Source organism: Streptomyces sp. NPDC104307, assembly GCF_055584045.1.
Genome location: NZ_JBVJMU010000002.1, coordinates 228,377 through 343,719 on the forward strand (window position 1 = coordinate 228,377; position 115,343 = coordinate 343,719).

Sequence of the window (115,343 nt, forward strand, 5' to 3'; positions counted from 1 at the left end):
CCGGAGGAGGCCGACGCGGCGGGCGGGGAAGCGCTGGAGCCCGCACCGGAGGGATAGGCGGGCCCCGCCACCCGTGGGCCCCGCCACCCGTGGGCCCGGCCTACGGGTGGCGCAGCCGCCAGCCCTGCCAGGCGGAGTCGATCATCTCGTCCACGCCGTACCGGGCCGACCAGCCCAGCTCCGCCCGGATCCGGTCTGCGGCCGCGACCACCCGCGCCGGGTCGCCGGGCCGGCGGGCGGTCACCTCGGGGGCGATGTCCCCGTTGTCCGTCACCTTGAGGATCCGGTCGACCATCTCCCGTACGGAACTGCCCTCGCCGCGTCCGATGTTGAGCGTGAGATCCGTACCGCGCTCCGCGTCCTCAAGCCGGCGCGCGGCCGCGAGGTGGGCGGAGGCGATGTCCTCGACGTGGATGTAGTCGCGCACGCAGGTGCCGTCCGGCGTCGCGTAGTCGTCGCCGAAGATCCGCGGGCCCTCGCCGGCCTCCAGGCGCTCGAAGACCATCGGGATCAGGTTGAACACCCCGGCGTCGGCCAGCTCCGGCTCCGCCGCACCGGCCACGTTGAAGTAGCGGAGCGAGGCGCAGCGCAGCCCGTGGGCGCGGGCGGCGGCGCGGATCAGCCACTCCCCGACGAGCTTGGTCTCGCCGTACGGGCTCATCGGCGCGCACGGGGTCTCTTCGGTGACGAGGGTGACGTCGGGCATGCCGTAGACGGCGGCGGAGGAGGAGAACACCAGCCGGTCGACGCCCGCGTCGACCATGCTCTCCAGCAGCACCTCCAGGCCCGTCACGTTCTCGCGGTAGTAGTGCAGGGGCCGCTCGACGGACTCGCCCACCTGCTTCTTGCCCGCGATGTGCACCACACCGGTGACCCCGTGGTCGCGGATCGCCGCGTCCAGGGCCGGCCGGTCCAGGACGCTGCCGGTCACCAGGGGCACCCCTGCGGGCACCTTCCCGGCGCTCCCGGTCGACAGGTCGTCGTACACGACGACCCGCTGACCGCCCGCGAGCATCGCACGCACGACGTGTGCGCCGATGTATCCCGCTCCGCCCGTAACCATCCAGGTCATGTCGCGCGTCTCCCTGTCCGAGGCCATACCCGTCCCGTTCACCCTACGTGCCCGGAAAGTCGGACCTGCGGACCCGCCCTTGCCGCTCAAAGATGGCTGACAGCAATCAATTACGCTGTCCGGGTGCTGGACTCCGCCGCACTGTTCGGCGGTGCGCACCGCGCACCTCGCACACACCCTCGGACAGCTCTCTGGACTGGTGGACGATGCCCCGACTGACACTCATCGTGCCTGCGTACAACGTGCAGGGGTACATCGGGGAGTGTCTCGACTCCGTGCTCCAGCAGGACTTCACCGACTTCGAGATCATCGGCGTCGACGACTGCTCGCCGGACGGATCCGGAGCGATCCTCGACACATACGCCGAACGCGACGCCCGCGTCCGGGTGCTCCACCTCACCGAGAACGTGGGTCTGGGACACGCGCGCAACGCGGGGATGGACGAGGCGGCCGGTGACTATCTGCTGTTCCTCGACAGCGACGACACCCTGGCCCCGGGTTCGCTGGCGGCCATCGCGGCGCGCCTCGACGCGACGGACGACCCCGACGTCCTGGTCTTCGACTACACCCGCACCTACTGGGACGGGCGGCTGCTGCGCAATAAGCGCGCGGAGCTGGTGGACGAGAGCGGTCCCGCCGTCTTCGCGCTGGCGGACCGGCCGCAGCTGCTGGATCTGCTGCAGATCGTGTGGAACAAGGCCTACCGCCGCGCATTCGTCACCGAGCACGGATTCCGCTTCCCGCCCGGCTACTACGAGGACGCGCCGTGGACGTTCTCCTCGCTGATCTCGGCGCAGACCATCGCCGTCCTGGACCGCTCCTGCGTGCTGTACCGGCAGCGGCGCGAGGGCGGGAACATCCTCCGCACGGTCAGCCGCAAGCACTTCGACGTCTTCGACCAGTACGACCGCGTCTTCGCCTACCTGGACGCGCGGCCGGAGCTGGCTTCCTGGCGCCCGGCGCTCTTCGGGAAGATGACCGACCACTTCCTGACCGTCCTGGAGAAGCCGGGCCGGCTGCCGAAGAACGCCCGCGCCGAGTTCTTCCAACGCGCGGCCAAGGACTACCGCAGCCGCCTCCCGGAGGGCTTCCGGCGGCCGCCGGGCGGCAAGGGCTACAAGTACGCCCTGCTCGGCCTCGGCTCCTACCCGGCACTGGTCGGCGTCACCCGGGTCAACAACGTGCGCAACCTGGCCAAGCTGGGCGGCCGGGCCGGCGTCGGCCGGGCCAAGCGCGCCGCGCTCGGCATGTTCTACAAGTCCCAGCTGCGCATGCCGCTGGACGACAAGCTCGCGGTGTTCTCCGCGTACTGGGGCCGCGGCTACTCCTGCAACCCCGCGGCCATCGAGGCGGAGCTCGGCCGGCTGGCCCCGGACATGCGCCGGGTCTGGGCGGTCAGGTCCGAGCACCGCGACCGGGTGCCCAAGGGCGTCGAGGCGGTCGTGGTCGGGTCCCGCGCGTACTGGTCGGTGATGGCCCGCGCGAAGTACCTCACGAACAACGTGAACTTCGGCGACACCGTCATCAAGCGCGAGGGCCAGATCCATCTGCAGACCCACCACGGCACCCCGCTGAAGACGATGGGCCTCGACCAGGCCCAGTACCCCGCGTCCACCAGCATGGACATGGAGAAGCTGCTCCGCCGGTGCGACCGCTGGGACTACAGCCTGTCCGCCAACCGCTTCTCCACCAGCGTGTGGGAGCGGGTGTACCCCTGCCGGTACACCTCCCTGGAGACCGGCTACCCGCGCAACGACGTACTCCTCAACGCCACCGCGGCGGATGTCTCACGGGCCAGGAGCGAACTCGGCCTGGCGAACGGCTCGACGGCCTTCCTCTACGCGCCGACCCACCGCGAGTACGAGAAGTCCTTCGCCCCTCGGCTCGACCTGCCGAGGCTGGCCGAGGAACTGGGCCCGGACGTGACCCTGCTGGTGCGCGGCCACTACTTCTACAAGCCGACCGGCCGGCTCGCCGACCTGCAGGCCAGCGGCCGGATCATCGACGTCTCGGCGCACGGGAACGTCGAGCAGCTCTACCTCGCGGCGGACGCCCTGATCACGGACTACTCCTCGGCGATGTTCGACTACGCCAACCTGGACCGGCCGGTCGTGATCTACGCCGACGACTGGGACACCTACCGGGCCGTGCGCGGCACCTACTTCGATCTGATGGCCGAGCCCCCGGGCCCGGTGGCGACCAGCCAGGCGCAGCTCGCCTCCGTCCTGGGCTCCCGGGAGTGGCGGAGCGAGGAGTCGGCGGGGCTGCGCCGGGCGTTCCGGGAGCGCTTCTGCGACTACGACGACGGCCGCGCCGCCGAACGCGTGGTGCGCCGGGTGTTCCTGGGCGAGGAGACGATGCTCCCGTTCGTCCCGCTCGACGAGCGCACCCCGGCGCCCTCCCCCGCCGAGGCCCTGGAGCAGTCCGCCCGGCCCTGACGGCCCGGCCTCCCGGAAACCACGCGGTCCCGGCTCCCCCAAGGGGAACCGGGACCGGCGCAGGCGTCTCGTCGCTTACGCGAACGGGTCGAACTCCTGGTACTCCTTGCTGATGTCGTCGCGCTCGTCCTCGCGGTCGCGACGGCGCTGCGCGGCCGGGCGCGGCTCCTCCAGGCGGTGGTCCTCGCCACGGCGGCCGAGCATCTCGGCACCGGCCGTCACGGTCGGCTCCCAGTCGAAGACGACGGCGTTGTCCTCGGCGCCGATGGCCACTCCGTCGCCCGCGCGGGCGCCCGCCTTGCGCAGCTCGTCCTCGACACCGAGCCGGTTCAGCCGGTCCGCGAGGTAGCCGACGGCCTCGTCGTTGTTGAAGTCGGTCTGGCGCACCCAGCGCTCCGGCTTCTCGCCGCGCACCCGGTAGATGCCGTCGTCCTCCAGCGTCACGGTGAAACCGGCGTCATCCACGGCCTTGGGCCGGATGACGACGCGGGTCGCCTCCTCCACCGGCTTGGCGGCGCGCGCCTCGGCGATGACACCGGCCAGCGCGAAGGAGAGCTCCTTGAGCCCGGTGCGGGCGACGGCGGACACCTCGAAGACGCGATAGCCGCGGGCCTCCAGGTCCGGGCGGATCATCTCCGCGAGGTCCTGGCCGTCCGGGATGTCGATCTTGTTGAGGACGACGATGCGGGGCCGGTCCTCCAGACCCCCGTACAGCTTCAGCTCCTCCTCGATCATGTCGAGGTCGGAGAGCGGGTCGCGGTCGGACTCCAGCGTCGCGGTGTCCAGTACGTGCACGAGGACCGAGCAGCGCTCGACGTGCCGCAGGAACTCCAGGCCGAGGCCCTTGCCCTGGCTGGCGCCCGGGATCAGGCCGGGGACGTCCGCGATGGTGTAGACGGTGGAGCCCGCGGTGACGACGCCGAGGTTCGGGACCAGGGTCGTGAACGGGTAGTCCGCGATCTTCGGCTTGGCGGCGGACAGGACGGAGATCAGCGAGGACTTGCCGGCGCTCGGGTAGCCCACCAGGGCGACGTCCGCGACGGTCTTGAGCTCCAGGACGATGTCCCGGCTCTCACCGGGCTCGCCGAGCAGCGCGAAGCCGGGGGCCTTGCGCCGGGCGGAGGCCAGCGCGCCGTTGCCGAGGCCGCCCCGGCCGCCCTGACCGGCGACGAACATGGTGCCCTGGCCGACCAGGTCCGCGAGGACGTTGCCGTCCTTGTCGAGCACGACAGTGCCGTCCGGCACGGGCAGGACCAGGTCCTGGCCCTCCTTGCCGGTGCGGTTGTCACCGGCACCGGGCTGGCCGTTGGTGGCCTTGCGGTGGGGGTGGTGGTGGTAGTCGAGGAGGGTGGTGACGGCCTGGTCGACGATCAGGGTCACATCGCCGCCCCGGCCGCCGTTGCCGCCGTCCGGGCCGCCGAGCGGCTTGAACTTCTCACGGTGAACGGAGGCGCAGCCGTGGCCCCCGTTACCCGCGGCGGCATGCAGCTCGACGCGGTCCACGAAGGTGGTCATGGTTGGAACCTCCAGTTACATACGTGCAGAAAAGTCTCGCTCGTGCCCCTCAGGGGCAACACGCGAAAGGCGGACCCACTTCCCGGAACAGGAAGTGAGGTCCGCCTCCACGTCAAACCGTTCTACGAGCGCCGAGAATCAGCCGGCGATCGGAACGATGTTCACGACCTTGCGGCCACGGTGCGTGCCGAACTCGACCGCACCGGCGGCGAGGGCGAACAGCGTGTCGTCGCCGCCACGGCCGACGCCCGTGCCCGGGTGGAAGTGGGTGCCGCGCTGGCGGACCAGGATCTCACCGGCGTTGACGGCCTGACCGCCGAAGCGCTTCACGCCGAGCCGCTGAGCATTGGAGTCGCGCCCGTTCCGAGTGGACGATGCGCCCTTCTTATGTGCCATGTCTCCTCAGTCCCTTACTTCGCAGCCGCGGGGATACCGGTGACCTTGATCGCCGTGTACTGCTGGCGGTGACCCTGGCGACGGCGGTAGCCGGTCTTGTTCTTGTAGCGAAGGATGTCGATCTTCGCGCCCTTGTGGTGGTCCACGATCTCGGCCTGGACCTTGATGCCGTCAAGCACCCACGGGTCGCTGGTCACGGCGTCGCCGTCGACAACGAGCAGGGTAGAGAGCTCTACCGTGTCGCCAACACTGGCGGTGGGAATCTTGTCAACCTCAACGATGTCGCCGACAGCAACCTTGTGCTGGCGACCACCGCTGCGCACGATGGCGTACACGCGGATCTCACTCTCACTCGAAGCGGAAACCCCTGAAGCCAGCCGCTCACACGGGTCCGGGGACCCGAGACGATCCGGATTGGACGAGCGGCCTCTCCCGTACGAGCGGGAGGTCAGTGCTCAGAGGTGTGGCGAAACAAACGCCGACGGTCAAGATTACGGGGCCCGGGACACCCCGGTCAAACCGGGCCCCGTTTCAGGCTTCGGCCGCCGCGACGTAGCCGGCGTAGGCCTCCCTGATCCCGTCCGGGGACAGGTTCAGGTGTTCCAGGATCGTGTACCGGCCCGGCCTGGTCCGGGGCGCGAACTCGACCACGGAGACGAACTCGTCCACGCTGAACCCGATCTCCCGCGCGGTGACCGGCAGGCCGTGGCGCCGCAGCGTCGCGGCCATCCGCGCGGACTCCTGGTGGGCGCCGCGCAGATACATGGCGAAGGCCGCACCCAGACCGCACTGCTCCCCGTGGCTGGCCGCCCGCCGGGGGAACAGCAGGTCGAAGGCGTGGTTGATCTCGTGGCAGGCACCGGAGGCGGGCCGGCTGTCACCCGCCACCGACATCGAGATCCCGGTGAGCACCAGGCCCTCCGCCAGCACCTGGAGGAACCGGTCCTCGTCCAGGGACCCGGGGTGCCGCAGCACGGCCTCGCCCGCCTGCCGGGCCATCGCCGCGGCCAGTCCGTCGATGTCCTCGCCGTTGACCCGGTGGGCGAGCTCCCAGTCCGCCACGGCGGAGATGTTCGAGAGCGCGTCCCCGATCCCGGACCGCACGAAGCGGACCGGGGCCTCCCGGATGATGTCGAGGTCGATGACGACGGCGATCGGGTTCGGGACCCCGTAGGAGCCCCGGCCCGCGTCGTTGTCCAGCGTGGCCACCGGGGAGCACAGACCGTCGTGCGACAGGTTCGTCGCCACGGCGACCAGCGGCAGCCCGATGCGGGCCGCGGCGAACTTGGCGCAGTCGATGATCTTGCCGCCGCCGAGGCCGACCACGGCGTCGTACCGTCCGGACTTCATCTGCTCCGCCAGCTTGACGGCGTCGTTCAGCGTGCCGCCGCCGACCTCGAACCAGGAGGCCCCCGGCAGGCTGTCGGACAGCCGTTCCCGCAGCGCCAGGCCGGAGCCCCCGCTGATCGCTATCGCCAGCTTCCCGGAGCCGGAGATGCGCTGATCGGCCAGTACACCCGCCAGATCCGCCAGCGCGCCGGCCCGGATGTCGACGACGACCGGCGCGGGGATCAGCCGGGTCAGTACTGGCACGCGATGGTCCTGCCCTTGGCCAGGTCCTCGTGGTTGTCGATCTCCACCCACTTGATGTCACCGATCGGCTCCACGTCGACCTTGAAGCCTCGGTTGACGAGCTCCTGGTAGCCGTCCTCGTAGTAGAGGTCCGGGTCCCGCTCGAAGGTGGTCTTCAGCGCGTCGGCCAGCTCCGCGGCCGCTTCGCCCTCGATGAGGGTGACGCCGATGTACTCGCCGGTGGCCTCGGCCGGGTCCATCAGCTTGGTGATCCGCTGGACGCCCTTCGAAGGGTCTGCGACGACCTTCATCTCCTCGTCGGCGAGTGTCTTCACCGTGTCGAGGGCGAGGATGATCTTCTTGCCGTCGCCGCGCGCGGCCAGCAGCGTCTTCTCCACGGAGACGGGGTGCACGGTGTCGCCGTTGGCGAGGATCACGCCGTCCTTGAGGGCGTCACGGCCGCACCAGAGGGAGTAGGCGTTGTTCCACTCCTCGGCCTTGTCGTTGTCGATCAGCGTGAGGGTGACGCCGTACTTGGCCTCCAGGGCGGCCTTGCGCTCGTACAGGGCCTCCTTGCGGTAGCCCACGATGATCGCGACCTCGGTCAGACCGACCTCGGCGAAGTTGCCGAGCGTCAGGTCGACGACGGTCAGGCTCTCCTCGTTCCCCTCGGGGCCGACCGGCACCAGGGCCTTGGGCAGCGTGTCGGTGTAGGGGCGCAGACGACGGCCTGCGCCGGCCGCCAGAATCATGCCGATCATGAGGGTTCTCCTTGTTCCTTGGTGGGCCTCGGTGGGCCTTGGTGCGGGTGTCCCGGGTGGTGGGTCCGGGTGCTGTACGGGAACGGCCCCGACAGCCTCTCAGAGCTCGGCCGCCACGTAACCGCGCAGCCAGTTACGGAAGTCGGGGCCCAGGTCCTCGCGCTCGCAGGCGAGTCTGACGATGGCCCGCAGGTAGTCGCCCCGGTCGCCGGTGTCGTAGCGGCGGCCGCGGAAGACGACGCCGTGGACCGGGCCGCCGAGCTTCTCGTCGACGGCCAGCTGCTGGAGGGCGTCCGTCAGCTGGATCTCGCCGCCCCGGCCGGGCTCCGTCTCGCGCAGCACGCCGAAGACCGCGGGGTCCAGGACGTAGCGCCCGATGACGGCGAGGTTGCTGGGCGCCTCGACCGGCTCCGGCTTCTCGACCAGCCCGGTGACCCTCACCACATCGTCCTGCGCGGTGGCCTCGACCGCGGCGCAGCCGTACATGTGGACCTGCTCGGGCGCCACCTCCATCAGCGCGACGACGCTGCCGCCCTCGCGCTCCTGGATCTCGGTCATCCGCGCCAGCAGCGGGTCGCGCGGGTCGATCAGGTCGTCGCCCAGGAGCACCGCGAACGGCTCGTCGCCCACATGGGGCTCCGCGCACAGGACGGCGTGGCCGAGGCCGCGCGGGTCACCCTGGCGGACGTAGTGCATGGTCGCCAGCTCGCTGGACTCCTGGACCCGGACCAGCCGCTCGTCGTCGCCCTTGCGGGTCAGCGCCGACTCCAGCTCGTAGTTCCGGTCGAAGTGGTCCTCCAGGGCGCGCTTGTTGCGCCCGGTGATCATCAGCACGTCGCTCAGTCCCGCGGCGACGGCCTCCTCCACGACGTACTGGATCGCCGGCTTGTCGACCACCGGCAGCATCTCCTTGGGCGTCGCCTTCGTCGCCGGCAGGAACCGGGTACCGAGCCCCGCTGCCGGTATGACGGCCTTCTGGATCTTGCGCATGTACTCAGACTTCCGTGTCCACGAGGACGGTTGTGGTGCGCCGGGAGCGGCAGTACGCAGCCGGCCCGGTTCCTGTGGGGGAACCGGTCCGGCTGCGTACGGGCACACGGTGCGAGGCCGGTCAGACCTCGTCCGCCGAAGCCGTGACGGAGGACGGCGACTGCTGCTCCGCCGCCACCGTCTTCTTCGCTGCCGCCTTCTTGGCCGTCGTCTTCTTCGCGGCGGTCTTCTTGGCGGCCGTCTTCGTGGTGGTGGCCTTCTTCGTGGCCGCCTTCTTGGCCGTGGCCTTCTTGGCGGTCTTGCGGGCCGCCTTCTTGGCCGGTGCGGCGTCGGACTCGGCGTCGGCGTCGCTCGCGGGCGCCGGCTCGGCCTCGGTCTCGGCCTCCGGGGAAGCCGTCACCACGACGGTCGCGGCCTCTTCGGTGCCTGCCGGAGAGCCCGCGGGCGCGGTGGCCTTACGGGTCGCCCGGCGACGGGCACGCGGCGGTGCGGCCGGCTCCTCCGCCGGGACCTCCACGTGCGGAGCCTCGGCGACCGGGTCCTCCGCGGCGACCGGATCGGCGTCGGAGACCGGCGCCTGGACGGCCGGGGCCGGCTCGGCCACCGGCTCCGCCGGGGCCGGCGAACCCGCCGGGGCGGTCGCCTTGCGGGTCGCCCGGCGACGCGGACGGCCCTGGGGCGCCTCGGCGGCCGGGGCCTCCGCGACCGGCTCCGGGACGGCCTCGGGCTGCGGCTCGGGCGCCACGACGGGCTCCGGCTCGACGACCGGCTCGGCCACCGGAGCGGGCGCGGACGCCTGCTTCGGCGCACCTGCCGGGGCGGTCGCCTTACGGGTCGCCCGGCGACGGCCACGGCCGCGCCCTGCTGCCGCCTCGGCCTCTGCCGCGCTGCTGTACAGCTCCTCGTCCGCGACGAACTCCGGCTCGGGCAGCGCCAGCGGAGCGGCGACCTCGGCCGCCACCTCGGCCTCGGTCTCGGCCTCGTTGTCGTGATCCTGCTCGTGCTCGTGGCCGTGCTCGTGCTCGTGGTCCTGGCCGGAACCGCCCCGGCGCTTCTTCGACCGCTTGCCGTTGCCGCCGCCACCGCCCGCGGAGGTGGGCTGCTCCATGTGCACGATCACGCCGCGACCGTTGCAGTGGACGCAGGTCTCGGAGAAGGACTCCAGCAGACCCTGTCCGACCCGCTTACGGGTCATCTGGACCAGGCCCAGCGAGGTGACCTCCGCGACCTGGTGCTTCGTACGGTCGCGTCCCAGGCACTCCAGAAGACGCCGCAGCACCAGATCCCGGTTGGACTCCAGCACCATGTCGATGAAGTCGACGACGACGATGCCGCCGAGGTCGCGCAGCCGCAGCTGGCGCACGATCTCCTCGGCCGCCTCCAGGTTGTTCTTGGTGACGGTCTCTTCGAGGTTGCCACCCTGACCGGTGAACTTGCCGGTGTTGACGTCGACGACGACCATCGCCTCGGTCTTGTCGATCACCAGCGAGCCACCGCTCGGCAGGTAGACCTTGCGGTCCAGCGCCTTCATGAGCTGCTCGTCGATCCGGTAGGTCGCGAAGATGTCGACCTCCGAGGTCCACCGCGACAGCCGGTCCGTCAGGTCGGGCGCCACGTGCGAGACGTAGCCGTGGATGGTGTCCCACGCCTCGTTGCCGCTGACGATGACCTTGGAGAAGTCCTCGTTGAAGATGTCGCGGACGACCCGGACGGTCATGTCCGGCTCGCCGTAGAGCAGCGTCGGCGCGTTGGAGCTGCCGCTGCTCTTCGACTTCTTCTGGATGTCCTCCCACTGTCCCTGGAGCCGCTCGACGTCGCGGCGCAGCTCGTCCTCGCTGGCGCCCTCCGCGGCGGTGCGGACGATGACGCCCGCGTCCTCGGGGACGATCTTCTTGAGGATGGTCTTGAGCCGGGAACGCTCGGTGTCGGGCAGCTTGCGGCTGATCCCGGTCATCGAGCCCTCGGGCACGTAGACCAGGTAGCGGCCGGGCAGCGAGACCTGGCTGGTGAGCCGGGCGCCCTTGTGGCCGATCGGGTCCTTCGTCACCTGGACGAGGACGGACTGGCCGGACTTGAGCGCGGTCTCGATACGGCGCGGCCCGTGGGCCATGCCGAGCGCCTCGAAGTTGACCTCACCGGCGTACAGGACGGCGTTGCGGCCCTTGCCGATGTCGACGAAGGCGGCCTCCATGGACGGCAGGACGTTCTGGACCTTGCCCAGGTAGACGTTGCCGACGTAGCTGGTGGCCTGCTCCTTGTTGACGTAGTGCTCGACGAGCACGTTGTCCTCAAGGACGCCGATCTGGGTGCGCTCGCCGCTCTGGCGGACGACCATGACGCGCTCGACGGCCTCGCGGCGGGCCAGGAACTCCGCCTCCGTGATGATCGGGACCCGGCGGCGGCCCTGCTCGCGGCCCTCGCGGCGGCGCTGCTTCTTGGCCTCCATACGCGTCGAGCCCTTGATGGACTGGACCTCGTCGAAGCCGGTGCCGGGCTCGCGCTCGGCCTCCTTCTTACGGGGCTCGCGGACCTTGACGACCGTGCGCTCCGGGTCGTCCGTGCCGTTCTCGGCGTCGGACGCGGAGTCACCGCTGCGACGGCGGCGGCGCCGGCGACGACGGCTGCTGCTCGAACCGGCGGCACCGGAGTCGTCGTGGTCGCTGTCGTCGTCGTGGTCGCCCTCGTCCTCGGACTCGTGGGCGCGCTCCTGCTCGTCCTCCGAGCGGTCCGGGCGGTGGTCAGAGGTGGAGGTGTCCTCGGTGTGCTGCTGCTCCGTGTTCTCGTCCTCCGCGGACTCGCCACGGCGGCGGCGACGGCCACCGCGACGGCGGCGGCGCGAGGGCCGGTCACCGTACTCGTCGGTGTCCTCGCCGTCGTGCTCCGCGTCGTGCTCGCCCGAAGGCTCGTCCTCCTGCGCGGCCTGCTCCTCCACCGGGGCGGCGGCGGGAGCGGGTGCGGCGGCGGGCTCGGTCTCCGCGGCCTCACCGCGACGGCGGCGCCGGCGGCGCGAACCGCCCTGCGGGGCCTCCGCGGGGGCGGGCGCCTCGGCGACCGGGGTCTGCTCCTCGGTCGTCCCGATCTCTTCCTCGGGCTCCTCGTCGTGCGTGCCGGTCCCCGCGGCGGCGGCCGCGGCAGCGGTCTCCGGGGTCTGGAACATCGGCTCGGAGAAGACCGGGGCCTGGAACACGGCGACGGCGGGGCGGGCGGCGCCACGGCTCCTGCGCACGGGCTCCTCGACCTTGCCGGTGAACTCGGGGCGGCCCGCGGCCGCGGTGGCGCGGCGGCGCTGGCGGCCGCGCGGGGCGGCCTCCTCGACCTCCGCGGTCTCGGCTGCCAGCTCCTCGACGGCGGTCTCGGGCAGGCTCTCGCCGGTCTGGACCTCGGTCTGGACCTCAGCGCGCTCCTGCGCGGCCTGCGGGGCACCGGCCGGGGAGGTGGCCTTGCGGACCGCACGACGACGGCCGCGCGGGGCCTCGACCGGCTCGGCAGCCGCCGGGGCGGCCTCCTCGGGCTCGGCAGCGGCGACGGGCTCGGCGGATTCGGCGCGGGTGGCCTGCGGCGCACCGGCCGGGGCGGAGGCCCTGCGGCGGGCACGGCCGCGCGGCGCCTCCGCGACGGGCTCGGGGCTCGCCTCTGCGGCGGGCTCCTCGACGATCTCCACAGCCTCGGCGGCCTGCGGGGCACCCGCCGGGGCGGTCGCCTTGCGGGAAGCGCGACGACGCGCACGCGGCGCCTCGACCGGCTCAGTCTGCTCCTCGGCTGCGGGCTCGGGGCTCACCGGGGCCGCCGGCTCCTCGACGATCTCCACAGCCTCGGCGGCCTGCGGAGCGCCCGCAGGGGCGGTCGCCTTGCGGGAAGCGCGACGACGCGCACGCGGCGCCTCGACCGGCTCGGTCGACTCGACCGGCTCGGCCGCGACGGGCTCGGGGGCCACGGCGGGCTCCACGACCTCTGCGGCCTGCGGGGCACCCGCCGGGGCGGTCGCCTTGCGGACCGCGCGGCGGCGGGCCCGGACGGGCGGGGCGGCCTCGGTCTCGTTGGTGTTCCCGGTACTGGGGTCCGACTCTCCGGCGTCAACGGCCGGTATGGCCGGCGCGTCGGCCGCACCCGGAGCGCCGCCCGAGGGCGGGCCGGCCGGGCGGGACGCCGCACGGCGCCTGCGGCGCGGCGGCAGCTTGTCCCCGGGGGTGTTGCTGTCTTCTGCGTTCCCGGCCGTGCCGGGTTCTGTGGGCTCTTGCATGCGGGCGGTTCTCCCGTCGCGCTCCCGGGCGCCGCGTCTGATTCCGGTCCGGCACGGTCCGCGTATCTACGCGGTACCGCCGTCCGGGGCGCGGGCGCCGCACGGGGGCTGAATGTCTGGCTCGCCGGTTCCGTACACGGTGTGCGCACGGCCTGGCGAAAGTCTTATGGGTCTGCGCGCGGCCCGGACCAGGTGGCTCCCGAGTCCGAGCGCCGCGCTACAACGACCGCCTTACGCGGTGCCCGCACCTTCCGGCGCCGTCGCGACGGCGGTCCCGGTGGCCGTGGGTAGCACGGCCGGGGCTGCCTCGCGGTCAGGCGCGAGCGGGTCGGTCACCGTGCCGGACTCCTCGTCGAAGAGCCCCTGCGCCAGCCTGGTCACCGCAGCGGGGACAGGCGGCGCCAGGTCGGCCACAACGCGGAGACCGGACAGGACGTCGTCAGGCCGTACGGCAGGTGTCACGTGCCGAACAACCAGCCGCAGTATCGCACAGGCCTTGACCTCGGGCCTATCAGGCTGTTGATCAAGGGCCCGCAGCTCCACCACGGCGGAACGGGCGTCGAAGCTGCGCACGCCGTTCTTCGTACGGCGCTGGACCTCGACGGTCTCGGCCCCGTTGAAGGCGGCCACGGCCTTCTCCGCCTCCTGCGCGGAGACCCCGTCCAGCCGCATCTCCCAGACGGAGGCGGTCAGCCGGTCTGCGAGGCCCGAGGTACGGGCCTCCACGGCGTCCGTGATGTCGAGCCCGTCCGGCAGCGAGTCGTTCAGCAGCTCGCGCAGGACATCGGGGTCACGCGCCTCGCTGAGGGCGATCTCCAGGAACTCGGCCTCGCTGCCCGTGCCGGTGGGGGCGGCATTGGCGTAGGACACCTTGGGATGCGGGGTGAAGCCCGCCGAGTAGGCCATGGGCACCTCGGAGCGGCGCAGCGCCCGCTCGAAGGCACGCTGGAAGTCACGGTGACTGGTGAACCGGAGGCGGCCGCGCTTCGTGTAGCGCAGACGAATGCGCTGCACTGTGGGTGCGGGCGGCGGGCCTTCGGGCTGTCGCTTGCCCAGTGGTTCTTCTCCTCGGTGCGGGGCGGACGCGGTGGCGCACCGCCCTCGAAATACGGGTGGCCCGGGGTGTCCGCTCCGGCTCACCCCCGCTGGGCGGCTTTCCCGCCGTGCAGGGAGATCTCTGGTTCGGGCGCCGCGCTGGGCACAGTCGTTGTACTACCCAGAGTACGCGCAACCCGCCTGTTCAGTTCCCGGGGCTCTGTCGCCCGGGGCCCGCCGACCAGTGCCCGCCAGGCGTCGCGGCGCGCCTGGCGCACGGTGTCGCGGGCGGTGCGCATCGCGTCCCGGGCGGTCCGGCCCGCCGCCGCCCCGGCCCGCCGGGCCGGGGCCCACACGGCGTCGCGCACGAAGTGCCCGACGGGGGTGCAGACCGTGCGGTACGCCCAGGTCACCGGCGCGCCGACCAGCCACCACGCCAGCCGGGCCAGCCCCCGGCCGACGGCCCGCGAGACGAATCCGGCGGCGCGCCAGGCGAATCCGAACGCGGCCGCGACCTCCCGGCCCACGGGGGCGAGCACCCGCTGGTACAGCCAGCCGAGCGGAGTGACGAGAAGCACCGAGACCAGCAGGCACAGAACGGCCCAGAGCCCCCGGAATCCGGCGGCGACGCCTCTGGTCAGCAGATCGAGGAGCCAGGCGGTGCCGTGGCCCAGCGGGGTGAGCAGTTCCCGGTACGTCCACCGGGCGGGCACGAGGACCAGGCAGCGGACCACCCAGGCGGCGGCCAGCCCCAGGGGCACCAGCACATATCGCCAGACGCCCACGGCAGGCAGGACGAGCACGGCCCTGAGCAGCCATCCGATCCCCGCGAGGACGCCGCGTCCGGCGGGAGCGAGCAGCGCCAGGCACACCCACCGCAGCCCGTGTCCGAGCGGAGTGAGGACCTCCGTGTACAGCCAGCCGAGCGGAACGACGATCCCGTACCGCACGCCGGGCACCACGACGTACCGCCACAGCGCGGTCCACGGCCACACGAGCACCGCCCATGCCAGCCACCGGAGCCCGTGGCCCAGTGGTGTCAGCACCCACTCCCACAGCCAGCCGGCCGGAACGGCCACCAGGACGTGGAACAGCCAGGACAGTGCCCGCCCCAGCGGCCGGCGCAGCACCCGTTCGGCGGCGCGGGAGCAGGCGGCGAGCGCGTCCCACACCATCCGGACCGGCAGGACGAGCACGAGGACCACGATCCGGACCGGAATCCGGACGAGGGTGGTCAGACAGCCGTCGCCGCTCTCGTACCGCGCGGGGGCCTGGTGCTCTGCGTTGTCCATGCACTCCATGACGCGAAGGCCCGGTCCGGGGGTTTCCCGGGCCGGGCCTTCGTCATCGAGCTGTCACCCGGCCGGAGCCGGACGGTGTCCCTGTGCGGGCCGTGTCACTTCACGACGGTCAGCGGGAGGAGCTTCTTGCCCGTCGGGCCGATCTGGATGTCGAGGTCCAGCTGCGGGCACACCCCGCAGTCGAAGCAGGGGGTCCAGCGGCAGTCCTCGACCTCGGTCTCGTCGAGCGAGTCCTGCCAGTCCTCCCAGAGCCAGTCCTTGTCGAGGCCCGAGTCGAGGTGGTCCCAGGGCAGGACCTCCTCGTACGTCCGCTCGCGGGTGGTGTACCAGTCGACGTCGACACCGAAGCCGGGCAGCGTCTTCTCGGCGCTCTTCATCCACAGGTCGTAGCTGAAGTGCTCGCGCCAGCCGTCGAAGCGGCCGCCCGCCTCGTAGACGGCGCGGATGACGGAACCGACCCGGCGGTCGCCGCGGGAGAGCAGGCCCTCGACGATGCCGGGCTTGCCGTCGTGGTAGCGGAAGCCGATCGAGCGGCCGTACTTCTTGTCGCCGCGGATCTTGTCCCGGAGCTTGGCCAGCCGGGCGTCGGTCTCCTCTACGCCGAGCTGCGGGGCCCACTGGAACGGGGTGTGCGGCTTGGGCACGAAGCCGCCGATGGAGACGGTGCAGCGGATGTCGTTCTGCCCGGAGACCTCGCGGCCCTTGGCGATGACGTTGACCGCCATGTCACCGATCTGCAGGACGTCCTCGTCGGTCTCGGTGGGCAGGCCACACATGAAGTACAGCTTCACCTGCCGCCAGCCGTTGCCGTACGCGGTGGAGACGGTCCGGATCAGGTCCTCCTCCGAGACCATCTTGTTGATGACCTTGCGCATCCGCTCGGAGCCGCCCTCGGGGGCGAAGGTGAGGCCGGAGCGGCGGCCGTTGCGGGTCAGCTCGTTGGCCAGGTCCACGTTGAACGCGTCGACGCGGGTGGAGGGCAGCGAGAGCCCGATCTTGTCGTCCGTGTAGCGGTCGGCCAGGCCCTTGGCGATGTCACCGATCTCGCTGTGGTCCGCGGAGGAGAGCGAGAGCAGGCCGACCTCCTCGAAGCCGGTCGCCTTGAGGCCCTTCTCCACCATCTCGCCGATGCCGGTGATGCTTCGCTCCCGCACGGGGCGCGTGATCATGCCGGCCTGGCAGAAACGGCAGCCGCGGGTGCAGCCTCGGAAGATCTCCACGGACATCCGCTCGTGGACGGTCTCGGCGAGCGGGACGAGCGGCTGCTTGGGGTAGGGCCACTCGTCGAGGTCCATGACCGTGTGCTTGGACACCCGCCACGGCACGCCCGACTTGTTCGGCACGACGCGGCCGATGCGGCCGTCCGGGAGGTACTCCACGTCGTAGAAGCCGGGGACGTACACGCCACCGGTCCTCGCGAGGCGGAAGAGCACCTCCTCGCGGCCGCCGGGGCGGCCCTCGGCCTTCCAGGCCCTGATGATCTCGGTGATCTCCAGGACGGCCTGCTCGCCGTCGCCGATGACCGCGCAGTCGATGAACTCCGCGATCGGCTCGGGGTTGAACGCGGCGTGGCCGCCCGCGAGCACGATCGGGTCGTCGATGTCCCGGTCCTTCGCGGCCAGCGGGATGCCGGCCAGGTCCAGGGCGGTGAGCATGTTGGTGTAGCCCAGCTCGGTGGAGAAGCTCAGCCCGAAGACGTCGAACGCCTTGACCGGGCGGTGTCCGTCCACCGTGAACTGGGGCACCTGGTGCTCGCGCATCAGCTCCTCCAGGTCCGGCCAGACGCTGTAGGTGCGCTCCGCGAGGACGCCCTGACGCTCGTTGAGCACCTCGTAGAGGATCATGACGCCCTGGTTGGGGAGTCCGACCTCGTAGGCGTCCGGGTACATCAGGGCCCAGCGGACGTCGCACTCGTCCCACGGCTTGACGGTGGAGTTGAGCTCACCGCCGACGTACTGGATGGGCTTCTGCACATGCGGGAGCAGAGCTTCGAGCTGTGGGAAGACCGAATCGACAGACATCGCGAACTTTCGAGAGCCGGCAAGGATGACCATCCAGCGTACCGCGACGCTCAGCTTCCCCGTGCCGCCCGGATTCCGGCCCGGGACGCCCTGGCCCAGACCCCGGGCAGCTCCCGTTCGCGTGCTGCCGCCGACCGCTCCTCCTGCCCGTACAGCAGTCCCCAGGTGAACGAGGGCTCGCCGGACAGCTGGGCCTGGACGGCCAGGGCGCGCAGGGCCTCGCGGGCCACCACGCTGTCCTGGTGGTCGCCCAGCACACCCTGTAGGGCCTTCAGCCGCTTGGCGGACTTCCGGGCGGGTTTGCCGAGCGCGGGGCGGGCGGCCTCGGCCGCGTAGCGTGCGCGTTTCGCCGCCTTGCGGGCCTCGTGCAGGGCGACGTCGCGCTCCGGTCCCGGTGGCAGCTCCTGGGCGTGGGCGATGCGGTGCGCGAGGCGCCGGTGGTCCTTGCGCAGGGCGCGTGGCAGCGCCTTGCCGGGCGGCTTCGCCGCGGCGGGCAGCAGGGGCGGGTCCGCCAGGAGCGCGTCCAGGGCCGCCAGCAGCGTCAGGTAGCGGCTGGTGTCGAGTACGGCGACGGTGCGGGCGCGGGAGCCGGTGCGGCGGGCGACCGACCAGATCCGCAGCCGGCCCCGGACCGGCCCGAGGACCAGGGTGCGGGGCAGCCCGTCGAGCCGGGCGCGCAGCCGTTCGTCCAGGACCTCCTGGTCGCGGTCGATGCCGAGCTCCGCCGCGAGCCACTTCAGCTCCTCGGCCACCGGGCCGGTGACGGTCCGGTCGAGGATCCTGCGGTACGTCCGGAAGGCGCTGCGCAGTCTGCGGGTGGCGACCCGCATCCGGTGCACCGAGTCGGGCAGCCCCCGGCGGACGGCCGGGTCCAGGGCGACGATCGCGGTGATCTGGTGGCGTACGTAGGCGAGGACGTGGTCGCCCGCGGTGCGCGGCCGGGACCTTCCGCCGGCCGGTTTCCGCTTCGGGCCGGTCTCGTCCAGCGCCCGCGCCAGCTTGGACGGCGACGCGGAGGGCCTTACCCCGGCCTTGCGGAGCCGCCGCTCGACGGCGTCGAGGAAGGCCGGGTCGCCGTCGTCCGCCAGTTCGGCCTCGATCTCGGTCCAGGCGGTGCGGGTGGTGCGGGCGCTGCCGCCGTGCAGCCGCTCGGCCCTGACCCGGTCCACGCTGACCTCTGCGAGCAGCCCGCCGTCGGGGCCGGTCAGTCGGTGGACGTCGCGCGCGGAGCGGAGCCGGACCACGGGGACGACCGGGGCGTCACGGACCCGGGAGCGGATCAGCGCGGCGAGTTCGGGCGGCAGGGTGTCGGAGAGCGGGGCCCTGATCTCGTCACGGATGCCGGTGGCGACCGGGAGTTTGAGGTGCCAGCCCGCGTCGTCCCCGCCGGTGCGGCGGCGCAGGGTGAGGGAGGCCGCCGCGAGCCGCAGGTCCTCGGTGTCGTAGTAGACGGCGTCGAGTTCGCTGACGCCCAGGTGGTCGACGGTCGAGACGCCGGCCACCCGGCTCAGGTCGGGCAGCCGGGTGGCCTCGTTGGCTTCGTACTTCCGCTCGATCTCGCGCTTCGAGTCCGCCATGAGTCGAATCTAAACGCGATGTCCGGACTTGGGCAGGGGCCCCGCACGGCTCAGGCCGTTATCGGCCGTTGCACCCTGATCGACTGGAGCAGTCCGATGGCCACCCAGATGGCGAACATCGAGGACCCTCCGTAGGAGACGAACGGCAGGGGCAGTCCGGCGACCGGCATGATGCCGAGCGTCATGCCGATGTTCTCGAAGGCCTGGAAGGCGAACCAGGCGATGATTCCGGCGGCGACGATCGTGCCGTACAGCTCGGTGGTCTCCCGGGCGATGCGGCAGGCGCGCCACAGGATGACGCCGAGCAGGACCAGGATCAGTCCGGCGCCGAGGAAGCCGAGCTCCTCGCCCGCGACGGTGAAGACGAAGTCGGTCTGCTGTTCGGGGACGAACTGGCCGGTGGTCTGGGTGCCCTGGAAGAGGCCGGTGCCGTGCAGTCCGCCGGAGCCGATCGCGATGCGGGCCTGGTTGGTGTTGTAGCCGACGCCGGCGGGGTCGAGCGCCGGGTTGGCGAAGGCGGCGAAGCGTGCGATCTGGTAGTCGTCGAGCAGTCCGAGCTGCCAGATGGCGACCGCCCCGGCCACGCCCGCCCCGAGGAGCCCGAAGACCCAGCGGTTGGACGCGCCGGAGGCGAGCAGCACGCCGAGCACGATGACGACCATGACCATCACGGAGCCGAGGTCCGGCATCCCCATGACGACGGCCATCGGGAGCGCCGCCAGGCCGAGGGCCTTGGCGACGGTCCGGTGGTCGGGGTGGGGCTGGTCGCCCGCGTCGACCCGGGCGGCGAGCAGCATCGCCATGCCGAGAATGATCGTGATCTTGGTGAACTCGGAGGGCTGGAGCGAGAAGCCGCCGGGCAGCAGGATCCAGGCGTGCGCGCCGTTGACGGTCGCGCCGAGCGGGGTGAGGACCGCCATCACGAGGAGTACGGACAGTCCGTACAGGATCGGCACCGCGCCGCGCAGGGTGCGGTGGCCGAGCCAGATCGTGCCGACCATCAGGACGAGGCCGATGCCGGTGTTGAGGACGTGCCGGAAGAGGAAGTAGTACGGGTCGCCGTGGGTGAGCGAGTCGCGTCCCCGGGTCGCCGACCAGACCAGCAGCGAGCCGATGAAGGAGAGCGCGAGCGCCGAGCCGAGGAGCGGCCAGTCGAGCCGGCGCACGACGGAGTCGCGTGCCATGAGCCGGCCCCAGCCGGACCGCTCGGGGCCGTAGCGCGGGACGGAGAATCCGGCCATCAGTCGCGCCTCCCCAGCACCGCGGCGAGCGTCTGCTCGGTGGGCGGCTTCTGCGAGGCGGGGTCGTAGGGCTTGATCTTCGGGGCGTCGATGGTGCCGTCCGTCTGGACCTTCGGGAGGCCCTTCTGCGGGGTCGGCAGCAGGGCCTTCTTGAGGTCCTGCTTGCCGGTGGCGTCGAGACCGTAGATCGCGTTGTAGATGTTGCGCACGGCGGGCCCGGAGGCGCCGGAGCCCGTACCGCCCTGGGAGATCGTCATGACGACCGTGTAGTCCTTGGTGTAGGTGGCGAACCATGAGGTCGTCTGCTTGCCGTAGACCTCGGCCGTACCCGTCTTGGCGTGCATCGGGATCTTGTCCTGCGGCCAGCCGCCGAACCGCCAGGCGGCGGAGCCGCGGGTCGCGACGCCCGCGAGGGCTCCGTCGATCTCGTTGCGGGTCTTCTGGGTGAAGGGCAGCTTGCCGTGCGACTTGGGCTTGATCTCCTGGACGCTCTTGCCGTCGCCGCTCACGATCGCCTTGCCGACGGTGGGGTTGTAGAGGGTGCCGCCGTTGGAGATGGCCCCGTAGATCGTCGCCATCTGTATCGGCGTGACGAGGGTGTCGCCCTGGCCGATCGAGTAGTTGACGGAGTCACCGGCACGCATCTTGTCGCCTTCGAGGCAGTTCTCGTAGGCGATCTTCTCGACGTATGTGCCGTCCTTCTTGCCCTGCTTGCACCAGGAGGCGTGGTTGGCCTTGGCGAAGTTCTGCTTCCACTGGCGGTCCGGGACCCGGCCGCTGACCTCGTTGGGGAGGTCGATGCCGGTCTCCTTGCCGAGGCCGAACTGGTGGGCGGTCTTGTAGAACCAGTCGTTGGGCTTCTTCTTCGGGTTGTTCCCGCCGTCCTTCGCCCACTCCTTGTGCGCGATGCCGTAGTACACGGTGTCGCAGGAGACCTCCAGGGCGCGGCCGATGGTGATGTCGCCGTAGCCCTGGGACTCGAAGTTCTTGAAGGTCTGGCCGCCGATGGAGTACGAGCTGGGGCAGGGGTAGTTGCCGTTGAAGGGGTATCCGGCGTTGACCGCGGCGGTCGAGGAGATGACCTTGAAGATGGAGCCGGGGGCCGCCTGGCCCTGGATGGCCCGGTTCAGCAGCGGGAAGTTGGAGTTCTTGCCGGTGAGCTTGGCGTAGTCCTTGCCGGAGATGCCGCCGACCCAGGCGTTGGGGTCGTAGTTGGGCAGCGAGGCCATCGAGACGACCCGGCCGGTCTTGGCCTCCATGACGACGACGGCGCCGGAGTCGGCCTTGTAGTTCTCGCCGGTGTTGGTGTCGAACTCGGTGCGGGCCGTCTTCATGGCCTGGTTCAGCTCGTACTCCGCGACGGCCTGGACCCGGGCGTCGATCGAGGTGACGACACTGGAGCCGGCCTCCGCCTCGTCGTTCTTCGCCTGGCCGATGACCCGGCCGAGGTTGTCGACCTCGTAACGGGTGACGCCCGCCTTGCCGCGCAGCTCCTTGTCGTACGTGCGCTCCAGGCCGGAGCGGCCGACCTGGTCGGAGCGCAGGTAGGGCGAGTCGCTGTCCTGGGCCTTGGTGATCTCGTCGTCGGTGACGGGCGAGAGGTAGCCGAGGACCTGGGCGGTGTTGGCCTTGCCGGGTGCGGCGTAGCGGCGTACGGCGGTGGGCTCCGCGGTGATGCCGGGGAAGTCCTCGGCGCGCTCGCGGATCGTCAGGGCCTGCTGGGTGGTGGCCTCGTCGGTGACCGGGATCGGCTGGTAGGGCGAACCGTTCCAGCAGGGCTGCGGGGTCTTCGCGTCGCAGAGCCGGACCTTGTCGATGACGTCCTTGGGCTTCATGTCCAGGACGCCGGCCAGCCGGGTCAGCACGCCCTTGCCGTCGTCGTCCGTCTTCAGCAGCTCGGTGCGGCTGGCGGAAACGACGAGCCGGGTCTCGTTGTCGGCCAGCGGCACGCCGCGGGCGTCGAGGATGGAGCCTCGGGCGGCGGGCTGGACGACCTGCTGGACGTGGTTGTTCTTCGCCTCGTCGGAGTACTCCTGGCCGTTGCGGATCTGGAGGTACCAGAGCCGGCCGCCGAGGGTGAGCAGCAGGGAGAAGACGAGGACCTGGATGACGATGAGGCGGATCTGGACCCGCTGGGTCCGGCCCGTCTCCGGGATGTTGGTCACGGGGCGCCCCCGGTGGTGGTCGGGCGGGGGGCGCGGTGGGCGGTCCCCGGGGCTTGCGGGCTCACAGTCGCTTGACTCCCTTGATGCGTCCGGCGCGCGCCGCCCGGTTCCGGGCGGCCTTGACGCGGAGTCCGCCGCGCTGGTTGCCGATCCGCAGTCCGGTGCCGGCGGCGAGCCAGCCCGCCGTGGCGTCCTTGCCGCCGGAGGAGGACTCGGTGAGCGGGTCGTTCACCGTGCGTCTGGCCATCGCCATGATCAGCGGCACCGTGAACGGCGCGAGCAGCAGGTCGTAGACGGCCGCGCTGAACAGCAGGCTGCCGAGCCCCACATGGCGGGCGGCCGTGTCCCCGACGAGCGCGCCGACCCCCGCGTACAGCAGGGTCGATCCGATCGCCGCCGCGACGACCACGGCCATCGGCATCACGGCCGACTTGAGCTGGCCGTTCTCCGGCTTGACCAGTCCGGCGAGGTAGCCGATGACGCAGAGGACCAGGGCGTACCGGCCGGCCGCGTGGTCGGCCGGCGGCGCCAGGTCGGCGAGCAGCCCGGCGCCGAAGCCGATGAGGGCGCCGCTGACGTGGCCGTAGACGAAGGCCAGTCCGAGAACGACCATGAGGAGCAGATCGGGCACCGCGCCGGGCAGCTGGAGCCGGGCGAGTACGGAAACCTGGACGACGAGCGCGAGCACGACCAGGGCGATGGAGAGCAGAGTCCGGTTGACGTGCATGGGGATCAGCTCTACCTCTGTTCGTTTACCGCGTTGTCGGCGTTCGGTGTGGCGTTCCCGCTGGGGCTGGGGTCCGGGCTGCCGCTGGGGTCCGCGCTCTCGTGGATGTTCCCGACGACGTTGCCGTTGGTGTCCACGAGGTCGCCGTTGGGCGAGATGGTGACGGTGACGGTCGGGGTGGGCTTCGGCTTGGCGGGCTTGGCCGGCTTCTTCGGCAGGACCGCGTCGCGGGGGTCCTCGCGCGGAGCCTGGACGACGATGCCGACGATGTCGAGCTTGGTGAAACCGACGTACGGACGGACGTAGACCGTACGGGTCAGGTCGCCGCCGGACGGGTCGACCCGGACGACCTCGCCGACGGGCACGCCGGGCACGAACGGCTTGTCCTTGCTGGACCCGAACGTGACGAGCCGGTCGCCCTTCTTGACCTTCGCCTTGCCGTTCAGGAACTGGACGGCCATCGGGCGCGAGCCCTGGCCGGTGGCGAAGCCGAGTTCGTCGGTGGACTCCATCCGGGTGCCGACGGTGAAGTCGGGGTCGTTGGCGAGGAGCACCGTCGCGGTGTCCGGGCCGACGGTGGTGACCCGGCCGACGAGTCCGTCGCCGTTGAGGACGGTCATGTCGCGCTTGAGACCGTCCTTGGAGCCGGCGTCGATGGTGACCGTCCAGGAGAAGCCCTGGGCCGCTCCTATGGCGATGACCTCCGCCGCCTTGATGCCGTACTGTCCGGCGCCCGACTTCTTGAGCATCTTGTCGAGCTCGCGGACCCTGCTGCGGTTCTGGTCGTCGCTGCCGAGCTTGGCCTTCAGCGCGGCGTTCTGCTGCTCCAGTGCGGCGATCTTGTCGTGCCGGGCGCCGGAGGCGCGCACCGCCCCTATGGCATTGCCCACCGGGTCGACCGCTGAGGCGACCCCGTTCTCGACCGGTCCGAAGACCGTGGAGGCGGCCTGCCGGGCGCCGTCCACCGGCGACGCCTCGCCACCGCGGATGTCCACCGTGATCAGTGCGAACGCGATGACGATCAGCAGCACCAGGAGCAGCCGGCTCTCTCGTGTGTCCCTCACGTGCGGCGGCCGTGCCTTCCTCGTAGGAATGTTCGTGCCTGTATATCAACGATCCTCCGCGCGGAGCGGCAGCGTCCGCGCGGAGGGCCGGTTGAGTTTCTACCGTCGGGGCTGGGCGTCCAGCACCTGCTGGAGCGCCTCGAACTCCTCGACGCACTTGCCGGATCCGAGCGCGACGGAGTCCAGCGGGTCTTCCGCGATGTGGATCGGCATGCCCGTCTCGTGCCGGAGCCGCTCGTCGAGGCCGCGCAGCAGCGCGCCGCCGCCGGTGAGGACGATGCCCCGGTCCATGACGTCGCCGGAGAGCTCCGGGGGGCACTTGTCGAGCGTCGTCTTGACCGCGTCGACGATCGCGTTGACCGGCTCCTCGATGGCCTTGCGGACCTCGGTCGCGGAGATGACCACGGTCTTGGGCAGACCCGAGACGAGGTCGCGGCCGCGGATCTCGGTGTGCTCGTCCTTCTCCAGCTCGAACGCCGAACCGATCGTGATCTTGATCTGTTCCGCGGTGCGCTCACCGAGGAGGAGCGAGTACTCCTTCTTGATGTGCTGGATGATCGCGTTGTCCAGCTCGTCACCGGCGACCCGGATCGACTGGGCGGTGACGATCCCGCCGAGCGAGATGACCGCGACCTCCGTGGTGCCGCCACCGATGTCGACGACCATGTTGCCGGTGGCCTCGTGGACCGGCAGGCCGGAGCCGATGGCCGCCGCCATGGGCTCCTCGATGATGTGCACCTGGCGGGCGCCGGCCTGCGTCGACGCCTCGATGACGGCGCGTCGCTCGACCCCTGTGATGCCGGAGGGCACACAGACGACGACCCGCGGGCGGGCCAGGTAGCGGCGCTTGTGGATCTTCAGGATGAAGTAGCGGAGCATCCGCTCCGTGATCTCGAAGTCGGCGATCACGCCGTCCTTCAGTGGCCGTACGGCAACGATGTTGCCCGGTGTACGGCCGATCATCTTCTTGGCCTCGGCGCCGACCGCCAGGATGCCGCCGGTGTTGGTGTTGATGGCCACGACGGACGGCTCGTTCAGAACGATGCCGCGCCCCCTGACGTACACCAGCGTGTTGGCAGTCCCGAGGTCGATAGCCATGTCACGGCCGATGAACGACATTGAGTTCCCCTTGTTCCCCATGAGGATGCGTCGGGCCTTCCCAAGTGAAAGCGGTGATGGCTTGTTTTGGTAGGCGAGATGAGCGCTGCGGGCGTGGAAGCTTCCATCGTAGTGCCGGATACACCGACACAGCGCGAGGGTCCTTCGCCTTGTTGAGCAGAACGGGTGGCCGTCCCACTCATGGTGACGTTACGTCGGAGGGATGCGTTCCCGCGATCCCTGACCCTATGCCGAAGGGCGACCGAATTACTTCGGTCGCCCCAGGTCATGAGCGCTGTTTGGCGGAGCGAAGGTCAGGAAAGTCCCGGAAAGAACAGCTTCATTTCTCGCTCTGCGGACTCCTCGGAGTCCGAGGCGTGGATGAGGTTCTCCCGGGTGATCGTGCCGAAGTCGCCACGGATCGAGCCGGGCGCGGCGGCGATCGGGTCGGTCGGACCGGCCAGCGCGCGGACGCCCTCGATCACCCGCTCGCCTTCGGCCACCAGAGCGACGATGGGGCCGGACTGCATGAACTCGACGAGCGGCTCGTAGAACGGGCGGCCGACGTGCTCGGCGTAGTGCTGCTCCAGCGTGGCCCGGTCGAGGGTTCGCAGCTCCAGCGCGGTGATCTTCCAGCCGGCCTTGCGCTCGATGCGGCCGACGATCTCGCCGACCAGACCGCGACGGACGGCGTCGGGCTTCAGAAGAACGAGGGTGCGCTGGGTCATGTGCGGCTCCTTGCGAAATACGGGTCAGGCATACGGGTCAGGCATACGGGTGCGGTGAAGCGAGATTACAGGGGCGCCGTGAACGCCCCTCCGCCGGGTTTGACCGCGAGGGGACAAGCTCCCCGCTCAGGTGCCGGCCGGGGCCTGCGCCGCCTCCTGCGCGGCCCACCGGGCCTTCACCTCGTCGATCTTGCGGCCGTAGTGCACCGAGGCCCACCACAGGCCGCCGAAGACCACTCCGAGGATGAACATCATCGGCACCACGAAGCCGCTGGCGACCAGCGCGATCTGGAGCGCCCAGCCGAGCTGCACACCACCGGGACGGGTGATCATCCCGCAGAGCAGCACGGAGAGCAGCATGCCGATACCGCAGACCGTCCACACCGTCGCGGACGACAGGTCGTCGGACTTCATCGCGACGAGTCCGGCGAAGCCGATCACGAAGAACTCACCGAGCAGCGTCGATGCACAGAGCGTACGCACGTGGGTCAGTGCCTTCCCAGAAGCAGCCGGGCCTCGCCGACCGTGATCACGGATCCGGTCACCAGCACCCCGGCGCCGGCGTACTCGTCCTCTTCCTCGGCGAGGGTGATCGCCGCCTCCAGCGCGTCGTCGAGGCGGGGTTCGACCTGGACCCGCTCGTTGCCGAAGACCTCGACGGCGACCGCGGCCAGCTCGTCGGCGTCCATCGCGCGGCCGCTGGAGTTCTGGGTGATGACGACCTCGGCGAAGATCGGCTCGAAGGCCTCCAGGAGCCCCCGGACGTCCTTGTCGCCGCTGGCCCCGACCACCCCGATCAGCCGGGAGAAGCCGAACGCCTCGGAGATCCCCGCCGCGGCCGCGAGGGCGCCGGCCGGGTTGTGGGCGGCGTCCAGGATGACGGTCGGGCTGGAGCGCACGACCTCCAGACGGCCGGGCGAGATCACCGCGGCGAAGGCCTTGCGGACGATGTCGGCGTCGAGCGAGCCGGGCTGCTCCGCGCCGATCCCGAAGAACGCCTCGACGGCGCAGAGCGCCACCACGGCGTTGTGCGCCTGGTGGGCGCCGTACAGCGGAAGGAAGATGTTGTCGTACTCACCGCCCAGGCCGCGCAGCGTCAGCAGCTGCCCGCCGACCGCGACCTCCCGGGAGACGACGCCGAACTCCATGCCCTCGCGGGCCACCGTGGCGTCGGCCGCGACGGCCTTCTTCAGCATCACCTGGGCGGCGTCGACCGGCTGCTGGGCCAGGATGACCGTCGCGCCCTGCTTGATGATCCCGGCCTTCTCCACCGCGATCTCGCCGGGCGTGGAGCCCAGCCGGTCGGTGTGGTCCAGGGAGATCGGGGTGACGACCGCGACCGTGGAGTCGATCACGTTGGTCGCGTCCCAGCTGCCGCCCATGCCGACCTCGACGACGGCGACATCGACCGGCGCGTCGGCGAACGCCGCGTACGCCATGCCGGTGAGCACCTCGAAGAAGGAGAGCCGGTAGGGCTGCTGGGCGTCGACCATCTCGACGTACGGCTTGATGTCCTGGTACGTCTCGACGAACCGCTCTGCGTCCATCGGGGCGCCGTCCAGGCTGATCCGCTCGGTGATCGACTGGACGTGCGGCGAGGTGTAGCGCCCGGTGCGCAGCTCGAAGGCGCCGAGCAGGCCCTCGATCATGCGGGCGGTGCTCGTCTTGCCGTTGGTACCGGTGATGTGGATGGAGGGGTACGCGCGCTGCGGGTCACCGAGGATGTCCATCAGCGCGGCGATGCGCGCCACGGACGGCTCCAGCTTGGTCTCGCCCCAGCGCCCGGCGAGCTCCTGCTCCACCGCGCGCAGCGCCTTGTCCACCTCCGGGTCGGTGGGGCGGGCGGGGACCTCGTCGCCCTGCGGCGGACCGGAGGCGGCGCGCAGCGTGCGGCTCCCGGCCTCGATCACCGCCAGGTCGGGGTCGCGCTGGGTCTCTTCGTCGACGATCTCCGCGAAGGTGTCGTCGGGATCGGACGCGTCGTGCCGGTCTGAAGGGCGGGGCTCACTCACAGGACCAGTCTACGGATGGGCACCGACATCGCGCGCAGCGCCCGGCGGCGCGGGTACGGCCATCGCGCGCAGCACCCCGCGGCGCGGGTACGGCGGAGCCCCCGCGCTCCCGGGCGGGCCGGGTACGCGGGGGCTCCGTACGCAGGACGTCAGCCGGTGGGCAGGGTCGCGAGCTGGCTGCTGATCCGCTCGATGTCGGCCTCGGCCTTGGTGAGCCGGCCGCGGATCTTGTCGACCACGTTGTCCGGGGCCTTGGCCAGGAACGCCTCGTTGCCGAGCTTCCCGGTGGCCTGCGCCTTCTCCTTCCGGGCCGCCTCCAGATCCTTCGTCAGCCGCTTGCGCTCGGCCTCGACGTCGATCGTGCCGGACAGGTCGAGCGCGACGGTGGCGCCCGCGACGGGCAGCGACGCGGTGGCCTGGAAGTCGTCCCCGGCGAGCTGGAGGCGCAGCAGCTGCCGGATGGCCGCCTCGTGCGCGGCGAGCGGGGTGCCGGTCAGGTTCAGCTCGGCCGGGACCTTCTGGCCGGGCTGGAGCCCCTGGTCGGAGCGGAACCGGCGGACCTCGGTGACGACCTGCTGGACGAGCTCGATCTCCTTCTCCGCGGCGTCGTCCCGGAAGCCGCTGTCGCCCGGCCAGTCGGCGATGACGACCGACTCACGGCCGGTGAGCGCGGTCCAGAGCGTCTCCGTGACGAACGGGACGACCGGGTGCAGCAGGCGCAGCATCACATCGAGGACCTCGCCCAGGACCCGGCCCGAGACCTCGGCCGCCCGGCCGCCGCCGAAGAACGTGGTCTTGGACAGCTCGACGTACCAGTCGAAGACCTCGTCCCAGGCGAAGTGCCGGAGCGCCTCGCTGAGCTTGGAGAACTGGAAGTCGTCGTAGTACGCGTCGACTTCCGCGACGGTCTTGTTGAGGCGGGACAGGATCCAGCGGTCGGTCACCGACATCTCGGCGGCGTCCGGCAGCTCGCCCTCGATGGTCGCGCCGTTCATCAGGGCGAAGCGGGTGGCGTTCCAGATCTTGTTGGAGAACTTGGCGGAACCCTGGACCCACTCCTCACCGATCGGGACGTCGGTGCCGGGGTTGGCGCCGCGCGCCAGGGTGAAACGGAGCGCGTCGGAGCCGTACTTGTCCATCCAGTCCAGCGGGTTGACCACGTTGCCGAAGGACTTCGACATCTTCTTGCCGTGCTCGTCGCGGACCATGCCGTGCAGCACGATCGTCCCGAACGGCGGGACGCCGTCGTTGACGTACAGGCCGAACATCATCATCCGGGCGACCCAGAAGAAGAGGATGTCGTAGCCGGTGACCAGGACGGAGTTCGGGTAGAACTTCGCGAGGCTGTCGGTCTGTTCGGGCCAGCCGAGCGTGGAGAAGGGCCACAGGCCGGAGGAGAACCAAGTGTCCAGGACGTCGCTGTCCTGCGTCCAGCCCTCGCCCGTCGGGGCCTCGTCGTCCGGTCCGACGCAGACGACCTCGCCGTTCGGGCCGTACCAGACGGGGATGCGGTGGCCCCACCAGAGCTGGCGGGAAATCGTCCAGTCGTGGAGGTTGTCGACCCAGTCGAAGTACCGCTTCTCCATCTCCTGCGGGTGGATCTTGACCTTGCCGTCGCGGACGGCGTCGCCGGCCGCCTTGGCGAGCGGCTCGACCTTGACCCACCACTGGAGGGACAGCCTCGGCTCGATGGTCGTCTTGCAGCGCGAGCAGTGTCCGACGGAGTGGACGTACGGCCGCTTCTCGGCCACGATCCGGCCCTCGGCGCGCAGGGCGGCGACGATCGCGGAGCGGGCCTCCAGCCGGTCCAGGCCCTGGAAGGGGCCGGGGACGGTGATGACGGCGCGCTCGTCCAGGACGGTGAGGAAGGGCAGGTCGTGGCGCTTGCCGATCTCGAAGTCGTTCGGGTCGTGTGCCGGGGTCACCTTGACGGCGCCGGTGCCGAACTCCGGGTCGACGTGGTGGTCGGCGACGACCGGGATGGTGCGGTCGGTCAGCGGCAGCTTGATCTGCCTGCCGACCAGGTGCTTGTAGCGCTCGTCGTCGGGGTGGACGGCGACGGCGGTGTCCCCGAGCATCGTCTCGGCGCGGGTGGTGGCGACGACGATGGTCTCGTCGCCCTCGCCGTACTTCATGGAGACGAGCTCGCCGTCGTCCTCCTGGTACTCGACCTCGATGTCCGAGATCGCAGTGAGACAGCGCGGGCACCAGTTGATGATGCGCTCGGCTCGGTAGATCAGCCCGTCGTCGTACATCCGCTTGAAGACGGTCTGGACGGCCTTGGACAGGCCCTCGTCCATGGTGAACCGCTCACGGGACCAGGCGACACCCTCGCCCAGGCGGCGCATCTGGCCGGAGATCTGGCCACCGGACTCGTTCTTCCACTTCCAGACGCGCTCGACGAACGCCTCACGGCCCAGGTCGTGGCGGGACTTGCCCTCCTTGGCGAGCTCGCGCTCGACGACGTTCTGGGTGGCGATGCCCGCGTGGTCCATACCCGGCTGGTAGAGCGCCTCGAAGCCCTGCATCCGCTTGCGCCGGACCAGCGCGTCGATCAGCGTGTGTTCGAAGGCGTGGCCCAGGTGCAGGGAGCCGGTGACGTTGGGCGGCGGGATGACGATGGAGTACGGCGGCTTCTCGCTGTGCTCGTCGGCCTCGAAGTAGCCGCGCTCCACCCAGCGCTCGTACAGCTTCCCCTCTACCTCGGCCGGCGCGTACTGGGTCGGCAGTTCGGGGTGGCTGGCTGGCTGCTGCGCTGCGTTCTCGGTCACGCGACACAGTTTAGGGCCGTCACAGTCATGCGCCGAAACCGGTTTGTTCGGTAACGGTGTGCCTCCCGGTGCCCCACGTACGTGGGACGTCCGTCAGGATGTTCGGAACGCATAAGAACGCATGAGCTTCACGAACAGGGGAATCCGCAGATGAGCTTCAACCAGCCGGGCCCGTACGACGGACAGCAGCCCCAGGGCCAGCCCGGACCGTACGGCCAGCAGCCTGGCCCCTACGGCGGCCCGCCGCCGCAGGGCCAGCCGCAGGGGCAGCCCGGTTACGGGTACCCGCAGCAGGCCCCCCAGGGCGTCCCGCCGCAGCAGCAGCCCCCGCAGCCGGGCTACGGCTACCCGCAGGCCCAGCAGCCCGGCCCGTACGGCCAGCAGCCCCCCACTCCCCCGTACGGCGGCCAGCCGGTCTACGGCCAGCAGCCCGGCTTCCCCCCGGCCCAGCCGCCGAAGAAGAAGACCGGCCTGATCATCGGCGGCGTGATCGTGGCGCTCGCGGTCATCGGCGGCGGCGTGTACTTCCTGACGTCGGGCGGCGGCGCGAGCAACAGCGACGTGGCGGACTCCACGAAGGGGTACAAGCTGACGCCGGCGGCGACGCTGGACGATTACAAGAAGGCCGAGACCGGCAGCGGCACCGACGGCCCGCTGAGCGGCGCAGAGAAGACGAAGATCGAGGCCAACGGGATCAAGAATCCCGCTCAGGCCTCTGCCGCCTACCAGGGCGGGTCCGAGAAGGACATGAGCCTGAAGTACATCTCCTTCCAAGGCTACTGGGGTGAGGTGAGCGACCCGGCCGCGGTGATCAACAAGTCCTTCGACGAGGCCAAGGTCAACATGACCAAGGGCGACAGCAAGTCCAAGGGCGAACTGGTCGGTTCGCCCAAGGACGTCACCCCGTCCGGATTCAAGGGCGCGCTGATGCGGTGCCAGAACCTCAAGATGGACAACCCCGAGGGCGACGGAAGCGTCGACAAGGGCCCCAAGTCCATTGAGATGCCGATCTGTATCTGGGCCGACTACAGCACGGTCGGCATCGTGTCGGGTCTCGACATGGGGCTGGCCATGACCAACAAGCCGATGTCCCAGGACGACGTGGCCACGCTCACCGCCAAGCTCTACAACACCTCCCGCACCAAGGTCTGATCCCGCATACTTCGAAGGGGCACCCGGCGACCGGGTGCCCCTTCGAAGTATGCGGTGCTCGCTTCCGCTATGCGGGATCCTCGTGGCGGGAAACGTTGTTCTCGCCGATCGTGTACACCCCTCGGGGAATTGCGAAAATGAGATTCCACCACAACCAGCAGATGATTGCCCGGCCCGCTTCCCTTGGCGCAAGGAAAGAGAGCTGGATTCGAAATAAGTCAGCAACGTTGCATCGACCATACCGCCAGGTTTCTCTATTCCGGCACACCCGGCCGAAGTCGAAGCGTGGACACGCACATACTTGCACCCTCGCCTCCCACACCGCGACATAGGCAGCAACCAGGCAGACGCTCAACTTTCAGTGTCACACGTTCCCAACTGTTAATACGAGTAACAGGCATCGTGAGCGTAAGTAGTCTTTACACCCAGAGCTATCAACTGCTGCTGACACAACGCCCTCTTAGTTATGGCCGCAGGATTGAACCCGGTAGCCGCACTCGCGTTGGAGCAAGCCGCCTTGGATTTAGCCCCAACAACGTAACCATTGTTACGCAAGGATATTTCACATCGCTGCGGACTCGCGCTCGCCACCCCAGCAGTCACCACAGGGAGAGCGAAGCCTGCCGCAGCCACACTGAGCGCTATAGCCACGCAACGAGCATTGAGAAAATTCACTGGGGTCACCACAGATTTCTACACCAAAAGGAACAAGGAAATCCTGCGTGAGCAGATAACCATACGAACATTCTCGCGTCTACCTCTCTACGACCGCCTTGGCTCAAACTCGATCTCAGGTAGATGCTCTGGCGCAAAATGTGTCCGCACTACAAGCCGCTCAACGCGAAGGGGCGCCCAGCCAGTTAAAACCGACTGGGCGCCCCTTCGCGTACGTCTCTACGCCACCGCTACGCCGACTTCTCGTGCCGCCCGTCGTCGCCCTTGCCGATCGTCCGCGGCTCGCGCGGGACCAGGGTCGGGTTGACGTTGTTGCGGACCACGTCGGCCGTGATGACGACCCGGGCGACGTCCTTGCGGGACGGCACCTCGTACATCACCGACTGGAGGACCTCCTCCATGATCGCGCGCAGACCGCGTGCGCCGGTCTGGCGCAGGATCGCCTGGTCCGCGATGGCCTCCAGCGCCTCGCGCTCGAAGTCCAGCTCCACGCCGTCGAGTTCGAACAGCCGCTGGTACTGCTTCACCAGGGCGTTGCGCGGCTCGATGAGGATCTGGAGCAGGGCCTCGCGGTCCAGGTTGTGGACCGAGGTCAGGACCGGGAGGCGGCCGATGAACTCGGGGATCATCCCGAACTTCACCAGGTCCTCCGGCATGACCTCCTGGAACTGGTCGCTCGCCTGGATCTCCAGCTTGGAGCGGATCGTGGCGCCGAAGCCGATGCCCTTGGCGCCGGCCCTGGACTCGATGATCTTCTCCAGGCCGGAGAACGCGCCGCCCACGATGAACAGCACGTTCGTCGTGTCGATCTGGATGAACTCCTGGTGCGGGTGCTTCCGGCCGCCCTGCGGCGGTACGGAGGCGGTGGTGCCCTCCAGGATCTTCAGCAGGGCCTGCTGGACGCCCTCGCCGGAGACATCGCGGGTGATCGACGGGTTCTCGCTCTTGCGGGCGACCTTGTCGATCTCGTCGATGTAGATGATCCCGGTCTCGGCCTTCTTGACGTCGTAGTCGGCCGCCTGGATCAGCTTGAGCAGGATGTTCTCGACGTCCTCACCGACATAGCCGGCCTCCGTCAGCGCCGTCGCGTCCGCGATGGCGAACGGGACGTTGAGCATCCGGGCCAGTGTCTGCGCGAGGAGGGTCTTGCCCGAGCCCGTGGGGCCCAGCAGCAGGATGTTGGACTTGGCGAGCTCGATCGCGTCGTCGCGGCTCGCCCCGCCGCCGTTCTCGCCCGCCTGGACCCGCTTGTAGTGGTTGTACACAGCGACCGAGAGAGCCTTCTTCGCGGGCTCCTGGCCTACGACGTACCCCTCAAGGAACTCGTAGATCTCGCGCGGCTTGGGAAGTTCCTCCCACCGCACCTCGGAGGTCTCCGCGAGCTCCTCCTCGATGATCTCGTTGCAGAGATCAATGCACTCGTCGCAGATGTACACACCGGGTCCCGCGATGAGCTTCTTCACCTGCTTCTGGCTCTTTCCGCAGAACGAGCACTTGAGCAGGTCGCCGCCATCACCGATGCGTGCCACGAGGTGCTTCCCCTTCGCCTGGGAGACGCCTGGTTCAGCGCCTCCTGGTGCCTCTATCCGACGGTACCTTGCCTGGGCCCCCGTTCGGGCCCCCCTTGGCACGGTTCACACGGCCGGGGCCGGGTGACCCTGCCGTACCAAGGGGTAAAGGCCGACGTCAGGCGGCCGCTCCGGCCGCGCTCTTACGGGTCGCGACGATCTGGTCGACCAGGCCGTAGGCCAGGGCGTCCTCGGCGGTCAGGATCTTGTCCCGCTCGATGTCGTCGCGGATCTTCTCGATCGGCGTGGTGGAGTGCTTGGCCAGCAGCTCCTCCAGCTGGGTCCGCATCCGCAGGATCTCGTTGGCCGCGATCTCCAGGTCGGAGAGCTGCTCACGGCCGGTCTGCGAGGACGGCTGGTGGATCAGGATACGCGCGTTCGGCAGCGCCAGGCGCTTGCCCGGGGTACCGGCGGCGAGCAGCACGGCCGCGGCGGAGGCCGCCTGGCCCATGCAGACCGTCTGGATGTCCGGCTTCACGAACTGCATCGTGTCGTAGATCGCGGTGAGCGCGGTGAACGAGCCGCCGGGGCTGTTGATGTAGATCGAGATGTCCCGGTCGGGGTCCATCGACTCCAGGCACAGCAGCTGCGCCATGACGTCGTTGGCGGAGGCGTCGTCGATCTGCACCCCGAGGAAGATCACGCGCTCCTCGAAGAGCTTCGCGTACGGGTCGTACTCACGCACGCCCTGCGAGGTGCGCTCCACGAAGCGCGGGACGATGTAGCGGTTGTCCACCTGCGGGCCGGTGTAGAGGCCGCTCGCGGAGGCGCCGGAGAAGTTGTTCATGTGGGTGTTCACCATCCTGGTGGCGTTCTGTGGGCTGGGTGTCTCGGCGTACGAGAGATGCGGTGCGGTGGCGCGATCCGGGGAACCGGATCAGGCGCCGGTGCCGCCGCCGCCCGGAACGCCCGACGCGATCGTGATGATCTCGTCGATGAGGCCGTAGTCCTTGGCCTCCTCCGCGGTGTACCAGCGGTCGCGGTCGCCGTCGCGGATGATCGTCTCCACCGTCTGGCCGGAGTGGCGGGCGGTGATCTCCGCCATCCGCTGCTTGGTGCGCAGCAGGTACTGGGCCTGGATCTTGATGTCCGAGGCCGTACCGCCGATGCCGGCCGAACCCTGGTGCATGAGGATGTCGGTGTTCGGGAGCGCGAAGCGCTTGCCGGCGGTGCCGCCGGTGAGCAGGAACTGGCCCATCGAGGCCGCCATGCCCATACCGATGGTGACCACGTCGTTGGGGATGTACTGCATGGTGTCGTACACCGCCATGCCGGCCGTCACCGAACCACCGGGGCTGTTGATGTAGAGGTAGATGTCCTTGTCCGGGTCCGCGGCAAGGAGGAGCAGCTGTGCGGTGATCTTGTTGGCGATGTCATCGTCGACCTGCTGACCGAGGAAGATGATGCGCTCGCCGAGCAGTCGGCTGTAGACCTGGTCACCGAGGCCTCCACCGAGGGACGGCTCTCCGGCGGCGTAGGGCATCAGATTCGTCACGTATCCACCTGCTCGTCTCTGACGGCTCCGGCCGTCTCAGCGTCTTCGTACCGGGTGGGCCGGGACTCCCCGACCCTTCCTATTCATGGACCCTAACGCGCAGGTGGGACAACGCCATCCCGCTTCCGCAACTGTTCGCTGGGAGCGCAAGGTCCGCAGTCCGCACACGGGTTGTGGGGAACGTCCACCGGTACGCAGACGGGCTCCGGACGCGATTGCGTCCGGAGCCCGTCTGCGGGTTCAGCGCGAGGCTCAGGCCTCGGTCTTCTCCTCGGCCGGGGCGTCGGCGGTGCCCTCGGCGGCCTCGACCGCCTCGTTGGCCTCCTCCGCCACGTCCTCGTCGTCCTCAAGGTCCACGGGCTCACCGTTGGTGTCGACGACCTTGGCGGCCTCGACGACCACGGCCAGCGCCTTGCCCCGGGCGACCTCGCCGACGAGCATCGGCACCTGGCCACCCTCGACGACGGCCTGGGCGAACTGGTCGGGGCTCATGCCGGAGGACTGCGCGCGCCGCATGAGGTGCTCGGTGAGCTCCTCCTGGTTCACGTTCAGCTTCTCCTTGTTGACGAGCTCGTCAAGGATGAACTGGGTCTTGATGCCCTTGACGGCCTGCTCGGACGTCTCGGCCTCGAACTCCTCAAGGGTCTTGCCCTGGATCTCCAGGTACTTCTCCAGGTCGAGACCCATCTGGCCGAGCTGGTGGTGCTCCAGGTTGTGCTTGCGGGTCTGGACCTCGTCCGCGAGCAGCTTCTCGGGGATCGGGACCTCGGCGAGCTTCAGGAGCTCCTCCAGGACCCGCTCCTGGGCCTGGGTGGCCTGGTCGTACTGCTTGGTGCTCTCCAGCCGCTTGCGGCTGTCGGCCTTGAGCTCGTCGAGCGTGTCGAACTCGCTCGCCATCTGAGCGAACTCGTCGTCCAGCTCGGGAAGCTCACGGGCGGCGACCGCGGTGACCTTGACGGTGACCTCGGCCTCCTTGCCCTCGGCGGAGCCGCCCTTCAGCTCGGAGGTGAAGGTGGCCTCGCCACCCGCCTCCAGGCCGGTCACGGCGTCGTCGATGCCTTCGAGGAGTTCACCGGAACCGATGGTGTACGAGACACCCTCGGCCACGCCGTCCTCCAGGACCTCGCCCTCGACCTTGGCGGTCAGGTCGATGGTCACGACGTCGCCGTCGGCAGCGGCGCGCTCGACGGGGCTGGTCGAGGCGAAGCGCTCACGGAGCTGCTCCACGGCCTTCTCGATGTCCTCGTCGCTGACCTCAAGGGCGTCGACGGTGACCTCGATGCCGGAGTAGTCCGGAATCTCGATCTCGGGGCGTACGTCAACCTCGGCGGTGAAGGCCAGCAGTTCGCCGTCCTTCAGCTCCGTGATGTCGACCTCCGGCTGGCCGAGGACGTTGAGCTCTCCCTCGTTGACGGCCTCGGTGTAGAACTTCGGAAGGGCGTCGTTGACGGCCTCCTCCAGCACAGCACCACGGCCGAACCGCTGGTCGATGACCCGGTTGGGGATCTTGCCCTTGCGGAACCCCTTCACCGTGACCTGCTGGTTGATCTTCTTGTACGCCGCGTCGAGGCTGTCCTTGAGCTCCTCGAAGGGCACCTCAATGCTGAGCCGAACCCGGGTCGGGTTCAGGGTCTCCACGGCGCTCTTCACGGTTCGGTCTCCTTGTGGCTGACTTCTTGGGGTTCTGCTCCACCGCACACGAGGCGGCTTCGCGGACCGAGCCCGGTACATCAGACACACGGGCACGCATTTTGCATAGTAACGGCAAGGTGGAGAACTCCCACAATGCGATCTTGCCGGTGGTCGGGGTGGCCGGATTCGAACCGACGACCTTCCGCTCCCAAAGCGGACGCGCTACCAAGCTGCGCCACACCCCGTCGGTGCGACACGTAGGGTACATGGAGACCGGCAGTGCATCGGCCGCTTTTCCGGAGGCGTCGCCCGACGCGACACCGGGTGCGGGATCGGGTGTGCGGGCAGCGTCCGCGACCCGCTACGATGCTTCTCGTGCCGCGGTCCCGGTGACCTGCGGTGCGGTGCATGCGGGCGTAGCTCAATGGTAGAGCCCTAGTCTTCCAAACTAGCTACGCGGGTTCGATTCCCGTCGCCCGCTCCATGGCTCGGGCCCGGCCCGGCGTCATCCTCTCGGATGGCTGCCGGACCGGGCCCTTCGCGTTACCCCTGTGCGTTCCCCGCGCGCGTCCCGGGCCGGGGTGCGGCCCGGGACGCGCGTCCGGGGTCAGAAGCTGATCTGGTTGATGCTCTGCGCTATCGAGTCCATGAACTTCTGGATCGACGGCGCCATGCCGGTCGATGCCAGGAAGAAGCCGAAGAGCACCGCGACGACCGCGGGTCCGGCCTTGATGGAGCCGCCTCGGATCAGGACCACCAGGATGATCGCCAAAAGAAGCACCACAGACAGTGAAATGGCCACGACTGATCACACCCTCGGTCGGTCCGCCTTGCCGGCCCGGAAGCGTGCGGCCGCGCACACCTCCGTTGTCGTCCATCGTGCCACCAACTCCCCTGTGGTCGCTGCCGCCTGACGAGACGACCAGTCGGTATCGCGCCATCTTGCGCCGGTTGCGGACCGGTTCACAGCATCCGGGTACGGCCGCCGGCCCAGCAGCCCCATGGCAGGGGCGGACGGCGCCCGCCGTAATGATCCGATGAACGGAAATGATCTGCGACGGTGATCGTTTCCTTATCCACACACTTCATCCACATGCAATTCCCGACATCGAATGCGACGTAATTCACCACCCCCAACTGCCTGCCGATATGCACCATTTAAGGAGGATTAACCAACCCATAACGGGCAAAAAACAGGGGTTTGTCTTTTGGTCAACTGGGCACACGCGATATCCGATGGCAGTTTTACGAAATGCAATCGAGACGTCTAGGGTGTTTGAGATGTTCCACGCTCCGAACGTATTCCAGAGGGCCCCGCTCCCCCCGGCGACCCGGGAGTCGGAGCCCAGACGCCGAGCGCCGGGCCAGGCTCCGGACGCACCCTCGGCGGTGGCCGTGGCGGAACGGCCCGCGCAGGCCCCGCCCGCGAAGAAGCGTGACGCCTACTTCGACAACGCCAAGTACCTCGCCATCGTGCTGGTCGCGGTGGCGCACTCATGGGTGCCGGTCATGGAAGGCAGCCGGGCGGCCCGCGCGGCGTACATGGTCACGTACACCTTCCACATGCCGGCCTTCATCATCATCTCCGGCTACTTCTCACGTTCGTTCAGCCTGACCCCCGCCAAGGTGAAGCGCCTGGTGACGGGGGTCGCCGTGCCGTACATCGTGTTCGAGACGGCGTACTCGCTGTTCCGCCGGTACGCGAGCGGCTCGTCCGACGGGGCGATCAGCCTGCTGGAGCCCTGGTACCTCACCTGGTTCCTGGCCGCGCTGTTCATCTGGCGGCTCACCACGCCGATCTGGCAGAACCTGCGCCACCCGCTGGCGGTGTCGCTCGTGATCGCGGTCCTCGCCTCGCTCGCCCCCAGCATCGGCGACGACCTCGACCTGCCGCGCGTCCTGCAGTTCCTGCCGTTCTTCGTGCTCGGGCTCCAGCTCAAGCCCGAGCACTTCCGGCTGATCAAGCGCCGCGAGGTGCGGCTGCTGGCGCTGCCGCTGTTCGCCGGTGCGGCGGTCTTCGCCTACTGGGCGGCGCCCCGGATGCAGCTGGGCTGGTTCCTGCGCGACTCCAGCGCCCAGGAGATGGACGCACCGTGGTGGTCCGGCGCGGTGATGACCCTCGCCCTGTTCGGCTGCGCGACGCTGCTCACCGTCGGGTTCCTGGCGTGGGTGCCGCGTCGCCACATGTGGTTCACGGTGCTGGGTGCCGGCACGATCTGCGGCTATCTGCTGCACGGGTTCCTGGTGAAGGGCGCCGACTACTCGGGCCTCTTCGACCACAACGACTGGCTGATCTCGCCCACCGGTCTGGTGCTCGTCACCGTGGCCGCCTCGGTCGGGGTGACGCTGCTGTGCACGCCTCCGGTGCGACGGGTCATGCGCTGTGTGACCGAACCGGACATGAACTGGGCGTTCCGGCGGGACGCCGCCAAGATCTGAGAAAGACTTCCGCGAAGCCCGGCCCGGACCATGGGCCGGGCTTCGCCGTGTTGGCTCAATCCCGACGTTCGGCGGGTGATTCCGGGGCGGTGAGTCCGAGCAGGCTCCGCACCTGCGCATACTTCGCGGCCAGCCGGGTACGGGTCGCCGGCTCCAGGACCGCGAGGCGGGCCGGGTCCGCGTTGTGCGCGAGGTCGGACTCCTTGACCAGCAGGGCGCCCGGGGTCTCCAGGATGCGGCGGGTGTACGCCGTCAGCTCCTCGCCCTCCCGCTTGCTGACGGCCAGGACCATGTCCTTGACCTGCCGCGGCAGCGCGGCGTCCGCCAGCCAGCGCTCGGACAGCGCGTCGTCCTCGACCGCGTCGTGCAGCCAGGCGGCGGCGATCTGCTCGTCGCTGCCGCCCCTGGCCCGTACGCCCTCCGCGACGGCCGCGAGGTGTTCGGCGTACGGGCGTCCCGCCTTGTCCCGCTGGCCCTCGTGGGCCGCACGGGCGATGCGCTCGACTTCGGCCAGGGTCAGGTGTGCGCGGGGTGCCGTCATGGCCCGACCCTACGGCCGGGCCGCGGCCCGGCCCAGGGCGGCGCGGGCCGGCACCAGTGCGGCGGCGAGGCCGAGGCCCACCGTGGCGGCCAGGAACGATCCGTACAAGGCGGGCGGGACGTACGGGGATTCGCCGGTCAGGCCCCGCATCATCGGGATGAGCGTGGCCAGCGCGATGGCCGTGCCGAGCGCGGCCCCGGCCACGGTGACCAGCAGGGCCTCCCAGCGGATCATGCCCATGACCTGGCGGCGGGTGGAGCCGACGAGCCGGAGCATGGTCAGCTCCCTGCGGCGGTCCAGGACGGTCATCACCAGCGTGTTGACCGCCGCGACGGCGGCGAACCCGCCGAGGACCGCGGCCATCACGGTGTTGGCCCAGGCGTTCAGCTCGCGGTCCCGGCTCCGCGCGGTGGCGTAGCCGGAGGGGTCGGTGACGGTACCGAGCGCGGCGAGCCGTTCCGCGCCCGCCGGGGTCGCCCGTACGAGTACGTCGGAGGCGTACGGCGAGGTGACGTGGGTCCGCAGATCGGCGGAGGGGAGGGTGACGAGGGCGGTGCCCAGGCCCCTTCCGTAGACCGCGACGATCTTCGGCGACGCCTTGGTGCCGTCCGGCAGGCGCAGCGCGAGGCGGTCGCCGGTGTGCAGCTTCGCCGAGCCGGCGAGCGTGGTGTCGATGGCGACGGTGCCGGGGGCCAGGGCGTCGAGCGATCCGGTGCGGACATCGAGGTCCTGGACGGCGGCGAGTTCGCGGCCGGAGCCGATGACCCCCTGCGCCGGGGCGTTCTCCAGCCAGGTGTCCCCGCCCGATCCGGCGGGGACCAGCACGGAGGTGCGGAGCAGTCCGACCGCGGTGGAGACACCGGGGGTCGCGGCGGCGCGCTCGGTGGCGTCGGAGGCGAGGCCGGCCGGCGCGGAGACGATGCGGTCCGCGGTGACGGCGTCGCGCTGCTGGTGCCCGGTCGCCCGGTCCTCGCTGGTGTGCATGAAGACGAGCGTCGAGGAGAAGGCCATGGCGAGCACGATCGGAGTGATCGCGGAGGCCATCCGCCGTGAGTTGGCGCGGGAGTTGGCCGCGGCCAACGAGGCGGAGGGGCCGCCCGCCCGCAGCGGGAGGCCGAGGACCGAGGCGCAGATCCGGGCGATCAGCGGGCCGAGCAGGCCGACCGCGAGCATGAAGAGCATGACGACACCGAGTGCGGCGTTGGCCGCGTCCTCACCGGTCTGCGAGGCGGCGACGCCCGCGAAGACGCCGCCACCGGCCAGCGCGGCGACCCCCAGGGGCGTGCGGATCCAGCCGAACGGCGGGCGTTCCACGGCGGACTGGGCGAGCGCGAGGCCCGGCTTCGTCTTCGACGGGCGGCGCGCGGCGGCGTAACCGGCGCCCAGCGCGGTGAGCATCGTGGCGGCGACGGCGATCGTCAGCGGCAGCCAGGAGATCCGCAGCCCGACGTCGTCCGGGACGGCGCCCTTCGCTTTGAGCTGCCCGAACCACCAGGCGGCCAGGGCGATTCCGGGCAGGCAGCCGAGCGCACCGGCGAGCGGTGCGACGAGCAGGGATTCGGTGGCGATGCTGCGGCGCAGCTGGCGCGGGGTGGCCCCGATCGCACGCAGCAGGGCGAATTCGCGGCTGCGCTGGCCGACGGAGAGGGCGACGGTACCGGCGGCGGTGAAGACGGCGACCATGGTGGCGACGCCGCCGAAGGAGCCGCCGAGCCCGGTGAGGAGCTCCCTGGCGTCCGCGAGGCCCGGGTCCTCGACCGCGCCCCGGTCGTCGCCGGTGCTGACCCTGATTCCCGAGGTGTGGCCGAGGGCGTCGGAGACCTGGCGGGCGAGGGCGGCCGGGTCGGCGCCGTCGGCGGCGAGTACGGCGATGGCGTCGACCCGGCCGGGGTGGCCGGAGAGCGCCACGGCCTCGCGGTCCGTGAACCAGACGGTGGCGTCGGCGTCGGTGGTGCCGGAGACCCGGAACTCCTTCGGGCCCGCCGGGGTGTCCAGCGTGACGCGGTCACCGGTCCGGGCCCCGCCGTGGCCGGCCGGGACGACGACCTCGCCGGTGCGCGGCGCGTCGCCGGACGCGAGCCGGGTGCCGGTGAGCGCGGCGGATCCCCAGCCGTGCGCGGTGAGGGGCGCGGAGCCCTGGTCGAGCGGGGAGCCGGCACGGTCGTCGGGCCTGGAGCCGGCACCGTCGGCCCGGGAGGTGGCGCCGTCGACCGTGGATTCGGCAGCCTCGATCGCGGAGCCCAGGTGCACCGGGTAGCCGACGTCACCGATCGCGGCCGTGGCGCCGGGGGCGGAGGCCGCCTTTGCGATCAGGGCGTCGGACAGCCGGGCGGTGTCCGGCAGCGCACTGGACTCCTCGTGCCGGTCGTCCCCGCTGCCGACGGTCAGCCGGGCCTGCTGGTCCGCGGCGACGATCACCGGCGCCCGCGCGTAGCGGTCGGGCGGTACGGACGCGCGCAGGCCGGTCTCCAGCAGGATGCCGCAGGCGGAGACGATGGCCGCGGCCAGCAGGAGGGCGACGAACGTGCCCGCGAACGAGGCGGGTTTGAAGCGTACGGCCGCGCGGGCAAGGCCGTTCGGGACGAACATCAGGCGGCGGCCCTTGCGTAGTCGGGGGCGGTCAGTGCGGTCATCCGCGCGGCGATCCGGTCGGCGCCCGAGCGGGGCAGCCGGTCCGCGATCTCGCCGTCCGCGAGGAAGAGCACGTGGTCCGCGTAGGCGGCGGCCGCCGGGTCGTGGGTGACCATCACGACGGTCGCGCCGAGGGTGTCGACCGCGTGCCGCAGCAGCTGGAGGATCTCGGCGGCGGTGGTGGTGTCGAGGGCGCCGGTCGGCTCGTCGGCGAAGATCACGTCGGGCCGGGTGACCAGGGCGCGGGCGACGGCGACGCGCTGCTGCTGGCCGCCGGAGAGCTGGCCGGGGCGCCGGTTGCCCTTGTCGCCGAGGCCGACCCGGGCGAGCATCTCGGCGGCCTCCCGGCGGCTGCGGGCGGAGCCGGTGCGCTGCCCGGCCAGGCGCATGGGCAGGACGACGTTCTGCTCGACCGTGAGGGACGGGAGCAGGTTGAACGCCTGGAAGACGAAGCCGAGCCGGCTGCGGCGCAGTTCGGTGAGCTTGTTCTCGCTCATGCCGGTGATCTCCGTGCCGCCGAGGCTGACCGATCCCGCGGTGGGGCGGTCGAGCCCGGCCGCGCACTGGAGGAACGTCGACTTGCCGGAGCCGGAGGGGCCCATCACCGCGGTGAAGCTGCCCCTCGGCAGGGCGAGGTCGATGCCGCGCAGGGCGTGGACGGCCGATCCGCCCCGGCCGTACTGCCTGCGGACACCGCGCAGTTCGACGGCCGGGTCCGCGGGGACGGGCCCCGCGTAGCCGTGCGCCGTACGGGTCTCACGTGCTGCCCGCACGCTCTCCTGCGCTCCCCGCCTGGTGCGCCGAAGCCCCATGGTGTCCGCCTTCCGTAGCCATCCGTGATCGGTACCTCGAACGTACGGATCCGTACGGGCCGGGGCCATGACGGCGGCTGGCGGATCGGGGGTGGGGAAAACCCCAGGAAGGCCCTCGGGAGACCCGGCCGGGAGGCACCTGGCGAGGTCCGTCCGAGGCCCACGCGGACGCCCGTCCAAAGGCCCGGTCGGGGTGGTGATACTTGCAACGTCAATCGTTCGGTAAACTAATTACTGACGATTCCTTGACGTTCTCTTGACCAAGCGAAGGACTGGGCTCATCGGACACGCAGACACGCTCATCGCCATGGGCGGCGCCTTCCTCGCCGCCGCCGTTCTCGCCCGTGTCGGCAGCCGCATCGGGCTGCCGACCATCCCCCTGTTCATCCTGGCCGGGATCCTGCTCGGCCCGCACACCCCCGGCATCGTCCTGGTCGCGGACCCGCACGATCTGGAGATGCTCTCCGCGCTCGGCCTGGTGCTGCTGCTCTTCTACCTCGGCCTGGAGTTCCACCTCGACGACCTCAAGGCGGGCGGGCGCCGGATGGCGCTCGCCGGCGGCGCCTATCTCGCCCTGAACGTCGGCGCCGGGCTCGGCTTCGGCTTCGCGCTGGGCTGGGGCACGTCGGAGGCGCTGGTGCTGGCCGGGGTGCTCGGCATCTCGTCCTCTGCCATCGTCACCAAGGTCCTGGTCGACCTGGGCCGGATCGGCAATCCGGAGACCAAGCCGATCCTCGGCATCATCGTCGTCGAGGACGTGTTCCTCGCGCTGTACCTGGCCGCCCTCCAGCCCATCCTCTCGGGCGCCGACAGCCTCGCGGCGGCGGCGGTCGACGGCGGAAAGGCCTTCGGCTTCCTGCTGGCGCTGGCGCTGGCCGCCCGGTTCGGCACCAGGCTCATCAGCAAGCTGATCAACACCAAGGACGACGAACTCCTCGTCATCTCCTTCCTCGGCGCGGCGGTCCTGGTGGCCGGCATCTCGGAGTGGTTCGGGGTCGCGGACGCCATCGGCGCCTTCATGGTGGGCCTGATGCTCGGCAGCACGTCCTCCGGCGAGCGCATCCTCAAACTGGTCCACCCGCTGCGGGACGCCTTCGGCGCGATCTTCTTCTTCGCCTTCGGCCTCTCCATCAACCCCGGTGACCTGCCGGTCGTGCTGTGGGCGGTGCTGGCCGCCGTCGCGGTGACCCTCGCCATGAACGTCCTCGCGGGGATCGCCACCGCCAAGCTGTACGGGTTCGGCCCGCAGGCCACGGCGAACATCTCCACCACCCTGGTGGCGCGCGGTGAGTTCGCGCTGATCCTCGCCACGATGGCGGCGGGCGCCGGGCTCGACGAGCGGCTCGCGCCGTTCATCGCCGGATACGTGCTCGTCCTCGCGGTCCTGGCCCCGCTGGTGGCCGGACGGTCGCACTGGCTGGCCAGAATCCTGCCGGGCGGGCGCGATACCGCGCTCACCCCGATCCGGTGACGAGCCGGAAGCCGTTGACGTACGCCCGGTTAGGGATGGTTGCGTACGGTTCAGGATTTGCGTGACAGCAGGAGCAGTGCCCGGTCGTCGTTGACGTCCTTGGCACACGCCTCGATGAGGTGCCAGGCAGCACCCTCGAAGCCCGTCGAGACATAGCGGTCGGCCTCGCCGGTCAGCCGGTCGATGCCCTCCGCCATGTCCCGTTCGGACGTCTCCACCAGTCCGTCGGTGAACAGCATCAGTACGTCCCCCGGGGCCAGCGAGCCCTTCACCGCGTCGAACTGCGCCCCGTCGTACACCCCGAGCAGGGGCCCCTCCGCGGCCATCTCCTCCCACCGGCCGCTGCCGGCGTGCAGCTGGAGGGCGGGGGGATGGCCGGCCGAGAGGAGTTCGTAGTCGCCGGATTCGAGGTCCAGGACCAGATGGATCGAGGTCGCGAAGCCCTCGTCCCAGTCCTGGCGCAGCAGATAGCCGTTGGCCGCGGGCAGGAAGCCGTGCGGCGGCAGCGATCCGAGGAGTCCGCCGAACGCGCCGGACAGCAGCAGGGCGCGGGAGCCCGCGTCCATGCCCTTGCCGGAGACGTCGGTGAGTACCGCCTCCAGGGTGCGGCCGCCGTTGGTCCGGGCCGCGACGACGAAGTCACCGGAGAAGGACTGCCCGCCCGCCGGGCGCAGCGACATCTCCCGGTGCCAGCCCTGCGGGAGCCGGGGCAGCGCGCTCTGCACCCGGATGCGTTCGCGCAGGTCGAAGAGCATCGTGCCGCCGCGCCGCCACGGCACGCCGACCCTGGCCCTGAACTGGGCGAGCACCAGCCCGAAGAAGCCGCAGGCCGCGACCGTCAGCACGGTTCCCGGGGTGACCCCGACCGTGCCGTCCGTGAACGGGCCGAGCCGCACCGACTCGACGATCAGGGCAGCGGCGGCGGCCGCGTACAGGCCGAGCAGGCTGGCGGGCCGCAGCACCAGTCCGCCCGCGACGATCGGCAGGACGAGCGCGGCCGGTGAACACCACACCGGGTTCAGCAGGGTGCCGCAGGTGATGGCCGGGACGCTCAGCAACAGAGCGGCCAGGGCGATCCAGTCGGAGCCGTCGCCCCGGAAGTAGTCGACGCCGGATCTGCGCAGCGTGCTGCGCACCCGGTGCGCCGATTTCCGCAATCGGGCCGGGTACGTCTCTGCTCCTGCGCGTCGGGCCATTGCGGGGACTTTATCCACCCGACGGCCTCCGGTGCAGGGGGACCCCTGTGACAATGCGTTCGAAATCGGGTCGCCTGTCCGCAGCGCCCCTGGTAGGCATGCCATATGACTACAGAGCTCCGCGTATTGCGGCCGTCCGAATGGAACGAATGGTTCGAGTGCCTGGAGCTCGCCTTCGGAGGGGTCGCCGAACCGCCCGAGCAGCGCGAGCTGGAGGAGTCGCTGACCGAGCACGAGCGCTCGCTCGGGGTCTGGGACGGCCCCGATGCCGTCGCCACCTCGGGGGCGTTCAGCTTCCGGCTGGCCGTTCCGGGCGGCGCGCTGGTGCCGGCTGCGGGCGTGACGATGGTCAGCGTCGCGGCCACCCACCGCAGGCGCGGACTGCTGACCTCGATGATGCGCCGGCAGCTCGACGACGTGCGGGCACTGGGTGAGCCGCTCGCCGTGCTCACGGCGTCGGAGCCGGCGATCTACGGGCGGTACGGGTACGGGGCGGCGAGCCGCCAGATGTCCCTGGCGATCGACACGGACCGGGTGCGGCTGAACGTCCCCGAGGGCACGGACGGGGTCCGGCTGCGGCACGCGAAGAAGGACGAGGCGGTCGCGGCCTGCGAGAGCGTGTACGCGCGCCTGGTGGCGGGCCGCCCCGGCACCCCGGCCCACGGTCCGGGCTGGGAGCGCAAGTCGCTCGTCGATCCGGTGAGTTCGCGGGAGGGCGGCTCGGCGTTGCAGTGCGTGCTGGCCGAGCGGGACGGCGAGGTGGTGGGTTACACCACGTACCGCATCAAGCCGGACTGGGATACGGCCGGGCCCAAGGGCCGGGTCGTCGTGAGCGACCTGGCGGCGCTGGATCCGGCGGGGTACGCGGCGCTGTGGCGGTTCCTCTTCGGGATCGACCTGACGTCGACCGTCGAGGCACGGAACCGGCCGGTGGACGACGCGGTGCTGCACCTGGTTTCTGACGTGCGGCGGTGCGGGATCCAGATCCGGGACTCGCTCCATGTGCGCCTTGTGGACGTGGGCGCGGCGCTGGAGGCCCGGAGCTACCGGTCGCCGGTGGACGTGGTGTTCGAGGTCGAGGACGCGTTCTGCCCCTGGAACGCGGGGCGTTGGCGGCTGACGGCCGATACGAAGGGCGGCGCGTCGTGCGAGCGCACGGAGGAGGCGGCGGATCTGGTGCTCTCGGTACGGGAGTTGGGCACGGCGTACCTGGGCGGCGAGTCGCTGGGCGCGTTGGCCCTGGCCGGGCGGGTGCGGGAGGTGCGGGCGGGGGCGTTGGCGGAGGCGTCGTCGGCGTTCCTGTCCGACGTGGCGCCGTGGCTGCCCCGGGGGTTCTAACCTGCCGGGTGCGTCCGGCGCCCCGCTCTGTCCTCAATCGCCGGACGGGCTTGATGGTGCGGCGCGCGTGTTGCGGCTGGGCGCCCCGGCTGCCGCGCAGCGCCCTCCGGGCGCCTTGTCCTCAATCGCCGGACGGGCTTGGTGTGGCCGGACGAGCGTGAAAATCAAGCCCGCCCGGCGCTTGAGGGCAAATCGAGCCCGTCCGGCGATTGAGGACAGAACAAGCCCGTCCGGCGCTTGAGGACAGCCGGGCGGGCCGGCGGGCCGGGCTCAGTGGGACTGGCAGGTCGGGCACCAGAAGAGGTTCCGGGCCGACAGCTCCGCCGCCCGGATCTCCGTGCCGCAGACGTGGCAGGACTGGCGCGCCCGCCGGTAGACGTACACCTCGCCGCCGTGGTCGTCCACCCGAGGCGCGCGGCCCATCGCCTCCGGCAGGTGCTCGGGGCGGACCGTGTCGATGCGGTTGTTGCGCACGCCCTCGCGCATCAGCTCGCCCAGGTCCGTCCAGATCGCGTCCCACTCGCGGCGGCTGAGGTCCCGGCCCGCCCGGTACGGGTCGATGCCGTGCCGGAACAGCACCTCCGCGCGGTACACGTTGCCGACGCCCGCGATGACCTTCTGGTCCATCAGCAGGGCGGCCACGGTGATCCGGCTCCGGGAGATCCGCAGCCAGGCGCGCTCGCCGTCCTCGTCGGAGCGCAGCGGGTCGGGGCCGAGCCGGCCGTGTATCGACTGCTTCTCGGCGTCGGTGATCAGCGCACACGTGGTGGGGCCACGCAGGTCCGCGTGGTGCTCGTCGTTCAGGAGACGGAGCCGGACCGTGTCCGTGGGCGGCGGGGCCGGCGCCGTACCGAATCCGAGCTTGCCGAACAGGCCGAGGTGGATGTGGACCCAGCCGGTCCCCTCGAAGCCGAGGAAGAGGTGCTTGCCGTGCGCGTCCGCGCCTTCGAGCACCCGGCCGTCGAGCAGCGCGGCGCTGTCGGAGAACTTGCCCTGCGGGCTGCTCACCCGCACCGGCCGGCCGGCGAACCTCTCCCGGTGGTCGTCCGCGAGGCGGTGGATCGTGTGGCCCTCGGGCACGGCGGCGGCGCTCCTGGGTGAGGCGGTGGTGCGGACACGGCTGTGCCGCCGGGGGCTCCGGCGGCACAGCGGGAGGCGGTGCGGCGGTCAGCCCTGCTGCGGGTGGTGGGCCGGGACCGGGGGGAGCTCGCCGGTGTTCTCGTACGCCGTGAGCATCGCGATGCGGCGGCTGTGCCGCTCCTCGCCGGAGTACGGAGTGGTGAGGAAGGTCTCGACGAACTTCACGCACTCCTCCTCCGTGTGCATCCGGCCGCCGATGGAGATCACGTTGGCGTCGTTGTGCTCGCGGCCCAGCGCGGCGGTCTGCTCGCTCCAGGCGAGTGCGGCGCGGACGCCCTTGACCTTGTTCGCGGCCATCTGCTCGCCGTTGCCGGAGCCGCCGATGACGATCCCGAGGCTGTCGGGGTCGGCGGCCGTCTTCTCGGCGGCACGCAGGCAGAACGGCGGATAGTCGTCCTGGGCGTCGTAGATGTGGGGACCGCAGTCGACGGCCTCGTGGCCCTGGGCCTTGAGCCACTCGACGAGGTGGTTCTTGAGTTCGTAACCGGCATGGTCGGATCCGAGGTACACGCGCATGGGAGGAGTGTGGCACGAGCTTCGCCGGGTAACCGACGACGGGGTGCCGTGTGGCCCTGATGTGCGGACCCTGTGCGCGCGAAGCCGCTGAAGCGATGATCGTGTCAACGATGCGGATGTGGGGGTTCCGATTTCGGGGTGCACCGGGCTTCAATGCAACGCTCGCCGCTCACCACCGTGCCGCGGCGGGCACGCACCGAGTGATCCGAAAACGTGAGGATTCGATCCATGACGTCGCAGACGACTCTGGCCGGACCGGGCCAACAGCCCGAGGGGCCGGACCGGGCGGGCCCCGGGGACGGGCTCCAGGCCGGTCTCAAGAACCGTCACCTCTCGATGATCGCCATCGGCGGCGTGATCGGCGCGGGCCTCTTCGTGGGGTCGAGCGCGGGCATCGCCGCCGCCGGACCCGCCATCCTGCTGTCGTACGCGCTGGTCGGCCTGATGGTCGTCTTCGTGATGCGGATGCTCGGGGAGATGGCCGCCGCCCGTCCGGCCTCCGGCTCCTTCTCCGCCTACGCCGACCAGGCGCTGGGCCGCTGGGCCGGTTTCTCGATCGGCTGGCTCTACTGGTTCTTCTGGGTCGTGGTGCTCGCCGTCGAGGCCACGGCGGGTGCCAAGATCCTGGAGAACTGGGTTCCGGGCGTCCCGCAGTGGGCCTGGGCGCTGATCGTGATGCTGGTGCTGACCGCGACGAACCTGGTATCGGTCGGCTCGTACGGAGAGTTCGAGTTCTGGTTCGCCGGGATCAAGGTCGTCGCGATCGGCGCCTTCGTGATCGTCGGGCTGCTCGCCGTCTTCGGCGTACTGCCGGGTTCGGACAACGCCGGCTCGGGGCTGGCCCATCTCACCGACACCGGCGGCTTCTTCCCCAAGGGGCCCGGTGCCATCCTCACCGGGGTGCTGATGGTGGTCTTCTCCTTCATGGGCAGCGAGATCGTGACGCTGGCGGCCGGTGAGTCGGAGAACCCGCAGCGCGCCGTCCAGAAGGCCACCAACAGCGTGATCTGGCGGATCGCCGTCTTCTACCTGGGCTCGATCTTCGTCGTGCTGACCCTGCTGCCGTGGAACGACGCCTCGATCATGGAGAAGGGCAGCTACGTCGCCGCACTCGACTCGATCGGCATCCCGCACGCCGGACAGGTGATGGACGTCATCGTGCTGACGGCCGTGCTGTCCTGCCTCAACTCCGGCCTCTACACGGCCTCCCGGATGGCCTTCTCGCTCGGCGGCCGCGGGGACGCCCCGAAGGCGTTCGCCCGGACCAACAAGCGGGGCGTTCCGCAGGCGGCCATCCTGTCCTCCGTCGTCTTCGGCTTCGTCGCCGTCTTCTTCAACTACCAGTGGCCGGACACCGTCTTCGCGTTCCTGCTGAACTCCTCCGGCGCGGTCGCCCTGTTCGTCTGGCTGGTCATCTGCTTCACCCAGCTGCGGATGCGCGGCATCATCCTGCGCGAGTCGCCCGAGAAGCTGGTCGTACGGATGTGGCTCTTCCCGTACCTGACCTGGGCGACCATCGCGATGATCTCGTTCGTGCTGGTCTACATGCTGACCGATGACGCGGGACGCGAGCAGGTGCTGCTCTCGCTGCTGGTCGCGGTCCTGGTGGTGGCCGTCTCGCTGGTGCGCGAGGCGCGCGGGCGCCGCAACGGCACCCCGGCCGGGAAGTCCGCCGGCTGAGCTTCCATACCTGACGGAAACTGTCAGGTATAGCGGGGAGGCTCTCCCTCGTAAGCCATCGAGCGCGTACGCCATCGAGTGCGTAAGCCATCGAGCGAGCGAGTGGAGAGCCTCCGCCATGACTGCCGTCCCGTCCGGTTTCCAGACCGGATTCCCCGTCCGCCCGGACCTCGTCGTCGAGGCCGCCGGGGCGGATGACGTACGTAACGCCGTCGCCCGCGCCGCCTCCGACGGTCTCCGGGTCGCCGTCCACGCCACCGGGCACGGGCTGGCGGGTCCGGTGGAGGGCGGGGTCCTGATCGACACCCGCCGGATGGACTCCGTGACGATCGACCCGGTGCGCCGCACCGCCGCCATCGGGGCCGGCACCACCTGGGGGCAGGTGGTCGAGGCGGCCGCGCCGCACGGGCTGGCCCCGCTGAACGGCTCCGCGCCCGGCGTCGGCGCCGTCTCCTACACGCTGGGCGGCGGTCTCGGCATCCTGGGCCGGGAGTTCGGGTACGCCGCCGACCAGGTGCGCTCGCTCGACGTGGTGACGGGCGACGGGGTGCTCCGCCATGTCACCCAGCAGGACGAGCCGGAGCTGTTCTGGGGGCTGCGCGGCGGCGGGCACCGGCTGGGCGTCGTGACGGGCCTGGAGACCGGGCTCATCCCGGTGGACCGGCTGTACGGCGGCTCGATCGCCTTCGACGGGGACGGCGGGGCGGGCGCGCGGGTGGTCCGGCGCTATGTGGAGTGGGTCCGGACGGTGCCCGACGCGCTGACCTCGTCGGTGGCCGCACTCGTGTACCCCGATGTGCCGCAGCTGCCGGAGGCGGTGCGGGGCCGGTACGTGGTCTCCGTACGCGTGGCGTACACCGGGAGCGCGGCCGGGGGTGAGCGCCTCGTCGCGCCGCTGCGGGCGATCGGGCCCGTGCTCACGGACTCACTGCGGGAGATGCCGTACACCGACAGCCCCACCATTCACAACGACCCGCCGTTCCCGCACGCGTACTACGGGGACGGGCTGATGCTGAGCGGACTGGATGCCGAGCGCGCGGTGCGGGTGCTGGAACTGGCGGGCCGCAAGGCGCCGATGATGACCGTCGTCCAGCTCAACCACCTGGGTGGCGCCCTGGCCACCGCCCCGGCGACGGGAAACGCGGTGCCGTACCGGGGGGCGGGGTTCCTGCTCCGGCTGCTGTCACCGCTGGACGGTACGGACGTGGCCGCCGTCCGGGCCCTGTACGAGGAAGTGGCCGGGGGCCTAGGCCGTGTCCGCGAAGTCTCGCCTGCCCGGCGGCGCCTGGCACGCACTCTCGCCGCACCGGGCGAAGACCCAAGTACGTCCGGTACGGGGGCCTGCGCCCGGCACGCCGAGAGCACGCGCCAGACGCCGCCGGGCCCGCCCTCCGGGCGGACGACGATACTTCGCGGACACGACCTAGCACCGCTCGTCGTGGGCCGGTCGCTGAACTTCTCCTTCGGCGGCGGGGACCGTACGGACGGGTTCCACGACCCCCGGACACGCGAGAGGCTCGCCGGTCTGGTGTCGCGTCACGACCCGGCGAGCCTCTTCGGTGGGGCTTACGGCGTCAGCCGCGACGGCCGATGAGCTTCCAGGACGCGGGCAGCGCGCCCATCGCGAGCGCCGCCTTCAGCGCGTCGCCGAGCAGGAACGGCGTCAGGCCGGCCGCGATCGCGGCGCTCGCCGACATGCCGGTGGACAGCGCCAGGTAGGGCACGCCGACCGAGTAGATGATGGCCGAGCCGAGCACCATGGTGCCCGCGGTCCGCAGCACCGAGCGGTCGCCGCCGCGGCGGGCCAGGCCGCCCACCACGGTCGCGGCGAGCAGCATGCCGAGCACGTAGCCGAACGAGGCACCGCCCGGACCCGAGCTGCCGGCCGAGAACCACGGCATGCCCGCCATGCCGACGAGCGCGTACACGGCGAGCGCGAGGAAGCCGCGGCGGGCCCCGAGCGCGGTGCCGACGAGGAGTGCGGCGAAAGTCTGGCCGGTGACGGGGACCGGCGAACCGGGGACCGGCACGGCGATCTGCGCGGCTATCCCGGTGAGCGCGGCGCCGCCGAGCACCAGGGCGGTGTCCACGGCGTAGCGGTGCCGGGCGGCGGGCAGCAGGTCGGCGAGGACCGCTCCGGTACGGACGGGGGCGGCGGCAGCAGTACTCATCGGGACTCCGCGTGGTGAGGGCAGGTGGGTGGAGGGCTGAAGCCTGACGCTATCCGACGGAGCAGCGCTCGATCACCATCAGCGGCCCACAAAGCGGCGGTTGAGGCGTTGGTGGGATTCACACAAAGCGCGGCACACAATCACCCCTGGACGTGATGCTCATCACGGAGGTCGGAGCGGATCAACTGCTCGTCGGCGGGGAGGTGCGAGGCGATCCGACTGTCGACTCCCTCTAAACAGCGGACCCGTGACGGAGCCTCGGCACCGGGCCGCTCCCCGCTGTGCGGTGCACACCCTGTGTGAGCATGGTGCCCGTATAGCGGACTTCCGTTCCGCCTGAGCGGGGCGCGCGTCCAGACTGGTTACCCGTCCCCCGTCTCACCGATTACCCGTCCCCCGTCTCACCGACCGAACAGAGTTCGTCCATGCCCCGGACCACCGTGCCTCCCCCCACCGGCACCCCGGCCGCCGCTTCCGGCCACGGGACCGACTCGGCCCTCACCCACGGGCTCAAACAGCGCCATCTGTCGATGATCGCCCTCGGCGGCGTCATCGGCGCCGGGCTGTTCGTCGGCTCCGGCGCGGGTATCGCCGCGGCCGGCCCCTCGATCGTCATCGCCTACGCCTGCTCCGGGCTGCTGGTCATGCTCGTGATGCGGATGCTCGGCGAGATGTCGGCGGCCAATCCGGCGTCCGGCTCCTTCTCCGTGCACGCCGAGCGGGCGATCGGCCCGTGGGCGGGGTTCACGGCGGGCTGGGCGTTCTGGGTGCTGCTCTGCGTCGCCGTCGGCCTCGAAGGGATCGGTGCGGCGAAGATCGTCACCGGCTGGCTGCCCGGAACGCCGGAATGGGCCTGGGTGGCGCTGTTCATGGTGGTGTTCCTGGGGACGAACCTGGCCTCTGTGACGAAGTTCGGCGAGTTCGAGTTCTGGTTCGCCGCGCTCAAGGTCGTCGCGATCACGCTGTTCCTGGTGCTGGGCGTGCTGGCGATCCTGGGCGTGCTTCCGGACACGGACGCGCCGGGCACGGCCAACCTCAGCGGCGAGGGCGGCTTCCTGCCGAACGGCTCGGAGGGGCTGGTCATCGGGCTGCTCGCCTCCGTCTTCGCGTACGGCGGTCTGGAGACCGTCACGATCGCCGCGGCCGAGTCGGAGAACCCGGTGCGGGGCGTCGCGAAGGCCGTGCGGACGGCGATGTGGCGGATCGCGCTCTTCTACGTCGGCTCGATGGCGGTCATCGTCACGCTGGTCCCGTGGGACGACCCGAAGGTCGTCTCGGTCGGGCCCTTCTACGCGGCTCTGGACCACCTCGGCATCAGCGGCGCCGCGGAGATCATGAACGTGGTCATCCTGGTGGCGCTGCTCTCCGCGATGAACGCCAACATCTACGGCGCCTCGCGCATGGCCTGCTCGCTGGTGGCCCGGGGGCAGGGGCCGAAGCGGCTCGGCCGGATCTCGTCCGGTGTGCCGCGCGGCGCGGTGCTGGTCTCCTCCGTGTTCGGTTTCCTGTGCGTGCTGCTGAGCTACTGGCGGCCCGACGACGTCTTCCCCTGGCTGCTCAACATGACCGGGGCGGTGATCCTGGTCGTCTGGATCTTCATCGCCGTCTCCCAGCTGATCCTGCGCACCCGGCTGGAGCGCGAGGAGCCGCAGAAGCTGGTGGTCCGGATGTGGCTGTTCCCGGGCCTCACGGTCGCGGCCCTGCTCGCCATGGCCGGCATCTTCGTGCTGATGCTCCGCCAGCCCGACACCCGCGACCAGCTGCTGGCGACGGGCGCGCTGACGGCGGTCCTGATCGTCATCGGGGTCGTACGCCAGCGGCGGTCGGTGGGCACGGCCGGCTGAGAGGCCCTTCGGCACCCGCCGCGCCGGGCCGGCGGGGTCAGTCGGTGATGCGAACGGCCAGGACCGCCACGTCGTCGCGATGGGGGGTGTCCTGGGCCTCCCGGGACAACGTCTCAAGCAGCAGGGACAGGCGGCGGTCCCCGTGCCGGGACACGGTGGCCGCCGCCTGCTCGACCCGTGCGTCGATGTCGCTGTCCCGGCGTTCCACCAGGCCGTCGGTGTACAGGACGAGCACACTGCCCGGGGGCAGCTCGTACGCGTGGTCGTGGCGGCCCTGCCCGCTGAGGGAGCCGAGCAGGAGCAGATCGTGTTCCCGCAGGGTCTCCACGTGGCCGTCGGGCAGGCGCAGCAGCGGCGGCGGGTGGCCGGCGTTGGACCAGGTCAGCCGCCAGTGGCCGGCTCCCGGGTCCAGTCGGGCGTGCACGGCGGTGCCGCCGGGCCCCAGCGGCAGCACGGCGAAGGTGTGGTCGACAGCCGCCAGCGCGGCGGCGGGCGAGTGGCCGGGGTGTCCGAGGGTGGCCTGGCGAAGCATGCTGCGGACCTGGCCCATCACCGCGGCGGCGGCCATGTCGTGCCCGATGACGTCTCCGATCGACAGCATCAGTCCACCCGGTCCGCCGTCCGGGCCGGGTGGCAGCCGGTAGGCGTCGTACCAGTCGCCGCCCACCATGTCCTGGTCGGCGGCGGGCAGATACAGGGCGGCGATCTCCAGTCCCGGCACGGCGGGCAGCTCGGTGAGCATGGCGGCCTGGAGCTGCTCGGCGGCGCTGAGCCGGTTCTCGACGAACAGGGTGCGCTCCACCGCCTGCCCGGCGTACCCGGCGACCGCGGTGAGGACCGCGCGCTCGGTCACGCCGAGGACGTGGGGATCGGCCCAGCACCACAGCAGTACCCCCCGCGCGTCGGCCAGCGGCACGCACAGCGTGGACTGGAGCGACATCGAGTCGTACCCGGCGACGGCCTCGGGAGTGTAGTCGGCGACCAGGGCCGCCCGGTCGGGGACGAAGATGGTCCGCTGCTCCGCCATCGCCCGCAGGCTGGGAAATCCGCGGCCTCCCTCGAAGCGTTCGAGCGTGCTCTCCACGGGCTGTACGCACTCCGGGTCGACCACCCGTCGCAGCCCCCGGCCGTCGGCGAGAAGCAGCCCCACGAACGGCGGCTGGGCCGGGCCCTCGAACAGCCCGCGCAGCCGGCGCAGGATGTCGGTCAGGTCGTGCGCGTGGGCCAGTTCGACCGAGGCGCGCAGCAGCAGGTCGGCGAGGTCGCGATCGCGCTGGATCTGCTGGCCGGCGATGCGCAGCCGCAACTCCACGGAGCAGGCGGCGGTGAGGTCGTCGAGGTCGCGGAGCTCGGCCTCCGTCCATTCGCGGGACCGGTGGTCGATGGCGCACAGCGACCCCAGGACCTGGCCGTCGGCGTCGGTCAGCGGCATCCCCGCGTAGGCGATCACCTGGAGGTCGGGGATGGCCAGGCTGGTACAGGTGAGCGGGTACTGCCGTGAGTCGGCGAGGATCAGGGGTTCGCCGCTGGCGACGACGTGCTGACAGAAGGAGTGGGTCAGCGGGGTCTGCCGCCGCGCCGCCCAGGGCTCATCGAGACCGACCATGCCAGGGAAGACCTGCCGATCGGCCTCCAGCAGCGACACGAGCGCGACCGGTACGCGCAGGAACCGGGCGACCAGCCCCGCGAACCTGTCCATACCGGGGTCGGCCGCCGCCGTCAGCCCGGCCAGTCGCAGCGCCTCCAGCCTGCCCAGTTCGCTGGTCAAGGACTCGGCCCTCCGTCGGTCGGTCACGGAACACGGGGTGCACAAAAACCACCTACCGGAGAATATTAGGACGAAAGATGCGGCGCCGTATCCCGACGTCGGCCGAGCGGCCCCGCCCACGCCACTCCCCCACACCCGGCCCCTGACTCCCCTCCGGGCGTGCGGCGGGACTTTGCGGACACGCCCTCGGACCCGAGACCTGGTCCGAAGGGCTGATCACCCCTCAGCCACTCCTGCTGTTAGCCTGCTCTTGCATATAGGTTGCAATAACAACAGGACAGCAGCTGGAGGATTCGCACCATGGCCACGTACACGCTCCCGGAACTCCCGTACGACTACGCGGCGCTCGAACCGGTCATCAATCCGCAGATCGTCGAGCTCCACCACGACAAGCACCACGCCGCGTACGTGAAGGGCGCGAACGACACCCTGGAGCAGCTGGAGGAGGCGCGCGACAAGGAGGCCTGGGGAGCGATCAACGGGCTCCAGAAGAACCTCGCGTTCCACCTCTCCGGCCACATCCTGCACTCGATCTACTGGCACAACATGACCGGCGACGGCGGCGGCGAGCCCCTCGCGGCGGACGGTGTCGGCGGCCTCGCGGACGCGATCACCGAGTCCTTCGGCTCCTTCGCGGGCTTCAAGTCCCAGCTGACGAAGGCCGCGGCCACCACGCAGGGCTCCGGCTGGGGCGTCCTCGCGTACGAGCCGGTCAGCGGCAAGCTGATCGTCGAGCAGGTCTACGACCACCAGGGCAACGTGGGCCAGGGCTCGGTCCCGGTCCTCGTCTTCGACGCCTGGGAGCACGCCTTCTACCTGCAGTACAAGAACCAGAAGGTCGACTTCATCGAGGCGATGTGGCGCGTCGTCAACTGGCAGGACGTGGCGAAGCGGTACGCGGCCGCCAAGGAGCGCGCGGACGTACTGCTGCTCGCCCCCTGACGGGGACCGGAGCACACCCCGAACGTCCTGCCTCGTGATCGTCTTCTCAACCTTCACCCGGCAGGCGGATGAACGAAGGGCCCCCGCGAGGACATGACTCGCGGGGGCCCTTCCATGTCCGTGGCGCGGGCGGCGGCTACTCGGTGACCAGGGCCATCAGCAGCCCGTCGTACCCCTTGGTGCCGACGGTCTGGAGCGCGGTCGCGGTCAGGGTCGGCTCGGCCGCGACGAGTTCGGTGAACCGGCGCACGCCCAGCACCTTCGGGTCCTCGCTCCCGGCGTCGGCCACCTCTCCGTCGCGCACCACGTTGTCGGCGACGATCAGGCTGCCCGGCCGGGTCAGCTTCAGCGACCAGGCCAGGTAGTCGGGGTTGCTCGGCTTGTCGGCGTCGATGAACACGACGTCGAACGGCCCGTACCCCTGGTCCGCGAGGAGCGGCAGCGTGTCGAGGGCCGGGCCCACCCGGACCTCCACGACCTCCGCCAGGCCGGCGCGCTCGATGTTCCGGCGCGCCACCTCTGCGCACTCCGGATCGGCTTCGAGCGTGACGACACTGCCGCCCTCGGGAAGCGCACGCGCCAGCCAGATAGTGCTGTACCCGCCCAGGGTGCCGATCTCCAGCACCGTGCGCGCCCCCTGGAGCCGGGCCAGCAGGTTCAGCAGCTTGCCCTGGTTGGCCGCGACCTGGATCGCCGGCAGCCCGGCCTTCTCGCTGGCCTCGACGGCCGCGTCCAGCGCCTCGTCCGGACCCAGCAGCAGAGCGTTGAAGTAGTCGTCGACCTCTGCCCACCGCGCCTGCGTCATGACGTGTTCCTCTCTCGGCACCACTCAAGTTCCCAAAAGGAACTTACATCATGCCGGGTGAATGGGATGATGGTGGCCTCAGCGTTTCCCTGGAGAGGACGTCATGACGATCACCGTGCGAGAGCTGGTGCACTACCCGGTCAAGGGCTGCGCGGGGACCGCCACCGACTCCGTGCGGGTCGTCGGGACGGGCCTGGCACACGACCGGACCTTCATGGTGGTGGACGCGGAAGAGGGCGCGTTCCGCAGCCAGCGCACGCACCCGGCGATGGCCGCGATCAAGGTCACCGTCCTGCGGTCCGGGGCGGTGCTCGCGCTCTCCGCGGAAGGCGTCGAGCCCCTGCTGCTGGAGGTCGACGTGGACGGCCCGCGCCGCGACGTCAGCATGTTCGACCGCCCCCTCGGCGCGGCCGTCGACCAGGGCGACACGGTCGCGGAATGGTTCTCCGAGGTGCTGGGAGCCAAGTCGCGCCTGGTGCGGGCGGTCCCCGGCTTCGACCGGGACGGCTGGGGCGAAACCCCCGGCAAGCTCAACTTCGCGGACGCGCACGCGGTGCTGGTCACCTCGACCGCCTCGCTGGACGACCTGAACGCCCGGATCGCCGCACGGGGCGACGCCGACGCCGTGCCGATGGACCGGTTCCGCCCCAACATCGTCCTGACCGGCAAGGACGAACCGCACTTCGAGGACCGGGTGCGCCGGATGACCCTGGGCTCCGTCGAACTCGCCCACTCGGTACGGGCGACGCGCTGCAGCGTCCCGCTCGTCGACCAGCTCACCGGCGTGCGCAAGGGGCCCGAACCGGTCCGGACCCTGGCGACGTACCGGCGCGAGGCGCAGTACGGGAACCGGGTCAGCTTCGGTGTGAAGAACGCGGTGGTCTGCGAGGGCGTGGTGAGCGTGGGCGACCCGGTCACCGTCCACAGCCTGGTCACCCCGTAGGCCGTGTCCGCGAAGTCCCGGGCCCCGCTCCCCCGCCCGGCGCACCGAAAACCAGCTGACCCGGCCGCGCGGGTCGCCTATCGTCGGCGTCATTTGCCGGTACGGAGCCACGGCCCGGCACCGGTCCTGGACTATGACGTGGAGGATGACGGTGCGCTACCGCGAACTGGGACGCAGTGGAACGCGGATATCCGAGATCGGCTACGGCGCCTGGGGCATCGGTGAGTCCAGCTGGGTGGGCGCGACGGAGAACGAATCCCTCCGCGCACTCCACCGGGCCGTCGACCTCGGCGTGAACTTCATCGACACGGCGCGCGGCTACGGCGAGAGCGAGCGCATCGTCGGACAGATGGTGCGGGAGCGGTCCGGGGACGAGGTACTGGTCGCGACCAAGGTGCCGCCGGAGAACGGGGTGTGGCCCCCGGCCGACGGCACGGACCCGGCGCGGGCGTTCTCGGGCAAGCACATCCGCGCGACCCTGGAGACGAGCCTGCGCGCCTCTGGGCTCGACCACTTCGACCTGCTCCAGTTCCACGTCTGGCACGACGAGTGGGTGGGGCGCGGCGACTGGCTGGAGACGGTCACCGAGCTGAAGCGCGAGGGGAAGATCCGGCTGTTCGGGGTCTCCGTCAACGACCACCGGCCCGAGAGCGCGCTCGCGCTGGTCCGCAGCGGTGCGGTGGACAGCGTGCAGGTCATCTACAACGTGTTCGACCAGTCACCGGCCGACGAACTGCTGCCCGCCTGCCAGGAGCACGGTGTCGGGGTCATCGTCCGGGTCGCCCTGGACGAGGGCGGGCTGACCGGCCGGATCACCGCGGGCACGACGTTCCCCGAGGGCGACTGGCGCAACCGCTACTTCCGGGACGACCGCCCGGCCCAGGTCGAGCACCGGGTGGCGGCGATCGTCGCGGACCTGGGCATCGGGCCGGACGCCGTCGCGGAGCACGCGCTGCGGTTCGTACTGAGTTCGCCCGCGGTCTCCACCGTCATCCCCGGGATGCGCAGCGTGCGCAACGTGGAGCGCAACACCGCGCTGAGCGACGGGCGTTCCCTCACCGAGGCCCAGCTCGCCGTGCTGGCCGAGCACCGGTGGCAGCGGGACTTCTACGCCTGAGCCGCGCCGGGCTCAGAGGAGTCCCGGAGGTCCTGGGTAGGGTCCTGGCCCATGGCGATACGGAAGCGGTACACGTCCCGGCTCCTGCTGACGGATGAGCGCGACCGGCTGCTGTTGCTGTGCGGCCGCGATCCACGCCGGGTGGGGGCGCGTTGGTGGTTCACGGTCGGCGGCGGGGTGGAGGCCGGTGAGGACTACCTGGCGGCGGCGCTGCGCGAGGTCCGCGAGGAGACCGCGCTGGAGCTGGCCGCCGCCCGGCTGGGCCCGGTCGTCTGGACCCGGCAGATCCGGTTCGGGGTGGACGGCCGGCACTTCGACCAGTACGAGGAGTACCGCCCGGTCCGGGTCACGGCCGCCGAGGTGTCGGGGATGCGGGTGGCGACCGACGAGGGCTCGTACGGCCATCACTGGTGGACCGTGGACGAGCTGCGCACCACCTCGGAGACCGTCCATCCGACGGGGATGGGCGGACTGCTTCCCCCGGTGCTCACCGGGGGAAGCGGCCCGCCCGTGCACCTGGGTGACTTCGACGTGGACGAGGAGCGCGACGGCGGCCGCAGCTGTCCTTCGACGGGCTGCCGCCCAACCTGAACGAGAGTTCGATTCCGCGGCAGGAGGTCAGCGTGACGCGAGTGTGAACTCCAGCAGCGGCAGCTCGCGGCCCGGGATCGATCCGGAGGGCGTCGCGCCGACGCGCACCGCGCCCATCGCCCGGTAGAACGGCTCGGCGTTCGGATCCGCGTCGATCGTGAAGCGGGCGAACCCGAGCCTGCGGGCCTCGGTGACGACGTGCCCGAAGAGCAGCCGGCCCACTCCGCGCCCGACCGCGTCCGGCTCGGCGAACATCATGCCGAGCACTCCGGTGGGCGGCGCTCCTTCCAGGGTGGTGAAGCCGAGGACCCGGCCGTCCTCCTCCGCGACCGAGGTCCGGCGGGGGCCGATGCCGTCGGGTTCCATGGTGAGTTCGGCGCGGCAGGCGGCGAGGAACTCCTCGTCGTATCCCCAGTACGCCTTGGAGCGCAGGGCGAGTTCGGTCAGTTCGGCGGCCTCTGAGGGGCGTGCGGGCCGTACCTTCATCCGGATCTCCGTCTCGCTCGGTGGGCCGGGTGCGGGCCCCGCGGCGCACGGGGCCCGCACCCTCGCGGTCAGGAGAAGTCGGGCCCGGCGGTCCGGGTCCGCTTGATCTCGTAGAAGCCGGGGATCGACGCGACGAGCAGCGTGCCGTCCCACAGCTTCGCCGCGTCCTCGCCCTTGGGGGCCGGGGTGACGACCGGGCCGAAGAATGCGACCTGCTCGCCGTCCGCGCCGGGCACGGCGATGACGGGGGTGCCGACGTCCTGGCCGACCTTGTCGATGCCCTCCTGGTGTGAGGCGCGCAGCTCGGTGTCGTAGGCGTCCGAGTCGGCGTACTCCGCGAGCTCGACGGGCAGGCCGACGTCCTCCAGCGCGCCCACGATCGCCTCGCGGGTCGGGCCCTCGCCCTGGTTGTGGAAGCGGGTGCCCAGCGCCGTGTAGAGCGGGCCGACGATGTCGTCGCCGTGCTTCTGCTGGGCGGCGATCACCACCCGGACGGGGCCCCAGGCCTTGTTCTCCAGGAGGTCGCGGTACTCCTCGGGCAGCTCGTCCAGCCGGGGCTCGTTGAGTACGGCCAGGCTCATCACGTGCCAGCGGACCTCGACGTCGCGGACCTTCTCCACCTCAAGCATCCAGCGGGAGGTCATCCAGGCCCAGGGGCAGAGCGGGTCGAACCAGAAATCGGCGGGGATCTTGCGGGTTGCCGTGCTGTTCTCAGACATGTCTCTCCTCAGGCGGACCGATCTCCATCTGTGCGCGAGAACACCGAGGGACGCTCCGGCCATTCCCGCATGCCCGGCCGGGAAGCGGCATGGGAGGATCAAAGTATTCGAACGTGACACAAAGGAGTGTGCCCGTGCCCGGTGAAAACCTGTCCCGCGACGAGGCCCGCGAGCGGGCCGAGCTGCTGACCGTCGACGGTTACGACGTCGAGCTCGACGTCCGGTCCGCCCTCGGTGAGCCCGACGGGGACGGCGGCCCGGAGTCCGGTCCGCGGACGTTCCGCTCGCTGACCACGATCCGGTTCCGCGCGGCGCGCGGCGGTGCGTCGACCTTCGCGGACCTGATCGCGCCGTCCGTGACCTCGGTGACGCTGGACGGCACGGCACTGGACCCGGCGGCCGTCTTCGACGGGACGCGGGTGGCGCTGGCGGATCTGGCGGAGGGCGAGCACGTCCTGGTGGTGGACGCGCGGTGCGCGTACAGCCGCACCGGTGAGGGCATGCACCGCTTCGTCGACCCGGAGGACGGCGAGGTCTACCTGTACACGCAGTACGAGCCGGCGGACGCGCGGCGCGTCTTCGCCAACTTCGAGCAGCCCGATCTGAAGGCCCCCTACCGCTTCCGGGTGACGGCGCCCGAGGCGTGGACGGTGTGGAGCAACGGCGCCGAGGAGTCCCGGGACGGCGGGGTGTGGCGGTTCGCCGAGACGAAGCCCATCTCCACGTACATCACGGCGGTCGTGGCCGGTCCGTACCACTACGTGACCGACTCCTACAGCCGGACGTTCGAGAACGGGACGAAGCTGGAGATCCCGCTCGGCGCGCTGTGCCGCAAGGGACTGGCCAAGCACTTCGACGCCGACGACGTCTTCCTGATCACCAAGCAGGGCCTGGACTTCTTCCACGACAACTTCGACTACCCGTACCCGTTCGGGAAGTACGACCAGGCGTTCGTGCCCGAGTACAACCTCGGCGCGATGGAGAACCCGGGCTGTGTCACGTTCCGCGAGGAGTACATCTTCCGGGGGAAGGTGACGAAGGCGGCGTACGAGGGCCGGGCCAACGTCATCCTGCACGAGATGGCGCACATGTGGTTCGGTGACCTCGTCACCATGCAGTGGTGGGACGACCTGTGGCTCAAGGAGTCGTTCGCGGACTTCATGGGCGTGTTCGCGATGGTGGAGTCGACCCGGTTCGAGGACGGCTGGATCACCTTCGCCAACAACCGCAAGTCCTGGGCCTACCGCGCCGACCAGCTGCCGTCCACCCACCCGATCACGGCCGACATCCGTGACCTGGAGGACGCCAAGCTCAACTTCGACGGCATCACCTACGCCAAGGGCGCCTCCGTGCTCAAGCAGCTGGTGGCGTACGTGGGACGGGACGCGTTCCTGGAGGGCGCCCGGCGCTACTTCAAGAAGCACGCGTACGGCAACACCCAGCTGGGCGACCTGCTCTCCGTGCTGGCCGAGACGTCCGGGCGGGACATGACCGGCTGGTCGCGCGCCTGGCTCCAGACGGCGGGCGTCAACTCGCTGACCCCGCTGGTGACGTACGACGCCTCGGACCGGATCACCGAACTGGCGGTCCTCCAGGAGGCGGCCGAATCGCACCCGGAACTGCGCCCGCACCGGGTCGCGGTCGGCCTGTACCGGCGCGACACCGAGGGCGGCCTGGTGCGTTACGCACGGGCCGAGGCGGACGTGGCGGGGCCGCGCACGGTGATCGAGGAGCTGGCCGGGGCCGAGCGGCCCGAGCTGATCCTGGTCAACGACGACGACCTGACGTACTGCAAGGTCCGCTTCGACGAGGTGTCGCTGACCACGCTGCGCTCGCACCTCGGTGACATCACGGACCCGCTCGCGCGGGCGCTGTGCTGGTCCGCGCTGTGGAACATGACCCGGGACGGGCTGATGCCGGCCCGCGACTTCGTCTCGCTGGTGCTGGACTTCTCCGGCCGGGAGACGGACATCGGTGTGCTGCAGATGCTGCACGCCTGGACCCGGACCGCGCTGGTGCACTACGCGGCGCCCGACTGGCGCGAGGAGGGCGGCCGGGCGCTGTCCGAGGGCGCGCTGCGCGAGCTGCGGCTCGCGGCGCCGGGCAGCGAGCACCAGCTGGCCTGGGCCCGGTTCTTCGCGGCGGTCGCCGCCTCGAAGCCGGACTTCCAGCTGCTCTCTGGGCTGCTCGACGGCACGGCCCGGATCGACGGACTCGATGTCGACCAGGAGCTGCGGTGGGCGTTCCTGTCCCCGCTGGCCTCGCACGGACTGGCCGACGAGTCGGTGATCGGCGCCGAGCTGGCCCGCGACGACACCGCGTCCGGCAAGCGCCACCAGGTGCGCTGCCTGGCCTCGCGCCCTTCGGCCGCCGTCAAGGCGCAGGCCTGGGCGGGCGTCGTGGAGTCGGACGCGCTGTCCAACGCGCTGGTGGAGGCCACGATCCTGGGCTTCGCGCAGTCGTCGCAGCGGGAGCTGCTGGCGCCGTACGCGGCCAAGTACTTCGAGGTCATCGAGCGGGTGTGGGCCGAGCGGTCGATCCAGATCGGGATGGCCGTGGTGAAGGGCCTGTTCCCGGCGCTCCAGGGCGACGCCTCCACCCTTGCGGCGGCGGACGCCTGGCTCTCCGCGCACCCGGACGCGGCGCCCGCGCTGCGGCGGCTGGTGCTGGAGGCCCGCGACGACCTCGACCGGGGGCTGCGCGCGCAGGCGTGTGACGGCGGAGCGGTCTGAGCCGGTAGCGGCCTGTCCGGTCCGTCCGGCGTGAGGCCCTTGCCGTGGTGCCCGGCACCTCGGCGAGGGTTCCGTCCTCAAACGCCGGACGGGCTGGGGTTCGCCGGGTGCGGGCCAGTTGAGAGCAGCGGACTCATAATCCGTCGGCCGTGGGTTGGGCGCGGCGTGCGCGCCGGGCGCTCGGTGGTGGTGGCGCACTCCCCCTGGAGGGGCCGCAATCCCTGGCGGTACGGGCCTTTTCGGTTGTCGAACGTCCGTACTTTAGGACGGCGTTGTCCTGGAATGTCGACGGACCTGTAACAGGGGTTACGGCCCCGGCGGCGCGCGGGATACCCCGGAGCATGACCCAGAACACCCCGTCCTCTCCCTGCCACCTCCGCATCACCTCCGATGTACGGCAACACGTGCTGTCCGCAGCCCAGTTGAAGGCACGGGGCATCTCCGCCGCACAGGCCACCGGACAGTGCCGGACCGGCGGTCCGTGGCAGCAGCCGCTGCCCGGTGTCTATGTGCTGCACCCGGGGCCGCTCAGCGGCCGGGAGCGGCTGCGGTCCGCCCTGCTGTACGCGGGACGCCCGCCGGTCTCCGGCCGGCGGTCCGCGCCGGCGCGGACCGGTGGCACCGATCCCGCGTACGGCGAGGCGATGGTCACCGGGCTCGCCGCGCTGTCGCTGCACGGGTTCGCCGCCGCGCCGCCCGCCGTCTCGCTGGACCGGATCGACGTGCTGGTGCCCCGGGCCCGCCGGCTGCGCTCCGTGCGGTACGCGCATCTCGTGCGGACGCCGGAACTGCCGGAGCCCGAGGTGCTGGAGGGGCTGCCGGTGGCGCCGGTGGCCCGCGCGCTGGCCGACGCCGTCGCCGGGATCGGCGACGCCTTCGCGGTGCGCCGGCTGCTCACAGAGGCGGTCCGCGACGGTCACTGCGAACCGGCCGTCGTCGTGGGCGAGCTGAACCGGGCCAAGGTGCTGGACCGCCCCCAGGTGGTGAACGCGGTGGACTCGCTGCTCGCGGAGGGCCGGGCGCTGGCGGAGGACCGGCTGTACGGCCTGGTGCGGGGGTACGAGCTGCCGGAGCCCCTGTGGAACGTGGACCTGCGGCTGCCCGGCGGCCCGCACCTGGGCGGGGTCGACGCCTACTGGCCCGAGGAGGCGGTCGCCCTCGAACTGGACACCAGAGCCCCTCGGTACGGCCGGCTCGACGACGACCGCCGGCAGGAGGAGCACGAGGCGGAGTGGTCCGCGTACGCCGACCGGCGCGAGCACCTGGAGCGACTGGGGGTCACCGTCGTCCACCTCTCCCCCCGGAAGCTGCGCGAGGCGCCGGAGCAGCAGGCGGTCGTGGTGCGGACGGCGCTGATGGCGGCGGCCGCGCGGGAGCCGGCCGCGTATGTGGTGATCCTGCCCCGGTGAGCCGCCCCGCGGCCTCCCGGGCGCCACGTATCCACCTTTTCGTCCCACCTGGCACTTCGGTACCAGTGGCGGGATTCCGCCATGTACACAACTCGCCCACCCCAAGTCTCCACAAACCCCTGTCATTTACGAAAGGGTGAGCGGTCATCCGGTACCGATTTCCGGACTCTCTCTTTCACATACAGGGATGCTGATGACCTCCGAATCCCCCGGTTACATACCCGGCGCGAGACGCGTGGCCCGAGTCGCGGCCGCCGCCGGTCTGGTGGCCGCACTGGCCGCCACCGGCGTCGCCCCCGTCTTCGCCGCCGACGACCCGGCCACCGCTCCCGTCAAGGCCGCCACCGGCGACGCCTCTGCGGACAAGCTCGGCACGGCCGACGCCGATGTGCTCGCCAAGGCGCGGGCCAAGGGCGAGAAGAACATCACGATGATGGTCGCCACCGCACCCGGTGCGACCGAGCAGGTCAGCAAGCAGCTGGGCGCCGTCAAGGGCTCCGTGCTGGGGCGTGCGTACGACAAGCTCGGCTACGTACGGGCGACCGTGCCGACCGCGAGCGCGGAGGCCACCATCAAGGCGGCCTCGAAGCTGACCTCCGTCCACGGCATCGATCTCAAGCAGGAGATCATGCTGGACGACCCGACCCCCACGGCCGACCGGGCGACCGGCAGCAAGGCCAAGGCGAAGTCGACGGGCAGCTACGCGGCGCCGAACAAGAAGACCCCGGCGAAGAACCCGTACAACCCGTCGTTCGAGACGGGTGCGGTCGACTTCGTCAAGCAGAACCCGAAGGCCGACGGCCGGGGCATCACCATCGGTGTGCTGGACGCGGGCGTCGACCTCGGTCACCCCGCGCTCCAGAAGACCAGCACCGGCGAGCGCAAGATCACCGACTGGGTGACGGCCACCGACCCGGTCAGTGACGGCGACGGCACCTGGCTGCGGATGACGGACGCCGTGTCCGGCCCGACCTTCACCTACAAGGGCCGCACCTACTCCGCGCCCAAGGGCAAGTACCGGATCAGCCTGTTCGCGGAGGCCGCCACCAAGGGCGGCGACATGGCGGGCGACCTGAACCGCGACGGCGACACCACCGATGTGTGGGCCGTGCTGTACGACCCGGTCACCGGCACCACCCGGGTGGACCTGAACAACAACGCGGACTTCCGCGACGACACCGTCATGAAGCCGTACAAGGAGAAGCACCAGGTCTCCTACTTCGGCAAGGACAACCCGCGCACCGACGTCGTCGAGCGCATCCCGTTCGTCGTGGAGAACCGCAAGGGCGTCGTCTACAACGCCGCCGGGGACACCTCCGACTACGTCTCCATCGGGGTCATCGAGTCCGAGCACGGCACGCACGTCGCGGGCATCACCGCCGCGAACGGCCTGTTCGGCGGCAAGATGAACGGTGCCGCGCCCGGCGCGAAGATCGTCTCCTCGCGCGCCTGCACCTGGGACGGCGGCTGCACCAACATCGCGCTCACCGAGGGCATGATCGACCTCGTCGTGAACCGCGGTGTCGATGTCGTCAACATGTCGATCGGCGGCCTGCCGCCGCTGAACGACGGCAACAACGCCCGCTCCGAGCTGTACAAGCGGCTCGTCGACATCTACGGCGTCCAGCTGGTCATCTCGGCCGGCAACGACGGTCCGGGCGTCAACACCATCGGTGACCCGGGCCTGGCCGACCACGTCATCTCGGTCGGCGCGTCCATCTCCAAGGAGACCTGGGCCGCGAACTACGGCTCGGCCGTCACCAAGAAGTACGACATGCTGCCCTTCTCCTCGCGCGGTCCGCGTGAGGACGGCGGCTTCACGCCGACGCTGACGGCGCCCGGTGCGTCGATCAACTCGACGCAGACCTGGCTGCCCGGCTCCCCGGTCGCCGAGGCGGGCTACTCCCTCCCGGCCGGTTACTCGATGCTCCAGGGCACCTCGATGGCCTCGCCGCAGGCCGCCGGCGCCACCGCGCTGCTGCTGTCCGCCGCGAAGCAGAAGCACATCGAGCTGCCTCCGGCCGATCTGCGCACCGCGCTGACCAGCACCGCCACCCAGATCAAGGGAGTGCCCGCGCACGCCCAGGGTGCCGGTCTGATCGACATCATCGACGCCTGGAAGCAGATCAAGAAGCAGGGTGCCCCGGCGCACGAGTACACCGTCAGGGCCCCGGTCGACACCGCGATCGACTTCGCGCTGAAGGACCCGGGCTTCGGCACCGGTCTGTACGACCGCGAGGGCGGCCTCAAGGCCGGTCAGAAGAAGTCGTACGACGTCACGGTCACCCGCACCACGGGCCCGGACAAGAAGGTCGAGCACAAGCTGTCCTGGAAGTACAACGACGGCACCTTCTCGCTGCTCGGCTCCAAGAAGGTCTCGCTGCCGCTCGGCAAGCCGGTGACGGTCAAGGTCCAGGCGAAGCCGGGCAGCGCGGGCGTGCACAGCGCGATCCTCCAGGTCGACGACGCGAAGACCTCCGGCGTCGACCAGCAGATCCTGGCCACCGTCGTCGTCTCCAAGAAGCTGACGAAGCCGGGCTACGCGTACAAGGCGTCCGGCTCGGTGCAGCGCAACGGCACCACGTCGTACTTCGTGACCGTGCCGGAGGGCGCCAAGACCCTTGAGGTCGCGATGAGCGCCCTGCGCTCGGGCAGCCAGACCCGCTTCATCTCCATCCACCCGTACGGGGTCGCGGTGGAGGACAGCGGGACGCCGTTCTGCTACCCGAACTACGAGAACCCGGCCAACACCTGCCGCCCCGACGTGCGCTCGTACCCGGACCCGCAGGCCGGCGTCTGGGAGATCGAGGTCGAGGCCCGTCGTACGTCGCCGCTGCTGGACAACCCGTACAAGCTGGATGTCTCGCTGCTCGGCGCCTCCTTCGACCCGGCGGTGCAGACCATCCCCGAGGCGAAGATCGGCACCCCGGCCACGGTGGACTGGACGGTCACCAACAACGCGGGCGCCCTGGAGGGCAAGCTCAAGGGCGGCTCGCTGGGCTCGGCCGCAGTCGACCGCCCGTCGATCTCCACGGGCGACGAGAAGACCACCACGGTCACCATCGGTGAAGGTGTCGAGAAGCTCGACATCGCCATCGGGAACACCGCGGACGCCAACGCCGACCTCGACCTGTACGTCTACCGGGGCTCCGCCCAGGTGGGCGCCTCCACCACGGCCGGCTCCGAGGAGTCGGTCAGCCTGGTGAAGCCGGCCGCCGGCACGTACACGGTCGTCGTCGACGGCTACGACGTCCCGGCCGGCACCACCGAGTACGACTACCGCGACGTGTACTACTCGCCGTCGCTCGGCACCCTCTCCGTCGACGAGTCGAAGGCGGTCAACCTGGCCGCCGGCGCGTCGGCGCAGGTCAGCGCCGAGGTCGCGGTCGCCGGAGCGGCCCCCGAGGGCCGGCAGTTCTTCGGTGAGGTCCAGCTGGTGAACGCCCGGGGCACCGCGGCGGGCACCGGCAGCGTCGTGATCGAGAAGGTCACGCCGTAACGGCATCGGGCTGAACATGTGATCCGTACGACAGTGGGGCGGGCGCTCAACGGGCGCCCGCCCCACCGCGCTGTGCGCGCCTGTCCGCTCCCCGTCCGCCAACCGGACAATGGATTGGACAAGGAAGCCATGGACATACGCATGATGGAGCGGCAACCGTGCCGCTCGTACGCGTGAAGGAGTTCCTGTGAAGGTCGGAATCGTCGGCGCCACCGGTCAGGTCGGCACAGTCATGCGCAGGATCCTGGCCGAGCGGAAGTTCCCGGCCGACGAGCTGCGGCTGTTCGCCTCCGCGCGCTCCGCGGGCTCCACGATCGAGTGGGAGGGCCGGAGCATCACCGTCGAGGACGCCTCCACCGCCGACTACACCGGCCTGGACATCGTGCTGTTCTCGGCCGGCGGCGCGACGTCGAAGGCGCTCGCCGAGAAGGTGGCCGCCCAAGGCGCCGTAGTGATCGACAACTCCTCCGCCTGGCGCAAGGACCCGCAGGTCCCGCTGGTCGTCTCCGAGGTCAACCCGCACGCGATCGCGGACCGCCCCAAGGGCATCATCGCCAACCCGAACTGCACCACGATGGCCGCCATGCCGGTGCTGCGCCCGCTGCACGACGAGGCCGGCCTTGAGGCGCTGACCGTCGCCACCTACCAGGCGGTCTCCGGCTCCGGTCTGGCCGGCGTGGCCGAGCTGCACGGCCAGGTCTCCAAGGTCGTCGCGGAGGCCGACAAGCTCACCCACGACGGCGGCGCCGTCGACTTCCCCGAGCCGGACATCTACAAGCGTCCGATCGCCTTCAACGTGCTGCCGCTGGCCGGCGCGATCGTCGACGACGGCTCCTTCGAGACGGACGAGGAGCAGAAGCTCCGCAACGAGTCCCGCAAGATCCTGGAGATCCCCGAGCTCAAGGTGTCCGGCACCTGTGTCCGGGTGCCGGTCTTCTCCGGCCACTCGCTCCAGGTCAACGCCCGGTTCGCGCGGCCGATCGGCGTGGAGCGCGCGTACGAGCTGCTCGCGGCCGCCCCGGGCGTCGAGATCTCGGAGATCCCCACGCCGCTGCAGGCCGCCGGGCAGGACGCGTCGTTCGTCGGGCGCATCCGGGCCGACGAGACCGTGGAGCACGGTCTCGCACTCTTCGTCTCCAACGACAACCTGCGCAAGGGCGCGGCGCTGAACGCGGTCCAGATCGCGGAGCTGGTGGCGGCGGAGCTCGCTGGCTGACCGCACCAAGCCCGTCCGGCGATTGAGGACAAGGGGTCCCGGGGCAGGCCCCGGGACCCCTTGTCCTCAATCGCCGGACGGGCTTGAATTTCCGCGCCCCGGGGGCAATCAGGGGCGCCTCACCTCGAAGTGCCAGCAGCCGTACTCCACCGCCCTGACGTGCACCAGCACCACCGCAGGGTCCGCGAACGCCTCCGCGAAGGCCTCGTCGAAGCCCTCCTCCTCCCGCGCCGGGATCTCCAGCAGCCGGCCGCCCACGATGCGCCCGTCCCCGTCGTAGCGCCGCACCGTCCGCAGCGCCTCCGCCCGCGAGAACGGATAGCCGGTGCGGCCGGGCGCCGGGCCGCCGCACTCCTCGGCGTGGATGAAGACGGGGCCCTGCTCGTCGTACGCCCCGGGCCTCGCCCAGGCCGCGGCCGCCCAGCGGCGCAGCGGGGCGTAGGAGACGAGGGCGATCCGCTCCCCCGTCTCGTTGCCGCGCAGGCAGCACCGTAGCGGGCTGCCCGCGTCCGTGGCGGTGTACGGGACGCAGGGGCGTCCCGCGTCGTCGGTCTCCCGGAGTTCCTTGAGCGCGGCCTCTTCGATCGCGCGTGCCTCGTAACTGGTCATACGGAGAGAGTGGCCCGGTCCACCGGGTACGGTCCGGCGGAAAACGGACATCGCATTGAGCGCGGGTCACGTGGAAGGATGACCGGAAACATCACACATCAAGGAGATGACCGCGTGCCTGGCACGAATCTGACCCGCGAAGAGGCACAGGAGCGGGCGCGCCTGCTGACCGTGGACGCGTACGAGATCGATCTCGACCTCTCCGGAGCGCAGGAGGGCGGGACCTACCGGTCCGTCACCACCGTGCGCTTCGACTCCGCAGAAGCGGGGGCGCAGACCTTCATCGACCTGGTCGCCCCGGCCGTCCACGAGGTCGAGCTGAACGGCAAGCCCCTTGACGTCGCGGCCGTGTTCCGCGATTCGCGCATCACCCTGGCGCATCTGGCGGCGGGCTCCAACGAGCTGAAGGTCGTCGCCGACTGCTCGTACACGAACACGGGCGAGGGCCTGCACCGGTTCGTCGACCCGGTCGACCAGCAGGCGTACCTCTACACCCAGTTCGAGGTGCCGGACGCGCGCCGCGTCTTCGCGAGCTTCGAGCAGCCCGACCTGAAGGCGACCTTCCGGTTCACCGTGAAGGCCCCGTCCGGCTGGACCGTGATCTCCAACTGCCCGACGCCGGAGCCCACGGACGACGTCTGGTCCTTCGAGCCGACGCCGCGCATCTCCTCGTACATCACCGCGCTGATCGCCGGCCCGTACCACTCGGTTCACAGCAGTTACGAGAAGGACGGGCAGAGCGTCCCGCTCGGCATCTACTGCCGCCCGTCGCTCGCCGAGTACCTCGACGCGGACGCGATCTTCGACGTGACCCGGCTGGGCTTCGACTGGTTCCAGGAAAAGTTCGACTACGCGTACCCCTTCGCCAAGTACGACCAGCTGTTCGTCCCGGAGTTCAACGCGGGCGCGATGGAGAACGCGGGCGCGGTCACCATCCGCGACCAGTACGTGTTCCGCTCCAAGGTGACGGACGCGGCGTACGAGACGCGGGCCGAGACGATCCTGCACGAGCTGGCCCACATGTGGTTCGGCGACCTCGTGACCATGGAGTGGTGGAACGACCTGTGGCTGAACGAGTCGTTCGCCACCTACACCTCGATCGCCTGCCTGTCGTACGCCGAGGGCTCTCAGTGGCCGCACTCCTGGACCACGTTCGCCAACTCGATGAAGACCTGGGCGTACCGGCAGGACCAGCTGCCCTCGACGCACCCGATCATGGCGGACATCCGTGACCTGGACGACGTCCTGGTCAACTTCGACGGCATCACGTACGCCAAGGGCGCCTCTGTCCTGAAGCAGCTGGTGGCGTACGTCGGCATGGACGAGTTCTTCAAGGGCGTGCAGGCCTACTTCAAGGCGCACGCCTTCGGCAACACCCGCCTCTCCGACCTGCTGGGCGCGCTGGAGAAGACCTCCGGCCGCGATCTGAAGACCTGGTCGAAGGCGTGGCTGGAGACGGCCGGCATCAACATCCTGCGCCCGGAGATCGAGACGGACGCCGCCGGCAACGTCACCTCGTTCGCCGTGCTCCAGGAGGCGCCCGCGCTGCCCGCGGGGGCGAAGGGCGAGCCGACGCTGCGGCCGCACCGCATCGCCATCGGCTGCTACGACCTCGACGAGGCCGGGAAGCTGGTCCGCACCGACCGGATCGAGCTGGACGTCGACGGGGAGCGCACCGCCGTGCCGTTCCCGGCCGACACCAGGCGCCCGGCCGTCGTGCTGCTCAACGACGACGACCTCTCGTACGCGAAGGTCCGGCTCGACGAGGAGTCGCTGCGGGTCGTCACGGAGCACCTGGGCGACTTCACCGAGTCGCTGCCGCGCGCCCTGTGCTGGGCCTCCGCCTGGGACATGACCCGGGACGGCGAGCTGGCCACCCGGGACTACCTGTCGCTCGTGCTGTCCGGGGTCGGCAAGGAGTCGGACATCGGCGTCGTCCAGTCGCTGCACCGCCAGGTGAAGATGGCGCTGGACCTGTACTCGGCGCCCCAGTGGCGCGAGGCGGGGCTGACGCAGTGGACAGAGGCGACGCTCGCGCACCTGCGCGCGGCGGAGCCGGGCAGTGACCACCAGCTGGCCTGGGCGCGTGCCTTCGCGGCCACGGCCCGCAACCCGCAGCAGCTCGACCTGCTCCAGTCGCTGCTGGACGGCACGGAGGTGATCGAGGGCCTGGCCGTCGACACCGAGCTGCGCTGGGCGTTCGTGCAGCGGCTGGCCGCTACGGGGCTGCTGGACGAGGACGAGATCGCCGCCGAGTACGAGCGCGACCGGACGGCGGCGGGCGAGCGCCACGCGGCCTCCGCGCGTGCGGCGCGGCCCACAGAGGAGGCGAAGGCGGAGGCGTGGGCCTCGGTCGTCGAGTCCGACAAGTTGCCGAACTCCCTCCAGGAGGCGGTCATCGGAGGGTTCGTCCAGACCGACCAGCACGAGCTGCTGGAGCCGTACACGGAGCGGTTCTTCGCCGCGGTGAAGGACGTCTGGGACTCGCGCAGCCACGAGATGGCCCAGCAGGTCGCCATCGGTCTGTTCCCGGCGCTCCAGGTCTCCCAGGAGACCTTGGACGCCACGGACGCCTGGCTGGCCTCGGCGGAGCCGGGCGCGGCCCTGCGCCGGCTGATGTCGGAGTCCCGTTCGGGTGTCGAGCGGGCGCTGAAGGCCCGTGCGGCGGACGAGGCGGCGGCGACCGCCTGACCCTCGCCGGATATATGGAAACCGCCCGGCGGGCAGGCGCTGTAGCGCAGCCGTCCGCCGGGCGGGAGCATGTTCTGCCGGAGCGGTGTTACGCGCCCGACTCCTCGTAGCGGGCCGCCAGGGCCGCCGCGCCGGACTCGGTCAGCGAGCCGTGCAGCCGCATCCGGGCCACCCCTCCGTCGGGGAAGGCGTCCAGGCGGACGTGGGTGACCACGGCCTGGGCGCGGAGCGGGAAGCGGTGCAGGGTGTCGGGCTGGAGGCGGGTGCGGGGGATGATCTCGAACCACTCGCCCGTCTCGCCGTTGCGGCCCTGGAGGGCGATCCAGCCGGCCGCGTTCCCCTTGAGGTAGGCGGTGTCGATCTCGACCGCGCGGACGGCGCCCTGGGCGGGCAGCCGGAAGCGCACCCAGTCGTTGGTGTCGCGGACCCGGCGGCGGCGGTTCTCCCAGCCGTCGTCCATCTTGCGTGAGGTGCCGGGCAGGATGATCTGGGTCGGCGAGGAGTAGAAGCGGTCGGAGGCGTCCTCGTAGCTTCCGCCGTTCAGGACCGAGATCAGGTCGAAGGTACCGAGCGCCGCGAGCCAGGACGGGTCGGGGACGACCTCGCCGTGCACGCGCAGCCGGGCGATGCCGCCGTCGGGGTGCTGGCAGAGGCGGATGTGGGTGTAGCGGCGGTCGCCGGTGATCTCGAAGCCGTTGGCGGCGTGGCCGCGTACGGGGGTCTGCGGGACGATCTCGTCCCACTTGACGTCGTCCGCGAGGAGCGCTTCGGGGCTGGGTGAGCCCGGGACCGATGTCGCCTGGACCGAGACGCGCTGCGGGTAGTTGCCGCGGAAGTGGGCGGTGTCGACGACGAGCCCGCGGATGATGCCCGGGGCGCCGAGGCGGATCAGGGCCCAGTCGTGCTCTTCGGGGGCGGGGAAGGGGTGGGCGGCGTCCGCGCCCCGGCGGCGGCGGGTCTCCCAGCCGTCCATGATCTTGCCCTTGTGGCCGAAGTGCTCGGGGTCGAAGACCGCGCGCTCCCTGAGCAGGAGGTTCTCGCGCTGGGCGAAGAACTCGTCGTTGGCGGCGATCACGCCCGCGCCGAGGCGCCGGTCCGCGAGGTCGACCAGCTCGGTGAAGGGGAGGTCCGTGGTGCGGTAGTCGGCGTACGGGTCACCGCCGCCGTACGGGGCCGCGTCATTGGCGTGGGGGTCGTTGTCCAGGGCGGGGGTCTCGCTCGCGTCGAAGCTCATGTGCCCACTGTCGTACAGACCCATCGATCAGGTCCATCGAAAGTTTTCGCACATTTCATTCAGCTCAGCTGAACGAAGCTTCGCGTGCGGCGCTGACCTCCTTGAGCGCGGCCAGCACCCGGGCCACCGCAGGACCGGTCTCCGCCCCCTGCCGCACCGCCGCCACCACATGGCGCCGGGGCAGATCGGCGCCGAGCACCCGTAGCGCCACGCCCTTGCGGCGTTCGGCGGAGGCCATCCGGGGGATCAGCGCGACACCCATGCCCGCCTTCACCATGGCCAGGATCGCGGTCCAGCCGGAGGCGCTGTGGGCCTGCTCCGGGACGAACCCGGCGGCCTCGCAGGCGGCCGTGGTGATCTCCGACCACGGGCCGGAGCCGCCGAAGATCCACGGCTCCGCGGCGAGGTCGGCCAGCCGGAGCCCGGGTGCCCCGGCCAGCCTGTGTCCGACGGGGAGGGCGACGTCGAGCGGGTCCGCGAGCAACGGCAGCAGGGCGAACCGGGTGTCGCGCGCCGTCGGGGCGTGCGCGGCGAGCGAGAGCGCGAGGTCGACGTCACCGGCCGCGAGGAGCTCGTACGCCTCCGCGGCCTCCGCCTCCCGCACCCGCACGTCGGGCCCGGGGTGGCCGTCGGCGCGCAGCAGTTGGACCGCGGGGACGACGAGGGCGGGCACCGCGGTCGAGAACGCGCCGACCCGCACCTCCCCCGCCTCGCCCCGCAGGTAGCCGGTCAGTTCGGCGTCCGCGCGCTCCAGCTGGGCGAACACCACTTCGGCGTGGCGGAGGACGAGGTGGGCGGCGTCGGTGAGCCTGACCCGCCTGCCCTGCGCCTCCAGCAGCGGCACGCCGAGCTGCTTGCCGAGGTTCGAGAGCTGCTGGGACACCGCAGAGGGGGTCATCATGAGCGCCTCCGCCGTCGCCGTGACGGTCCCGCGCTCGCTCAGCACCCGCAGGATCCGGAGCTTCTTGATGTCCCACTCGGTCATGTCCGCACATTAGCCGTCGGCCGGTCCCGGGCCCCGGCCCGCCCCCAGCGCCACTCCGCCGAGGATCAGGGCCAGGCAGAGGAGCCGGCCCGGCCCGGTCGGCTCGCCCAGCAGGACGAAGGAGAGCCCGGCCACACAGACGGGCTGGAGGTAGTAGACGATCCCGGTCCGCGCCGCGCCGATCATTGCGACGGCCCGGTTCCAGGCGAAGAACGCGAGGGCCGAGGAGAACACCCCGACGTACAGCAGCGGTCCGACGGTGCCGGGCGTCGGTTCGAACCCGCCCTGGACGACGACGCTGACCGCGAAGGCGGGCGCCAGCATCAGCGCGCCCAGTACGAAGGTGGCGAGCAGGAAGGCGAGTTGGCCGATCTCCGGGGGCCGGCGGCGCAACAGGGCGCTGTAGGAGGCGAAGCTGAGCATGGCGGCGAACATCCACAGGTCTCCGGGTGCGAAGTGCACGGACAGCGAGCCGTTGCCGACCAGCAGCAGAACTCCGGTGCAGGCGATGGCCATTCCGGCGATGCGGCGTCCGCCGAGACGTCGGCCGCCGAGGCGTTCGTACAGCGCCATCACCACCGGCGAGGCGGCCATGATCATGCCCATCTGGCCGGCCGAGGTGGACAGGCCCGCCTGGTTGACCAGGGTGTTGTAGACGGTGATCCCGAGCAGCGCGGCGAGGGTGACGAAGCCCAGGTGGCGGCGGATCAGGGCGCGCTGACGCCAGGTCTCCCGCGCCGCGAGGGGAGCGACCGCCGCGACGGCGACGATCCAGCGCCAGAAGGCGGCCTGGACGGGCGGGACGGTGTCGTGCAGGGCGCGCGCGGCGACGAAGCTGCCGGACCAGACGACCGTCGCGAGGAGGGCGAGCAGGAGGCCGGTGCCCGAGGCCCAACGGGCTCCTGCCTGCCGTCCCGCTTTCGGGGGAACCTCTTTGACGTCGGTCACGGAGAAACCGTCACACCGGCAGAGCATTCAGGTCCATCGAATACTTTCGATGATTCGATGAAGCAGAACTTAACGATGAGCGAAGTGAACGGCTCGCGGACGCACGACAGGGCGCCCCGGCGCGCTCGCGCACGTCGGGACGCCCTGGGACGTTATGGGTGCCGCGCAGGCCCTGTCTGCCGCGCGGCCGGGTGTCAGGCCTGCTGCTTCTTGGACTTGTCGAGGACCATGACCAGACCGGCGATGACCCCGAACAGCACCAGGGGGGCCACGACGAACAGGCCGATCGTGTCGATCACGCTCAGGCCGGGACCCGGGTCGTCGCCGTCGTCGCGGGTGAGCGCGAGCGCGGGGGACGTCATGAGCAGCATCATCAGCGTCGTTCCGGCGGCGACCGCGCCGGCGCGCATAGCGTTCTTCTTGTCCACGGTGCAAACGTAGCGAACGGCTACGAGGGCCGCGCGCCCGGGGGTGCCGTACGGGGCCTTCCGGGCGCCGGTCAGGCCCTGAACACCTCCATCAGCCGGTGCAGCCGGGGGGAGGCGGCCAGCTCCTCCAGGGTGACCGGCCGGCCCTCGGCATCGGCGATGGGCAGCCGCCAGTTGGGGTACTCGTCCCAGGTGCCCGGCAGGTTCTGCGGGCGGCGGTCACCGACCGTGTCGGGCAGCCAGACACCGGTCATCCGGGCCGGGGTGCGCAGCAGGAAGCGGTGGACGGCGCGGACGGCCGCCTCCTCGTCGCCACCGCCCTCCGGGAGCAGGCCGAGCCGGGAGAGCAGGCCGAGCCACTCCGCGGTGTCCGCGCCGTCCTCCGTCCGCTCCTGGTCCAGTGGGCGGGTGAGCAGGCCGAGGCGGTGGCGCAGCGTCACATGGTCGCCGGTCAGCCGGGCGGCGGTGGAGGGCAGATCGTGGGTGGTGGCGGTGGCCAGGCAGTCCTCGCGCCACGCCTCGGGGGGCAGCGGGCGGCCGGTGCCCGCCCAGTCCCGCTCGAACCAGAGGACGGAGGTGCCGAGGACGCCCCGGCGGGCGAGCGCCTCGCGGACGCCGGGCTCGACGGTGCCGAGGTCCTCCCCCACGACGACGGCGCCCGCCCGGTGGGCCTCCAGGACGAGGACGGCGAGCATCGCCTCGGCGTCCTGGCTGACATAGGTGCCCTCGGTGGGCGGGCGCCCCTCGGGCACCCACCAGAGCCGGAACAGGCCCATCACGTGGTCGATGCGCAGGGCGCCGGCCCGGCCGAGGATGCCGCGCAGCAGACCCCGGAACGGGGCGTAGCCGGAGGCGGCCAGCGCGTCGGGGCGCCAGGGCGGCAGGCCCCAGTCCTGGCCGCGTGCGTTGAAGGCGTCCGGCGGCGCGCCGACGGACATGCCGTGCGCGAAGGCGTCCTGCTGGGCCCAGGTGTCGGCGCCGCCGGGGTGCACGCCGACCGCGAGGTCGTGGACGATCCCGACGGCCATCCCGGCGTCCCGGGCGGCGTGCTGGGCGTCGGCCAGCTGCGTGTCGGTCAGCCAGGCGAGCCGGCAGTGGAAGTCGACCCGGTCGAGCAGTTCGCCCCTGGCGCGGGCGGTCTCCCGGGAGCGGGGGTCGCGCAGCCCGGCCGGCCAGCTGTGCCAGTCGGAGCCGTGCACCTCGGCCAGGGCGCACCACAGGGCGTGGTCCTCCAGGGCCGGTCCCTGCCGGGCGAGGAAGTCGCAGTACTCGGCGCGGCGGCCGGGCGTGAGGGGGACGGCGGCGAGGATGGTGAGGGCCTGCCGCTTGAGCTCCCAGACGGCGTCGCGGTCGATCAGGGCGCCCTTGTTGAGGACGCCGTCGCTGAGCTCCGCGGCCCGGCTGCGCAGATCGTCGAGCGCGGCCCGGTCCGAGGCGTGCCCGTACTCCGGGACGGACTCGACGCGCAGGTGCACCGGGTCGGGGAAGCGCCGCGAGGACGGGCGGTAGGGGGAGGGGTCGGTGGGACTGCCCAGGACCGCCGCGTGCAGCGGGTTCACCTGGACGAAGGAGGCCCCGAGGCACCGTCCGGACCAGGACGCGAGGTCGGCGAGGTCACCGAGGTCGCCCATGCCCCAGGAGCGGGCGGAGAGCAGGGAGTAGAGCTGTACGAGGAAGCCGTGGCCGCGCGGCGGCTGCGGGACGCGGGCCGGGGCGACGATCAGCGTGCAGGACTCCGCGGGCTGCTCGGGCGCGCGGGCGGTCAGCCGGTGCACGCCGAGCGGGGGTTCGGTCCACCAGCCGGGCGCGGGCGCACCGCTCACCGCGCCGGGCGCTCGACCGGGCGCTCGACCGGAGACGGCCACCGCGCCGGGGGGTTGGCCGGAAACGGTCGGAGCCGTGTCCCTGGAAGGGGTCCGCATCCGGGCCGGCCGGACGGGACGGGGCTCCTCCGGGCGGACGGCCTCCTCGAGGCGGACGGTCAGCTCCGTGCCGGGGGGCAGCGCGGTCAGCGCCGGGGGCAGCGGCTCGCCGGTCCACACCACGAGCGTGGGCGGGAGCAGCCGGGAGCGGGCCGCGGACTCGGCGGCGGCGAGCGCCTCCTGAACCGCCTCGGGCGTGGCGGCGTCGACACCGAGCGCGGCGAGCACCGCGACGACCGTGCCGTCGGGGACGGGCACCGTGGCGTCGGCGGACGGGGAGTACGAGGTGGCGACGCCGTGCAGTGCGGCGAGCCGGGACAGGCCCATTCAGACTCCTGGGGACTCCATGCCCCAAGCGCTGCCGGAGGAAGCCGGCTCGCTGGTCAGCGGGGCGAGGACGGCGAGCGGGGGCTCACTGGTCAGAGGCGTGGCGTCAGCGAGCGGGGGCTCGCTGGTCAGCGGTATGGCGTCGGCCAGCGGAGCCTCGCTGGTGAGCGGTCCGGGGCCGGGGAGGGTGGCGGGGCACGCACTGATCAGCGGGGCGGGTCCCGGCACCTGTTTGGTCAGGGCGGAGAGCAGGAGCTGCGCGGCAGCGGGCATGGTGGCCTCCTGGCCGTGGAGAGCAGGACACAGCAGACCTACCCAGCGGACGCGTCCGCAGACGTAGGCGTTATGACAACGAGTTCAACGTGCTCTGGGTCACAATCCGTTCCCCGGAGACGGATTCCCCGTAAGACGTCCGTCGTTTTCGGCCATTCGGCGCCATCTTTCGCGTGACGCCGCCTCAGCCACACCCACCCCACCCCATCCGCCACAACGGGCATTTGCACCACAACGACCACGCACATTGACACCCTCGCGCGCGGGTGGTGGGCTCGGAGCCCACCAGTGGGAGCGAGGGGAGAACGGGCATGCGGCTCAGTCGCGGGAAGCAGGCGGCGGCGGTCGCCGTGGCCGTGCTCGGCGGGCTCCTCTCCACCGGAGCCCCGGCCGCCTTCGCCGCCCCCGCGCCGCCCGGAACGCCCGTCTCCAGCACCCCCGACCGCACGGACGACGGCGCGCTGCCCACCGTGTGGCCCCGGCCGCAGAGCATCAAGGCGTCCGGCTCCGCCGTCCCGCTGTCCGGCGAGGTCACCCTGGTGGCCGACGCGCAGGCCGACCCGTACGCCGTCACCGCGCTCCGCGAGGTGCTGCGCGACGCGGGCGTGCGGACGGTCCACGCATCCCTGCCGGGGCGCGGCCCCGTCATCCGGTTCGGCGGCGACGGAGCCCTGGACGCGCTGCGCACCCTGCGCGCCCCGGAACGCGGCGATCTGCCCGCCGGCGGCTACCGGATCGCGGCCGGCCACGTCGCGGGCCGTGACACCGTCGCGCTGGACGGCCTGGGCGAGGACGGGCTGTTCCACGCGGTGCAGACGCTGCGTCAGCTGATCCGGGGCGGCAGCGTCGCCGGCGCCACCGTGCGGGACTGGCCCTCCAGTGCCGTGCGCGGGATGACCGAGGGTTTCTACGGGCAGCCCTGGACCCAGAGCGAACGCCTCTCCCAGCTCGGCTTCATGGGGCGCACCAAGCAGAACCGGTACCTGTACGCGGCGGGCGACGACCCCTACCGGCAGGCCCGCTGGCGCGACCCGTACCCTGCGGACCGGCGCGCCGACTTCCGCGCGCTCGCGGAGCGGGCCGCCGCAGAACACGTGACGCTCGGCTGGGCCGTGGCACCCGGCCAGTCGATGTGCCTGTCCTCAGAGCGCGACGTGAAGGCGCTGACGAAGAAGATCGACGCGATGTGGGCGCTCGGGGTGCGGGCCTTCCAGGTGCAGTTCCAGGACGTCAGCTACAGCGAATGGCACTGCTCGGCCGACGCCGACGCCTTCGGTGACGGACCGCGCGCGGCGGCCAGGGCGCAGGCCCGCGTGGTGAGCGCGGTGGCCCAGCACCTCGCGGAGCGCCATCCGGACGCGCAGCCGCTGTCGATGATGCCGACGGAGTTCTACCAGGACGGGGCGACCGACTACCGCACCGAACTCGCCAAGGAGCTCGACGACCGGGTGCAGGTCGCCTGGACCGGTGTCGGGGTGGTGCCGAGGACCATCACCGGCGGCGAACTGGCCGGTGCGCGGGCCACGTTCCGCCATCCGCTGGTCACGATGGACAACTACCCGGTCAACGACTACGCGCAGGACCGGATCTTCCTCGGTCCGTACACCGGCCGCGACCCGGCGGTCGCCATCGGTTCCGCCGCGCTGCTGGCCAATGCGATGGAGCAGCCGTCCGCCTCCCGGATCCCGCTGTTCACCGCCGCCGACTTCGCCTGGAACCCGAAGGGGTACCAGCCGCAGCAGTCCTGGCAGGCGGCCATCGACGACCTCGCGGGCACCGACCCCGGCAGCCGGGACGCGCTGCGCGCCCTGGCCGGGAACAGCGCGGCCTCCGTGCTGGGCGGCGACGAATCGGCGTACCTGAAGCCGTTGCTCGCCGCGTTCTGGAAGACCCACGGCGGGACGGACGCCGGGGCGCGCGACAAGGCGGCGGCCCGGCTGCGTTCCGCGTTCACCGTGATGCGCGAGACCCCGCAGCGGCTGGCCGGGCTCGCCGACGGGCGGCTCGACGACGAAGTGCGGCCGTGGACCGAGCAGTTGTCCCGGTACGGCAGGGCGGGCGAGCTGGCCGTCGATCTGCTCCAGGCCCAGGCACGCGGCGACGGGGCGGCCGCCTGGCAGGCGTCACTGGCCCTGGAGCCGGTGAGCAGGTCCGTGAAGGGGAGCGGCGCGACGGTCGGCAAGGGGGTGCTCGGCCCGTTCCTGGACCGGGCGCGCAAGGAGGCCGACGCCTGGACCGGGGCGGACCGCGACAACGGCACGGTGACCGAGGCGCAGGGCAGCTACACGGTGCGCCTGGACCGGGCCCGTCCGCTGGCGGCCGTCACCGCGACCGCCGTGCCGGGCGACGGCGCCACCCCGGCGGACGCGACGGTCCAGGCCCATGTGCCCGGCGAGGGCTGGCACAGCCTGGGACCGCTCTCGTCGAGCGGCTGGACCCAGACCGGGGGCCAGGACCTGCGGGCCGACGCGGTCCGGATCAGCTGGCCGACCGTCACCCCGTCGGTCACCGGCGCGCCGCCGCTGATCATCCCGCCGCTCGCGGGCGCGGCCCCGTCCACAGGGACGGCTCCCCGGGTGCGCTCGCTGGTGCCGTGGTTCGGCGACGAGCCGGCGGCCCGGCTCGACCTCGCGCACGGTGCGACGGACGCCGAGATCGGCGGCAAGCCGCAACGGGTCGAGGCCCGGCTCTCGCCCGGCCGCCCGGCCGAGGTGAAGGGCGCGCTCACCGCCAAGGCCCCCAAGGGCATCAAGGTGCGGCTGCCCAAGCAGACGACCGTCCAGCGCGGTTCCCGTACGGACGTGCCCGTGGAGATCACCGTGCCCGCGGACACCCCGGCGGGCGAGTACGAGGTGCCGTTCTCCTTCGGCGCGGAGGAGACCACCCTGACCGTCCGGGCCTTCCCGCGCACCGCGGGCCCCGATCTGCTGCGCACGGCCACCGCCTCCTCCTCGGGTGACGAGACGGCGGACTTCCCCGCGTCCGCCGCGTCGGACGGCGACCCGGAGACCCGCTGGTCCTCCCCCGCGGAGGACGGCGCCTGGTGGCAGGCCGAGCTGCCCGCCCCGGTCAGGGTCGGACAGGTGGTGCTGGACTGGCAGGACGCGTACGCCTCCCGCTACCGCGTACAGGTCTCCGCGGACGGCCGCACCTGGCGCACCGCGGCCACCGTCCGCGAGGGCGGGGGCGGCCACGAGTCGGTCCGGATGGACGCGAAGGACACCCGGTTCATCAGGATCCAGGGCGACGGGCGGGCCACCGAGTACGGCTACTCGCTCTGGTCGGTCCAGGCGTACGCCGTCGCGGAGTAGCGACGGCAACACCCCCTGAGCCGCGCGGCAACCCTGCAACGCCTGGTACCGGACGGCCTGGCCTGGGTCGAAGGGACCGATTCGACGGCGGTCCCGAGCGCACCCTCTACCGGTCCACGGACGAGGGCGCGCGAGCTCGCTCACTGGGCCGGCGAGAGCGCGCCGCCCGCGCCCTTCGTGAGAACGAGATCTTCGCCAAGGCCGTCACCTCGGTCCTCGTCGCGGCGGCCGCACTGCGGACCGGCACCCTACCTCCAGGCCCAGCGCGCCGCGCACATGGCTCGGATGCACGAACTGACCCGGCTCAAGATCACACCCGGGGCCGGCCTCAGCACGGTCCTCGCGCCCGGAGCTCAGGCGGAGATGCCATCGATCCGGGCCATCGCGTCGTCCGCCCCGAACGGCTGCAGATAGGGCAGCCAGCGCGGGTCGCGGTGGCCCGTGCCGATGATCCGCCAGGCGAGTCCGGTCGGCGGGGCGGGCGGCTGGTGGAGCCGCCAGCCGAGCTCGGGCAGGTGACGGTCGGCCTTGACGTGGTTGCAGCGGCGGCAGGCCGCCACCACGTTCTCCCAGGCGTGCTGCCCGCCCCGGCTGCGCGGAATGACGTGGTCGACGCTGGTCGCCGCGGCGCCGCAGTACATGCAGCGCCCGCCGTCCCTGGCGAAGAGCGCCCGGCGGGTCAGCGGGACGGGGCCCCGGTAGGGGACGCGCACGAACCGCTTCAGGCGGACGACGCTGGGGGCTGGAACGGCACGGGTGGCACTGTGCATGAGGGCGCCGGACTCCTCAAGGCAGATGGCCTTGTTCTCCAGGACGAGGACGAGCGCGCGGCGGAGCGGTACGACGCCGAGCGGCTCGTACGACGCGTTGAGAACCAGGACGTGCGGCACGGTTGATGCCTCCTTGTACGCCGGCGGCGCGTGGCTCGCGCCGGGACGATCCGATCTCAGTCTCCCCTCCGGCCTGGTCAAAGCGCCACCACGTCCGGGTAACGGGCCGGAAGGATTTTCCTTCCCGCCCGTGCCGTCCCGGCGGCGGAATGGCAACGGAACAGGCGCTTCGGGGGCCCTGCCGCCGGCCGCCGCACCCGGTGTGCGATCGGCCACACGGGGCGCCGCCGACCGGGTCCTTTACCTCCTCCATATCCCCGGGTGAGACGCGTCTCTCCCCCGGATCACGGCAACGGAGCACGCCCGATGCCCCGTTAGTGTGGTTGGTCAGCGCTCGCCCAACTGGAGGTTTCGCCGTGTCCCTGTCCGCCCTGTTGGCCGCCGCCCAGTCACCCGAGCCAGGTGGCTCGCTGGACGAAGCCGCCAAGCAGGCAGGCAACGCCGCGGGCTGGGTGGAGCAGAACTGGTCCACCTGGCTGAACACCGGTCTGCGGATCGTGCTCATCGCCGCCATCGCGATCGTGTTGCGCATCGCGATCCGCCGTGCCCTGACCAAGCTCATCGAGCGCATGAACCGCAGCGCACAGGCGGTGGAAGGCACCGCGCTGGGCGGGCTGCTGGTCAACGCGGAGCGCCGCCGCCAGCGCTCGGAGGCGATCGGCTCGGTACTCCGTTCGGTGGCCTCGTTCCTGATCCTCGGCACCGCCGCCCTGATGATCCTGGGCGCGTTCCAGATCAACCTGGCCCCGCTGCTGGCCTCCGCCGGGGTCGCCGGGGTGGCGCTCGGCTTCGGCGCCCGCAACCTGGTCACCGACTTCCTCTCCGGCGTCTTCATGATCCTGGAGGACCAGTACGGCGTCGGCGACACCATCGACGCGGGCGTCGCCTCCGGGGAGGTCATCGAGGTCGGCCTGCGGGTCACCAAGCTGCGCGGCGAGAACGGTGCGATCTGGTACGTCCGCAACGGCGAGGTGAAGCGGATCGGCAACCTCAGCCAGGGCTGGTCCACCGCGGGCGTCGATGTGGTCGTGCGCCCCACGGAGGACCTGGACCAGGTCCGTACGGTGATCACGGAGGCCGCCCAGCTGATGGCCAAGGACGACCCGTGGACCGAGCGCCTGTGGGGTCCGGTGGAGATCCTGGGCCTGGACACGGTGCTGCTGGACTCGATGACGGTCCGGGTGACCGCCAAGACGATGCCGGGGCAGTCCGTGGGCGTGGAGCGCGAGCTGCGCTGGCGGATCAAGCGCGCCTTCGACGAGGCGGGCATCCGGATGATCGGCGGCGTCCCGGCCCAGGCCGACGAGGCCGCGGCAGCCGATCCCACGGCCGGGATGGCCGCCCCGTCCGCGTACGCCTCCGCCAGCTCGCCGCAGTCCCTGGCGGCGACCCCGATAGTCCAGCCCCCGAACATCTCGAAGTAGCGCGGCCGCCGGATACCGGCCAACTCGATTCGACCGGCGCCCTGTTGGGAAGGCATCCCGACAGGGCGCCAACGCGTGCCGGGCCGCCGGCAGCACCGGCCGTGCCCGCCCAGGTAACGCTTTGGTTGCCACAGCGGTGCAGACCATTGACGCCCAGGTGACGTGCGCCCTACGGTCCTCTCACCGAATAGGAAACTTTCCTAACAGAGGGCAGGTGCAGTGATCATGGCCGGAACCACGCCGGGTACCCCCCGCGTTCTGCGGGCCATGAACGACCGGGCCGCCCTCGACCTGCTGCTGGAGCACGGCCCCCTCTCGCGGACCAGGATCGGGAAGCTGACGGGCCTCTCCAAGCCCACCGCCTCCCAGCTGCTGGCCCGGCTGGAGGCGGCCGGTCTGGTCGTCGCCACCGGGACCGCGGCCGGGCGCCCTGGTCCCAACGCCCAGCTGTACACCGTCAACGCCGCCGCCGCCCATGTGGCGGGGCTCGACGTGAACGCCCAGCGGATCCTCGCCGCCGTCGCCGATGTGACGGGCGAGACGGTCGGGGAGTTCGAGCTGCGGACCCCGGGGCGGCGCGCCGACAGTGTGGTGCGGCAGGTGGCGGACGCGCTGGACGGGGCGGTCAAGGACGCCGGGCTGACCCGTTCCGACGTGCACCGGCTCGTCATCGGCACGCCGGGCGCCTTCGACCCGGGCACGGGCCGGCTGCGCTACGCCTCGCACCTGCCGGGCTGGCACTCCACGAGCCTGCTGGACGAGCTGGCCGCCTTCCTGCCGATGCCCGTGGAGTACGAGAACGACGTGAACCTCGTCGCGGTGGCCGAACAACGGCTCGGCGCGGCCCGGGGACACGACGACTTCGTCCTGCTGTGGAACGAGGAGGGCCTCGGCGCCGCCCTCGTCATCAACGACCGGCTGCACCGGGGCTTCACCGGCGGCGCCGGTGAGGTCGGGTTCCTGCCGGTGCCGGGCGCTCCGCTGGTCCGGCAGGTCACCAAGGCCAACTCGGGCGGCTTCCAGGAGCTGGCCGGCGCCCAGGTGCTCGCCAGGCTCGCCCGTGAGCTGGGCATCGAGGACGAGGCGGTCCGCGGGCCCGGCACCCACCACGAGATCGCGGCCGCCCTGGTGGGCCGGGCGGCCGAGGCCGTGGAGCGGGACGGGAGCGAGCCGCACGGCCGGCTGCTCGACCGCTACGCCACCGGTCTGGCGACCGGCCTCGCCTCCATGCTCGCCGTTCTCGACCCCGAGGTCGTCGTGCTCTCGGGTGAGCTGATCTCGCGCGGCGGGGAACCGCTGCGCGGCCGGGTGGCGGCCGAACTGGCCGAGCTCGCGGCGTCCCGGCCCCGGCTGATCGCCGGTGAGGTGACGCACCGGCCCGTACTGCGCGGCGCGCTGGAGAGCGCACTCGCCACCACCCGCGACGAAGTGTTCGACACCTCGCGCTGAACCCCTTCGCCGCCCTCCTTCACCCCCCTTCGCCGCCCCTCTGCTGCCACCCCCTGATGTACCCGCCTTCCCCTTCCCCGTCCCAACCCTTCATCGGGAGACATCACCATGTCCGGAAACCGCCGGAAGCCGGCCGTCGCACTCGCCGCGACCGCCGCGATAGCCCTGTTCGCCTCCGCCTGTACCGGGCAGAGCAACTCCGGTGCCAGTGATGACGCGTCCAAGGAGACGACCATCAACTTCTGGCACGGCTGGAGTGCCCCGAACGAGGTCAAGGGAATTCAGGACACGGTCGACGCCTTCGAGAAGGCGCACCCCAACATCCACGTGAAGATCGTCGGCAACATGACCGACGACAAGATCAACCAGGCGCTCCGCGCGGGCGGTTCCAAGGCCCCGGACGTCGTGTCCTCGTTCACCACGAACAACGTCGGCAAGTTCTGCAAGTCGAAGGCGTTCGTCGACCTCAACCCGTTCCTGAAGAAGGACGGGATCGACGCGGCCGCGACCTTCCCGAAGGCGATGAACGAGTACACCCAGTACGACGGCGTGCGCTGCACGGTGCCGCTGCTCGGTGACGCGTACGGCCTCTACTACAACAAGGACGCGTTCAAGGACGCCGGGATCGCCGGTCCGCCCAAGACCTGGTCCGAGCTGGCCGCCGACGCGAAGAAGCTGACGAAGCCCAAGGGCGACTCGTACGAGCAGCTCGGCTTCATGCCGAACTACCACGGCTACGAGACCACCACCGAGCACTACCTCGGCAGCTGGGACCCGAAGTACTTCGACGCGGACGGCAAGTCGAACATCGCCAAGGACCCGTCCTTCGCCGCCATGCTCACCAGCCAGAAGAAGCTGGTCGACTCGCTCGGCGGGTACGAGAAGCTGGAGAAGTTCCGTACCGGGTTCGGTGACGAGTGGGGCGCCAAGCACCCCTTCCACACCGGCCAGGTGGCCATGCAGCTGGACGGCGAATGGCGTCTGGGCATGGCAGAGGACACCAAGCCCAAGTTCGAGATCGGCGTGGCCCCGATGCCCGTCGCGGACGACCAGGCCGACACCTACGGCAAGGGCTACCTGACCGGGACCATCGCCGGTATCGCGTCCACCTCGACCAAGCAGAACGCCGCCTGGGAGCTGGTGAAGTTCATGACCACCGACACCGACGCGGTGGTGAACTTCGCCAACGCCATCCACAACGTGCCCTCCACGCTGGCCGCGCTGAAGTCGCCGAAGCTGAAGTACGACCCGCGCTTCAAGACCTTCCTGGACATCGCCGCCAACCCGAAGTCCACCACCACTCCGCCCTCGGTGAACGGCGGCGCGTTCCTGACGTCCCTGCAGAACCTCGGCTTCGACGTCGAGAAGGGCAAGCAGACGGACGTCAAGGCGGGTCTGGAGAAGACCGCCAAGGAAATCGACGCCGCGATCGACCAGGCGAAGTAGAGCCGACGCGATGAGCACGTACACACTCCGTTCGAAGCGCCGCCGGTCCGCGCTTCGGACGGCGGCCTTCATGTCGCCGTGGCTGATCGGGTTCTGCGTCTTCTTCGCCTACCCGCTCATCTCCACGCTCTACTTCTCCTTCACCAGCTACGACGGCTTCTCCGCACCGGAGTTCAGCGGGCTGAAGAACTGGTCGTTCGTCTTCAACGACTACCCGCTGTTCTGGCCGGCGCTGCGCAACACGCTCTGGCTGGTCCTGGTCATGGTGACCTGCCGGGTGGTGTTCGGCCTCGGCATCGGCATGCTGATCACCAAGATCAAGACGGGTGCCGGGGTCTTCCGGACGCTGTTCTACCTGCCGTACCTGGCTCCTCCGGTCGCCGCGACGCTCGGCTTCGTCTTCCTGCTCAACCCGGGGACCGGGCCGGTCAACTCGATCCTGGGCGAGCTGGGGCTGCCGACCCCGGGCTGGTTCACCGACGCCACCTGGTCCAAGCCCGCGCTGACCGCGCTGGCGGTCTGGGGGGTGGGCGACCTGATGGTGATCTTCATGGCCGCGCTCCTGGACGTCCCCAAGGAGCAGTACGAGGCGGCGGAGCTGGACGGGGCGTCCTCGTACCAGCGGTTCCGCTTCGTCACGCTGCCGAACATCTCGCCGATCATCATGTTCGCCGTGGTCACCGGCATCATCCAGACGATGCAGTACTACACCCAGCCACTCGTGGCCGGGAAGGTCGCCTCCGGCGTGATGGGCGGTTCCGGGCAGCAGTTCGAACCGGGCTATCCCGACAAGTCGACACTGACGCTTCCGCAGCTCGTCTACAACCTCGGTTTCCAGCGCTTCGACTACGGCTCCGCCTGTGTGGTCGCGCTCGTTCTCTTCGTCCTCGCCATGGCGTTCACCGCACTGCTGATGCGGCGCCGCAGCGGACTGATCCAGGCAGGTGAGTGACATGGCGCAGGTTCTCGACACCCCGAAGGCCGGCGGACCGGTGAGTGACCCCGTCACCCCGGCCGAGCGGGTGGCGCGCCGCAAGGCGCTGCTGCACTGGATCGGTGTGCACTCGCTCGGCGTCGCGGCCGCGCTCTTCTTCGTGCTGCCGTTCGTCTTCCTGCTCCTCACCTCGCTGATGAGCGACCAGCAGGCGCTGACCCGTGACCTGTGGCCGCATCCCTTCGAGTGGAGCAACTACAAAGAGGTGTTCAACACCCCGGGGTTCCTGACCTGGTGGAAGAACACCCTGCTGTACGCGGGGCTCGGCACCGTCCTCACGGTGGTGTCCTCGCTGCCCGTGGCGTACGCGCTCGCCAAGTTCCGCTTCCGGGGCCGGCATCTGTCGCTGATGCTCGTCATCTCGATGATGATGCTGCCGCCGCAGGTCGTCGTCATCCCGATGTACCTGTTCTGGGCCAAGCAGCTGGACATGTCCGGCACGCTCTGGCCGCTGATCATCCCGATGGCGTTCGGAGACGCGTTCTCCATCTTCCTGCTGCGGCAGTTCCTGCTGACCATTCCGAACGAGTACCTCGACGCGGCGAAGGTCGACGGCTGCGGCGAGTTCCGCACCCTGCTCCGCGTCGTGATCCCGATGGCCAAGCCCGGTATCGCGGCCGTCGCCCTCTTCCAGTTCTTCTACGCCTGGAACGACTACTTCGGACCGCAGATCTACGCCTCGGAGAACCCCGGGGCCTGGACCCTGAGTTATGGACTGGAGTCCTTCAAGGGCGCACACCACACCGACTGGAACCTGACCATGGCCGCGACCGTTCTGGTCATGGCCCCTGTGATCGTCGTCTTCTTCTTCGCACAGAAGGCCTTTGTCGAAGGCGTCACACTGACCGGAGTAAAGGGCTGATTGATGAAGCTCGCAGTAGTGGGTGGCGGGTCCACCTACACACCTGAACTGATCGACGGATTCGCACGGCTGCGGGACACCCTGCCGGTCGAGGAGCTGGTGCTCGTCGACCCGGCGGCCGACCGGCTCGAACTCGTCGGGGGCCTCGCGCGGCGGATCTTCGCCAAGCAGGGCCACCCCGGCCGGATCGTCACCACCACCGACATCGACGCGGGGGTGGCCGACGCCGACGCGGTGCTGCTCCAGCTCCGGGTGGGCGGCCAGGCCGCCCGTGCCAAGGACGAGGCATGGCCGCTGGAGTGCGGCTGCGTCGGCCAGGAGACCACCGGCGCCGGCGGCCTCGCCAAGGCCATGCGCACCGTCCCGGTCGTCCTGGACATCGCGGAGCGGGTCCGGCGCACCAACCCGAACGCGTGGATCATCGACTTCACCAACCCCGTCGGCATCGTGACCCGGGCGCTGCTCCAGGCCGGTCACAAGGCCGTCGGCCTGTGCAACGTGGCGATCGGCTTCCAGCGCAAGTTCGCAGCGCTGCTCGACGTGACCCCGGGTGAGGTGCACCTGGACCACGTCGGGCTGAACCACCTGACCTGGGAGACCGGGGTGCGCCTCGGCGGCCCCGGGGGCGAGAACGTGCTGCCCCGGCTGATCGCCGAGCACGGCGACGCGATCGCGGACGACCTGCACATGCCGAGGGCCATCGTGGACCGCCTCGGCGTCGTCCCCTCGTACTACCTGCGCTACTTCTACGCGCACGACGAGGTCGTGCGGGAGCTGGGCACCAAGCCCTCGCGGGCCGTCGAGGTCGCCGCGATGGAGAAGGAACTGCTCGCCATGTACGGCGATCCGGCGCTGGACGAGAAGCCCGCGCTGCTCGCCAAGCGCGGCGGCGCCTTCTACTCGGAGGCGGCCGTGGACCTGGCCGCCTCGCTGCTGGGCGGCGGCGGCTCCACCCACCAGGTGGTCAACACCCACAACAACGGGACGCTGCCGTTCCTGCCGGACGACGCGGTGATCGAGGTGCAGGCGAAGGTCGACGGTACGGGTGCGACGCCGCTCGCCGTGCCGGAGCTCGACCCGCTCTACGCCGGACTGATCGGCAATGTGACGGCGTACGAGGACCTCGCGCTGGAGGCCGCGCTGCGCGGGGGCCGCGACCGGGTGTTCAAGGCCCTGCTCGCGCACCCCCTGATCGGCCAGTTCGAGTACGCGGAAGCCCTCACGGACAAGCTGATCGCGCACAACCGGGAGCACCTCCCGTGGGCGTGAACGGTTCCGTCCTCGCGATCGACGCGGGGAACAGCAAGACCGATGTGGCACTGATCGGTGCGGACGGCACGGTGCTGTCCACGGCCCGCGGCGGCGGCTTCCAGCCGCCCGTGGTCGGCATCGGCACGGCCGTGGACGCGCTCGGCTCCGCGGTGGAACGGGCGCTGGCCTCGGCCGGCGTGGGGACGGAGAGCGTCGCACATGTGTCGGCCTGCCTCGCCAACGCCGATCTGCCGGTCGAGGAGGAGCAGCTGACCGAGGCCCTGGGCGAGCGCGGCTGGGGCCGCACGGTGGAGGTGCGCAACGACACCTTCGCGATCCTGCGGGCCGGGGTCGACGAGCCGCGCGGCGTGGCGGTGGTGTGCGGCGCGGGGATCAACTGCGTCGGCATGGTGCCGGACGGGCGCACCGCGCGCTTCCCCGCCATCGGCCGGATATCCGGTGACTGGGGCGGGGGTTCCGGGCTGGCGGAGGAGGCGCTGTGGTTCGCCTCGCGGGCGGAGGACGGCCGGGGTGAGCCGACCGAGCTGGCCCGTACGCTGCCCGGTCACTTCGGTCTCGGCTCGATGTACGCGCTGATCGAGGCGCTGCATCTGGGCCGGATCGCGTTCGAACGGCGGCACGAGCTGACGCCGGTGCTGTTCGCGACCGGCGCGGCCGGTGACCCGGTGGCGCGCGGTCTCGTGGACCGGCTGGCAGAGGAGGTCGTGGCGATGGCCTCGGTCGCCCTCTCCCGGCTCGGTCTGTTGGACGAGCGGGCCCCGGTGGTGCTGGGTGGCAGCGTGCTGGCCGCGCGCCATCCGCAGCTGGACGGCCGGATTTCCGAACTCCTCGCGGTGCGGGCCCCGAAGGCGGTGGTCCGGGTGGTCGAGGAGTCCCCGGTGCTGGGCGCGGGGCTGCTGGGCCTGGACCACACGAGTGCGGCGCCCGAGGTGCACGAGAGGCTGCGGGCGCAGTACGCCTGACGCGGTGTGACCTCGGAGGGCGGCAGGGGCGTCCCGTAGCATTCGTGCTTCGGGGCGCCCCTTCCGTAAGGGAACCGATCAGCCGCCCCGAACGTGTTCCTTGTTGGGGAGACCGGTACGACTTCGGGGGATTGCGCCGTCGATCGTCTTGATCGGCGGCGTCGGCCTTGATCGAATGCTGTTGACCGCGAATGCCTGCGGGTGTCCGCGTTCATGGACCGGTGCGGGATCCGGGCGTTCGTTGTATGGACGCCGTTCCCTGCGGCCATACTTCTGGCCGGGTACCAGTCCCCCGATCGGCCGGGGGGCGGGCCGCCGTCAGTGACCGAGGGGGAGGTCAAGTGACACACCCGCCGAACGTGCGGCCCGCGCCGCCGCGACGCGCGCCTGAGCAGGCGCCCGCGCCGGCTCCCGCAGCCGTGCCGCCGCAGCGCGGTGGCCGCGCGGTGGTCACGGAGCGGCTGCGTGCCGCGGCGACGACCGAACCGGGCCGGCTCCAGATCATCGGGGCGGTACTGGCCCTGCTCGTCGTCGCGTTCGGGGCCGTGACGGCGTTCGAGGTCTCCGGCCGGGCGGCCTCCGCAGACGACGTGGTGACACACAGTCAGCCGCTCAGCGCGGACGCCGCCGACATCTACAGCTCGCTGGCCGACGCCGACGCCGCCGCGGCGAGCGGCTTCCTGGCCGGGCCGCAGGAGCCGAGCCAGGTCCACGACAAGTACGTGGCTGATATCGACGAGGCCTCCCGGCTGCTGGTGAAGGCCGCGGCCAACACGGACTCCTCGACGGAGTCCGGCCACGAGATCACCACCCTCAACAAGGAACTCCCGCGCTACACCGGGCTGATCGAGCGGGCCCGCGCGAGCAACCGGCAGGGGCTGCCGCTGGGCGGCGCCTATCTCCGGTACGCGAACCAGAAGATGGCCAACGAGATGCTGCCGGCCGCCGAGCGGCTGTACGCGGCGGAGACCGGCCGGCTCGGCCAGGACTACGACTCCGCGCGCACCTGGCCGTTCTTCTCGCTCGGCATCGGTGTGATCGCGCTGATCGTGCTGTTCTGGGCGCAGCGGCGCAACTTCCACCGCACGAACCGGGTGCTCAACCACGGCCTGCTGGCCGCGACCGCGGCTTCGCTGGTGGTCCTGCTGTGGCTGGCGGTGGGGCATTCGGTGGCCCGCTCCGACCTGTCCGACGCCAACACCCGGGGGCAGCAGTCCCTGGACGTGCTCAACCGGGCGCGCATCGATTCGCTGAAGGCGCGCGCCAACGAGACCCTCACCGTGGTCGCCCGGGGTGCGGTGCTCACCGCGGACGGGAAGAACGACAAGTACGAGACCGACTACGGCACGGGCATGAAGGCACTCGTCGCGGAGCTGGACAGGGCCGCGAAGCTCGCCGAGGACACCCACGACACCGTGGGCAGCGAACCGGTGGCGAAGGCCGTCACGGGTGTCACCGAGTGGCAGAGCCGCCACCGGACCGCCCGCACTACCGACGACAGCGGCGACTACGACACCGCGCTGACCCAGATCATCGGGACGGCGGACTCGGCCAAGGGCTCGACCGGTGAGTCGTTCGACCGCGTGGACGACGCGCTGAAGCGGGCGCTCGCCCATGAGCAGGAAGAGTTCACCCGGGCCGCGAAGGACGGGCGCGGTGCGCTGGGCGGGCTGCCGATAGGCGCGGCGGCCCTCGCCGTGCTGGGCGCGGTCGCCGCGATCGTCGGGGTCAACCGCAGGCTCTCGGAGTTCCGGTGACAGGGGGAGCGATGACAGGGAAGGACGAGCCCAGGACGGGGCCCGCGGGCCCGCTGCGCAGGCTGCGCGGCTGGGGTGGTGTGACCGCCATGGCCGTGGCCTGCGCGCTGACGGCTGCGCTGACCCTGCTGCCGCTCTCCCACAGCGGCGGCGACGCCTTCGACGAGGGGGCCTCGGGACCGGGCGCGGCACGCGCCGTGCAGGCGCGGGCCGACGACTGCGCCGATCCGGACGCCAGCCTGCCGCCGTCCGTCTCCGGCGGCGCCGCCATCGACCGCATCAAGGCGCGCGGAAAGCTGATCGCGGGCGTCGACCAGAACAGCTTCCAGTGGGGGTACCGCAATCCGGAGTCCCGGGATCTCGAAGGATTCGACATCGATCTGGTGCGGGCCATCGCCAAGGACATCCTGGGCGACCCGGACGACGTGATCTTCCGGGCGATCCCCACCAACCAGCGCATCGCCGCCCTGGAGAACGACAAGGTCGACGTCGTCGTCCGGACGATGACGATCAACTGCGCCCGGCTCGACCAGGTCTCGTTCTCCACCGCCTACTTCCAGGCCGGGCAGCAGGTCCTGGCGCCCAAGGAATCCACGATCACCGGTTACAACTCCTCGCTGGCCGGCAAGCGGGTCTGCACCGCGGAGGGGTCCACGGCGTACGAGGCGCTGGAGAAGCAGTCGTTCGGCTCGGTGTTCAAGGACAAGCACGACGGCACCGACGCCGACGAGGACCTGCTCACCGTCCCCAACCAGCTGGACTGCCTGGTGCGGCTCCAGATGGGCGAGGTCGACGCGATCGTCACGGACAACGCCCTGGCGGCCGGCCAGGCCGCCCAGGACCCGGCCGTGGAGCTCAAGGGCGACAAGCCCTTCACCACCGAGTACTACGGCGTGGCCACTAAGAAGGGCGCGGACGACCTGGTGGCCCGGGTCAACCAGGTGCTGGTCGACTACCGGGCCGGCGGCAAGAACAGCCCCTGGATGCGGTCCTACCGCAACTGGCTGCAGGACGGTCTGCCCGGAATCACGGCACCGCCGGTGCCCAAGTACCGCAGCAACTAGGGCCTGGTCCTCGGATCAGGCGGAACCTGCCGGGCCCGTCCGGCAGGGAGAGCGGAGAGGTGATCGATGGGCGTCGCGGGCCCCTTCCCCAGCTACGCGGCCCGGCCCCCCGGCCCGGTCATGGACCGGGACGAGGCGGACCGTGCGCTGGCCCGGCTCGGCGCGGAGCACGAGGCGATCGAGACCTCGCTGCTCGCCCTCCAGGACCATGCCGGACGCCGGCTTCTGGAGGGCGCGGAGCTGACCGGTGTCACCAGGGAGCGCTGGAGCGTCACCGAGCAGTCGATCACGCTGCTGTGGAGCTATTTCGACGCCTACGCGGGGGTGCTGCACCAGGCCCGTGAGGTGCGGGCCCGGCGGCGCCACCCGAACCGGGACGACCTGACGGCCCTGACCGAACTGCTGCGCGGCGACGGCGTCACGGTGGCGCATGCCGCCGCCCGGCCCGATCCGTCGATCACCGGCCCGGCCCGGCTCTCCGAGCGGTTCACGCTGGCGGAGCTGGTCAACCGGATGAACGAGCTGTACGCCCGCTCGCTGGACATGGTCGTCGCCTCCGACTCCGTCTGGTCGGCGATGCCGGCCCGGATAGATCTGCTCGCCGCCGAACTGCGCCGCACCAGCTCGCTGGCGCACTCGGTCGGGGTGCGGCCGGGCGAGCACCCGTCGGGGGACGATCTGGAGTCGATCACCCAGGAGCTGACCACGCTGCGGGTGCAGGTGATCTCCGATCCGCTGGCGTTCTGGCTGCCGGGGCCCGGCAGTTCGGCGCCCGGCGGCGGACGCCCCGACACCACGCGCTACGACCGGGCGGCCCGTGCGCTGGACGAGGTGCGGCGGGAGATCGAGGCGGTGCTCGCGGTCCGGCAGGACGCCGAGCAGCGGCTGGTCCAGCTGCGCGACGTGCTCTCCCGGGCGGACCGCACACTGGCCGAGGCCCGCTCCGCGCGCGGCGAGGTGCTGGCCAAGATCGCCGCGTCCGAGGTGCCCGCGGTCAACGGCCCGCCCACCGCGCTCCAGGAGCGTCTCGCCGCCGCTTCCGAGTACCGCAGGCACGCGCAGTGGCACCGGCTCTCGCCGCTCCTGGAGACCCTGGAGCGGCAGGCGGAGGAGGAGTTGCTGCGGGCCAGGGAGCAGCTGACGGCGGTCACCGCCCCGCTGGCCGTGCGGGCGGAGCTGCGTGGCCGGCTGGACGCGTACAAGGCGAAGGTGGCCCGGCACGGACTGGCGGAGGACCCGGTCCTGATCGAGCGGTACGACGCGGCGCGCCGGATGCTGTGGAGCGCGCCCTGCGATCTGCGTGTCGCCGCCCAGGCGGTGCAGCGTTACCAGGACGCGGCGCTGGAACTGCTGGGGCAGCGGCGGGCGTCGGGACCAGAAGACCGGCGGGGCCAGTGAGGCCGCTGATGCCCGAGGGGCATCCGCCGGGCCGTCCGGGCCATGGTGGGGCAGGCCGGGGCGGGACGGGCAGTATCGGATCGACGTGGCCGCTGCGGCGGCGGGGCGAACAGGGGGAATGACCATGAGTACGCAGTGCCAGCGCCCCGCGTGCGAGGGCAGTTACGAGGACATGGGCGGCGGTGAGCTGTACTGCGACACCTGCGGTCTGGCTCCGGTCGTCTCCCCCACGGGGATGGTGAGTTCGCCGCCCACCGGTATCGCGGGCGGCGGGCGGGGCAGCTCCAGCTCCTCGGCACGCGGCAGTTCGCGGGCGTCGTCGAGGGCGTCCTCGCGTTCGTCGACGTCGCGGCGGTCGGTGTCGGGGCGGCTCTCGCGCGCGGTGTCCGCGAGCGGGTCCTCACGTTCGGTCTCGGTGCGCTCCTCCGGTTCCTCGACCGGTGTCTCCGGGCGGAACCGGCTCGGTGCCGGGCTGGTGCTCGTACCGGATGTGCCGCGTCCGGATCCGCGTACCGCCGTGATGGAGAACCCGGAGGTCCCCGAGCGCAAGCGGTTCTGTTCGCGTTCGGACTGCGGGGCGGCGGTGGGCCGGGCCAGGGGCGCGCAGCCGGGGCGTACGGAGGGTTTCTGCACCAAGTGCGGTCACCCGTACTCGTTCACGCCCAAGCTCCAGGACGGCGATGTCGTGCACGGCCAGTACGAGGTCGCGGGCTGTCTGGCGCACGGCGGGCTCGGCTGGGTCTACCTCGCGGTGGACCGGGCGGTCTCCGACCGCTGGGTGGTGCTCAAGGGCCTGCTCGACACCGGTGACCAGGACGCCATGGCGGCGGCCATCTCCGAGCGCCGGTTCCTCGCGGAGATCGAGCACTCCAACATCGTCCGCATCTACAACTTCGTCGAGCACCTCGACCAGCGCACCGGTTCGCTGGACGGCTACATAGTGATGGAGTACGTGGGCGGCAAGGCGCTCAAGGAGATCGCCAACGAGCGGCGTACCCCGGCCGGGAAGCGGGATCCGCTGCCGGTCGAGCAGGCGTGCGCGTTCGGCATCGAGGCGCTGGAGGCGCTGGGCCACCTGCACAGCCGCAACCTCCTGTACTGCGACTTCAAGGTCGACAACGCGATCCAGACCGAGGACCAGCTGAAGCTGATCGACATGGGCGCGGTCCGCCGGATGGACGACGACGAGTCGGCCATCTACGGCACGGTGGGGTACCAGGCGCCGGAGGTCGCGGAGGTCGGTCCGTCGGTCGCCTCCGACCTGTACACGGTCGCGCGGACGCTCGCGGTGCTCACCTTCGACTTCCAGGGCTACACGAACGTCTTCGTGGACTCGCTGCCGGACCCGGACAACATCGAGGTGTTCCGCTCGTACGAGTCGTTCTACCGGCTGCTGGTCCGGGCCACCGACCCCGATCCGGCCCGGCGGTTCGCCTCTGCCTCCGAGATGGCGGAGCAGCTGATGGGCGTGTTGCGGGAGGTGGTGTCGCTCCAGACGGGGCGCCCGCGTCCGGCGCTTTCGACGCTGTTCGGTGCGGAGATGAGGGTCACCGACACGGAGCTGTTCACCCGCATGACGGGCGAGGTCTCCCGCCTCGGGGCGCGGAGTGCGGCGACGCGCGGTTCCGGGCGCTTCGGCCGGCGCAAGGGCGCGGGGGCGCTCCCCCCGGCGCCGGGCGCGCCGACGCCGGCCGCGGTGGCACCGCCGGGCGGTGTCCCGGGCGCGCTGCCCGCCGGACCGCCTCCCGGGTACGCGGCGGGCGCCGGCCCGGTGTCCTCGCCCGCCACCCATGTCAGCGGCGCCGGGTACGCCGTCGCGCCCGCCCATCCGCAGCCGGCGGCCGCCGTGCCGGCCCCCAGGTCCCCGGCCGCGAACACCGGCGCCGAATCCTGGGCGTCCGGCCCGTACGGCACGGGCGGGCCCCGGCCGGCCGGGCTCGATGTGCGGGGCACCTCGCTGGCGCTGCCGGTCCCCCGGGTCGACGCGAACGACCCCAACGCGGGCTTCCTCGCCGGGATGATGGCGTCGGCGCCCGCCGAGCTGATCGCCGCGCTGCAGGCCGTACCGGCCGCTTCGCTGGAGACCAGGCTGCGCGAGCTGCGCGCCTCCCTGGAGATGAACGACCTGGGTGGAGCGCAGGAGACGCTGGCCACCCTTGAGCTGAAGCACCCGGACGACTGGCGGGTGGTCTGGTACCGGGGCATCACCTCCCTGGTGACCGGTGACAACGAGAACGCGGCGCTCTCCTTCGACGCGGTCTACGACGCGTTTCCCGGGGAGCCCGCGCCGAAGCTGGCCCTGGGCGTCTGCGCGGAGGTCCTGGGCCAGCTGGACAACGCCGCCGAGTACTACCGGCTGGTGTGGGCCACCGACCCGAGCTTCGTGAGCGCCGCGTTCGGCCTGGCCCGGGTGCAGATCGCCGCCGGGGACCGGGGCGGGGCCGTCGGATCGCTGGAGTCCGTGCCGGAGGCGTCGATCCACTACACGGCGGCCCGGGTCGCGGCGGTACGGGCCCGGCTGCGCGACCGGGCCCCGGAGGAGCCGCTGATCACCGATCTGCTGGCGGCCTCCGCCCAGGTCTCCGGGCTGGCCGGTCTCGGTCTGGACGCGGTGCGCCGGGAGCAGTTGTCGACCGAGGTGCTGGGGACGGCGCTCGACTGGGTACTCTCCGGTAGTCCTGCGGCCCATCCCCCGGCTCCGCCCGCGAGCGGCGGCGCGCAGGGGCCCGGGACACTGCTCGGGGCCGAGTTGACCGAGCGCGGCCTGCGGTTCGGGCTGGAGCGCTCGTACCGGATGCTCGCCCGGCTTGCGGAGCCCGGTGCCGAGAGGATCGAACTGGTGGAGCGGGCCAACCGCTTCCGCCCCCGAACGTGGGTGTGAAGATGTCGCAGAACGACCAGGAGACTGCCTTGTCGAGGTGTCCCGGCTGCCAGGAGCCGCTGGAGCCGGGGGATCTGTTCTGCGGTGCGTGCGGGTACGACCTGTCGTCCGTGCCCGAGCCGCCGCAGGACCACCCGACGATCGCGATGGGCACCCCGGTGGCGGCCGCCGCCGAGCCCGGTCCGGTCGCCGCGCCGGCGGCGTCCGGCGATTTCGAGCTGGCGGCGCCGGGGGCGGCCGCCGGGGGTGCGGCGGCGGGTGCGGGTGCGGCGGGTGCGGCGCCCGATCCCCGTGCCGTCGCGAAGCCCGCCCCGACGCCACCGGCCGGCACCAAGGTGTGCGTGGCCTGCCGGGCGGGCCATGTCGACCTCGACGGCTACTGCGAGAACTGCGGCCATGCCCAGCCCCGCGAGCGCGATCACATGGAGCAGGAGCTCGGCTCTGTCGCCGCGGTCACCGATCGCGGGCTGCGCCACCACCGCAACGAGGACTCCTTCGCGATCTCGACGACCGCGCTGCCCGACGGCACCCCGGCCGTGGTGGCGATCGTCTGCGACGGGGTGTCCTCCGCCAGCCGGCCCGACGAGGCGTCGGCCGCCGCGACGACCGCCGCCAACGAGTCGCTGCTGGAGTCGCTGCCGCGCGGAACGCATCCGCAGCAGGCGATGCACGAGGCGATCGTGGCGGCCGCCGAGTCGGTCAACCGGCTGGCCCAGGAGCCCGGCCGGGCCGGGGAGCGCGACCCGCACCGCCAGCAGAACGCCCCGGCGTGCACCCTGGTCGGCGCGATCATGGCCAACGGGCTGCTGATCGTCGGCTGGGTCGGTGACAGCCGGGTGTACTGGGTGCCGGAGGACCGGAGCAGTCCGCCGGCCCGGCTCACGGAGGACGATTCCTGGGCCGCGCAGATGGTCGCGGCCGGCCTGATGAGCGAGGCGGAGGCGTACGCGGACGAGCGGGCCCACGCCATCACCGGCTGGCTGGGCGCCGACTCCTACGAACTGGAGCCGCACACCGCCTCGTTCAAGCCGGACCGGCCGGGCACCGCGGTGATCTGCACGGACGGCCTGTGGAACTACGCGGAGTCCGCGGCCGAGATGTCCGCCGCGCTGCCCGAGGACGCGTACGAACGGCCGCTGCACGGCGCCCAGGTGCTGGTGGGTCACGCGCTCGACGGCGGGGGCCACGACAACGTAACAGTGGCACTGGTGCCGTTCGCCGTACCGGCGCAAGGGGCAGGATCCGCCCGGAGCGACGGTTGAGTCCTGTTCCGTCCGCCCCTTGCCCCTCCGACTGTCTTTGTCCGTAAATCTGTCTTCATCTGACACATGGAGCCTCAAGGAGCCGATCAGATGGCCAACTTCTCCAAGTCGAACGTGCCGCAGTTCTCCGTCGAGGTGTACCAGAACGAATTTCTGCCCGAGGGCGGCCGCGAGGTCAACGGGATCATCACCGTCACCTCGACCGGTGGCGGCACCACGGGCGGGGTTCCGCTGACGAGCGCCGCCCAGGCCTCCTCGCACCTGCCGGGACAGGCGCCGAGCGCCGCCGTGGTGATCATGGTGGACTGCTCGGGTTCGATGGACTACCCGCCCACCAAGATGCGCAACGCCCGCGACGCGACGGCGGCGGCCATCGACACCCTGCGCGACGGCACCTCCTTCGCCGTGATCGGCGGTACGCACGTCGCCAAGGAGGTCTATCCGGGCGGCGGACGGCTCGCCACGGCCGGTCCGCAGACCAGGGCCCAGGCGAAGGAGGCGCTGCGCCGGCTCAGCGCGGGCGGCGGTACGGCGATCGGGACGTGGCTGCGGCTGGCCGACCGGCTGCTGGGCGCCGCGGAGGTGAACATCCGGCACGGCATCCTGCTGACCGACGGACGCAACGAGCACGAGGCGCCGGAGGATCTGCGGGCCGCGCTCGACGCGTGTGCGGGCCGGTTCACCTGTGACGCCCGCGGGGTCGGCACCGACTGGGAGGTGAAAGAGGTCACAGCGATCGCCTCGGCGCTGCTCGGCACCGCCGACATCGTCGCCGATCCGGCGGGGCTGGCCGCGGACTTCACGCGGATGATGGAGAACGCGATGGGCAAGGAGGTCGCGGACGTCGCGCTGCGGCTCTGGACCCCGGTCGGCGTGGAGATCAAGTTCGTCAAGCAGGTCGCGCCGACGGTCGCCGAGCTGACCGACCGCCGCACGGAGGCGGGGCCGCGCGCCGGCGACTACCCCACCGGCTCCTGGGGCGACGAGTCCCGTGACTACCACGTGTGCGTGCAGGTACCGGAGGCCGGCATCGGTCAGGAGATGCTGGCGGCCCGGGTCTCGCTGATCCTCCCCGACCCGTCGGGCGGCGCGCCCCAGACCCTTTCGCAGGGGCTGGTACGGGCGGTGTGGACGGACGACATGGTGGCCTCGACGTCGATCAATCCGCAGGTCGCGCACTACACAGGTCAGGCGGAACTGGCACAAGTCATCCAGCAGGGGCTCGATGCCCGCAAGTCGGGAGACTTCGACGGCGCGACGGCCAAACTGGGGCGCGCGGTGCAGCTGGCGTCTGCGTCCGGGAACGCGGACACTGCGAAACTGCTTTCGAAGGTGGTAGACGTCGTCGACGCGGCGACAGGTACTGTGCGACTGAAGGCGAAGGTCGCGGAAGCGGACGAGATGACACTCGAAACGCGCTCCACGAAGACCGTCCGAGTCAAGAAGTAACCACACACCCGCACTGATGAGCCGCCCGGCCGGATGCGTCCGCCGGGCGGCGAAGCAAGAAAAATGACGGCCCCCTGGGCCGGACGAGGAGAGGGGGAAGCGCCGACATGCCGACCTGCCCGAACGGACACCAGTCGGGTTCCGAGGACTGGTGCGAGGTCTGCGGCCATCGCGTGGCCGGGGCCGCTGTCCCGCCGCCGCCTCCCCCGCCGCCCGCGCCCGGCTACGGATACCCGCAGAGCCCCGGCCCGGACGCGACCGCCCAGGCCGACATCTGCCCGCAGTGCCGCACCCCGAGGGAGGCGATGGCGCCGTTCTGCGAGGAGTGCCGCTGGAACTTCCTCACGAACACCGCGACCTCGTACACCCCGCTGGCCCCGCAGCACGGCGGACCGAGCGGACCGCCCGGCCCCGGCCCCGGCCCCGGGATCAGCCCGCCCCAGGGCTTCCCCGGCCAGCAGCCGCCCCCACCGCCGCAGCCCCGTGACCCGTTCGAGTACCAGGGTTCGCGCCCCTCGCAGGTGAACCGGCCCGCCGAACCGCTCTCCTCCGGTCCGGGTCAGCCCGGCCCGGGTCAGCCCGGCCCCGGCCGGCCGCCGTTCCCGGGGCAGCACGGGCAGCAGGGCCCGCCGCCTCCGCCGCCGTTCCAGCAGGGCCCGGGTCAGGGCCCGCAGGGACAGCACGGCCAGCAGAACCAACCGGGCTTCCCGCAGGGGCAGCAGGGCTTTCCGCCGGGAGAGCAGGGGTTCCCGCAGGGGCAGCAGCACGCCCAGCAGCAGGGTTCCTCGCAGGGCTCGCCGCCGCCGCCCTCGTTCCAGCAGCAGAGTGCCGCTCCCGCGTTCCAGCAGACGGCTCCCCCGGTCTTCGACCCGCCCGCCCCGCCGCCCCCGCCGCAGGCCGAGCGGCCCGGCGACGACGACTGGATGCTGTCGCCGCCCGCGCAGCCCCAGGCGCCGCAGCAGCCGATGCAGCAGCAGCCCTACCCCGGGCAGAACCAGGGCCCCGGGCAGAACCAGGGTCCCGGCATGGGCCAGGGCCCCGGCATGGGCCAGGACCAGGGGCCGGGGCAGGTACCCGGTCAGGGCCAGGGACCGGACCAGGCGTCCACGAGCTGGGCGGCCGTCGTCGCACCGGACCGTGACTACTTCCTGGCGATGATGCAGCGCAGCGGCCCCGAGGCCACCGGGCTCAACCTGCCCGCGTACTCCCCGGAGCAGCACCTTCCGCTGACCGGCAGCCAGATCACCATCGGCCGCCGCCGGCACAGCACGGGCGAGTCACCCGACATCGACCTGTCCGTGCCCCCGGAGGACCCGGGTGTCTCGCACCAGCACGCGGTGCTGGTGCAGCAGCCGGACAACAGCTGGGCCGTGGTCGACCAGAACTCCACCAACGGCACCACGCTCAACGGCGCGGAGGACCCGATCCAGCCGTACGTCCCCGTTCCGCTCCAGGACGGCGATCAGGTGCACGTCGGGGCGTGGACGACGATCACGATCCGCCGGGGCTGACGTCCCGATGATCACGAACGGCCGGTGAGGGTGCTCCTCACCGGCCGTTCGTGATCATCGGGATCCACCCGGGCCCCTGTCCCCCGTCGCGGCGTCTGCGACGATGGACAGGTGACTGAGAACCCGCGCGACACGGTGCAGGAGCTGACCTTCTACGAGCTGGTCGGCGGCGAGGAGACCTTCCGGCGCCTGGTCCACCGCTTCTACGAGGGCGTGGCCGGGGACCCGCTGCTGCGGCCGATGTACCCGGAGGAGGATCTGGGCCCGGCGGAGGAGCGGTTCACGCTGTTCCTGATCCAGTACTGGGGCGGCCCGCGCACCTACAGTGACCAGCGCGGACACCCCCGGCTGCGGATGCGGCACGTGCCGTTCCGGGTGGACCGGGCCGCGCACGACGCCTGGCTGAGCCATATGCGGGTGGCGCTCGACGAGCTCGGGCTGGCCCCGGAGCACGAGCGGCAGCTGTGGGACTACCTCACCTACGCGGCCGCCTCGATGGTGAACACCGAGGGCTGAGTCCCGTCCGGGACGTTTCGGGACGTGTGCGGAATCCGGTACTCCGCCGCCGGATAACGGTCACGATCCCATCAAGGTGTGGCCATGGGCGGTATACCGAGGCAGCTCCACTCTGAAAGCATCCATGCAACGCCGGGGGGCGTGTTCATGAGATGAGGGTGGGGCAGGGTGACGGGGTTCGTTCTACTGCGGGTGAGGGCGCACCGGCTCCTCCTCGCGGCCGCCGTGCTGGCCGTGCTGCTCACCACCTCCGTCCTGGCCGCGCTCACCGCCTTCTCCGGCTCCATCGGCGACGCGGCGCTGCGCCACACCCTCACCCACCGCTCCGCCGCCGACGCGTCCCTCCTCATATCGGCGCAGGTCGCGCCCGAGCAGCGGGAAGCCGTCGACGCCTCGGCGCGCAAGGCCGCCCGCACCACGTTCGACGGCCTGCCGGTGACGGTACGGAAGCTGGAGGCGTCGGGCCCGTACGCGCTGCCGCGCGGTCTCCAGACCCCGGCCGCCCGCCGCGGCGACCCCGATCTCACCCACTTCGCCTCGCTCGACCTCAGCCGCGTCCGGCTCACCGGGGGCCGGATGCCCTCGGCCGGGGCGGGGAAGCCCGGAGAGCCGGTCCAGGTCGCGCTGCCGGGCACCGCAGCCGAGGCCCTCGGGCTGAAGCCGGGCGCCCGGCTGACGCTCACCGATCGGATCGGCGGCAAGCGGCAGCGGATCCTCGTCACCGGTCTCTACGAGGCCGCGGACCAGGCCGATCCGTACTGGCAGCTGGATCCGGCCGGCGGGCGCGGTGTCCGCCGGGTCGTCTTCACGACGTACGGGCCGCTGCTCACCGATCCCGCGGTGCTCGGCTCGGGCCGGACCAGTTCCGGCGAGGTCTCCTATCTGGCGTCGGCCGACTTCCGTACCCTCACCACGGACCGGATGGCCGCGCTCCGCGATGCGGCGACCGAGGGTCCCAAGCAGCTGCTGGCCGCACCCGAGCTCAAGAGCGGGGCGAGCGCACGGACCCAGCTGCCCACCGTTCTCGACCAGATCGACCGGGGGCTGCTCGTCTCCCGCTCGACGCTGATGATCGTGGCCGTGCAGCTGGTGCTGCTGGCCGGTTACACGCTGCTGCTGGTGGCCCGGCTGCTGAGCAGTGAGCGCGGCGGCGAGACGGAACTGCTGCGGGCGCGCGGCGGATCGCGCGCCCGGATCACCTCGTTCGCCGCGATCGAGGCGCTGCTGCTCGCGCTGCCCGCCGCCGTCGTCGCCCCGCTGCTCAGCGACCCGCTGACCCGGCTGCTGGCCGACCGGGGTGAGCTGTCCCGGATCGGGCTGCGGCTCGGCGGTGCCCCCACCGGCACCGTCTGGCTGGTGGCGGCCGTAACCGCGCTGGCCTGCGCGCTCGCCGTGGTGGCGCCCGCGCTCGCCGCGAGCGCCGGCGGACGCCGCTCCACCCGCGCCGCCGCCCTGCCCGCGCCGGTGCGCGCGGGGGCGGACGTCGGGCTGCTGGCGGTCGCGGGGGTGGCGTACTGGCAGCTCGACCGGCAGACCGGGGGCGCGGGCAGCGGTGCGCTCAGCGACGACCGGTCGGGCGGCCTCGGCATCGATCCGCTGCTGGTCGTGGCGCCGGCCCTGGCCCTGCTCGCGGGCACCGTGGTGACGCTGCGGCTGCTGCCGCCCGCGGCCAGGCTCGCGGAGCGGTGGGCGGCCGGCGGCCGGGGACTGGTCACGGCGCTGGCCGGCTGGCAGTTCAGCCGCCGGCCGTTGCGCGGCGCGGGTCCGGTGCTGCTGCTGGTGCTGTCGGTCGCGATGGGCATGCTGGCGATCGGCCAGAGCGCCTCCTGGGACCGTTCGCAGCGGGACCAGGCCGACTTCAGGTCCGGCGCCCCGGTCCGGGTGCTGGGCGGCGTCAACGCGGACCCGGCGCGCTCGGGCGCGTACGCGCGGCTGGCGGGGGTACGGCAGGCGGCGCCCGCGTTCCGTACGTCGGTGGAGCTCTCCGGCGGCCGCACGGCCGAGGTGCTGGCCCTGGACACCGCGCACGCCGACGAGCGGATGCTGATGCGCGACGACCTCGCCGACGGGGCCACGGGCCGCCTGTTCGACTCCCTCGCACCGCCCAGCACCGCACGCGCGGGGCTGCCGCTGCCGCCCGGCAGCACCCGGCTCCGCCTCGATCTGCGCATAGCGTCCGGGCCGAAGCCGGGGAGCACCCCGCGTTCCGGCACGAGTCCGGTGGTCACCGTGCTGCTGGAGGACCGTTACGGCATCCCGTACCGGGTGGTCGCCGGTTCCGTACCGGTGGACGGGAAGGCGCATCCGCTCTCGCTGAAGGTGGACCCGGCCGGTGAGCTCTCGGTGACCGGGTTCGAGCTGGACAGCGCCCAGCCGGTCGGGCGGGGCGAACAGCACCGGCTCACCGTGAGCGGGCTGCGGACCGTGACCGGGGGCGGCGCCGAACGGCCGGTCCCGGTCCCCGCCGGATTCCGCTGGCAAGCGGCCCAGAGCACCGACGCGCTCGGGGAGGTCCAGCCGGGTCCCGCGCTGCATCCGGCCGGTTCGGCCGCGCAGCCGCTCACCCTCGACTACCCGACCGGTTCCGTCACGGCCGAGGAAGCGGTGCCGGCCCTCAATGTGCGGATCACCGCAGCGCGCCCCCGGGCGGCCACGCTGAACGGTGTGGCCACGGACGCCTATTTGAAAGCCTCCGGTGCCAGGACCGGCCAGAGCGTGGACGTGACGCTGGCCGGTGAGACGGTCCGGGTGAAGATCGTGCGGACCGTCCACGCGCTCCCGACGACCGGTCCGGGCTCCACCGCCTCCCTGTCCGCCACCTCCTTGTCCTCCGGGCAGACCCGAGCCGACCGGGACGGCGGCGCGCTGCTCCTCGACCTCCGGGCCGTCAGCCAGGTCTTCGCGGAGCGCCCGAACGCCGTGCTCACCGCTTCCGAGTGGTGGCTGAGCACCGCTCCCGGCCGGAGCGGCGAGGTGGCGGCCGCGCTCCGGGCCCGGCCCGACACCGACCCGGCGCAGGTCCAGGTACGGGACGAGGCCGCGGACGAGCTGGTGAGCGATCCGCTGGGGGCGGGCCCGCAGTCGGCCCTGCTGGCGGTGGCGGTGGTGGCGGCGGCGCTGGCCGGGGTCGGCTTCGCGGTCACGGCGGTCGGCTCGCGGCGCGAGCGGTCCGCGGAGTTCGCGGTCCTGCGGGCGCTGGGGGCGCCACGTCGGCGGCTGGCCCGCATGATCGCCGCCGAACAGGGCGTGCTGATCGCCATCGGGCTGCTGGTGGGGGCGGTCCTCGGGGCCCTGCTGACCCGGGCGGTGGTGCCGCTCGTCGTGCTGACCGGACAGGCCGCCCGGCCCGTACCGGACGTCTCTGTGCAACTGCCCGCCGGACAGGTCGTGGTGCTGCTCGCCGCCTTCGCCGCCCTGCCGCTGCTGATCGTCGCGCTCCTCGCGCTCCGGCGCACGGACCCGGCGGTCTCGCTGCGCCACCAGGGGGACAACTGACATGAGCCCGCGTCCGATGTTCTCCCGTACGACGGCCGCCTGCGCGCCATGGGTACGGACCCGGCTGCGCACCGCCCCGGAGGCGGCCTGCGCGCTCGGGCTGCTGGTGCTGCTGACGGCGTTCCTGGCCGCCGCGTTCCCCCGGGCCGTCGACCGGTACGAGGGCGAGGGGCTGCGCCACGACCTGGGCGCCGCCTCCCCCAGGCGCAGCGTCCTGGAGGTCAGCAGCCCGCCGCCGGGGCTCCAGCTGCCGGAGGCGGCACGCGAGCGGGCGGTGCGGGACGAATCGCTGGGCTCCGCGCACCGGGCGCTGCTGGCCGGGCTGCCCGGTCCGCTGCGGGCCGACAGCGGCCAGTCCGCGTACGGGCTCCGGACGACGAAGCCGACCCCCGCCGCCGAGCCCTGGTTCCCCCGCCCCTACGGCATCGACCCGGAGCTGACGTACACGACGCAGTCGGGACTGCCCGAGCACGCCACCCTGCGCGCGGGCACGTGGCCGGCCGTCCGAGGCAAGGTCACCTCCGGCACCGCGGAGGTGGAGGCCGCGGTCACCGAGGAGACCGCGAAGGCGCTGCGGATCAAGGTCGGCTCGGCCGTCTCCGTACCGGTCGCCAGGGGCGGGCGGTTCACGGTACGGATCACCGGCATCGTCACCCCGCTGCGACCGGAGGCCGCCTACTGGTCGGCCGAGCAGCTGCTGCGCACCCCCTCGCTGGTGGCCAAACCGACCAAGACCGAGCCGCGCTACTACTGGACGGCGGCGCTGCTGCTCCCTCCGGACGCGGCGCCGGCGCTGCTCGCGACCACCGGGCAGCCCGAGGCGTACTGGCGGATCATGCCGGATGTCTCGCGGCTGACCACCCTCGACACGGACCGGATCCGCTCGTCCGTGGCCTCCCTGGAGGGCGGACCGGGGCTGCTGAAAGTGCGCGCCTCCGCCGGTGCGACCGCGACGGTGACGACCGACCTGGACGAGATCGTGAGCGCGTACGAGGGGATGCGGCAGGCGATCCGCCCGGTCGTCACCGTCGCCGCCGTTGGCATCGGGGCCGTCGCCGCCGTGGTGCTGCTGATGACGGGCGGGCTGATCGCCGGCCGGCGCCACGACGAACTCGCCCTGCTGCGCGCCCGGGGCGGCTCCCTGCGGTCCATCGGGGGCCGGCTGCTCGCCGAGACCGCGGTGACGGCCGTGCCCGCCGCCGCGCTGGGCCTGCTGCTCGCGGTGCTGGTGACCGGCGGGGGCAGGCTGTGGCCCTCGGCCGCCGGGGCGGCGGCGGTCGCCGCGCTGGTCTGCGCCGCGCTCCCGGTCCGTACCGTGCTGCTGCACCGCAGACCACGGCTGCACGGCGGCCGGGACGACCTGGTGAGCGTGCGGCCGTCGCGGCGGCGCACCGTCGCCGAGCTGACCCTGCTGGTGCTGGCCGTCGGCGCGGTCGTCGCCCTGCGCCGACGCGGCACGGGCGGTGAGGGGGGCACCGATCTCCTGGTCAGCGCCGCCCCCGTGCTGGTCGCGCTGATCGCGGCGCTGGTGCTCGTCCGGCTCTACCCGCTGCCGCTGCGGCTCGCGCTGCGCTCCGTGGCCCGGCTGCGCGGCGCCATCGGCTTCCTGGCACTGGCCCGCGCCGGACGCTCCTCGGCCGCCGGGACACTGCCGCTGCTCGCGCTGCTGGTCGCGCTGACGACGGCGGCGTTCGGCGGCTCGGTCCTGGCTGGGGTCGCGGCCGCCCGGGACACCGCGGCGGTCCTCGCGACCGGCGCGGACGCCCGGATCAGCGGCGGGGCCGACTCCGCACCGCTGCCGGACAGCCTGGTCCATGCGGTGTCCGGAGCGGACGGCGTACGGGAGGTGGCGGGCGTGCAGATCGAGTACGGCGTCTCGCTGCCGCCGCCCGAGCGCGGCTTCGAGGACGCCCAGGGCACCACCCTGATCGGCGTCGACCCGGTCGGCTACGCCCGGCTGGCCCGGTCCACCGGCGTCGGCCCCTTCACCGCGGACCGGCTGAAGTACACCGGCCCGCCGACGCCGAAGGGCACGATGCCCGCCAAGGACCGGGTGCTGCCGGTCCTCGCCTCGCCGTCCGTCGCCCAGCGGCTCGGGGACCGGCCGCGCGATCTCCAGTCGATGGCCGGGGACTTCAAGGTCCAGGTGGCGGGCACGGTGGCGCACACGCCGGCCGTCACCGACACCTCCTTCATGGTCGTCGACGCCTCCGCCCTCACCCACCGGCAGACCACCGCCCTGCTGCTCACCGGCGACCGGCTGGACGCCAAGGCGCTGCGCGCGGCGGCCGGGCACGCGGGCGAGGGCCTCACCGTGCGGCTGCGCTCCGAGGCGCGCGCCGCCTACGTGGACACCCCCATGCAGGTGGGCGCGGAGCGGATCTACACGGCGGCGATCGCGGCCGGCGCGGGCTACGCCCTGCTCGCCGTGCTCCTCTCGCTGCTCCGGACCGCACCGGAGCGCACCACGCTGCTGGCCCGGCTGCGCACCATGGGCATCGGCACCCGGCAGGGCGGACGTCTGCTGGGCTACGAGGCCATGCCGCAGGCGCTGCTCGCGGCCGCGGGCGGTCTGCTCGTCGGCCGGGCCACCATCGCGCTGCTGGCACCGGGCGTCGACCTGGTGCACCTCGCGCTCGCGACCGGGACGGGCTCCGGTCCGCTCTACGACGCACCGCTGCGGGCGGATCCGTGGTCCATGGTCCTTCCGGCACTCGGCGTGGTCGTCCTCACCGCCGCGGTGGCCGGTGTACAGGCCTGGTGGACCGGCCGCCGCGGCTCGATCACCGAACTCAGGGCAGGAGACTCCCGATGACGACTCCGTCGACCGATTCCACACTGGCGGAGCTCGAACAGCGGGCCGCCGCACGCCGCGACCGGCCCTCCTACGGGCACGACGCGCTGATCTCCTGCGACCGGCTGGTGCGCATCTTCACCACGGACGGGGTGGAGGTGCAGGCCCTCCAGGGTCTCGATCTGCTGGTCGCCGAGGGCGAGTTGCTGGCACTGGTCGGCGCGTCCGGCAGCGGCAAGTCGACGCTGATGAACATCCTGGCGGGTCTCGACGTGCCGACGGCGGGCGCGGCGAAGGTGGCGGGCTGCGATCTGCTGTCGATGGGGCAGAAGGAGCGGCTGCGCTACCGCCGGGACGTCGTCGGGTTCGTCTGGCAGCAGACCGCCCGCAATCTCCTGCCCTATCTGACGGCGATCCAGAACGTCACGCTGCCGATGCAGCTGCGCGGCGGCGGGCGCAACCGTGAACGGGCCGCACGAGCCGAGTCGTTGCTCGCGATGCTGGAGGTGGCGGACTGCCGTGACCGGCGCCCGAGGCAGATGTCGGGCGGTCAGCAGCAGCGGGTGGCGATCGCGGTCTCGCTGGCCAACTCCCCCTCTGTGCTGCTCGCGGACGAGCCGACCGGCGAGCTGGACTCGGCCACCGGAGAGCAGGTCTTCGCCGCCTTCCGCCGCGCCAACGAGGAGCTCGGCACGACGATCGTGATCGTCACGCACGACCAGGCCGTCGCGAACGAGGTCCGCCGCACGGTCGCCATCCGGGACGGCCGCACCTCCTTCGAGGTGCTGCGCCGCACCGAGGTCGACGCGGCGACGGGCCAGGAGTCCCAGGTGGCCCGCGAGTACGCGATGCTCGACCGGGCGGGCCGGCTGCAACTGCCCTCGGACTACACGGAGTCGCTGGGCATGGAGCACCGCGTGCTGCTGGAGCTGGAGCAGGACCACATCGGGGTGTGGCCGGACGCCCGCGAGCCGGAGTGAGGCGGACCGGCCCGGAGACGTCCTTCGGCCGGACGGGTCTGATGGGCCCGCTGTAGGCTCCGCGCATGGCGACGCACGAGCACGAGATCACCGAGCCCGTCGATCTCTGTCTGCCCGACGGCCGTCTCGATCCGGCGGCGGTCGGCTGGTCCCGGGTGCCGCTGCACCGCGCCAATCTGCGCGGCTGGGGCCGGACGAAGCGCTGGGAGTACTGGTGCGTGACGACGCCCACCCATCTGGTGGTGCTGACCGTCAGTGACCTCGACTTCCTCGCCCTGAACACGGTCTACCTGCTCGAATACGCCCCGGGCGGGCTGGAGTCGGAGCGCACCGCGATCGTCCCCGGCGGCTTCGGCACCGGGCTCCCGGACACCGTGGCCGGGGCTCCCGGCTCGGCGGACGTGGTGGTCGGGCCCGCGCGGCCGTCCGGTGGCAAGGTGCGGATCGAGATCCGCGACGAGAGCGCCGCGACCCGGCTGCGGGCCCGGTGTCTGACGGCGGACCGGGTGCCGCTGGAGGTGGACCTGCTGGTCGCCCGGGAGCCGGGGCACGAATCGCTCTCCGTCGTGGTGCCGTGGAGCGACCGGCGCTTCCAGTACACCTCCAAGCACACCGCGCTCCCCGCGTCCGGCCGGGTCCGGATCGGCACGGAGTTCCTGGAGTTCGACGGGGACGACACCTGGGCCGTCCTGGACCACGGCCGGGGCCGCTGGCCGCGCACGGTCGACTGGAACTGGGGCGCCGCCTCCGGACGCACCGGCGGGCACACGGTGGGCCTCCAGTTCGGCGGACGCTGGACGGCGGGCACCGGCTCCACCGAGAACGGGCTCTGCGTGGACGGCCGACTGACCAAGATCGGCGAGGAGCTGGACTGGCGGTGGTCGGCGGCCGACCTCCTCGCCCCCTGGACCATCCGTACGCCCTCGTCCGGCCAGGTCGACCTGGTGTTCACCCCGTTCCGCAACCGGTCGGCACACACGGACGCCGGTCTGATCGCCAACCGCACCGACCAGTGCTTCGGCCATTACGACGGCCGCGTCCGCACCGACGACGGAGAGGAGATCGTGGTGGAACGGCTGCTGGGCTGGGCCGAGGACGTCCACATGCGCTGGTGACCCGGCAGTTTGACGACAGGCCCTAGCCGCCCACGGAGACGCCGAGCGGGCCCAGCCCGGCACCGGCCCTGCGCAGGGCGATCGCGCCGAACGGGGTGCGCAGCCGCAGCCACGCCCCCGCCGCGAGCAGCGCGACGGGAAAGCCGGGCGCGGACCGGAGGAAACCGAGGGACTGCGCCGCGTGCACGGCCCGCAGCGGCAGCTCTGTGCCGCCGACGTTCCGGGACCAGATGTCGTGTCCGATGAGGTCCCGCTCCGCCCGCGTACGCCGGTCCTTCGGCAGTGCCTCGTCGCGCGCCCGGAACTCCTTCACGGCGGCGCTCAGCGCCGTGCCCAGGGCGACGGGGCCGGGCAGCGCCGGGCGGCACTCCTGCCAGCCGCCGCGCGGGGGCAGCACGCCCGTCCAGGGCGGCCCGGTCACCGGCTGGGGCAGCGCCCCGGCACCGGCGTCCGGTCCCTCGACGTCGAGGGATTCGAGGAGTTCGCCGGCCGACACCGTGACGTCGAAGTCATGCGTGTCCGCGAGGCGCACCGCCCGGATCGCCAGGACCTCGAACGATGGCGGCCGGCCGAACACGGCGAGCGCCCCGCCGCCCGCCTGGAGGCGTACGGCGGCGGCCCGGTCGTAGTGGAGCAGCCGGCCGAGGAAGGCCGCGAGATCCGCGGCCTCCCTCGCGTCGGCGAACAGCAGCGACTGCACGGGCACGGTCATGCCGCAGCGGGCTCCTCGGCCAGGTACTTCTGGAGGAAGAGCTTCTCCTCCGCGGAGATCCGCCGGGGGCGCTCCTCGGCCAGGTCGTACGGCACGACGATGGTCGACGCCCGTACGTAGACCTGGTCGGGGTCCTTGATCTCGTAGGCGATCGTCAGCGACGCGGCGCCGATCTTCGTGACCCAGGACTCGACGGTGACCGGCCTGTGCCGGTGGACCAGCGGCCGGACGTAGTCGATCTCGTGCCGGGCCACGACGGAGCCGCCCGCGAACGACGGCGAGCCGTCGCCCGGCGCCAGCCGGAACATGAAGTCGATGCGCGCCTCCTCCAGGTAGCGGAGGAAGACCACGTTGTTGACGTGGCCGAAGGCATCCATGTCCGACCAGCGCAGCGGGCAGCTGTAGATGTGACGTGCCAAGACGATCAGCCTCGCGTGAGCTTCTTGTACGTGGCGCGGTGCGGACGGGCCGCGTCCGCACCGAGGCGCTCGACCTTGTTCTTCTCGTACGACTCGAAGTTGCCCTCGAACCAGTACCACTTGGAGTCGCCCTCGTACGCCAGGATGTGCGTGGCGACGCGGTCCAGGAACCAGCGGTCGTGGGAGATGACCACGGCCGCACCCGGGAACTCCAGGAGTGCGTTCTCCAGCGAGGAGAGGGTCTCGACGTCGAGGTCGTTGGTGGGCTCGTCGAGGAGCAGCAGGTTGCCGCCCTCCTTGAGCGTCAGCGCCAGGTTGAGGCGGTTGCGCTCACCACCGGAGAGCACACCGGCCGGCTTCTGCTGGTCCGGGCCCTTGAAGCCGAACGCGGAGACGTACGCCCGCGAAGGCATCTCGACCTGGCCGACGTTGATGTAGTCCAGCTCGTCGGAGACGACGGCCCAGAGGGTCTTCTTCGGGTCGATGTTGGCGCGGGACTGGTCGACGTAGGAGATCTTGACCGTGTCGCCGACCTTGATGGCGCCGGAGTCCGGCGTCTCCAGGCCCTGGATCATCTTGAACAGCGTGGTCTTGCCCGCGCCGTTCGGACCGATGATGCCGACGATGCCGTTGCGCGGCAGCGTGAACGACAGGTCATCGATGAGGACCTTGTCACCGAAGGCCTTCGAGAGGTTCTCGACCTCGACGACG

87 protein-coding genes, 2 tRNA genes and 1 pseudogene (2 of these 90 running past the window's edge) are annotated in these 115,343 nt (G+C 71.4%); 40 read left to right on the forward strand and 50 right to left on the reverse strand.

All coding sequences use genetic code 11. The annotated features are described in order from the left end of the window. Nucleotides 1-57 carry the final stretch of a hypothetical protein gene (locus ACZ601_RS07715; RefSeq protein ID WP_469534329.1) on the forward strand. The gene continues 2,064 nt to the left of window position 1, outside the view, so only the last 57 of its 2,121 coding nucleotides appear in the window; the start codon falls outside the window, past its left edge; its stop codon occupies nucleotides 55-57. Between the two features lie 43 nt (nucleotides 58-100). On the opposite strand, the gene galE is transcribed toward ACZ601_RS07715, so the two are convergent. Then, nucleotides 101-1,072: a UDP-glucose 4-epimerase GalE gene (galE, locus tag ACZ601_RS07720; protein WP_469534332.1), complete on the reverse strand. Its 972-nt coding sequence runs from the start codon at nucleotides 1,070-1,072 to the stop codon at nucleotides 101-103. A 206-nt stretch (nucleotides 1,073-1,278) separates the two neighbouring features. Here galE and ACZ601_RS07725 point away from each other — a divergent pair, with 206 nt between their 5' ends. Then, nucleotides 1,279-3,510, forward strand: a complete 2,232-nt coding sequence (locus tag ACZ601_RS07725; protein WP_469534335.1) for a bifunctional glycosyltransferase/CDP-glycerol:glycerophosphate glycerophosphotransferase — start codon at nucleotides 1,279-1,281, stop codon at nucleotides 3,508-3,510. A 75-nt stretch (nucleotides 3,511-3,585) separates the two neighbouring features. Here the strand turns inward: ACZ601_RS07725 and obgE are convergent, their stop codons facing one another. The 20 genes from obgE to ACZ601_RS07825 form a co-directional block, all read right to left on the reverse strand. Next, on the reverse strand, nucleotides 3,586-5,025 hold the full coding sequence (gene obgE, locus ACZ601_RS07730; RefSeq protein ID WP_469534338.1) for a GTPase ObgE: 1,440 nt from the start codon (nucleotides 5,023-5,025) through the stop codon (nucleotides 3,586-3,588). A 138-nt stretch (nucleotides 5,026-5,163) separates the two neighbouring features. Next, nucleotides 5,164-5,421, reverse strand: coding sequence for a 50S ribosomal protein L27 (gene rpmA / locus ACZ601_RS07735; RefSeq protein ID WP_018103204.1), 258 nt, complete (start codon nucleotides 5,419-5,421; stop codon nucleotides 5,164-5,166). A 14-nt stretch (nucleotides 5,422-5,435) separates the two neighbouring features. Next, nucleotides 5,436-5,756 carry a 50S ribosomal protein L21 gene (gene rplU, locus ACZ601_RS07740; RefSeq protein ID WP_024494442.1) on the reverse strand — a complete coding sequence of 107 codons (321 nt, stop codon included), beginning with the start codon at nucleotides 5,754-5,756 and terminating at the stop codon, nucleotides 5,436-5,438. Nucleotides 5,757-5,952: 196 nt separating this feature from the next. After that, on the reverse strand, nucleotides 5,953-7,014 hold the full coding sequence (locus ACZ601_RS07745; RefSeq protein ID WP_440573988.1) for an iron-containing alcohol dehydrogenase family protein: 1,062 nt from the start codon (nucleotides 7,012-7,014) through the stop codon (nucleotides 5,953-5,955). Continuing rightward, nucleotides 7,002-7,754 (reverse strand): phosphocholine cytidylyltransferase family protein, encoded by a 753-nt coding sequence (locus ACZ601_RS07750; protein WP_469534343.1) that lies wholly within the window; start codon nucleotides 7,752-7,754, stop codon nucleotides 7,002-7,004. Before ACZ601_RS07750 ends, ACZ601_RS07745 begins: the two co-directional genes overlap by 13 nt. Before the next feature lie 99 nt (nucleotides 7,755-7,853). Further along, on the reverse strand, nucleotides 7,854-8,744 hold the full coding sequence (galU, locus tag ACZ601_RS07755; RefSeq protein WP_469534346.1) for a UTP--glucose-1-phosphate uridylyltransferase GalU: 891 nt from the start codon (nucleotides 8,742-8,744) through the stop codon (nucleotides 7,854-7,856). A 121-nt stretch (nucleotides 8,745-8,865) separates the two neighbouring features. After that, nucleotides 8,866-12,984 (reverse strand): Rne/Rng family ribonuclease, encoded by a 4,119-nt coding sequence (locus ACZ601_RS07760; RefSeq protein ID WP_469534348.1) that lies wholly within the window; start codon nucleotides 12,982-12,984, stop codon nucleotides 8,866-8,868. Nucleotides 12,985-13,215: 231 nt separating this feature from the next. Further along, the gene (locus ACZ601_RS07765; protein WP_440573992.1) at nucleotides 13,216-13,998 is read right to left on the reverse strand and encodes a TIGR03936 family radical SAM-associated protein; all 783 of its coding nucleotides are present in this window, start codon (nucleotides 13,996-13,998) and stop codon (nucleotides 13,216-13,218) included. A gap of 122 nt (nucleotides 13,999-14,120) precedes the next feature. Continuing rightward, entirely contained in the window at nucleotides 14,121-15,311 is a 1,191-nt protein-coding gene (locus ACZ601_RS07770; protein ID WP_469534352.1) for a hypothetical protein, read from the reverse strand. Nucleotides 15,312-15,415: 104 nt separating this feature from the next. After that, on the reverse strand, nucleotides 15,416-17,341 hold the full coding sequence (locus ACZ601_RS07775) for a TIGR03960 family B12-binding radical SAM protein (RefSeq protein ID WP_469534355.1): 1,926 nt from the start codon (nucleotides 17,339-17,341) through the stop codon (nucleotides 15,416-15,418). Between the two features lie 50 nt (nucleotides 17,342-17,391). After that, entirely contained in the window at nucleotides 17,392-18,918 is a 1,527-nt protein-coding gene (locus tag ACZ601_RS07780; protein WP_469534358.1) for a CYTH and CHAD domain-containing protein, read from the reverse strand. Nucleotides 18,919-18,968: 50 nt separating this feature from the next. Next, on the reverse strand, nucleotides 18,969-20,159 hold the full coding sequence (gene rodA, locus ACZ601_RS07785; protein ID WP_440573996.1) for a rod shape-determining protein RodA: 1,191 nt from the start codon (nucleotides 20,157-20,159) through the stop codon (nucleotides 18,969-18,971). Next, on the reverse strand, nucleotides 20,159-22,324 hold the full coding sequence (gene mrdA, locus ACZ601_RS07790) for a penicillin-binding protein 2 (protein WP_469534365.1): 2,166 nt from the start codon (nucleotides 22,322-22,324) through the stop codon (nucleotides 20,159-20,161). The genes rodA and mrdA overlap by 1 nt, the downstream gene beginning before the upstream one ends. Nucleotides 22,325-22,385: 61 nt before the next feature. After that, complete coding sequence (mreD, locus tag ACZ601_RS07795) at nucleotides 22,386-23,051, reverse strand: rod shape-determining protein MreD (protein WP_440573998.1); 666 nt, start codon at nucleotides 23,049-23,051, stop codon at nucleotides 22,386-22,388. An 11-nt stretch (nucleotides 23,052-23,062) separates the two neighbouring features. Beyond that, nucleotides 23,063-24,115, reverse strand: coding sequence for a rod shape-determining protein MreC (gene mreC, locus ACZ601_RS07800; protein WP_440573999.1), 1,053 nt, complete (start codon nucleotides 24,113-24,115; stop codon nucleotides 23,063-23,065). 99 nt (nucleotides 24,116-24,214) lie between these two features. After that, nucleotides 24,215-25,234, reverse strand: coding sequence for a rod shape-determining protein (locus ACZ601_RS07805; RefSeq protein WP_024492993.1), 1,020 nt, complete (start codon nucleotides 25,232-25,234; stop codon nucleotides 24,215-24,217). A 293-nt stretch (nucleotides 25,235-25,527) separates the two neighbouring features. Continuing rightward, the gene (gene ndk / locus ACZ601_RS07810; protein ID WP_018103190.1) at nucleotides 25,528-25,941 is read right to left on the reverse strand and encodes a nucleoside-diphosphate kinase; all 414 of its coding nucleotides are present in this window, start codon (nucleotides 25,939-25,941) and stop codon (nucleotides 25,528-25,530) included. A 126-nt stretch (nucleotides 25,942-26,067) separates the two neighbouring features. Beyond that, the gene (locus tag ACZ601_RS07815; protein ID WP_440574000.1) at nucleotides 26,068-26,424 is read right to left on the reverse strand and encodes a DUF4233 domain-containing protein; all 357 of its coding nucleotides are present in this window, start codon (nucleotides 26,422-26,424) and stop codon (nucleotides 26,068-26,070) included. A 5-nt stretch (nucleotides 26,425-26,429) separates the two neighbouring features. Beyond that, nucleotides 26,430-27,953 carry a bifunctional tetrahydrofolate synthase/dihydrofolate synthase gene (gene folC, locus ACZ601_RS07820; RefSeq protein WP_440574001.1) on the reverse strand — a complete coding sequence of 508 codons (1,524 nt, stop codon included), beginning with the start codon at nucleotides 27,951-27,953 and terminating at the stop codon, nucleotides 26,430-26,432. Nucleotides 27,954-28,102: 149 nt separating this feature from the next. Further along, the gene (locus ACZ601_RS07825; RefSeq protein WP_469534374.1) at nucleotides 28,103-30,724 is read right to left on the reverse strand and encodes a valine--tRNA ligase; all 2,622 of its coding nucleotides are present in this window, start codon (nucleotides 30,722-30,724) and stop codon (nucleotides 28,103-28,105) included. 150 nt (nucleotides 30,725-30,874) lie between these two features. On the opposite strand from ACZ601_RS07825, the gene ACZ601_RS07830 reads away from it, so the two are divergent. Continuing rightward, nucleotides 30,875-31,876 (forward strand): hypothetical protein, encoded by a 1,002-nt coding sequence (locus ACZ601_RS07830; protein ID WP_469534377.1) that lies wholly within the window; start codon nucleotides 30,875-30,877, stop codon nucleotides 31,874-31,876. A gap of 905 nt (nucleotides 31,877-32,781) precedes the next feature. On the opposite strand, the gene clpX is transcribed toward ACZ601_RS07830, so the two are convergent. The 5 genes from clpX to ACZ601_RS07855 all read right to left on the reverse strand — a co-directional run bounded on the left by clpX (nucleotide 32,782) and on the right by ACZ601_RS07855 (nucleotide 37,491). Beyond that, nucleotides 32,782-34,080 (reverse strand): ATP-dependent Clp protease ATP-binding subunit ClpX, encoded by a 1,299-nt coding sequence (gene clpX / locus ACZ601_RS07835; protein ID WP_440578882.1) that lies wholly within the window; start codon nucleotides 34,078-34,080, stop codon nucleotides 32,782-32,784. A 157-nt stretch (nucleotides 34,081-34,237) separates the two neighbouring features. After that, nucleotides 34,238-34,921 carry an ATP-dependent Clp protease proteolytic subunit gene (locus ACZ601_RS07840; RefSeq protein ID WP_384136304.1) on the reverse strand — a complete coding sequence of 228 codons (684 nt, stop codon included), beginning with the start codon at nucleotides 34,919-34,921 and terminating at the stop codon, nucleotides 34,238-34,240. A 75-nt stretch (nucleotides 34,922-34,996) separates the two neighbouring features. Further along, nucleotides 34,997-35,602 (reverse strand): ATP-dependent Clp protease proteolytic subunit, encoded by a 606-nt coding sequence (locus ACZ601_RS07845; RefSeq protein WP_164494417.1) that lies wholly within the window; start codon nucleotides 35,600-35,602, stop codon nucleotides 34,997-34,999. A gap of 264 nt (nucleotides 35,603-35,866) precedes the next feature. Continuing rightward, nucleotides 35,867-37,264, reverse strand: coding sequence for a trigger factor (tig, locus tag ACZ601_RS07850; protein WP_440578881.1), 1,398 nt, complete (start codon nucleotides 37,262-37,264; stop codon nucleotides 35,867-35,869). Nucleotides 37,265-37,414: 150 nt separating this feature from the next. Beyond that, nucleotides 37,415-37,491, reverse strand: a tRNA-Pro gene (locus ACZ601_RS07855). A gap of 165 nt (nucleotides 37,492-37,656) precedes the next feature. Here ACZ601_RS07855 and ACZ601_RS07860 point away from each other — a divergent pair. Next, nucleotides 37,657-37,730, forward strand: a tRNA-Gly gene (locus tag ACZ601_RS07860). A gap of 123 nt (nucleotides 37,731-37,853) precedes the next feature. Here ACZ601_RS07860 and ACZ601_RS07865 read toward each other — a convergent pair. Then, on the reverse strand, nucleotides 37,854-38,048 hold the full coding sequence (locus ACZ601_RS07865; protein ID WP_145763503.1) for a hypothetical protein: 195 nt from the start codon (nucleotides 38,046-38,048) through the stop codon (nucleotides 37,854-37,856). A 479-nt stretch (nucleotides 38,049-38,527) separates the two neighbouring features. Between ACZ601_RS07865 and ACZ601_RS07870 the strand changes: the two genes are divergently transcribed. Continuing rightward, nucleotides 38,528-39,685 carry an acyltransferase family protein gene (locus ACZ601_RS07870; protein WP_469534383.1) on the forward strand — a complete coding sequence of 386 codons (1,158 nt, stop codon included), beginning with the start codon at nucleotides 38,528-38,530 and terminating at the stop codon, nucleotides 39,683-39,685. Between the two features lie 55 nt (nucleotides 39,686-39,740). On the opposite strand, the gene ACZ601_RS07875 is transcribed toward ACZ601_RS07870, so the two are convergent. The 3 genes from ACZ601_RS07875 to ACZ601_RS07885 are packed head-to-tail and all read right to left on the reverse strand — an operon-like array spanning nucleotide 39,741 to nucleotide 43,669. Further along, a complete protein-coding gene (locus ACZ601_RS07875) occupies nucleotides 39,741-40,226 on the reverse strand; it encodes an HD domain-containing protein (protein ID WP_469534386.1) in 486 nt (161 codons plus the stop codon). A 9-nt stretch (nucleotides 40,227-40,235) separates the two neighbouring features. Further along, nucleotides 40,236-42,815 (reverse strand): FtsX-like permease family protein, encoded by a 2,580-nt coding sequence (locus tag ACZ601_RS07880; protein ID WP_469534388.1) that lies wholly within the window; start codon nucleotides 42,813-42,815, stop codon nucleotides 40,236-40,238. Then, nucleotides 42,815-43,669 (reverse strand): ABC transporter ATP-binding protein, encoded by an 855-nt coding sequence (locus ACZ601_RS07885; protein WP_440577816.1) that lies wholly within the window; start codon nucleotides 43,667-43,669, stop codon nucleotides 42,815-42,817. Before ACZ601_RS07885 ends, ACZ601_RS07880 begins: the two co-directional genes overlap by 1 nt. Before the next feature lie 307 nt (nucleotides 43,670-43,976). Here ACZ601_RS07885 and ACZ601_RS07890 point away from each other — a divergent pair, with 307 nt between their 5' ends. Continuing rightward, complete coding sequence (locus ACZ601_RS07890) at nucleotides 43,977-45,140, forward strand: cation:proton antiporter (protein ID WP_469534392.1); 1,164 nt, start codon at nucleotides 43,977-43,979, stop codon at nucleotides 45,138-45,140. Between the two features lie 50 nt (nucleotides 45,141-45,190). Here the strand turns inward: ACZ601_RS07890 and ACZ601_RS07895 are convergent, their stop codons facing one another. Beyond that, nucleotides 45,191-46,336, reverse strand: a complete 1,146-nt coding sequence (locus tag ACZ601_RS07895; RefSeq protein WP_440577818.1) for a PP2C family protein-serine/threonine phosphatase — start codon at nucleotides 46,334-46,336, stop codon at nucleotides 45,191-45,193. Nucleotides 46,337-46,441: 105 nt separating this feature from the next. On the opposite strand from ACZ601_RS07895, the gene ACZ601_RS07900 reads away from it, so the two are divergent. After that, the gene (locus ACZ601_RS07900) at nucleotides 46,442-47,674 is read left to right on the forward strand and encodes a GNAT family N-acetyltransferase (protein WP_469534396.1); all 1,233 of its coding nucleotides are present in this window, start codon (nucleotides 46,442-46,444) and stop codon (nucleotides 47,672-47,674) included. A gap of 270 nt (nucleotides 47,675-47,944) precedes the next feature. Here the strand turns inward: ACZ601_RS07900 and ACZ601_RS07905 are convergent, their stop codons facing one another. Continuing rightward, a complete protein-coding gene (locus ACZ601_RS07905) occupies nucleotides 47,945-48,754 on the reverse strand; it encodes an Fpg/Nei family DNA glycosylase (protein WP_469534401.1) in 810 nt (269 codons plus the stop codon). An 87-nt stretch (nucleotides 48,755-48,841) separates the two neighbouring features. Then, the gene (locus ACZ601_RS07910) at nucleotides 48,842-49,330 is read right to left on the reverse strand and encodes a ribose-5-phosphate isomerase (RefSeq protein WP_440577072.1); all 489 of its coding nucleotides are present in this window, start codon (nucleotides 49,328-49,330) and stop codon (nucleotides 48,842-48,844) included. Between the two features lie 228 nt (nucleotides 49,331-49,558). On the opposite strand from ACZ601_RS07910, the gene ACZ601_RS07915 reads away from it, so the two are divergent. Both ACZ601_RS07915 and ACZ601_RS07920 read left to right on the forward strand, forming a co-directional pair. Next, nucleotides 49,559-51,010, forward strand: coding sequence for an amino acid permease (locus ACZ601_RS07915; RefSeq protein ID WP_440577071.1), 1,452 nt, complete (start codon nucleotides 49,559-49,561; stop codon nucleotides 51,008-51,010). A gap of 118 nt (nucleotides 51,011-51,128) precedes the next feature. After that, a complete protein-coding gene (locus tag ACZ601_RS07920; protein WP_469534406.1) occupies nucleotides 51,129-52,604 on the forward strand; it encodes an FAD-binding oxidoreductase in 1,476 nt (491 codons plus the stop codon). On the opposite strand, the gene ACZ601_RS07925 is transcribed toward ACZ601_RS07920, so the two are convergent. Further along, nucleotides 52,585-53,181 carry a biotin transporter BioY gene (locus ACZ601_RS07925; protein WP_073739014.1) on the reverse strand — a complete coding sequence of 199 codons (597 nt, stop codon included), beginning with the start codon at nucleotides 53,179-53,181 and terminating at the stop codon, nucleotides 52,585-52,587. The two genes, ACZ601_RS07920 and ACZ601_RS07925, sit on opposite strands and share 20 nt — an antisense overlap. A 425-nt stretch (nucleotides 53,182-53,606) precedes the next feature. Here ACZ601_RS07925 and ACZ601_RS07930 point away from each other — a divergent pair, with 425 nt between their 5' ends. Continuing rightward, nucleotides 53,607-55,025 carry an amino acid permease gene (locus ACZ601_RS07930; protein WP_440577069.1) on the forward strand — a complete coding sequence of 473 codons (1,419 nt, stop codon included), beginning with the start codon at nucleotides 53,607-53,609 and terminating at the stop codon, nucleotides 55,023-55,025. A gap of 37 nt (nucleotides 55,026-55,062) precedes the next feature. Here ACZ601_RS07930 and ACZ601_RS07935 read toward each other — a convergent pair whose 3' ends face one another. Further along, nucleotides 55,063-56,724 (reverse strand): GAF domain-containing SpoIIE family protein phosphatase, encoded by a 1,662-nt coding sequence (locus ACZ601_RS07935; protein ID WP_469535265.1) that lies wholly within the window; start codon nucleotides 56,722-56,724, stop codon nucleotides 55,063-55,065. A 369-nt stretch (nucleotides 56,725-57,093) separates the two neighbouring features. Between ACZ601_RS07935 and ACZ601_RS07940 the strand changes: the two genes are divergently transcribed. After that, nucleotides 57,094-57,735 (forward strand): superoxide dismutase, encoded by a 642-nt coding sequence (locus tag ACZ601_RS07940; protein ID WP_024492596.1) that lies wholly within the window; start codon nucleotides 57,094-57,096, stop codon nucleotides 57,733-57,735. A 136-nt stretch (nucleotides 57,736-57,871) separates the two neighbouring features. Here ACZ601_RS07940 and ACZ601_RS07945 read toward each other — a convergent pair whose 3' ends face one another. Continuing rightward, nucleotides 57,872-58,540, reverse strand: coding sequence for an O-methyltransferase (locus ACZ601_RS07945; RefSeq protein WP_440577068.1), 669 nt, complete (start codon nucleotides 58,538-58,540; stop codon nucleotides 57,872-57,874). Between the two features lie 103 nt (nucleotides 58,541-58,643). Here ACZ601_RS07945 and ACZ601_RS07950 point away from each other — a divergent pair, with 103 nt between their 5' ends. The 3 genes from ACZ601_RS07950 (at nucleotide 58,644) to ACZ601_RS07960 (ending at nucleotide 61,191) form a co-directional block, all read left to right on the forward strand. Next, nucleotides 58,644-59,483 carry an MOSC domain-containing protein gene (locus ACZ601_RS07950; RefSeq protein WP_469534415.1) on the forward strand — a complete coding sequence of 280 codons (840 nt, stop codon included), beginning with the start codon at nucleotides 58,644-58,646 and terminating at the stop codon, nucleotides 59,481-59,483. A 151-nt stretch (nucleotides 59,484-59,634) separates the two neighbouring features. Continuing rightward, nucleotides 59,635-60,600 (forward strand): aldo/keto reductase, encoded by a 966-nt coding sequence (locus ACZ601_RS07955; RefSeq protein WP_469535268.1) that lies wholly within the window; start codon nucleotides 59,635-59,637, stop codon nucleotides 60,598-60,600. Nucleotides 60,601-60,651: 51 nt separating this feature from the next. After that, nucleotides 60,652-61,191 carry an NUDIX hydrolase gene (locus tag ACZ601_RS07960; protein ID WP_469534418.1) on the forward strand — a complete coding sequence of 180 codons (540 nt, stop codon included), beginning with the start codon at nucleotides 60,652-60,654 and terminating at the stop codon, nucleotides 61,189-61,191. A gap of 27 nt (nucleotides 61,192-61,218) precedes the next feature. Here ACZ601_RS07960 and ACZ601_RS07965 read toward each other — a convergent pair whose 3' ends face one another. Next, nucleotides 61,219-61,677: a GNAT family N-acetyltransferase gene (locus ACZ601_RS07965; RefSeq protein WP_469534420.1), complete on the reverse strand. Its 459-nt coding sequence runs from the start codon at nucleotides 61,675-61,677 to the stop codon at nucleotides 61,219-61,221. 68 nt (nucleotides 61,678-61,745) lie between these two features. Then, a complete protein-coding gene (locus ACZ601_RS07970; protein ID WP_469534425.1) occupies nucleotides 61,746-62,396 on the reverse strand; it encodes a mycothiol-dependent nitroreductase Rv2466c family protein in 651 nt (216 codons plus the stop codon). 134 nt (nucleotides 62,397-62,530) lie between these two features. Between ACZ601_RS07970 and pepN (ACZ601_RS07975) the strand changes: the two genes are divergently transcribed. From pepN (ACZ601_RS07975) to ACZ601_RS07990, 4 genes are all read left to right on the forward strand, one after another. After that, complete coding sequence (gene pepN, locus ACZ601_RS07975) at nucleotides 62,531-65,128, forward strand: aminopeptidase N (RefSeq protein WP_469534428.1); 2,598 nt, start codon at nucleotides 62,531-62,533, stop codon at nucleotides 65,126-65,128. A gap of 341 nt (nucleotides 65,129-65,469) precedes the next feature. After that, nucleotides 65,470-66,537, forward strand: coding sequence for a hypothetical protein (locus ACZ601_RS07980; protein WP_469534431.1), 1,068 nt, complete (start codon nucleotides 65,470-65,472; stop codon nucleotides 66,535-66,537). Between the two features lie 187 nt (nucleotides 66,538-66,724). Further along, complete coding sequence (locus tag ACZ601_RS07985; RefSeq protein WP_469534434.1) at nucleotides 66,725-70,036, forward strand: S8 family serine peptidase; 3,312 nt, start codon at nucleotides 66,725-66,727, stop codon at nucleotides 70,034-70,036. 187 nt (nucleotides 70,037-70,223) lie between these two features. Continuing rightward, the gene (locus tag ACZ601_RS07990; protein WP_440577936.1) at nucleotides 70,224-71,252 is read left to right on the forward strand and encodes an aspartate-semialdehyde dehydrogenase; all 1,029 of its coding nucleotides are present in this window, start codon (nucleotides 70,224-70,226) and stop codon (nucleotides 71,250-71,252) included. 108 nt (nucleotides 71,253-71,360) lie between these two features. Here the strand turns inward: ACZ601_RS07990 and ACZ601_RS07995 are convergent, their stop codons facing one another. Beyond that, complete coding sequence (locus ACZ601_RS07995) at nucleotides 71,361-71,861, reverse strand: DUF1203 domain-containing protein (protein ID WP_469534437.1); 501 nt, start codon at nucleotides 71,859-71,861, stop codon at nucleotides 71,361-71,363. Nucleotides 71,862-71,975: 114 nt separating this feature from the next. On the opposite strand from ACZ601_RS07995, the gene pepN (ACZ601_RS08000) reads away from it, so the two are divergent. Then, complete coding sequence (gene pepN / locus ACZ601_RS08000; protein WP_469534440.1) at nucleotides 71,976-74,552, forward strand: aminopeptidase N; 2,577 nt, start codon at nucleotides 71,976-71,978, stop codon at nucleotides 74,550-74,552. 88 nt (nucleotides 74,553-74,640) lie between these two features. On the opposite strand, the gene alc is transcribed toward pepN (ACZ601_RS08000), so the two are convergent. The 6 genes from alc to ACZ601_RS08030 form a co-directional block, all read right to left on the reverse strand. After that, nucleotides 74,641-75,786: an allantoicase gene (gene alc / locus ACZ601_RS08005; protein ID WP_469534443.1), complete on the reverse strand. Its 1,146-nt coding sequence runs from the start codon at nucleotides 75,784-75,786 to the stop codon at nucleotides 74,641-74,643. Between the two features lie 64 nt (nucleotides 75,787-75,850). Next, nucleotides 75,851-76,771: a LysR substrate-binding domain-containing protein gene (locus tag ACZ601_RS08010; RefSeq protein ID WP_469534446.1), complete on the reverse strand. Its 921-nt coding sequence runs from the start codon at nucleotides 76,769-76,771 to the stop codon at nucleotides 75,851-75,853. Nucleotides 76,772-76,780: 9 nt separating this feature from the next. Continuing rightward, on the reverse strand, nucleotides 76,781-77,746 hold the full coding sequence (locus ACZ601_RS08015; RefSeq protein ID WP_469534449.1) for a DMT family transporter: 966 nt from the start codon (nucleotides 77,744-77,746) through the stop codon (nucleotides 76,781-76,783). Nucleotides 77,747-77,913: 167 nt separating this feature from the next. Beyond that, nucleotides 77,914-78,147, reverse strand: a complete 234-nt coding sequence (locus ACZ601_RS08020; protein WP_242436896.1) for a hypothetical protein — start codon at nucleotides 78,145-78,147, stop codon at nucleotides 77,914-77,916. A gap of 71 nt (nucleotides 78,148-78,218) precedes the next feature. After that, a complete protein-coding gene (malQ, locus tag ACZ601_RS08025) occupies nucleotides 78,219-80,396 on the reverse strand; it encodes a 4-alpha-glucanotransferase (protein ID WP_469534454.1) in 2,178 nt (725 codons plus the stop codon). Continuing rightward, nucleotides 80,397-80,669, reverse strand: coding sequence for a hypothetical protein (locus tag ACZ601_RS08030; RefSeq protein WP_440578276.1), 273 nt, complete (start codon nucleotides 80,667-80,669; stop codon nucleotides 80,397-80,399). 311 nt (nucleotides 80,670-80,980) lie between these two features. Here ACZ601_RS08030 and ACZ601_RS08035 point away from each other — a divergent pair, with 311 nt between their 5' ends. Together ACZ601_RS08035 and ACZ601_RS08040 are read left to right on the forward strand one after the other, a co-directional pair. Next, nucleotides 80,981-83,980 carry a beta-N-acetylglucosaminidase domain-containing protein gene (locus ACZ601_RS08035; RefSeq protein WP_469534457.1) on the forward strand — a complete coding sequence of 1,000 codons (3,000 nt, stop codon included), beginning with the start codon at nucleotides 80,981-80,983 and terminating at the stop codon, nucleotides 83,978-83,980. Nucleotides 83,981-84,010: 30 nt separating this feature from the next. Next, a pseudogene (locus ACZ601_RS08040) lies at nucleotides 84,011-84,325 on the forward strand (PadR family transcriptional regulator); the annotation flags it as partial. 8 nt (nucleotides 84,326-84,333) lie between these two features. Here ACZ601_RS08040 and ACZ601_RS08045 read toward each other — a convergent pair. Further along, on the reverse strand, nucleotides 84,334-84,870 hold the full coding sequence (locus ACZ601_RS08045) for an HNH endonuclease (RefSeq protein WP_073738992.1): 537 nt from the start codon (nucleotides 84,868-84,870) through the stop codon (nucleotides 84,334-84,336). Nucleotides 84,871-85,226: 356 nt separating this feature from the next. Here ACZ601_RS08045 and ACZ601_RS08050 point away from each other — a divergent pair, with 356 nt between their 5' ends. The 10 genes from ACZ601_RS08050 to ACZ601_RS08095 all read left to right on the forward strand — a co-directional run bounded on the left by ACZ601_RS08050 (nucleotide 85,227) and on the right by ACZ601_RS08095 (nucleotide 97,498). Next, on the forward strand, nucleotides 85,227-86,294 hold the full coding sequence (locus ACZ601_RS08050; RefSeq protein WP_469534460.1) for a mechanosensitive ion channel family protein: 1,068 nt from the start codon (nucleotides 85,227-85,229) through the stop codon (nucleotides 86,292-86,294). Nucleotides 86,295-86,519: 225 nt separating this feature from the next. After that, nucleotides 86,520-87,743 (forward strand): ROK family transcriptional regulator, encoded by a 1,224-nt coding sequence (locus ACZ601_RS08055; protein WP_440578279.1) that lies wholly within the window; start codon nucleotides 86,520-86,522, stop codon nucleotides 87,741-87,743. 108 nt (nucleotides 87,744-87,851) lie between these two features. Continuing rightward, the gene (locus ACZ601_RS08060; RefSeq protein WP_469534464.1) at nucleotides 87,852-89,189 is read left to right on the forward strand and encodes an ABC transporter substrate-binding protein; all 1,338 of its coding nucleotides are present in this window, start codon (nucleotides 87,852-87,854) and stop codon (nucleotides 89,187-89,189) included. Nucleotides 89,190-89,199: 10 nt separating this feature from the next. Beyond that, a complete protein-coding gene (locus ACZ601_RS08065; RefSeq protein WP_393610887.1) occupies nucleotides 89,200-90,141 on the forward strand; it encodes a carbohydrate ABC transporter permease in 942 nt (313 codons plus the stop codon). Between the two features lies 1 nt (nucleotide 90,142). After that, a complete protein-coding gene (locus ACZ601_RS08070; RefSeq protein WP_327336881.1) occupies nucleotides 90,143-91,045 on the forward strand; it encodes a carbohydrate ABC transporter permease in 903 nt (300 codons plus the stop codon). A gap of 3 nt (nucleotides 91,046-91,048) precedes the next feature. Further along, nucleotides 91,049-92,314, forward strand: coding sequence for a 6-phospho-beta-glucosidase (locus ACZ601_RS08075; RefSeq protein WP_469534468.1), 1,266 nt, complete (start codon nucleotides 91,049-91,051; stop codon nucleotides 92,312-92,314). Further along, nucleotides 92,305-93,279: an N-acetylglucosamine kinase gene (locus ACZ601_RS08080; RefSeq protein ID WP_469534471.1), complete on the forward strand. Its 975-nt coding sequence runs from the start codon at nucleotides 92,305-92,307 to the stop codon at nucleotides 93,277-93,279. Before ACZ601_RS08075 ends, ACZ601_RS08080 begins: the two co-directional genes overlap by 10 nt. Nucleotides 93,280-93,620: 341 nt before the next feature. Further along, complete coding sequence (locus tag ACZ601_RS08085) at nucleotides 93,621-95,036, forward strand: hypothetical protein (RefSeq protein WP_469534474.1); 1,416 nt, start codon at nucleotides 93,621-93,623, stop codon at nucleotides 95,034-95,036. Nucleotides 95,037-95,047: 11 nt separating this feature from the next. Continuing rightward, nucleotides 95,048-96,100 (forward strand): glutamate ABC transporter substrate-binding protein, encoded by a 1,053-nt coding sequence (locus ACZ601_RS08090; RefSeq protein WP_440576725.1) that lies wholly within the window; start codon nucleotides 95,048-95,050, stop codon nucleotides 96,098-96,100. Between the two features lie 66 nt (nucleotides 96,101-96,166). Continuing rightward, nucleotides 96,167-97,498, forward strand: a complete 1,332-nt coding sequence (locus ACZ601_RS08095; RefSeq protein ID WP_073738983.1) for a coiled-coil domain-containing protein — start codon at nucleotides 96,167-96,169, stop codon at nucleotides 97,496-97,498. A gap of 162 nt (nucleotides 97,499-97,660) precedes the next feature. On the opposite strand, the gene ACZ601_RS08100 is transcribed toward ACZ601_RS08095, so the two are convergent. Continuing rightward, a complete protein-coding gene (locus ACZ601_RS08100; protein ID WP_440576730.1) occupies nucleotides 97,661-98,047 on the reverse strand; it encodes a hypothetical protein in 387 nt (128 codons plus the stop codon). Here ACZ601_RS08100 and ACZ601_RS08105 point away from each other — a divergent pair. The 9 genes from ACZ601_RS08105 to ACZ601_RS08145 all read left to right on the forward strand — a co-directional run bounded on the left by ACZ601_RS08105 (nucleotide 97,974) and on the right by ACZ601_RS08145 (nucleotide 113,501). After that, on the forward strand, nucleotides 97,974-100,379 hold the full coding sequence (locus ACZ601_RS08105) for a serine/threonine-protein kinase (RefSeq protein WP_469535270.1): 2,406 nt from the start codon (nucleotides 97,974-97,976) through the stop codon (nucleotides 100,377-100,379). The two genes, ACZ601_RS08100 and ACZ601_RS08105, sit on opposite strands and share 74 nt — an antisense overlap. Beyond that, nucleotides 100,376-101,641 carry a PP2C family serine/threonine-protein phosphatase gene (locus ACZ601_RS08110; RefSeq protein ID WP_469534478.1) on the forward strand — a complete coding sequence of 422 codons (1,266 nt, stop codon included), beginning with the start codon at nucleotides 100,376-100,378 and terminating at the stop codon, nucleotides 101,639-101,641. The genes ACZ601_RS08105 and ACZ601_RS08110 overlap by 4 nt, the downstream gene beginning before the upstream one ends. Nucleotides 101,642-101,731: 90 nt before the next feature. Further along, nucleotides 101,732-103,090: a vWA domain-containing protein gene (locus tag ACZ601_RS08115; RefSeq protein WP_469534481.1), complete on the forward strand. Its 1,359-nt coding sequence runs from the start codon at nucleotides 101,732-101,734 to the stop codon at nucleotides 103,088-103,090. A 107-nt stretch (nucleotides 103,091-103,197) separates the two neighbouring features. After that, nucleotides 103,198-104,601, forward strand: coding sequence for an FHA domain-containing protein (locus ACZ601_RS08120; RefSeq protein WP_469534484.1), 1,404 nt, complete (start codon nucleotides 103,198-103,200; stop codon nucleotides 104,599-104,601). 111 nt (nucleotides 104,602-104,712) lie between these two features. Continuing rightward, entirely contained in the window at nucleotides 104,713-105,117 is a 405-nt protein-coding gene (locus ACZ601_RS08125) for a globin (protein ID WP_073738979.1), read from the forward strand. A 168-nt stretch (nucleotides 105,118-105,285) separates the two neighbouring features. Continuing rightward, entirely contained in the window at nucleotides 105,286-108,612 is a 3,327-nt protein-coding gene (locus ACZ601_RS08130; RefSeq protein WP_469534488.1) for an FtsX-like permease family protein, read from the forward strand. A gap of 1 nt (nucleotide 108,613) precedes the next feature. Continuing rightward, on the forward strand, nucleotides 108,614-111,427 hold the full coding sequence (locus ACZ601_RS08135) for an ABC transporter permease (protein WP_469534491.1): 2,814 nt from the start codon (nucleotides 108,614-108,616) through the stop codon (nucleotides 111,425-111,427). Beyond that, the gene (locus tag ACZ601_RS08140; RefSeq protein WP_469534494.1) at nucleotides 111,424-112,386 is read left to right on the forward strand and encodes an ABC transporter ATP-binding protein; all 963 of its coding nucleotides are present in this window, start codon (nucleotides 111,424-111,426) and stop codon (nucleotides 112,384-112,386) included. The genes ACZ601_RS08135 and ACZ601_RS08140 overlap by 4 nt, the downstream gene beginning before the upstream one ends. A gap of 65 nt (nucleotides 112,387-112,451) precedes the next feature. Next, nucleotides 112,452-113,501, forward strand: a complete 1,050-nt coding sequence (locus tag ACZ601_RS08145) for a DUF2804 domain-containing protein (protein ID WP_469534500.1) — start codon at nucleotides 112,452-112,454, stop codon at nucleotides 113,499-113,501. Nucleotides 113,502-113,523: 22 nt separating this feature from the next. Here ACZ601_RS08145 and ACZ601_RS08150 read toward each other — a convergent pair whose 3' ends face one another. The 3 genes in view from ACZ601_RS08150 to ettA are tightly spaced (at most 5 nt apart) and all read right to left on the reverse strand, a layout consistent with a single transcriptional unit that may run on beyond the window. Next, nucleotides 113,524-114,213, reverse strand: coding sequence for a DUF8010 domain-containing protein (locus ACZ601_RS08150; protein WP_469534503.1), 690 nt, complete (start codon nucleotides 114,211-114,213; stop codon nucleotides 113,524-113,526). Continuing rightward, a complete protein-coding gene (locus ACZ601_RS08155) occupies nucleotides 114,210-114,632 on the reverse strand; it encodes an acyl-CoA thioesterase (protein ID WP_399126114.1) in 423 nt (140 codons plus the stop codon). The genes ACZ601_RS08150 and ACZ601_RS08155 overlap by 4 nt, the downstream gene beginning before the upstream one ends. 5 nt (nucleotides 114,633-114,637) lie before the next feature. Then, nucleotides 114,638-115,343, reverse strand: partial view of an energy-dependent translational throttle protein EttA gene (ettA, locus tag ACZ601_RS08160; RefSeq protein ID WP_440574239.1) — the end only. Its footprint extends 959 nt past the window's final position; the window shows 706 of its 1,665 coding nt (coding positions 960-1,665); its start codon lies off the right edge, out of view; it ends in the stop codon at nucleotides 114,638-114,640.

Bases quoted from the DNA above. Each gene is read 5' to 3' on its own strand.
- galE (WP_469534332.1), bottom strand. From the start codon at position 1,072: ATGACCTGGATGGTTACGGGCGGAGCGGGATACATCGGCGCACACGTC.
- ACZ601_RS07725 (WP_469534335.1), top strand. From the start codon at position 1,279: ATGCCCCGACTGACACTCATCGTGCCTGCGTACAACGTGCAGGGGTAC.
- obgE (WP_469534338.1), bottom strand. From the start codon at position 5,025: ATGACCACCTTCGTGGACCGCGTCGAGCTGCATGCCGCCGCGGGTAAC.
- rpmA (WP_018103204.1), bottom strand. From the start codon at position 5,421: ATGGCACATAAGAAGGGCGCATCGTCCACTCGGAACGGGCGCGACTCC.
- ACZ601_RS07750 (WP_469534343.1), bottom strand. From the start codon at position 7,754: ATGATCGGCATGATTCTGGCGGCCGGCGCAGGCCGTCGTCTGCGCCCC.
- galU (WP_469534346.1), bottom strand. From the start codon at position 8,744: ATGCGCAAGATCCAGAAGGCCGTCATACCGGCAGCGGGGCTCGGTACC.
- ACZ601_RS07760 (WP_469534348.1), bottom strand. From the start codon at position 12,984: ATGCAAGAGCCCACAGAACCCGGCACGGCCGGGAACGCAGAAGACAGC.
- ACZ601_RS07770 (WP_469534352.1), bottom strand. From the start codon at position 15,311: ATGGACAACGCAGAGCACCAGGCCCCCGCGCGGTACGAGAGCGGCGAC.
- ACZ601_RS07775 (WP_469534355.1), bottom strand. From the start codon at position 17,341: ATGTCTGTCGATTCGGTCTTCCCACAGCTCGAAGCTCTGCTCCCGCAT.
- ACZ601_RS07780 (WP_469534358.1), bottom strand. From the start codon at position 18,918: ATGGCGGACTCGAAGCGCGAGATCGAGCGGAAGTACGAAGCCAACGAG.
- rodA (WP_440573996.1), bottom strand. From the start codon at position 20,159: ATGGCCGGATTCTCCGTCCCGCGCTACGGCCCCGAGCGGTCCGGCTGG.
- mreD (WP_440573998.1), bottom strand. From the start codon at position 23,051: ATGCACGTCAACCGGACTCTGCTCTCCATCGCCCTGGTCGTGCTCGCG.
- ACZ601_RS07805 (WP_024492993.1), bottom strand. From the start codon at position 25,234: ATGTCGTTCATCGGCCGTGACATGGCTATCGACCTCGGGACTGCCAAC.
- ndk (WP_018103190.1), bottom strand. From the start codon at position 25,941: ATGACCCAGCGCACCCTCGTTCTTCTGAAGCCCGACGCCGTCCGTCGC.
- ACZ601_RS07830 (WP_469534377.1), top strand. From the start codon at position 30,875: ATGAGCTTCAACCAGCCGGGCCCGTACGACGGACAGCAGCCCCAGGGC.
- ACZ601_RS07840 (WP_384136304.1), bottom strand. From the start codon at position 34,921: ATGGTGAACACCCACATGAACAACTTCTCCGGCGCCTCCGCGAGCGGC.
- ACZ601_RS07845 (WP_164494417.1), bottom strand. From the start codon at position 35,602: ATGCCCTACGCCGCCGGAGAGCCGTCCCTCGGTGGAGGCCTCGGTGAC.
- ACZ601_RS07870 (WP_469534383.1), top strand. From the start codon at position 38,528: ATGTTCCACGCTCCGAACGTATTCCAGAGGGCCCCGCTCCCCCCGGCG.
- ACZ601_RS07875 (WP_469534386.1), bottom strand. From the start codon at position 40,226: ATGACGGCACCCCGCGCACACCTGACCCTGGCCGAAGTCGAGCGCATC.
- ACZ601_RS07880 (WP_469534388.1), bottom strand. From the start codon at position 42,815: ATGTTCGTCCCGAACGGCCTTGCCCGCGCGGCCGTACGCTTCAAACCC.
- ACZ601_RS07885 (WP_440577816.1), bottom strand. From the start codon at position 43,669: ATGGGGCTTCGGCGCACCAGGCGGGGAGCGCAGGAGAGCGTGCGGGCA.
- ACZ601_RS07890 (WP_469534392.1), top strand. From the start codon at position 43,977: ATGGGCGGCGCCTTCCTCGCCGCCGCCGTTCTCGCCCGTGTCGGCAGC.
- ACZ601_RS07895 (WP_440577818.1), bottom strand. From the start codon at position 46,336: ATGGCCCGACGCGCAGGAGCAGAGACGTACCCGGCCCGATTGCGGAAA.
- ACZ601_RS07900 (WP_469534396.1), top strand. From the start codon at position 46,442: ATGACTACAGAGCTCCGCGTATTGCGGCCGTCCGAATGGAACGAATGG.
- ACZ601_RS07910 (WP_440577072.1), bottom strand. From the start codon at position 49,330: ATGCGCGTGTACCTCGGATCCGACCATGCCGGTTACGAACTCAAGAAC.
- ACZ601_RS07915 (WP_440577071.1), top strand. From the start codon at position 49,559: ATGACGTCGCAGACGACTCTGGCCGGACCGGGCCAACAGCCCGAGGGG.
- ACZ601_RS07920 (WP_469534406.1), top strand. From the start codon at position 51,129: ATGACTGCCGTCCCGTCCGGTTTCCAGACCGGATTCCCCGTCCGCCCG.
- ACZ601_RS07925 (WP_073739014.1), bottom strand. From the start codon at position 53,181: ATGAGTACTGCTGCCGCCGCCCCCGTCCGTACCGGAGCGGTCCTCGCC.
- ACZ601_RS07930 (WP_440577069.1), top strand. From the start codon at position 53,607: ATGCCCCGGACCACCGTGCCTCCCCCCACCGGCACCCCGGCCGCCGCT.
- ACZ601_RS07935 (WP_469535265.1), bottom strand. From the start codon at position 56,724: ATGGACAGGTTCGCGGGGCTGGTCGCCCGGTTCCTGCGCGTACCGGTC.
- ACZ601_RS07940 (WP_024492596.1), top strand. From the start codon at position 57,094: ATGGCCACGTACACGCTCCCGGAACTCCCGTACGACTACGCGGCGCTC.
- ACZ601_RS07945 (WP_440577068.1), bottom strand. From the start codon at position 58,540: ATGACGCAGGCGCGGTGGGCAGAGGTCGACGACTACTTCAACGCTCTG.
- ACZ601_RS07950 (WP_469534415.1), top strand. From the start codon at position 58,644: ATGACGATCACCGTGCGAGAGCTGGTGCACTACCCGGTCAAGGGCTGC.
- ACZ601_RS07960 (WP_469534418.1), top strand. From the start codon at position 60,652: ATGGCGATACGGAAGCGGTACACGTCCCGGCTCCTGCTGACGGATGAG.
- ACZ601_RS07965 (WP_469534420.1), bottom strand. From the start codon at position 61,677: ATGAAGGTACGGCCCGCACGCCCCTCAGAGGCCGCCGAACTGACCGAA.
- ACZ601_RS07970 (WP_469534425.1), bottom strand. From the start codon at position 62,396: ATGTCTGAGAACAGCACGGCAACCCGCAAGATCCCCGCCGATTTCTGG.
- ACZ601_RS07980 (WP_469534431.1), top strand. From the start codon at position 65,470: ATGACCCAGAACACCCCGTCCTCTCCCTGCCACCTCCGCATCACCTCC.
- ACZ601_RS07985 (WP_469534434.1), top strand. From the start codon at position 66,725: ATGCTGATGACCTCCGAATCCCCCGGTTACATACCCGGCGCGAGACGC.
- ACZ601_RS07995 (WP_469534437.1), bottom strand. From the start codon at position 71,861: ATGACCAGTTACGAGGCACGCGCGATCGAAGAGGCCGCGCTCAAGGAA.
- alc (WP_469534443.1), bottom strand. From the start codon at position 75,786: ATGAGCTTCGACGCGAGCGAGACCCCCGCCCTGGACAACGACCCCCAC.
- ACZ601_RS08010 (WP_469534446.1), bottom strand. From the start codon at position 76,771: ATGACCGAGTGGGACATCAAGAAGCTCCGGATCCTGCGGGTGCTGAGC.
- ACZ601_RS08015 (WP_469534449.1), bottom strand. From the start codon at position 77,746: ATGCTCTGCCGGTGTGACGGTTTCTCCGTGACCGACGTCAAAGAGGTT.
- malQ (WP_469534454.1), bottom strand. From the start codon at position 80,396: ATGGGCCTGTCCCGGCTCGCCGCACTGCACGGCGTCGCCACCTCGTAC.
- ACZ601_RS08030 (WP_440578276.1), bottom strand. From the start codon at position 80,669: ATGCCCGCTGCCGCGCAGCTCCTGCTCTCCGCCCTGACCAAACAGGTG.
- ACZ601_RS08035 (WP_469534457.1), top strand. From the start codon at position 80,981: ATGCGGCTCAGTCGCGGGAAGCAGGCGGCGGCGGTCGCCGTGGCCGTG.
- ACZ601_RS08055 (WP_440578279.1), top strand. From the start codon at position 86,520: ATGGCCGGAACCACGCCGGGTACCCCCCGCGTTCTGCGGGCCATGAAC.
- ACZ601_RS08060 (WP_469534464.1), top strand. From the start codon at position 87,852: ATGTCCGGAAACCGCCGGAAGCCGGCCGTCGCACTCGCCGCGACCGCC.
- ACZ601_RS08065 (WP_393610887.1), top strand. From the start codon at position 89,200: ATGAGCACGTACACACTCCGTTCGAAGCGCCGCCGGTCCGCGCTTCGG.
- ACZ601_RS08070 (WP_327336881.1), top strand. From the start codon at position 90,143: ATGGCGCAGGTTCTCGACACCCCGAAGGCCGGCGGACCGGTGAGTGAC.
- ACZ601_RS08075 (WP_469534468.1), top strand. From the start codon at position 91,049: ATGAAGCTCGCAGTAGTGGGTGGCGGGTCCACCTACACACCTGAACTG.
- ACZ601_RS08090 (WP_440576725.1), top strand. From the start codon at position 95,048: ATGACAGGGAAGGACGAGCCCAGGACGGGGCCCGCGGGCCCGCTGCGC.
- ACZ601_RS08095 (WP_073738983.1), top strand. From the start codon at position 96,167: ATGGGCGTCGCGGGCCCCTTCCCCAGCTACGCGGCCCGGCCCCCCGGC.
- ACZ601_RS08115 (WP_469534481.1), top strand. From the start codon at position 101,732: ATGGCCAACTTCTCCAAGTCGAACGTGCCGCAGTTCTCCGTCGAGGTG.
- ACZ601_RS08120 (WP_469534484.1), top strand. From the start codon at position 103,198: ATGCCGACCTGCCCGAACGGACACCAGTCGGGTTCCGAGGACTGGTGC.
- ACZ601_RS08135 (WP_469534491.1), top strand. From the start codon at position 108,614: ATGAGCCCGCGTCCGATGTTCTCCCGTACGACGGCCGCCTGCGCGCCA.
- ACZ601_RS08140 (WP_469534494.1), top strand. From the start codon at position 111,424: ATGACGACTCCGTCGACCGATTCCACACTGGCGGAGCTCGAACAGCGG.
- ACZ601_RS08145 (WP_469534500.1), top strand. From the start codon at position 112,452: ATGGCGACGCACGAGCACGAGATCACCGAGCCCGTCGATCTCTGTCTG.
- ACZ601_RS08150 (WP_469534503.1), bottom strand. From the start codon at position 114,213: ATGACCGTGCCCGTGCAGTCGCTGCTGTTCGCCGACGCGAGGGAGGCC.